The following is a 115,343-nucleotide window of genomic DNA, read 5'->3' as shown; positions in this document are numbered from 1 at the left end:
GCTCAACGTCATTGCCGTCGATCCTGTCTCGGGGTGTCTCGTCATGGGATACCGCTCCCCGGGCGACCCGCGCAAGGGCCGCCCGGGGAGCGGTGTCAGTACGATCCGGTCGTCAGGAGCCGGCCGGCTTGAGGTGCAGGATGACGTCCAGGGCGTTGGCCTGGGTCGGCTGCGCGGCACCGTACGGGTTGGCGTCGTCCGGCCAGCCCGTCCAGTTCTTGGCGCTGTACGCCGCGCCGATGTTGTCGGCACCGACCGGGATCATCGGGGCCTGCTCGACGAAGATCTTCTGCAGCGTGGCGAGCGCGGTCTTGCGGGCCGCGTCGTCGGTGGCGGCGGCGTAGGCACGCAGCGCGGCCGTCGCCTCCGGGCTGTTGAAGCGGCCGAAGTTCGCGGCCGGGGACGCGGTGCCGATCGGCTTGAGCTGGTCGCCGTCCATCACCGTGCGGTAGATGTCGTACGGGGTCGAGCCGCCGTCGGTCCAGCGGAACGCGGCGTCGAACTGGCCGGCCTCGATGTTCTTGAACCAGGCGTCCTGGTTGGCCTTGTCGATCGTGGCCGCGATGCCGATCTGGGCCAGGTTGGCCTTCACGATCTCCAGCGACGTCTGGTAGTCCGACCAACCGGCCGGGTCGGTGAGCGTCAGGGTGACCGGCTTGCCGGTCTTGTCCTTCAGCGTGGTGCCCTCGAGCTTGTAGCCGGCGCTCGCGAGCAGCGCCTTGGCGCCCTCGACGTCGACCTTGTAGTCCTTGCCCTTGTACTCGTCGGAGATGTAGGCGTCACCGGCGGGCGACGGCAGACCCGTCACGCTCTTGACCAGCGGGTGGAAGTAGCCGGCCTCGGCGGTGTTGAAGATGTCGTCGCGGTTGATGACCATGCCCATCGCGACGCGCAGCTTCGGGTCGTCGAACGGCGCCTTGGTGGTGTTGATGTAGAGGCCGTGGATGCCCAGGACCGGCGGGGCCCAGATCTTGTGGCTGGCGGCGTCCTTGTCGATGAAGACCGTCTTCACGTTGGGGATGAAGACGAAGCTCCACTCGCACTCGCCGTTGGCCAGGGCCGTGGTCTGCGCGTTGTTGTCGTTGTAGGACGTGTACCGCAGCTCCTTGACCTGCGGCAGCGTCTGCCAGTAGCCCTTGTCGCGGGCCACGAGGGTCGTGGTCTGCGGGGTGAAGGACTTCAGCGTGTACGGCCCGGAGCCGATCGGGTTCTTGTTGGCCTCGGTCTTCGGGTCGGCCACCTTCTCCCAGATGTGCTTGGGCACGATCGGGATCTGGGCGATCGCCTTCTGCTGGCTGACGTACTGCGACGACTTGAACGTGATGGTCACGTCGGAGCCGCTGGCGGTCGCGTCGGCGATCGGCACACCGCCGGAGTTGAGCGCCTCGTTGTCGCGCACCAGCTTGTAGGTGAACACGACGTCGTCGGCCGTGAGCTTCTCGCCGTCGGACCAGGTGGCGTTGTCCCGGATGTTCAGGACGACCGAGGTGTAGTCCTTGTTCCAGTCCGCCTTGGTGGCCAGCCACGCCTTCATCGGGTCGGCCGGCTTGACCGGGTTCCACATCATCAGCGGCTCGTAGATCACCCAGCGGTAGCCGTCCTTGGCCCCGGCCGAGGTGGTCAGGAACGGGTTCTCGTTCTCGGTCAGCGGGCCGTTGGGCATGCCGACGGTCAGGACCGTCGTCTTGGCACCGTCGCCTTTGTTCTCGTTCGGCGAATCGCCGCACGCGGCCAAGGTGGTCGACGTGGCCAGCAGACCGGCCATGCCGAGCAGTACGGAGCGTCTGGTCAACACGGGGGTGTCTCCTTTGGTACCTGGATCGACAGGTGGGGCGGACAGGAACATTTCGCGGTATGGCGACGGCGCCGTGCGGTTCGGTAGGCGCCGCCCGTGGAGCGTTGAGGCGTCAGGTGGTGCGCTCGGGCTGCGCCGCGACGGTCGAGCCGCGCACGACGAGCGTGGTGGACAGGATGTTCGGCTCGGCCGTGAGCGGCGTGCCGTCGAAATGCGCGATGAGCCGGCGGGCCGCCATCTCGCCCATCTGGCGCATGGGCTGGCGGACGGTGGTCAGCGGCGGCTCGGTGTGGGAGGCGTGCAGGATGTCGTCGAACCCGACGAGGGAGACGTCCTGCGGCACCGCCTTGCCCGCCAGCCGCAGCGCCTGGAGGGCGCCGGAGGCCGACAGGTCGTTGTGCGCGAACACCGCGTCGAACTCGATGCCCTCGGCGAGGGCCCGCTGGACCGACACGATGCCGCACTCGTAGGTGAAGTCCCCCTCGACGACGAGACGGGGGTCGATGGGCGCGCCGGCCGCGGCGAAGACGTCCGCGAAGCCGCCGAGCCGGTCCTGCGTGCAGCCGAACTTCTCGGAGCCGGTGATGACGAGGGGGCGTCGCCGGCCGATCTCGACGAGGTGCCGGGCGGCGAGCGAGCCGCCGGCCCGGTTGGTGGTGGCCACCGACGGCATGAGCGGCTTGTCGCCGCGGTCGTCGATGAGGACCACCGGCAGGCCGCCCGCATACAGGTCGGCGAGGTAGTCCAGGGTGCCCTCGGGCTCGATGGCCAGCAGGCCGTCGAACGACTTGCCGGAGACCTGCGCGGAGAACTGCCGCATGGACTCGGCGCCGCGGTTGCACGTGAACAGCAGCAACCCGTATCCCTCCGACTCCACGACGTCGACCGCGCCCTGCACGACCTCACCCATCCACGGCCACGTCAGCGAGGGGACGAGCATCCCGATCACCCGGGTGTGCCCCCGGGCCAGGTTGACCGCCCGCGCGCTGGGCACGTAGCCCAGCTCGTCGATGACCGTGCGTACCCGTGCCGCGGTCGCCTCGTCGACCTCTCCTTTGCCGTTGAGCACACGCGAGACGGTGGTCTTGCTGACCCCCGCCCGCGCCGCCACATCGGCGATGGTGATCGGCACGCCGCGATCCTTCCGGTGAGAGCGCTTTCTGGCAAGAGAGCGTGTTCTGGAACCGGTTCCGCAACCGGTTCCGGCACACTAAATCGGATCGCGGACAGTGGTGTCAATAACACGGTGGTAACGAAACTTAACGTTGCGGCAACCCTTGCCAAGCGGCTGTCCATGGTGTTTGCTCGGGACCACCGTCGATGCGACTGCGGACTCGCCGGCAATCCCGGCACGATCCGCGCGGGACCGCTCCCATGGAGCGCTCTCACGGTCCGTCCCACGATTCGGGGGCCGTTTCCGAGGGCAGTATTTCCGAGCTACCGCGACGTCCGCCGGGGTCCGGACCGTTACTCCCGTGGCCTCACCGTCCGCCGTTGGTCACGGCGCACGACGCTGCGCGGCCGCGCACGCTGCGTCGCGGCCGGGCCGGGCCGGGATGGGTGGGTGGATGGGCTCAGCGCAGCTTGATCGCGCTGCTGTCGCCGCCCACGAGCCCGGAGCGCACCCGCAGCTCGGTGAACGTCAGCCCGTCCGGCACGTCGAAGACGAGCGTCCCGGTGACCGAGTCCCCGGGACCGATCTCGCCGAACAGCGGCCGGGACTTGTCGTAGTACACCCACGAGAACTCGTCGGGGCCGTACTCCTTGCCGTCGGTGTCGCGCAGCTTCTGGTTGCCGACCCAGATGCGGCCCTTGCTGTCGCCGGTGTTCTCGACCTTGAGGTCGGCCAGGCAGTACTGCCCGCCGGGCTTGCGGGTCAGCGGCCAGTCCCCGAGCTCCTTCTTGCCGCACGCGAACCCGGCCAGGGTGAAGCGCATCTTGCCGTCGGAGGCGACCGGGCTGCGCTTCGGCGAAGGCGTCGGCGAGGGCGTCGGGGACTTGGTGGGCTCGCCCGCCTGGGCGCCCGCCCCGCCCTTGCCGGCCGACTCGGCGAGCTTGAGGCCGCCGAGCAGGCACGCGAGCAGCGCCACGAGCCCGATCCCGGTGGCGACGGCGCGCCCGGCCCGCCGCGGCCGCCGGCGCGGCGGCGGTGGAGGCGGGGGGCAGCGGCGGCGCGAGCCGGCGGGTCCCCGTCCGCAGCTGCTGCGTGGGCCGCGCCACCGCGGCGGCGCCCTTCGCGAACGCGGCCGTCGGCGAGGGCCGCGCCGAGCCGGACGCACGCACGGTCGCGGCCACCTGCGCCGCGGCCGGATCGTCCTGCCCGACCAGCGCGAGCAGCACCTGCCGGGCGGTGGGCCGCGCGGCGGGGTCGGCCCGCAGCGCCCGGCGCACCATCGTCGCGAGGGACGCGTCCAGCCCGGCGAGCGCCGGCTCGGAGCCGGCCTCCGGCAGGGTGCCCGTGCCGGCCCAGGCGACGAGGAGGCCCCACGCGTACACGTCGCTGGCCTGGCTCGGCGGCCACCCGCGCTCCTGCTCCGGCGCCAGCCAGCCCGGCGTGCCGAAGTTCGGCTGGTGCGCCGCGCCGTGCCCGAGCAGCCGCGCCACCCCGAAGTCGATGACCTTCGGCCCGAACGGCGAGAGCAGCACGTTGCGCGGGCTCAGATCGGCGTGCACGAGCCCGACGGCGTGGATGGCGGTCAGCGCGGCCGCCACCCCGACGGCGACGGCCTCCACCTGCCCCGCGAGCGGCCCGTGCACGGTGGCGTAGTCGTGCAGCGACGGCCCCTGCACGTATTCGGTCACGATGTGCGGCACCGGCCCGTCGAGCGCGACGTCGAGCACCCTGGCCGTGCAGAACCCGGCGACCCGCGAGGCGGCCGAGGCCTCGGCGGCGAAGCGGTGCCGGAACATCGGATCGTGGTAGAACGCCGCGTTGATGACCTTGAGCGCGACCTTCCGCCCGTCGGCCCCCTCGGCCAGGTAGACGGTGCCCATCCCGCCGACGCCCAGCAGCCCGCGCAGCCGGTAGGACCCGACCGAGGCCGGGTCGTCGGCACGCAGCGGCGCGGGCGAGTCACCCATGCCAGCAATGGTGCCTCACCGGCGCACACGGGCCGGCACCAACCCGCCATCCGGTGACAATTCGGTCAGCCGGCACCGAGCGAACAGCCCGCCGGAGGCGAACCTCCGGGAGGCCGTCCGACGAGTCGAAGCTCAGGCGACGCCGGCGTTACGGGCCGCCAGCAGCGCCGCGCCCGCGATGCCCGCGTTGTTCTGCAGCGCCGCCGGCACCACCCGCGTCGGCACGTCGACCAGGTGCAGCCACTTCTCGGCCTTCTTGCTCACCCCGCCGCCCACGATGATCAGATCCGGCCACAGCAGCGCGTGCAGGTGCCGCAGGTACGTCTGCACCCGCTCGGCGAACTCCGGCCAGCCGAGATCCTCCTGCTCGCGGATGCGGTCCGACGCGTAGTCCTCCGCATCCCCGCCGTGCAGGTGCAGCCCGCTCATCTGCAGGTGCCCGAACTCCGTGTTCGGCACCAGCGTGCCGTCGACGAACAGCGCCGTGCCGATCCCGGTGCCGAACGTGACCATCACGACCAGGCCGGGCACGCCGCGGCCCGCGCCGAACTCCAGCTCGGCCACCCCGGCCGCGTCGGCGTCGTTGAGCACCGTCACGGGCCGGCCCAGCGCCTCCGAGAACAGCTGCTCGGCGGGCGCGTCGACCCACGACTGGTCCACGTTCGCCGCCGTCTTGGTCACCCCGTGCTGCACGACCGCCGGGAACGTGATCCCGATGCTCTGCGCGGCCTCGAACGAGCCCGCCACCGCCGCGACGGTCTTCACCACACTGGGCACGTCGGCCGGCTGCGGCGTCTCGATCCGGACCCGGTCGCTCGTGAACGCCCCGGTGGCCAGGTCGACCGGAGCCCCCTTGATGCCCGATCCGCCGATGTCGATTCCCAGGACGACCACAGCTGCTCCTTCACGCGCACGAGGGCTCCGCACATTGCCTGCGGGTTACCCAATCATGTCGCGCGTGGGCAGAGATCACCGGGGGAACGGGCTCACCCCGGGTAGGCCCCCACCGCGTCGCGCACCTCGAAACCGGCCGCGTCGGCGGAACGCGCACAGTGCGCGCAGCAGTAGAACTTCCCGGACACCTCCGCGCCGTGCCCGACGATCCGCGTCCCGCAGTGCTCACACACCGGCGCCAGCTTCTGGATCGCGCACTCGAACGAGTCGAACGTGTACGTCCCGCCGCCGGTCGTCCGCACCTCGAACGTCATGTAGTAGTCGTTGCCGCACGTCACACAGACCGCCATGTCAATCCCCCCGTCGCAAGCCGTCACGGCCAGCGTCACCGCCGCGGCCGCCCGCCGCAACCAGATCAGGCGGAAATCCCCCGGCGGATCACCAGCATCGCCTGGTCGTCGTCGGACTCGTCGCCGAGGCCCAGCAGCAGCGCGTCGCAGACCGCCTCGAGGTCGCCGTCGCCGCCGTCGGCGCCCAGACCCGCCGCCAGCGCCAGCTGCAGCCGCTCCAGCCCCTCGTTGAACGTCGAACCCCGCCGCTCGATCAGCCCGTCCGTCACCATCACCAGCGACTCGCCCGGATCGAGCGTGAACACCGTCTCCGCGTCGTGGACCGTCGGCACGCCCAGCAGCGCCACCCGCCCCTCCACCGGCGTCGCCCGCCCCGCGGCGACCCGCAGCGGCGGCGGATGCCCGGCGTTGGCCAGCCGGATCTCCCCGGACGCCAGCTCGATGCGCAGCAGGCACATCGTCACGATCTCCTCCGGCAGGAACCGCAGCATCATCCGGTTCAGCCGCTCCAGCGTCAGCCCCGGCGCGTGATCCTCGGCCAGGTACGCCCGCAGCGCGTGCCGCACCTCCGCCATGATCGTCGCCGCCCGCAGCGAATGCCCCGCCACATCGCCGATCGCCGCGACGACGTGCCCCTCCACCGCCACGATCTCGTAGAAGTCGCCGCCCACGTACGCGTGGTCGCTCGCCGGCCGGTACCGCACCGCGATGTCATAGCCCGGCACCGGCGGCAGCGACGCCGGCAGCATGCTCTGCTGCAGCGTCAGCGCCGTGCGCCGCTCCTCGTCGTAGGAGCGCAACGCCTCCACCGCCAGCGCGATCGCCTGCCCGAGCTGGCGCAGCACGTCGTGGTCGTCGTCGGTGAACCCACCGGCCGGCACCGCGATGTGCAGCGGCTCCCGCCCCGCCTTGGCCCGGGCCACGACCCGGAACACCGGCCCGTCCCACCACGGGCCGCCGTCCTGCCCGAACAGCGCCGCGCCCGCCGCACCCTCCAGCGGGTCGGCCTCGAAATGCTCCCGGTACGCGCCCCGCACCACCGGCACCGCCCCGGCCGCGTCCACCTGCACCGCGAGGGCCCCGGTCTCGGGCGACGCCGCGGCGACCGCCGCCGCCCCGCCGAAGACCCGCGACGCCCCGACCGCCGCCAGCCGCAGCAGCTCCGGCAGGCTCGTGGCCGCGTTGATCGCCGCCGTCGTCTCCACCAGGCGGGTCAGCCGCCCGGCCAGACGCTCGGCGCGGTGGCGGGCGCGGGAGTACCGCAGCAACGCCCCCACCGTCGCCAGCAGCTCGTCCGGGTCGATCGGCTCGGCCAGATACGCGTCCGCGCCCCGCATCAGCCCCTGCGTCCGGTCCACCGCGTGCACCGCGGTCGCCGAGATGTGGATCACCGGCACCGCCGCCGTGCGCGAATCGTCCTTGATCCGCTCCGCCACCTCGAACCCGTCGATGTCCGGCAGCCGCACGTCGAGCACCACCAGCTCCACCGCCGCTCCCCCGCCGTGCAGCAGCGCCAGCGCCTCCTCGCCGGTCGCGGCCTCGGTCACCCGATGCCCCTCCCGCCGCAGCCAGCTGGTGATCACGTACCGCTTCGACGGGCTGTCGTCGACGACGAGAATGTCGGCGGCCTGCTCCGGGTTCACGGGCGCAGCCCCGCGACGAGGTCGACGACCGCGCGACGGGTCAGCTGCTCCTTCGTCAGCACCGAGCGCGCATGGGCCAGCTCCTGCGGCGCGAAGTCGGACACGTCGGCCGCCGTCACCACGAACACCGGAATGCCGGCGACGTCCGGCAGCGCCGCCAGATCGGCCAGCAGCACCGTGCCGTCACCACCCGGCATCCGCAGATCCAGGAAGATCACCGACGGGCGCTCCCGCACCGCGATCGCCAGCCCCGCCCGCACGTCGGCGGCCTCCTGTACCTCGTCGGCGATCCCCGCCAGCAGCTGACGCAGCAGGTGCCGGGCCGCCGGGTCGTCGTCGACCACCAGCGCCCGCTCCACCTGCGGCAGCGGCCCCTCGTCCCGCGCGTCCTCGGGCAGCGCCGGGCGCAGCGGCAGCGACAGCGTGAACGTGCTGCCCTCCCCCGGCTCGCTCACCATCGTCAAAGCCCCGCCCAGCAGCGCCGCCAGGCGCCGCGCGTACGGCAGCCCGAGCCCCGTCCCGCCCGCCTGCCGCGCCCCGCGCACCTGATGGAACTCCTCGAACACCCGCGCCTGCTCCGCGAACGGAATCCCGATGCCGGTGTCGGTGACCGCGATGTACAACCGGTCCGCGTCGACCCACGCCCCCATCCCGACCGTCCCCCGGTCGGTGAACTTCAGCGCGTTGGTGAGCAGGTTGCGCAGGATCTGCGTCAGCAGCAGCTCGTCGGAGATCAGCCCGGCCGCCGGCGGCTCGTCGACGTCCAGCTGCACCTCCGGCCGCGCCAGGGGCCGCAGCGTCCCGCGCAGCTGCCCGAACACCGCCACCAGGTCGATCGGCCCCCAGTTCGGCTCGATCCGCCCCGACTCCGCCTTGGCCAGGTCCAGCAGGTCGTTGACCCGCGCCAGCAGATCCGCCGCCGAACCCTGCACCAGCCCCAGCTGATGCGTCTGCTCCGACGTCAGCGGCTCCGAGCGCGGGTCCAGCAGCAGCCGCGTCAGCCCGATGATCGCCGTCACCGGCGCCCGCAGCTCGTGCGACACGTTGGCCAGGAACCGGCTCTTGGCCTCGTTGGCCTCCCGCAGCTGCGCCGAGCGCTCGTCCAGCTCCGCGTACAGCGCGACCACGCCCTGGTTGGTCTGCTCGAGCTCCTCCGACAGCTGGGTGTACAAGGCCATGACGCCCTTGTTCGTCTCCTCCAGCTCCGCGTTGAGATGCAGCAGCTCGTCGCGGTGGGCCTGCACCTCCTCCAGCGCCGTGACCAGCTGGCGGTTCTGCACGCTGAGCTCGTCCAGCGCCGTCGTCGGAGTGCTGACCTCCAGCTCGTTGCGCGCCTGCTCGATCCGCTCCGGGTCGACCTGCGCGGGCAGCCGCCGCGTCAGCACGATCCGCTCGTCCTCCACCCGCACCTCATCCATCAGCCGCCCGGCCGCCCGGACTCCCTCGAGAGCCTGGTTACCCACGACCGCTGATGACACAACAATGACCAGGTGGGGGCGGGGTTCGGCGGCCGCCGTGAACGTCACCTCGGCGCCGAGCGCCTCCCGGCCGACCTCGCTCAGCGCGGTCGCCACCCGGACCTGGTCCTGATACTCCAGCCCCAGCGCGGCGGCCACCTCCCGGCCCCGCTGGCGCAGCACGAACACGTCGTGCTCGGTCGCGAGCACCATCCGCAGGATCGGCGCGCCGTCGCCGGTCACGCCGGCTCACCGGCCGCCCCGCCGGCCACGGCCACGGCCACGCACGCGTCGTCCCGGCGCACCCCGGCGTCGCGCAGCAGCGTCGCCGCCACCAGCAGCGGCTCCTGCCGCGACAGGCCCGGGTAGTCACGCAGGGTCCATCGGTCCGAGACGCCGTCGGAGTGCAGCACCACGACCCCCTCCGGCGGCAGCTCGTAGGTGAACTCGCGGACACCCCGCGACTGGTGCCCGACGATGCCGGGCATGCTCACCATGCCCCGCCGGTCCCCATTGGGAAACGCGATCGTCCCCGCGACGTTGCCCAGCCCCGCGAACACCACCGACCCGCCCGCGATCCGCGCCACCGACACCGCCGCCCCGCGGGTGTGCGACACCGTGCGGTGCAGGTGCTCCACGATCGCCGCCGGCGCCTCCAGCGACGAGCCCAGGAACCCGTCGGCGATCGCCGCCGAGGCCGCCGCCGCCAGCGAGCCGTGCCCGAGCCCGTCGGCGACCAGCACCAGCAGGCCCCCGTCGCCGGTCGCCCGGGCCGCGTACCGGTCCCCGCACACCTTCTCGCCGGTGATCGGCCGCGACAGCCCCGCGACCGGCGAGCGCACCGCCCGCCGCTTCTCCCCCGGCCACAGCTGCGCCGCCAGGACCGTGCCCTTGCCCGGCAGCGAGTAGCCGCTCGCCGAGTCCGAGAGCCGCTGGACGGCGCCGAGGCCGATGCCGAGCGTCCCGGCCGTCGAATGCCCGTCCACCGAGCTGAACGGCAGGTCCCGCATCCCCGGCCCCGAGTCGACCGCGACGAGCTCGATGCCGCCGATCTCCCCGCGGCGCAGGCAGCGCACCGACAGCGTGCCGCCGTCGGCGTGCCGGTGCAGGTTCGAGGCCAGCTCGGCGGCGACGATCGCCACCTCACCGGCCCGCTGCTCGCTGAAGCCGAGCCGCCGCGCGCAGTCGGTCGCGACCCGGCGGGCGACCCCGGCCGCCCCGGGTTCGTCGACCGCGACCCAGCCCAGCTCCTCGACCGTCGGCGGTGCCGCGACGGTCGTCACCGGGCCCACTTCGTCACCGCGATGCGCGTGCCGCTGCCCGGCGTCGAGTCGATCTCGAACTCGTCCACCAGGCGCCGTGACCCCGAAAGGCCCAGCCCCATGCCGTTGCCCGTGGTGTACCCGTCCGTGAACGCCAGCCCGAGATCCGCGATGCCGGGCCCGGAGTCCACGAACTCGGCCCGCACCCCGGCCCGCCGGCCGTTGTGCACCCCGGCGATCGTCGCGTATCCCCCGCCCCCGTGGATGAGCGTGTTGCGGGCCAGCTCGCTGGCCGCGGTCACCAGCTTCGTCTGGTCCACCAGCGGCAGCTTCGCCTCCACCGCGGCCACGCGCACCGCCTGCCGGACCCGCACGACGTCCTTGTCGTCGCCGATGTCCAGCCGCTGCGGCTCCTGACCGGGGGCGAAGTCAGGCACCGTCGTCCTCGACCACCGTGAGCACGCCGACGCCTTGGATGTGCTTCGACGTCGCCAGGATCTCCAGCGCCTTGTCGACGTTGAGCGCGGTCCGCACGCCGTTGAGCGACAGGCCCAGCTCCACCAGCGTGATCGCCACCGCGGGGCGCATCCCGACGACGACGGTCTCGGCGTCGAGGACCCGGGACACCGCCGCGATCGTGGACAGCATCCGGCCGATGAACGAGTCGACGATCTCCAGCGCCGAGATGTCGATGACCACCCCGTGCGCCCCGGTCTCCACGATCCGGTCGGACAGATCCTCCTGCAGCTGCAGGGCGGTCTGGTCGTCGAGGTCGATCTGGATCGACACGAGCAGGATGTCGCCGATCTTCAGAACGGGTACCCGGTCCATCAGCTCGCCTTGCGCTTGGCGAACTCGACGCCGCTGGCCCGCAGCGCGTGCACGAGCGCGTCGGCGAGCGTCGCCTTGGTGGCGATGTCGCCGAACTCGATGCCCAGCGCGACGACCGTCTGGGCGATCTGGGGCCGGATGCCCGAGATGATGCACTCCGCGCCCATGAGCCGCGCGGCCACCACGGTCTTGAGGATGTGCTGGGCCACCTGGGTGTCCACGGCCGGCACGCCGGTGATGTCGACGATCGCGTAGGCGGAGCCGGTGTCGACGAGCGTCTGCAGCAGCTTCTCCATCACCACCTGGGCGCGGGCCGAGTCCAGCGTGCCGACCAGCGGCACCGCCACCACGCCCTCCCACAGCTTCACCACCGGCGTGGACAGCTCCAGCAGCTGCTCGGTCTGGTCGGCGATGATCTCCTCGCGGGCCTTCGCGTAGGTCTCGAACGTGAACAGGCCCATCTCGTCGACGAGCAGCGACAGCACGAGGAAGTCGGCCGGCACCTGGTCCGCGTCGGCGGACTCGGACAGCCCGAGCACGACCTCCTTGACGGTGAACACCAGGTTCGCCGTCTCGGTCGGCGTGAAGCCCTGCCGCGCCCACGACCGCGACAGGTCCGTGAGCGCCCCGCGGGACTCCCCGCTCCCGGCCGCGGTCAGCTCGCCGTCGCCGGTTCCCTCGAGCATGCCCAGCAGCGCCGCGTACACCTCGCGGACCTGCCGCTGCAACTCGGCGTCGGTGAGCCGGCCCCGCAGCGTACGGGCGGCGATCTCCGCCCAGCGCCGCAGGATCTCGTCCTCGTGCGACCGCAGGAGCGCACTGAGCCGCTGCCTGGCCTCGGCGTTCACCTTCACCCGTCCACTCCCTCTACACGTTTCGTGATTCGGAAAGGACGGTACCGCCCGCCGCTCACCCGAGCGAACGCGGACACCTGTTTGCCACGCGACAACCTTTCGGACCCGGGTGGGCCGGCCACGACCGCGACCACCCGCGGAGGGTGAGGCCACGGGAGTAACGGTCCGCACCACGGCGGACATCGCGGTAGCTCTGCATGGGCTCCTGCTCCCCGGCGGCACGGTCCTGCCGACGGTCCGCACCACCGGGTCACACCCCGCAGAGCATCCTAGGAACCTAGGTGAATCCTGCATCTGTACGGCCAGGCCGAGCCGGCGGCGGGCGGCTGTCGTCGCGGGAGCCGGAGGTGGCACGGCTCATCGCCCGCGGGCCGACCAACCGCGGCTTTATAGCGTTGCGAGGCGCGTCTCGCGCTGGGCAGACTCGATCGCCTCGCCGCGGGTGTCGCCCAGCCACACCACCGGGGTGACGGGGTGCCCGACCCGGTGCAGCTGGCCGGTCTCGTCCGTCCAGGCCACCAGCGGCACCGGCTGCACGTGCTCGGTCTGCCAGCCGATCACCCGGCCGGCCTGGATCTCGTTCTCCGCCGTGGTCGCCAGCCACAGCGGGGCGTTCTGCGCAATGATCGTCATGCCTGGGTGATGCCCCGGCAACGGAGGGTGCAACCATGACCAGCCCCGACAACATGACCAGCCCGGACAGCATGACCAGCCTTGACAGCCTGCTCGACGAGGCCGAGGCGGCGCCGGTCGACGGGTGGGACTTCGCCTGGTTCGACGGGCGCGCCACCGAGGAGCGGCCGCCGTGGGGCTACGCGCGGCGCCTCGGCGAGCGCCTGCGCACCGCGACCGCGGCCCTGGACGTGCAGACCGGCGGCGGCGAGGTCTTCGCCGGAGCGCTCGGGGCCGCGTTCGCCGCCGGGGCCGGCCCCGCCACGGTGGCCGCCACCGAGTCGTGGGCGCCCAACGCCGTGCTGGCCCGCGCCGCGCTGGCCCCGTTCGGCGCGGCCGTCGAGCAGGTCGCCGACGACGCGCCCCTGCCCTTCCCGGCCGGCGCGTTCGACCTGGTGAGCAGCCGGCACCCGACCGTCGTGGGCTGGGCCGAGCTCGGGCGGGTGCTCGCGCCCGGCGGCACGTACTTCGCCCAGCACGTCGGGGTCGGCACCGCGGCCGCGCTCACCGACTTCATGATGGGCCCGCAGCCGGTCGGCGACGGGCGCAGCGTCGAGCGGGCCCGGGCCGGCGCCGAGGCGGCGGGGCTCGAGGTCGTGGACGTGCGCACGGCGACGCTGCGCCTGGAGTTCCTCGATGTCGCGGCGGTCGCGGTGTACCTGCGCAAGGTGATCTGGATCGTGCCCGGCTTCACGATCGCGCGGTACCGCCGCCGCCTGGAGGCCATGCACGAGCTGATCGGACGCGAGGGCTCCTTCGCGGCGACGACGACGCGGTACCTGATCGAGTGCCGTAAGCCACACGGAGTGGACGGAAGGTGAACGCTCGATTCGGCGGCGGGGATAGTTTGGGCACAGAAGCACACCCGCCGTTGCTGCCAGGAGACTTCTCATGAGCGATTCGCCCGTCAACGTCACCGTGACCGGTGCGGCCGGCCAGATCGGCTACGCGCTGTTGTTCCGCATCGCCTCCGGGCAGCTGCTCGGCGCGAACACCCGCGTCAAGCTGCGCCTGCTGGAGATCCCGCAGGCCGTGCGCGCCGCCGAGGGCACGGCCCTGGAGCTGGAGGACGGCGCGTTCCCGCTGCTCGCCGGTGTCGACGTGTTCGATGACCCGAAGGGCGCCTTCTCCGGCGCCAGCGTAGCCCTGCTCGTCGGCGCCCGCCCGCGCACGAAGGGCATGGAGCGCGGCGACCTGCTCGAGGCCAACGGCGGCATCTTCAAGCCGCAGGGCGAGGCGATCAACGCCGGTGCCGCCGACGACATCAAGGTCCTCGTCGTGGGCAACCCGGCCAACACCAACGCCCTCATCGCCCAGCGCCACGCCCCGGACGTGCCGGCCGAGCGCTTCACCGCGATGACCCGCCTCGACCACAACCGGGCGATCTCCCAGCTGGCCCGCAAGCTGTCGGTGCCGGTCACCGAGATCCGCAAGGTCACCATCTGGGGCAACCACTCCGCGACGCAGTACCCGGACCTGGTGCACGCCGAGGTCTCCGGCCGCAACGCCGCCGAGACCGTCGGCGACCAGCAGTGGCTCGAGAACGAGTTCATCCCGCGGGTGGCCAAGCGCGGCGCCGAGATCATCGAGGTCCGCGGCGCGTCCTCGGCCGCCTCCGCCGCCTCGGCCGCGATCGACCACGTCTACGACTGGGTGAACGGCACCCCCGAGGGCGACTGGACCTCGGCCGCGATCGTCTCCGACGGCTCCTACGGCGTGCCCGCCGGCCTCATCTCCTCCTTCCCGGTCACCTCGGCCGGCGGCAAGTGGGAGATCGTGCAGGGCCTGGAGATCGACGCCTTCTCCCGCGCCCGCATCGACGCGTCGGTGGCGGAGCTGGACGAGGAGCGCCAGGCCGTCGAGCGCCTCGGCCTCATCTGAGCACTACTTCGAGTGGGGACGGTCCTTCGGGGCCGTCCCCACTGTCGTACGCGCAGTACGCTTCCACGGTGACTTCCCCGGCGCCGACGGCCCTGCCGATCGCGGAGACCCGGCGCGCGCGGCGCATCCTCAAGCTGCTGCTCGCCCGCTACCCGGACCACCGGCTCGAGCTGGACTTCGCCTCGCCGCTGCAGCTGCTGGTCGCGGCCACCCTGGCCGCGCAGACCCTCGACGAGCGCGTCAACGCCGTCACCCCCACCCTCTTCGAGCGGTACCCGGCCGCGGCCGACCTGGCCGACGCCGAGCAGGAGGAGATGGAGCAGATCCTCGTCCCGGTCGGGTACTACCGGCAGAAGACCCGCAACGTCATCAAGCTCGCCGCGACCCTGGTCGAGCGGCACGACGGCGTGGTCCCGGAGACGCTCGAGGAGCTCGTCGCGCTGCCGTGGGTCGGGCGCAAGACCGCCAACATGGTGCTGGGCAACGCCTTCGGGGTGCCGGCGATCTCGGTCGACACGCACGTGAGCCGCGTGGCGCACCGGCTCGGGTGGTGCCCCGAGAAGGACGTGGACGCGGCGGAGACGGCGATCCAGGCCCGGTTCGACAAGAAGGACTGGGTGACGGTCAACCAGGTGCTGATCCTGCACGGGCGGCGCACCTGCCACTCGCGCAAGCCCGCGTGCGGGGCGTGCCCGCTCGCCCGCGAGTGCCCGTCGTCGGCGCTGGGCGAGCAGGACCCCGAGAAGGCCCGGGCCCTGCTCAAATGACATTCAGGCGGCGCTGCTCGGCCTCGATGCCGGCCTGCGGGACGCGCTCGTCGAACAGGGTGACCTCGGCGCCGTCCCAGACGCCCGCGACCCGGCCGCGGTAGGCGACGACCGGGGAGATCCAGCCCGCGGCCCGGCTCACCTGCGCGCGGTGCTCCGGCGGGACCACCCGGGCGTCGGCGGTGCCGGGGCCGAGGACGAACTGGTCGAAGGCGGGCAGGAGGCGTACGTCGTCGAAGTCCCGGGCGCCGGCCAGCGCCTCGAGGTCCTCGGCCCGGGCGAAGAGCCGCTCCCCCTCGACGTCGACCTCGGCGAGCACGCCGTCGGCCAGCAGGCCCGCGAACCACTGGCGCAGCGCCGCCTTGCGCGACGCGCCGCGGCACAGCCACTGGTCGAAGGCCGCCGCCGACGCGGGGCCGTAGGCGCCCAGGTACGCCGGGATCACGACCCGGGCGGCCTCGGCCGGATCGGGCAGCCCGGTCCAGCCCGGCACGAACGTGTCCGGCCGGGTGAAGGTGACCCGCCGGTCGCCGGCGCTGGGGCCGTGGACGAGCACGCCCTGCCAGGCGAGGGGCTTGAGGACCGTGCCCCAGCCGGACGCGAGGTGCTCGGCGAGGTCCGGGTCGCCGGCGTGCTCGACGACCGCGGTGGTGAGCTGCTCCCGGGTGAGCACCCGGCCGTCCAGTGCCTCGTGCGCGGCGGCGGCCAGCTTCTCCATCTGGGCGACGGTCACGAAGGTCTTCTGCCACGAGCCCTTCTCCCAGGTCCGGGCGGCCCCGATGAGCGCCAGGTGGGCGGGGGCCTGGCGCGCCTCGAGCAGGTGCAGGGTGCCCCGGGCCGCCCACGTCTTCACGAGCCGCCGCCCGCGCAGCGCGGCCCGCACGTCCTCGCCGCCGGTCTCGCTCCCGGACCCGGACCCGGGCGCGGGCTGACGGGCGGCGACGGCCTGCTCGGCCGCGGACGTGACCTGTGCCTGGACGCCGGCGAGCCGCTCGACGACGGCCACGGGGTCCGCGGCCTCGGCGGGGCGGTGCAGCCACTGCTGCCGGCTGCGCCACATGAGCACGGCGTCCCAGGTCAGCGAGATCGTCACGCCCGTCACCGTACGCGACGCGGCGCCGCGCCCCTTTCGGGCACGGCGCCGCATCGGGCCGCTCAGATGGCCGCGGGCACGAAGTCCGGGACCGCCGGGCCGTCGCTGTCCTCGGGGGCCGGCCGCAGGGCCAGCGCCAGCACGTCGGCGACGTCGGCCAGGGCGTGCACGGTCAGCTGGCCGCGCACCTCCTCGGGCAGGTCGTCCAGGTCGGGCTCGTTGCGCTTCGGGATGATGACCTCGGTCAGCCCGGCCCGGTGCGCGGCGAGCAGCTTCTGCTTCACCCCGCCGATGGGCAGGACCCGGCCCGCGAGCGTCACCTCGCCGGTCATCCCGAACTCCGGGCGCACCGGCCGCCCCGTGGCCAGCGACGCCAGCGCCGTGACCATGGTGATGCCCGCGCTCGGCCCGTCCTTCGGCACCGCGCCGGCGGGGACGTGCAGGTGGATGCGCTTGCCGGCGAGCTGGTTCGGGTCGATGCCGAGCCGGCGGCCGTTGGAGCGCAGGTAGGACAGCGCGATGTGCGCCGACTCCTTCATCACGTCGCCGAGCTGGCCGGTCAGGGTCAGGCCGGGCTCGCCCTCCATCGAGGTCGCCTCGATGAACAGCACGTCGCCGCCCGCCCCGGTCACCGCGAGGCCCGTCGCCACGCCGGGGACGGCGGTGCGCTCGGCGGACTCGGGCGTGAACCGGGCCCGGCCCAGGTAGGTCGCGACCTCGTCGACCCCCACCCGCACCGGCGCCGGGTCGGTCGCGAGCGCGACGGCGACCTTGCGCAGGATCTTCGCGAGGGCCCGCTCGAGCTGGCGGACGCCGGCCTCGCGGGTGTGCTCGCCGGCGATGCGCCCGAGCGCCTCGTCGGTGATCGTGAAGTCCGCGGCCTCGAGCCCGGCCCGCTCCAGCTGCCGGGGCAGCAGGTGGTCGCGGGCGATGGCGACCTTCTCCTGCTCGGTGTACCCGTCCAGGGAGACCAGCTCCATGCGGTCCAGCAGCGGGCCGGGGATGGTCTCGACCACGTTCGCGGTGGCCAGGAAGAGCACGTCGGACAGGTCGAGGTCGACCTCGAGGTAGTGGTCGCGGAAGGTGTGGTTCTGCGCCGGGTCGAGCACCTCGAGCAGGGCCGCGGCCGGATCGCCGGCGTAGCCGACGGCCAGCTTGTCGACCTCGTCGAGCAGCACGACCGGGTTCATCGAGCCGGCCTCGCGCAGGGCGCGCACGATGCGGCCCGGCAGCGCGCCGACGTAGGTGCGCCGGTGCCCGCGGATCTCGGCCTCGTCCCGCACGCCGCCGAGCGACACCCGCACGAACTTGCGGCCCAGCGCCCGGGCGACGGACTCGCCGAGGCTGGTCTTGCCGACCCCGGGAGGGCCCGCGAGGGCCAGCACCGCGCCGGAGCCGCGGCCGCCGACGACCTGCAGGTTCTTCTCGGCGCGGCGGTTGCGCACCGCGAGGTATTCGAGGATCCGGTCCTTCACGTCCGCCAGCCCGGCGTGGTCGGCGTCGAGGACCGCCCGCGCGGCGGCGAGGTCGGTGTTGTCCTCGGTCCGCTCGTTCCACGGCATCTCCAGCACCGTGTCGAGCCAGGTGCGGATCCAGCCCGCCTCGGGCGACTGGTCGCTGGCCCGCTCCAGCCGGCCGACCTCGCGCAGCGCGGCCTCCTTGACCTTCTCGGGCAGCTCGGCGGCCTCGACCCGGGCCCGGTAGTCGGCGGAGCCGTCGGGCTCGTCCTCGCCGAGCTCCTTGCGGATCGCGGCGAGCTGCTGGCGCAGCAGGAACTCGCGCTGCGTCTTCTCCAGCCCCTCGCGCACGTCGTGGTTGATCTTCTCGTTGACCTGCTGCTCGGCCGCGTGCGCCCGCGCCCACTCCACCAGCAGCTCCAGCCGCGCGGTGACGTCGGGCGCCTCCAGCAGCTGCACCTTCTGCGCGAGCGTCAGCCACGGCGCGTAGCCGGCCGAGTCCGCGAGCTCGGACAGGTCCGTGATCTTCTCGACGGTGTCGATGACCTGCCAGGCGCCGCGCTCCTGCAGCACGCCGATGACCAGCGCCTTGTATTCGCGGGCCAGCTCCCGTGCCTTCCCGGCCGGCGCCGGCTCGCTGACGAGCGTCGCCTCGACCCAGAGCGCGGCCCCCGGCCCGGGCACGCCCGCGCCGATCCGCGCGCGGTCCACGCCCCGGATCACGGCCGCGGGCTCGCCGCTGGGCAGCCGCCCGACCTTCTCGAGCACGGCGATGACGCCGTGCGAACCGTATGCGCCGTCGACCCGCGGCACCGCGAGCACCCGCTGGTCGCCGCCGGCCCGCGCCGCGTCGACGGCCGCCTGCGTGGAGGCGTCGAGCGTCACGGGGATGACCATGCCAGGGAGCAGGACGTCGTCGTTGAGCGGAAGAACAGGAAGCGTTGCCATCAGAGACACACCTGCCATCAGTAGGTTGAGCGTGTCAGGCTTAAGTTACAAACGATGCCCCTTGTTCCCACGAGCACCTTTCGTGTGACCCAGGCCACTCGGACCGGCTCCGCCCGGCGGCCCCGGCCCCGGTCAGACGAGCACCGGCGGGTCGTATTCGGGCAGGTCGATCGCCGTGGCCGTCTTCGTCGCGAAGTGCCGGATCAGCCGGGGCGCCACCGGGACATACCGCAGCGTCCTGAAGAACCGGTTCCGCTGCGCGATCTTCTTCCAGCTCGTCGGCACCAGGAAGTCGGGGCTCCCGCCGCCCTGCCGCTGGCACGTCGCCACATAGGGCCGCATCACCTCCTCATATCGGCGCAGCGCCACCCGGTGCTCGCCCCGCGCCCGGTCCAGCTCGCCCGCGAGCACGTGCGCCCCGACGAGCGCCAGGCCGGTGCCGTTGCCCCCGGGCCCGCCCGCATACCCGGCGTCGCCGAGCAGCACGACCCGCCCCCGCGACCAGCGGTCGAGGTGGATCTGGGTGGTGGAGTCGAACCAGAAGTCCTCGGCGCGCTCCATCGCCTCGAGCAGCTCCGCCGTGCGCCACCCGGCGCCGGCGAACCGCTCGGCCACGATCCGCCGCTGCTGGTCCACGTCCCGGTGGTCGAACTCGAGCCCGGGCTCGTAGAAGCTCATCGACACGATCTGGTCGCCGCCGTGCGGGGACGTCACCGTGATCGCGCGGCCGGGCTCGTTGTACATCACCCCGCTGCGCCGCAGGCCCATCGTGCCCGGCATGGTGAAGACGCCGCCGTAGACCCCGAGCGGCCGGCGGTGCGCCGGATCGTCGCCGAACACGAGCCGCCGCACCCCGGAGTGCACCCCGTCGCACCCCACCACCAGGTCGAAGCGCCCCGCCGCACCGCCGCCGAAGGCCACCTCGACCCCGCGCTCGTCCTGCTCGATCCCGGTGATCTGGTCACCGAATCGGTATCGCACCCGGTCGCGCGTCGCGCCGTAGAGTACCTCGGCGAGATCGCCGCGCAGCACCTCCAGGTCGCCGCTGAACACCGCGGCGGGCAGCGCCGCGACCCGCGCCCCGGTGCCGTCGACGATCGCGATGTCGCCCATGTGCGTGGCGCGCGCCTCGAGGGCGTCGCGCAGGCCCATGCGGGCCAGGGTTCGCAGGTGCACGGGTCCGCGGAAGTCGACGGCGTAGCCGCCGCCCCGCAGTGCCGGTGCCTTCTCCACGACGGTCACGTCATGCCCGTAACGCTGCAGGCACAACGCCAGGGCGGGCCCCGCGACGCTGGCCCCCGAGATGAGGATGTCCATGCGGGTAACCATACACTCGTTCTACACGCTTGTATAGAACGGCCGTGTAGCACGGTTGTATAGCACGGATGTTTTGTATGATCGCGAGCCATGGGACATCGCGAAGACCTGCTCGAGGGCGCGGTTCGCTGCATCTACGAGAAGGGCTACGCCCGGACCACCGCGCGCGACGTCGTCGAGGCGTCCGGGACCAACCTCGGCTCGATCGGCTACCACTACGGCGGCATGGCGAAGCTGATGACCGCCGCCCTCGAGCGGGCGGTCGAGAACTGGGGCCTGTCACTGGCCCAGGCGGTGATGTCGGCCGACGCTGACGGGCTCACCGGGGCGGAGCGCTTCGAGCAGTACTGGGAGTACATGATCGAGAGCGTCAAGCAGCACCGCCCGCTGATGATGGCGACGTTCGACGCGTTCCTGGAGATGGACCGGTCGCAGGAGGTCCGGCAGCTGCTCGTCGAGGGCATGCGCGACGCCCGCGGCCTCTGGGCGCAGGTGTTCCACGGCATCGACCCCGAGGCCGAGCCGGCCCGGGCCGCCCAGGTCGGCTCGTTCTACCAGGCCCTGATCAGCGGAGTCCTGACCCAGGTCCTCATCGACGAGGACGGCGCCCCCACCGCCCAGGACCTGACGGCGGCGGTGCGCATCGTCGCCGGGAGCCTGTGACGCCTACAGGCCACCCCCGGCCACGGCCCGCACGAACCGGCTCCACGACTCTCCCGAGAAGCGCAGCACCGCCCCGTCGGGCGCCTTCGAGTCCCGCACCAGCACCTCCCGGCCGTCCCGCGCGAACTCGACGCAGTTGCCGTTGATACTGGCGGAACTGCGCCTCCAGCCCCGGCTCCGCACCCGCTCGTCCATCACGTTCCCCCCGCCTGTCCGACGAATCCAACGATCGATCTCGATGGCTTGTCCTCATCGTAGAAGCGCGCGGACCCGGAATGGGTGGCCCGAAAGGCTGATCAGCGCCGCGCGGCCTCCGCGTCCGCGACGAGCGCGGCCTTGATCTCCGACATCACGTCGCGGAGCTTGCCCGGCGGCGTGGCCCGGTCCTGCAGCTCGCGGAACACGTCGAGGTACCGCGCCGTGAGCTCGGTCGCGTCGCGGATGGTCACGTCGCCGTTGGCGTTCTCGAGGTAGAGGATCCGCTCGTCGGAGGAGTCCGCGAACTCGAGCACCGCGAACGGCCCGGCCATGCCCGGGTGCGCGCCGGCGTCGAAGCGCACGACCTGCACGTGACAGCGCGGGCGCTCGGCGAGCGCGACGATGTGGTCGAGCTGCTCGAGCATGAGCGCGGGCGACCCCGCCTCGGCGCCGACCAGCCGCCGCAGCGCGCCCTCGTCGAGGATGAACCACAGCTCGGGGCGCTCGTCGCGGTCGAGCAGCTCCCGGCGCTTGGCCTTGAGCTCCTCGCGCTTGCGGCGGCGCGGCTCCGGCTCGTCCGGGTTGTACATCTGGATGACGGCGCGCGTGTACGCCGCCGTCTGCAGCAGGCCCGGGATGACGCTGAGCTCGAAGTGGTACACCGTCTGCGCCGCGGCCTCGTAGCCCAGGTAGCGCTTGAAGTCGCCGGACAGCACGTCGGCGAACGGCGCGAACGGCTGCTTGCGCGCGGCCCGGGCCAGCGCCAGCAGCTCGTCGATGGTGTCGTGGTCGGTGACGCCGTAGAACGACAGCAGCGCGCGCAGATCCGTCGCCGAGATGCCGACCTCGCCGTTCTCGACCCGCACGACCTTCGACTGCGACCACTCCATGTCGGCCGCGACCTCGGTCTGGGTGGCGCCCGCGCCGCTGCGGAAGCCGCGCAGCGTCAGCATCAGCCGCCGCCGCGCCAGTGCCGGGTCCGGTCCGTCGGACATCGCGATTCCTCCGAGTGGCTGTATCCGATCCGCCATATGCAGATCAACATCGCAGGCCACTCTAGCCGCATGCCGCACCGCGAGGAAGCGATAGGCCGGGAACGGCTCAGGCGACCTTCACCACGACCGCCGTGGCGTTGTCGCGGCCGCCCGCCTCCAGGGACGCGGCCACCAGGGCCGAGGCCATCACGTCCGGGGACTGCCCGGAGCCGAGGGTGCGTTCCATCAACTGGTACGGCACCTGCTCCGCGATCCCGTCGGTGCACAGGCAGTACACGTCGCCGGGGAACATGGTCACGCTCAGCACGTCGGGCTCGGGCAGCCCGGGGTGGCCGATGAACCGGTGCAGCTGATAGCGCGCGGCGGCCGCCTGCGGGGAGTCGGCCGGATACCAGCCGTGCACCGCCCCGAGCCACGCCGCGGTGTGATCGACCGTGAGCAGTTCGAGCAGGCCGCCGCGCAGCCGGTACACCCGGCTGTCCCCGATCTGCGTGACCCACGCGCCCGTCGCGTCGGCGACCAGGGCGGTGAGCGTGCACCCGGTGAGCTCGCGCAGCTCCTGCCCCGCGGCGCGGACGCGGCGCTGCGCGTCGGCGATGGCGGCGAACAGGGGCGTCGGCTCGAACGGGCCGCGGTGCTGCTGCACGGCCGCGGTGAAGATGTCGACGGCCATCCGCCCGGCGGTGCGGCTACCCTCGCCGGCGCCCATCCCGTCGGCGACGACCGCGCACAACCCCGGACGGCGCTGCAGCTCGGCGGCGTGCAGCACGTCGAAGTTGGCCGGATACCGCCGGCCGACGTCGGTGGCGGCCCCGACGCTGAGCAGCCGCCCCGCGCCCTGGACCTCGATCGTCATCGCCATCGACCGCCAGCGTAATCGGTGCCCAGCCGTCCGGGTGGCCCCGTGTTCATCCTCCGTTCAGCGCGGATCAGTGACGTTCGTCGCTGCCGGGCAGCGCGTCCGGAGGAGCGTCCAGCGGGGACAATGCGCGGATCTCCCACGTACCGTCCTCCCGCGGTGACCATCCGTCGATCTCCCCGCCGAGCTCGGCGAACATCACGACGCGGTCGTACAGCCAGTCGGCGAAGTCGTCCTGCTCCGACTCGCTGAGCCCGGTGCGCACGACGGCACCGAACGTGATGAGCCCGGTGCCCTCCAGCGGCGAGGCGCCGAGCACCCCGACGACCCGCTCGTCCTCGGGGGCGACGTCGGCCCGCTCCTCGACCTCGAGGTACCCGCCGTCGGGCATCTCCACCAGAAACGCCACGGCGCCCTCAGGAAACGATCGCGATCTTCATACCCGCAACGCTACAGTCTCCGCGTGGATCCGGCGGCCAGCCTTCCGGCCCCGCTCACCTCGCTGGTGGGGCGGGATGCCGAGGTGCGCCTCGCCGCCCGTCTCCTCGGCGAGGACGGCCGCCTGCTGACCCTCGTCGGCCCGGCCGGCAGCGGCAAGACCCGCATCGCGATCGCCGCCGCGGCCGCCGCGCCCGGCCCGGTGCGGTTCGTGGATCTGTCCACGATGGACACCCGCGACCCGGCCGGCTTCGTGCTCGACGCGCTCGGCGTGGCCCGCCGCCCGGACCTGAGCGGCTTCGACACGCTGCTGGAAGCCCTCGACGCCGCTTCCGTTGCGGGTGTACCGCTCGTGCTCCTGCTGGACAACTGTGAGCACGCGGCCGCCGAGGTCGCCGCGTTCGCGGGGCACCTGCTCGAGGTACGACCGCTGCTGCGCGTGCTGGCGACCAGCCGGCAGCCGCTCGGTCTGCCGGCCGAGACGGTCCTCGGCGTGCACCCCCTCGACCCGGACACGGCACTGCGCCTGTTCGCCACGCGCATGTTCGAGCGCACCGGGCGCCCACTGCCGCCCGAGCACCACCAGGCGGCGGCCGCGATCTGTGCCGCCCTGGACGGGCTCCCCCTCGCCGTCGAGCTGGCCGCGGCGCGGGCGGCGCTGCTGTCGGTGCCGGAGGTACGCCGCCTGCTGGCCGACCGTTTCCGCGTCCTGGCCGACGCGAAGGCCCCCGGCCCCGAGCACCACCGCACCCTGCGGGCCGCGCTGGACTGGTCCTACCAGCTGCTCTCGCCGGACAAGCAGGCCCTGCTGCGCCAGCTCGCCGTCTTCCAGGGCGGCTGGACGCAGGCCGCGGTGGCGACCCTGCCCGCGTACCGCCCCGGCCTGCTGCAAGCGCTGGCCGAACGCTCCCTGCTGACCGGCTCCGCACCGGCCCGCCCGCGCGGCCACATGCTGCAGACGGTCGCCGCGTACGCCGCCGCCCGCCTGGCCGAGCACCCCGGCGAGTCCGCAGCGGCCCGCGCCGCCCACGCCGCGTTCTACCTGGACCTGGCCGAACGAGCCGCGGCCGGCGTCCGCGGCCCCGAGCAGCGCGACTGGCTGCGCACGCTCACCGTCGAACAGGACAACCTGCGGGCCGCCCTGACGAGCCTGACCGAGCGCCCCGGCCCCGGCGCCGACGCCGACCTGCGCATGGCCACCGCAATGGCCCCCTTCCAGCATTTCACCGGTGGGTACTCACTGGGCCGCCACTGGCTCGCCGAAGCCCTGACCCGCCGCCCGGAGGCCCCGCCGCCCGCCCGCCTGGCCGCGTCCTCGGCCGCGGCCACCCTGGCGATGCTCGCCTGCGACTACCCGACGGCCGCGGCCCTGGCCGAGCAGGCCCTCCCGCTCACGCCGGACGACGACCCGAAGTCACGCGGCCCGCTGCTGACCCTGCTGGGCTGCGTCGAACGCGAGCGCGCCCGCTACGACTCGTCCCGCGCCCACCTGGAGGAGGCCCGCCGCCTGTACCGCGAGTCCGGCGACGCCTGGGGCGAGGGCCGGGCAACCCAGCTGGCCGGCGCGACGGCCTGGCTGGCGGGCGACCTGGACGCCGCCGCCGACCTGCTGGCCGCGAGCCTGACCGCGTTCCGGGACCTGGCCGACGCCGAGTCGGCCGCCAGCTCCCTCACCCACCTGGGCGCCGTGGCCCACTACCGGGGCGACCAGCACACGGCCCGCCGGCACCTGGCCGACGCCCTGGACCGCTTCACCGAACTCGCCTTCCCGGAGGGCATGGCCTGGTCCCAGGACATGCTGGCGCGGGTCGACCTGGCCGAGGGCCGCCTGGCGCCGGCCGCCGAGCGCCTGCACGCGAGCCTGGCCATCCACCGCCGGGTGGGCGATCGCTGGCGGACGGCGAGCGTCCTGGAGGCCTTGGCCGAATGCCGCCGCCGGGCCGCGGACCCGGCCCACGCGGCGGCTTTGCTGGGCGCGGCGGACGTGGTCCGGCGGGAGATCGCGGCACCGACTCCGCGCTGCGAACTACCGGCGCGGGCGGCGACGGACGAGGCGTTGCGGGCGGCGCTGCCGGCCGCGGACTATGCGCGCGCGTACCGCTTCGGCACCAGGACGAGCGTGGACGAGCTGCTGTCCCTGACCGCCACGCGCAACGTGGAACGCCCTGTCGCGCCGGCTCGGGCGGCGGACTTGGGCGGCGGCGTGCCGTCGGCACCGGCTTCCGCGCCGTAACACCGACTCGATCCGCCGGGATCTTCAACGCGGCTCCCTTTGTGCGTCCCGACGCCGGCTCGCGCCACGGACATGGCCAGTCTCTGCCTCCCCGAGGCCTACGACCAGGGTGCCCCGTCGACGGGCGCGCGCGTCCTCGACGAAGACGCACCTGGCGCCGACTCGCACCATGGGATCTTTGAGGCGGCCGATCTCCTAGTCCCGGCGCCGGCTCGCACCACTTGGGACGGCAGGGCCTTGTGGCGGCAGCCTGCCACCTGGCAACGTCGTGCGCCACGACGACCGGCGCCTGGGTCGCGCCCTTTCCCTCGTCTGCTCTCGCCGCTTCCCTCGCCGCTGAAGATCGCGGCGCCGCAGACTCAGAGGGTGACCAAGATCGGCCCAACGGCAGGCCCGCCCGACTCTGTAGGCCCCGCCCATTCGATCACCGGAGGCCCTTCGGGCGCGTCAGGCCCCTCCACCGCCACAGGCCCCTCTGCTCCTGCCGCCCCCGCCCCTACGGGGGTTTCAGCAGACGGCTTCCGCACTGGGATCCCAACCACCGCAGCAATGCTGCAACACGTCCTGGCCGATCTCCTGGTTCGCTCGAACCAGGAGATGGATGCGGCATTGACCCAAATCCTGGCGAGACTGACGACACCTCAACGCAACCCGCGCCAACCTCCAACTCCACCGCCTCCCCCACTCACCGCACAGTCACCCACCGCTCCTTCACCGTCACTGTTCCCATCCGCCACTTCGTCACCATCCCCGCTCGCACCCACCGCTTCTTCGCCGTCACCACTGGCACCCGCCGCCGCTTCTCCACGGCCGCCGCTGCCAGCCACCGGTTCTCAGCCGTCAGCACTCTCACCCACCGCTTCCCCACCGTCACCACTCCCACAGCCTCCGCCGCCAGACCTGCCTTCATCCCCGCAGCAGCCGGCTCCACCACCATCGCCGCGAACACCTTCATCACCGGGCCAGCCGCCCCCATCGCCACCACGGCCGCCATCCACCCCCGGACCGTCGGCACCTCCACCGACACCTGCCGCAGCGCCACCCACACCACCCACCACCGATCCACCCCGGACCCCCAACACCCCGATGTCACCCTCCGCACCCGCATCAGCACCTGGAGTCCCCGAGACGGTCGATCCACGCCTGTCACGGTTGTCGGCACCCTGGGTAGGCATCGGCACTACAGACCGAACAGCCGCCCCACCCAACCTCACCGCCGATCGGCCGCCAGCCTCGACCGGCGTCGACTCCCCACCCGCCCCGGCCCGCGGCGGCCAGCCGACACGCACCTGGGAATCCATCGGCGGCCTGACGGCACCGAGCGAACGGCACGCCCTCGACGACCTCCACGCCCTGCTGCCGACCGACCCCGCGGCTCGCCGCGAAACGATCCGCGAGGCGGTGACCTGGCTGGTCGACAACCTCGGCAACCCCGGCGCGGTCGCCGCCCGCTGCGCCGACCTGGGCCCGGCGATCACCGCCCTCGGCGTACCACCCCAGCGCCTCGATGCCCTGGCGATCCTGCTCATCGACGCCCTGCGCGCCAATCCGCCCGCACCCCCGCTCCGCGCCGACGAGGAGGCGGCCCTGCGCGACGCCGGACGACTCGCGGCCCGCTGGACGGCGAGCGGCGCGGCGGGTGCGGCCCACGAGCCGGTCCGCTGGAGCGCGGTCGTGACCAGCCACGACCGCCTCCGAGCCGACCTCGCGGTGCTCCGACTCCGCACCTACCTGCCGTACCCGTGTCCACCCGGCACACGCGCCGTGGCCGAGGTCCGCCGCCTCCCCGGCCGCCGGCGCGAGTGCTGGGTGGGCAACCTGCCCGACACGGACCGTACGGTCGAACTGCACATCCCCCTCCACCGCGACGATCCCGTAGGCGCCGAACTGGTGGAACGCACCGCACCCGGCGACCGCGTCACCCTGCACCTCCCGGCCGGCGACCCGGCACCGCTGGACGATCACCGTCCGCTGCTCCTGATCGCCGACCGTGACGCCGTTGCCCCGATCCGGGCCAGCCTGATCGCGCTACGCACCGCGATACCCGCCGGCACCGAGCGCAACGTCATCGTGCACTGGCCGTCGCCGATCGAACGCGACGTGTACCGCCTGGCCGACCTCGCCCCGCCCGGCACCGTCGTCATCCGCGACCACTTCACCGGCGACGGCCGCGACTGGTCCGAGCACACCGCGTTCATTGCCGGCACTGCGGCCTCGACCGCCATGGACGCAGCCCGGCTGCGCGATGCCGGCGTACCCCTGGAGCGCATCGTGACCGCCGCGGTCGGCTGATCGCGTTACCGGGGGCGGCGGGCGTGTCGCTGCGGTTGGCTGATCGCGTTACCGGGGGCGGCGGCTCGGCTACCGCCGGCGCATCCGCGGCCACGCGATGCCGACATAACCCCGCAGCGCATCGCGACCGCGGTCGGCTGATCGCGTTACCGGACTGGTGCGGCGGCTCGGCCACCGCAGACGCATCCGCGACCACGCGATGCCGATGACCCCGCAGCGCATCGTGACCGCCACCGGCGGCTGATCGCCGCCTCGGCTTCGATTGCCGACTGTGGGCGCTACGCATCTGAATACTCAGCTGGCCCCGGGCTCAGGAGCGGCCGATCGCCTGACGTTGGGCATCTTCGGCTTCTCCTGCCGTACGCCTGTGTTCGGACAGCCTCTCGCCTCTGGGCCGCGATGCCGCGTCACCCGGCCGCCGCGTCGCTGCTACTGCGCCGCGCCCGGCTGGCGGCCTGTTGCGCGTTCCGCCGTGGGGTGCGCAGCCGACCACGCGGATGCCTGAATGCCGTAACGCAGCCGCCACGCACCGTCCTCGCGGCGGGCCCAGCAGTCGGCCGAAGTTGGGGCTACCTGTCGCGCTCGGCTCGTCACCCTGGCGAGTGAATTCCGCCGGCGCCGCGAGGGGTTCACAAGCGTTCCGTAGCGCATCAAAGGTGCGGAAGCGGCATTTCGGCAAGATTCGGTACGGAAAGCCGAGTCGTGCTTACTTTCAGGCCATCTGCCCTACTCGTGGAGGTGAGATGGGATTCCGGAAGGGTGTCGCCGTGACGCTCGTCGCGGGTGCGGTCGCGACGGGTGCGGCGGTTCAAGCCGGGCCGGCGTTCGCTGGCGACTACGGCATGGTTCGTGGAGTCATCGCCCTGACCAACAGCGTGCGTGCGCGGGCCGGGTGCGGGCCGGTGACCTCGAGCCCACGCCTGAGTTCAGCTGCGTGGCTGCACTCGCGGGACATGGCCGGACGTGGCTACTTCTCGCACGGGTCGCCTGGTGGCGGCTCACCCGGCAGCCGAGTCAGGGCCGCCGGGTATCGCTGGTCCTCATACGGCGAAAACATCGCCTGGGGCCAGCGGGACGCACGGACCGTCATGAACGCGTGGATGAACAGCCCCGGCCATCGGGCCAACATCCTCAACTGCCGGTTCCGTAACGTCGGCGTCGCCGTGGTGTACAACTCCAGCGGCGTGCCCTTCTGGACCCAGGACTTCGCCAGTCCCTGGTAGTGCCCACGGGCCCGGCCCCGCAGGACACCACCCTCGGGGCCGGCCGACGGGCGAAATTTTCTGCGACGGGAATGTGTCGACGGAGTGTAGTGAGGGAAGTACCGGCTGGAAACACGTCGGCGAATTGCCGGTCGCTCTATTTCTCAACACGATCAGTAGTTTGTTGACTACTACATGAAGTGATGGTCGTTACCCGCGCGGTCGACCAGATCTCGGACGGTGACACCTTCGGCACCGAGGGACGATCGCGCCGGGGCGGCGGTCGCACGAGCACGGCCGGCGACCCGCGGCGACTGGAGCGGCCCACACGCATGGCGCCAGCAACTGGCCGCGGACCAGCCGGGATGCGCACAAGCCGAGCCGAGCCGACCAGCGGGATCCGAGCCGGCCTCGCCTCGACGACTGGCGGGCGAAGGCGAGTCGGGGCACAGATCGGTCGGGTCCAGATCCGCCGAAGCGCACCCATCACTCGCAGCGACCAGCGAGGGCGAACAGCTCGCATCGCACGGCGCCGCGACCGTGAGTTGCCAGCAGAAGACCGCCCGCGATCCAGGCACGCGACACCAGAGCCGCACTGGCCAAGGGGCCAGGCGGCTCCCGTCGCAATGCCGGCCACCAAGGGGCGTCGCGCCGCCCACGGAAGGAATCGGCCGCACCAGCGACACGCCGCCGAGGACGCGGCGCGCGACCGGAGGATCACGTACAGCAAGGCCACGCACGACGGGCGCGGCAGGGGGCGCACGAACGCCTGAAGTACCGGAATCGACACGCTCCGCAATGCTCCCCGAAAATGTCGTTCTGGAATGCATCCAAACGCGCCTGCCGAGAAATTACGCGCCGTGAATTCCGGTCCGGTCCGATGATCGGGATGCGCAGCGGCGGTACCAGAGGAAACGCTTTCGCGGACTGCCCGGAAATCGATTCTTTTGACCGATGAACATCGATCAAACACGGGCGGGTGTCACGAAATTGCGGTCGGCGCAAGATCCCGCGCGGCCGCGGGCGCGGACCACAGATCTTGCCGACTTCCAGCGGCTTCCCATCCAGAGTTCATCGCACGTTGTCCTCGAACGCTGGACAGAACGCCCGAATGACCCCCTAATTGAATGCACCTCGCCCGGCACCCCGCCGCCGGTCGGGCTCGTCGCCGCACCCTGCACCGCCCGCCGCTTTACCGCTCCAACCCGCCTGCTTCGCGCGCAACACACCGCCGCTTACCAAGTGCACCACCGCACCGCCTTACCAAGTGCGACGCCCCGCCGCCAGGCTGGTCGCACCTGAACGATCACTTACCTCATCCGTAACACCACCCTGGGTAGCACGCACCCTTCTTCCGGGAGGCCGCCGTGAACGACACGACATCCGCCATCCTCCTCACCGAGACCACCGCCTCCGCGTACGTCGCCGCCGCCGGGTTCCGGGTCGGGCCGGTCGGGCGCGTCGGGGTGGAACTCGAGTACTGCGTGCGTGATCCGCGTCGGCCGCTGCATCGCCCGGCGCCGGCCCGGCTGCTCGGGCTGGTGGCGCATCTGGGCAACCCGCTGCCGGGCGGCAGCGCGGTGACGATCGAGCCGGGCGGCCAGCTGGAGCTGTCCAGCGCGGTGGGCGCGTCGCTGACGGAGTGCCTGAGCGCGCTCGCGGGCGACTTGGCGCTGGTGCGGGCGGCGCTGGCCGAGCAGGGGCTGCACCTCGATGGGACCGGCCTCGACATGCTGCGCCGGCCGCGTTTGGTGACGAATCATCCACGCTATGTGGCGCTGGCCGAGTACCACGACCGGTCGGGCACGCGCGGACGCACCGTGATGACCAATTCCGCCTCGATCCAGGTGTGCCTTGACTCCGGTACCGATGGATCGGGCGCCGACGCCGACGACTGGTCGCACTTCGCGCGGCGCTGGTGGCTCGCGGACGCCATCGGGCCGGTCATGATGGCCGCCTTCGCGAACTCCCCGCACGTCACCCGGGCCGGCCGCCGCTGGGCGTCCTACCGCCAGGCCCTGCGATTCGGCACCGACGCCAGCCGCACCCGCGCGCCGCGGCGCACCGACGACCCGCGCAAGGCCTGGGCCCGCTACGCGCTCGCCGCGAAGGTCGCGATGGTCGCGCCGGCCGAGGACGACCCGACCGCCGGCCCGGGCGAGCGCTGGCACGTGCCCAACGGCCTGACCATGCGTGACTGGCTGCGCGGACACGGCCCACGCCCGGTGACGCTCACCGACCTGGAGCGCCACCTCGGCACCCTGGTACCGCCGGTGCGACCGCGCGGCTACCTGGAGTTGCGGATGATCGACCAGCAGGCCGGCGACGACTGGGTGGTACCCGCGGCGGTGGTCACCGCGCTGCTCGACGACCCCGAGGGTTCCCAGGCCGCAGCCGACGCGACCGAGCACCTGCGTTCGCCGCTGCGCCGGCACCGCGACTGGCTCGCCGCCGCCCGTGACGGGCTCGCCGACCCGGCGACGGCGGCCGCCGCGCTCGCATGTTTCACCGCGGCCCAGTCGGTGCTCGCCCGCAGTGGCGCGCCGCTTCCGGTGCGTGACGCCGTGGCCCAGTTCGTCGACCGTTACGTACTGCGAGGACGCTGCCCCGCCGACGATGCGCCGCAGGAGCGAGCGCGCCGAATGGGTGTGGTATCAACGGGATGACCAGGCCCCGGCTTCGAGGAGTCCCGCTCGTGCGCGACATCGCCGTGTTCAGTGGCAGCGCGCACCCCGAGCTCGCGGAGGAGATCTGCGCGCAGCTCGAGGTGCCGCTGCTACCCGTCCGGGTAGATCGTTTCGCCAACGACTGTCTTGAGGTACAACTGCAGGCCAACTGCCGCGAGCGGGATGTGTTCCTGATCCAGCCGCTGGTGCCGCCGGTGCAGGAGCACCTCGTCGAACTGCTGCTCATGCTGGACGCCGCACGCGGCGCGTCGGCGGCACGGACCACGGTGGTCATGTCGCACTACGCGTACGCCCGATCCGACAAAAAGGATGAACCGCGCATCTCGATCGGCGGGCGCCTCGTCGCCGACCTGCTCACGGCCGCCGGCGCGAGCCGCGTGCTCACGCTGACCCTGCACTCGCCGCAGGTCCACGGCTTCTTCTCGGTCCCGGTCGACCACCTGCACGCGCTGCGCGAGCTGGCCGGCCACTTCCGCGGCCACGACCTGTCCAACGCCGTCGTCGTGTCACCGGACCTCGGGAACGCGAAACCTGCTTCTGCATTTGCGCGAATGTTGTCGGTACCGGTTGCAGCCGGCGCCAAGCAGCGCTTCTCCGACGATCGCGTGGTCATCAGCACCGTGATCGGCGACATCGAGGGCCGCGACGTGATCGTCCTGGACGACGAGATCGCCCGCGGCAGCACGGTGTTCGAGCTCATCGACCGGCTCCGCGAGCGGGGCGTGGCGAGCATCCGGGTGGCGTGCACGCACGGTCTCTTCACCGCTGACGCTCTGCAACGCCTGCAGGCCGAGGAGGACGTCCTGGAGATCGTGTGCACGAACAGCGTCCCGTTGCCGAAGGACAAGTGGGTCCCGAAGCTCCGCGTGCTGTCGATCGCGCCGGCGATGGCCGAGGCGATGCGCCGCATCCACAACGGCGAGTCGGTCAGTTCGCTGTTCCACTGAGCCGTGCAGTTCCGCCCAGCCGCGCTGTTCCACCCAGCCGCGCCGTTCCACTGATCCGCGCTGATCCGCCGAGCCGCGCCGTTCCTGAGCCGGCGTCCAGCCGGACCGGATGGTCGCCACGGCCGGTCATGGCGCCACTGCTGGGCGGACGTATTTGATTCCGCACGAACCGTTCACCCGGCCCGCACCGACGGTGCACATCCGCCTCACCAGCCTCGCCATCACCACCGCTGCCCACCAGAGCCTCTGGCCGGTCGATGACGAAGCACTTGCTGGCCGGGGCTCCATCACCCGGACACGGACGGGTGAACGCTTGCCGCACCAATGGGTGATCAGTCCGTGGATGGCGATGCACGGCCCGACGCGTTACCCGGACTCGGCTTCAGCAGCGAGTCCGGGTTTCGCGTCTCGGCAAGCACGCTCCGTCTTCATCCGCATCTCAGCGCACGCACACCGTGCTCCCGGAATCCCGGCCCGCGCCGCTCACTCCGCGTCACAGGTCACGCGCTGCGGGTGGTCACACGCGGCAACTCGTGCTCCGCTGGACGATCCGAATCCGCGCTCGCCGGGCCAAAGCGGGTGTCCGATCTCCGCAGATCGGTTGTCCACGGGGTGTGACCATGATCGGATGCCGTGAGATACCTGTTTCCGGCGCCGACGGTAAGTGAGCCCCGATGTTCGTGACGTTCCGTGACTGATGCGGCGCGCGGCGGTGACCGCCATGACGGATCGGCCGCGACTTCCGGCCGGGCGACGGGGAGTAACCGGACGCCGACCGTGCGCGCCGACGTGCTGGGGCCGCTGCGGATCGAGGTCGGCGGCAACCCCGCCGACGCGGGCGGGCCGCGGCAGCGGGCGGTGCTGGCCCGGCTGGTCGCCGCGGGCGGGCACGTCGTGCCGACGGATCGCTTCATCGACGACCTGTGGCAGGGCGAGCCGCCGCCGAAGGCCCTCGCGGCACTGCAGGTGTACGTCTCGAACCTCCGCCGGGCGCTCGAACCCGGACGGGCCCCGCGCACGCCGGCGACGGTCGTGGTGTCGATGGCGCCCGGGTACGCGCTGCGGTTGCCGGACGAGCAGGTCGACGCGTGGCGGTTCGAGTCGCTGCTGCGACGCGGGAGCGAGCTGAGCGAGTCCGACCCGCGAGAGGCGGACCGGCTGCTGCGGGCGGCGCTCGACGCGTGGGCCGGTCCCGCGTACGCCGAGTTTGCCGACGAGAGCTGGGCGACCCCCGAGGCCGCGCGCCTCGAGGAGCTGCGCCTCGCCTGCGTGGAGGCGGCCGGGCGGGTCGCCCTGCGGCTCGGGCGCGCGGCCCTCGTCGTGCCGGAGCTCGACCGGCACGTGCAGGAGCACCCGCTGCGCGAGGAGGCCGTGCACGTGCTGGCCACCGCGCTGTACCGGGCGGGACGCCAGGCCGAGGCCCTCGCCGCGCTGCGGCAGGCCCGCCACCGGCTCGCCGACGAACTGGGCGTCGACCCGGGCCCGGCGCTCCGCGCCCTCGAGGCGGACGTCCTCGCACACGCCGAGCACCTGTCCGCCGACACTCCGCCACCGCCGTCCGCTCCCGCGGCGGATCTGCGGCCGGGCGACGCGATCGGCACCGAGCGCGAACTGTTGGGCACGCAGAGCGATTCCGGCGGGAGCGACGCCGCGATCACCGTCCACGGCCAGACGCCGGACTCGCCGCAGGGCGCCGAGGCCGTCGGACGCGACTCGGAGCTCGCGGCGCTCGGCGCGGCCGCGGAGGCGGTGCAGCGGGACGGCCTGCGGATCGTGTGGCTGGGCGGTGAGGCGGGCGCCGGGAAGTCCACGCTGGTCCGGACCTTCTCGGCGACGATGGCGGAGCGTGGCTGGCAGGTCGCATGGGGTCGCTGTCCCGAGGTCGACGGGGCGCCGCCGGCCTGGGCCTGGACCGAGGTGCTGGCCGGCTGGGAGTCGGATGCCCCGGCCGGCGTCGGCGACGAACGACTTTCCCCGCTGCTGGAGGGGCGCGCTGGCGCGGCCCAGCCCGGTCTCTCTTCGAAGCCGGCCAGAGGCGCCGCGGCGGACCCGCTCCGACCCGCATCGCCGCCGGGCGGACACGCGGTCGCTGGCCGGCTGTCGGCACTTTCGGCGCACGGTGACAGCACCCAGGCTCGTCACTCGCCATCGCACCCCGCGGACGCGTTGCAACTGACATCTCCGTCCGACATGCACACCGGGGCAGGCCGGTTCGCGGCCGCGACAACGCCGGGCCTACGCGCCGCAGCGGATCAGTTCCAGCTCGCACAGGCCGTCGGCGAGCGGCTCGGGACCGGCGGGGCGTTGCTCGTCGTGCTCGACGATGTACATCGCGCCGATGGTGAGACGCTGCAGGTGCTGCGGCATGTCGCCGTCGCCCTGGCGGGACGTTCCGTGCTCATCGTCGCCACGTTCCGCACCGGGGAGGACCATCCGCAGCTCGGGGCCGCCCGCGCCGCGCTGGCTGGGCCGCGGTCGATGGAGCTGCTGCTCGGCGGGCTCGGGGCAGACGCGGCGGCACGGGTGCTGGCCGGGCATCTCGGTGCGCCGGTCGATGCCGAGGTCGCGGCGGTCGTGCACGAGCGCACCGGCGGGAACCCGCTGTTCCTGGCGGAGACGGCACGGTTGATCTCCGCGGAGGGAGCGGGCAGCGCCGTACGCGCGATTCCGGCCGGGATCGGGCACGTACTGCGGCGACGGCTGGCTCGGCTGCCGGCGGCGGCGCAGACGGTACTGCGGCATGCCTCGATCCTCGGGCGCGACGTCGACATCGACGTGCTGGCGGAGGCGTTCACCGAGGACGAGGACGCCGTGCTCGACGGCCTCGAGGCCGGGGTGCTGGCCGGGCTGCTGGAGGAGCCCGCACCCGGCCGGGTACGGTTCGGTCACGCACTGCTACGGGATGTGCTGTACGACGACATGCCGCAGCTTCGTCGCCGACGGTTGCATGAGCGCGTACTGAACGTGCTGGAGCGGACCAATCCCGGCGACGTCGCGGCGCTCGGCCACCACGCGCTCGCCGCGGCGACCCCGGCTTCGGCGGTGCGCGCCGCCCGGCACGGGTCGGCGGCGGCGCGGCAGGCGGCGGCGTACTTCGCGCATCGCGAGGCGGCGCAGTTGTACGCGGCGGCGCTGGACGCGCTCGGGCTGCAACGGCCAGGATCGGGCGACCAGGGCGCCGACACGGCCTCACTGCGCCTGGATCTGCTGTGCGGGCTGACGTCCGCGCGTGCGAACTCCGGTGATGCGATCGGGGCCCGCACGGTGCGATGGGACGCGGTGCTGGCGGCGGCCGCGGTGGCGGGCATCGAACCCCGCGGCGTCGTCGGTCTGACCGCCGGGAGCGGCGCCGCGAATCCGGGCGGCGGGCTCGGTGGAGCTGGAGATCTGAGTGCCAGTCGCGGTGGGGCCGGGGATCTGGGCGCCCGACTCGGTGGGGCTGGGCTCAGCGGGGCTGGGCTCGGTGGAGCCGGGCTCGGTGGAGCCGGGCTCGGTGGAGCCGGGCTCGGTGGAGCCGGGCTCGGTGGAGCCGGGCTCGGTGGAGCCGGGCTCGGTGGAGCCGGGCTCGGTGGAGCCGGGCTCGGTGGAGCCGGGCTCGGTGGAGCCGGGCTCGGTGGAGCCGGGCTCGGTGGAGCCGGGCTCGGTGGGGCCGGGCTCGGTGGGGCTGGGGATCTGGGCGCCGGGCGCGGCGGGGGTCATCGGCGTGCACGGGCCGGGAGCGAAGCCGATTTTCCGGCCGCTGGGCCGGCTGCCGCGGAGGCGGCCGCGCAGCGGTGGAACAGCGGCGGTGACCTGGATGTGCACGCACGGTCATCGGCCAACCTCGCCGGGTCGCAGTCGTTCGTCCAGGCGTTGGCCGCGGTTGCGGACGTCGAACCGCTCGCTCGTGCGCTCGCGGCGTTCGACGCGCCCGTCGCGTGGTCGATTCGCATCGCCCGGGCCATCGACCGGCCGCTCGTCGAGCTGCTCGAGCGGACCCTTGCCCGCGACGACCTTCCCGCCGGGCTGCGGGCGCGAATGCTCGTGACGCTGGTGTACGAGCTCGAGGGCGACGAGGTCGAGCGGTGTGCCGAGGCCAGCGCGGAGGCGTTGCGCATCGCCAGGAGCGAGGGTGACGCTCTGGTGCTGTGTCAGGCACTGAACGCACGGTACTTCGCGGTGCTCAATCCGCAGCGGCGGCACGAACTCCCCGCGGTCGGGGCGGAACTGCTCGCGGTCGCCGAGCAGGCGGGGCTGCTCGGGTTCCAGGCGCAGGCGCATCACGTGCTGTACCAGGCGGCGCTGGAGCGCAACGATCTGCGACTCGCGCAGGAGCACCTCGATCGCGCGCTCGAGAAGTCGACCGCCGGCCAGCTGGGCGTGACACTCTCCGTGATGGCGATCCTCGGTGCGATCCGGGCCGTGCTCGCCGGTGACCACGCGACCGCGGAGCGGATCTACACCGAGCTCGGGGAGCGGATCGAGGCGGCCGGGCAGCCGAACGCGTACCTGGTCAGCATCATCGGCGTCTTCTTCGTCCGGCTGACGCAAGGGCTCGGGCACACGTACCTGCCTGTGCTCGAGCCGCTACGGACGCTGTCGACCGCGGAGTCCGAGGCTGGGGAGTTCCTCGCCCGCGCGTATGTCGACGCCGGGCGGCTCGACGAGGCACGGGCGGTGTGGAGGCCGGACACGCCGGTGCGGGAGGACTACTACTGGCTGGCCATGATGGGGCTGCGCGGGGAGAACGCGGCCGCGCTCGGTGACCTCGCTGTGGCCGCTGATTGCTACGCACAGTTGCTGCCGTGGGCCGGGCAGTTCGTGGGTCTGGCCAGCGGGACGGTGCCGGGGCCGCCGGTCGACCTCGTGCTCGGCAAACTCGCGGTCGCGCTCGGCCGGCCCGCCGATGCGCACTTCGAGGCCGCGAAGGAGCTGGCGGCTCGCACCGGCGCGACGCCCTGGATGTGACGGCCCCGGTTGTGACGCCCCGGTTGTGACGCGCCGGTTGTGACGTTCTGCATGTGACGGATTGGACGTGACGCGGACGAACATGTTCGGAGCGCCGGTTCGTGGCCGCCCCGAGCGCGTTTGCCACGCTCCCCGCATACGAGGCGTGGCCATGCCCTGACGCGGCGCCCCGCGTGCCCGGCTCTCGTGCGACTCGCCGGTCGATGCTCGGAAGGTGATGACCGGCTGGCGCGGCCTTCACGTGGCCAAGCCATCGTCAACCGCAGATGCTTCAGCGGCCTTGTTGCGGCCACGCCGACGTCAGCCGCAGATCGTCCAGCGGCCCTCATGCGGCCACGCCGACCGTCAACCACAGCTCGTCCAGCGGCCCTCATGCGGCCACGCCGACCGTCAAACGCAGATCGTCCGGCGCGGCCCTCGTGCGGGCACGAGGTCGTCAACCGCAGCTCGGCTTCTCGCGACTGAGTGCCGCCCGATCGCGCTGACAAGCGATCCGAAGGCCGACGACCGGCTTTGGGCCGGTCGTCCCGACGGCTGCCGATGCCGGCCGCTGTGGAGAATGCCCCGGAGCTCGTTGGCTTTCCCCCGGTCGGCGGCCGGACGGTGACAGTCGTGTGGCGCGGATGGTGCGGCTGCGAAGGCGTCAGCCGAAGATCGCCTTCTCGCGGCGGAGGAAGCCGGGGCGGACGGTCGCCAGGATCAGGCGCAGGACCGGGCCGGCCTCGCGGAGGAGCTCAGCGAGTTCCTCGGCGGTGGCGTAGCGCTCGATGCGCGGCAGCTCGAAGCCGATCTTGCCGCCCTTGCGGACGCCCGCCTCGACTCGCTGCCACTGCTCGCCGGAGACGTAGCGGCGGATGACGGGGAAGATCGTGCGCTCCTCGTCCTCGATGTGCTCGTCCAGGAGGTCACGCAGCGTGGCCAGCGAGTCCGCGAGCCTGGCGGCGGTGTCGCGGTCACCAGGTGTGGCGGCGAGGGCAGCGGACTGTGTGCGGATGCGGTCGAGCAGCGGGTCGAGCTGGGCGTGGTCGTCGGTGAGCTCGGCGAGGTCGATCTCGGCGCCGGCGGTGGCCTGCAGCACCGGCCACAGGATGTCGTCCTCGGCCTGGTGATGGTGGTGGATGCCGGTGCAGAGCGTGGTCAGGTACTGGTGGATGGCCTTGGCGCGAGCGGGAGTCGCGGGAACCCGGCCCTCCGCGATACCGCGCGTGACGTCGGCGAAACGGCGGGCGTCGCCCCGCATCGAGCGGTGGTTGATGGTGATGCCGAGGAGATTGGGCGCGGATTGCTTCATGCCGTACAGCAGACGGCCCGACGGTTGGCGATCACTTAATGGCGGCTTGGTGGGTGTCCCGCGCGCTCGACAAGTGCGGGCTGGGGCGGTGGGCTTCAGGACTGCGAGCGGGCGGGTTCGGCTGGACTTCGCGCGTTTCGGCGCATCGAATGCGCGAGAGCAGCGGTCAGTTCAGCGCGACGTGCGCCGAACCAGCGGTCAGCTCGACTTGGCCTGCGCAAACCAGCGGCCGTTCGGCGCGACGTGCACAAAGAGACGTGCGCAAAGCAGGGGTCAGTTCAGCACGACGTGCGCAAAACCAACGGCCGGTTCGGGGGCACGTGTGCGAGTCCAGCGCCGAGTTCGGCACGACCTGCGCAAAAGTGGGGTCAGTTCGGCGCGAGTTACGCAAAGCGCGGCCAATCCGGCCCGTGGTGCGCGTGTGAGTCGTGGTCAGCGCGATTCGCCTCGCGCATAAGCGGTGATCAGCGTGGCGTGAGCTGCGGCCGAAGCGGCGGTCAGCGTGACTCGACGATTCGCTTCAGGGCTTCCAGGTCGGCCAATACCAGGGCGCTGTCACGGGCGAAGTCCGCGTCGGACATGTCGGGCTGGCGGCGCAGCGTGAAGGTGAGCTCGCTGCCGTCGTCGTGCGGGACCACCCGGAGCGGGTTGCGGAAGACCTCGCCGGACGGGAGGTGGACGTCGTGGTCGAGCACGCCGAACGGGTTGTCCGCCGCGAACGTCAGCTCGATGCGGCTGTCGCCCGACACCGCGAACCAGCGCTCGCCCTCGCGCTCGACGGCGCTGCACAGGCCCGGCGCCCACTCCGGCAGGTGAGCCGGATTCTTGGCGTATTCGTAGACCTCGCCGGGAGCGCGACCGATGTGGACGCTGATGTGTTTCGACTCGCTCGCCACCAGCCCATCCTGCCACGATCGAGTCGGTAACTCCCGACTGCGGCTCGGATTGGTTACCGTTGATGCGTGACGACGCCGGTGCAGTTCACGCAGGAATTCTGGAACAACCCCCATCCCGTGTACGCGCAGTTGCGGCAGGAAGCGCCCGTGCACCCGGTGACGTTGCCGAACGGGTTCGAGGTCTGGCTCGTTACGCGGTACACGGACTGCAAGGCGGCGCTGACCGACCCGCGGCTGTCGAAGCGCCAAGGGGCCGGGGACAACGCGCGGCAGCTCAGGGCGTCGACGAGTACGCCGCTGACCAAGCATCTGCTCGCGTACGATCCGCCCGATCACACCCGGTTGCGGCGGCTGGTGTCGAAGGCCTTCACGGCTCGGCGCATCGAGGAGTTGCGGCCTCGCGTCGGAGAGTTGAGCGCGGCGCTGATCGAGGCACTCCGGGGCCGGGACGGCGCGGAGCTGGTCGAGGATTACGCGGTACACCTGCCGATTCAGGTCATCTGCGAACTGCTCGGGGTGCCGATCGAGGATCAGGCCGACTTCCGGCGGTGGACCTCGGTGCTGGTCTCGGCGTCGGCCGGCGGGCCGGGTGTGCCCGAGGCTGCGGCCGCGTTCCTCGGATACATCCTGGGGCTCATCGAGCGTAAGCGGGCGGCTCCGGCGGGTGACCTGCTCAGTGCGCTGATCGCGACCCGGGACGAGGGTGACCGCCTCAACGAGGACGAGCTCACGTCGATGGCGTTCCTGCTGCTGCTCGCGGGGCACGAGACGACGATGAACCTGATCAGCAACGGGATGTACACGCTGCTGACGCATCCTGAGGCGCACCGGCGGCTACGGGAGGATCCCTCGCTCGTGCCGGCGGCGGTGGAGGAGTTCCTGCGGCTGGAGAGCCCCGTCGAGACGGCTACGACACGGACCGCTACGGAGCCGGTCACGTATGGTGGCGTCACGATTCCGGCCGGGGCGATGGTGGCGATCTCACTCCTTGCCGCGGATCGTGACCCAGAGCGATTCCGAGAGCCGGGCGCGTTCGTGCTCGACCGTGGGGACAACCAGCATCTGGCGTTCGGGCACGGGATTCACTACTGCCTCGGAGCGCCGCTCGCTCGGTTGGAGGCGCAGATCGCGTTCACGGATCTGCTCGCGGCGTTCCCGGGGATGCGGCTCGCGGTGGCGCCCCAGGAGGTGGTGTGGCGGACGGGCATTCTCATCCACGGTCCGGCCGCGCTGCCGGTGACGCTCTGAGTAATCGCGGCGGGGCTCTGCGGTGCGTGCGGGCAGCCGTCCCGGCGTTGCAGTGGGGCCTGCACGAGCAGTGAGGGCCGCAGTGCCGTCCAGCCTCGCAGTGCGGCTCGCGCATCGCCGGGCTGGCACGAGCCGGCCGTCTGGGCCGGGACCGCCGCCGATGGCGAACGGCCCGGCCGGCCGTGACGGCCAGGGCGGGGACGGATAGCGGGAGAGCCTGAGCCCGAGAACGGTGGCGACGGGCCAGGCCGATGGGCGGCTTGCGCTCAGTCAGTCGAGCGTCGGCGTCGGTGATTGCCGCTGCGGCGGGAACGGTGGCGATGGGCTAGGCCGATGGCGGCTTGCACTCAGCCGGTGGAGCGTCGGCGTCGGTGATTGCCGCTGCGGCGGGAACGGTAGCGATGGGCTAGGCCGATGGCGGCTTGCGCTCAGTCAGTCGAGCGTCGGCGTCGGTGATCGCCGCTGCGGCAGAAACGAGGCGACCGGCCAGGCCGATGGGGACGGGAGCCGACCGGGCCGATGGCGGCGGGAACTGGCGGGTCAGTCCTCCGGCATGTGGCCGCTGGCGCCCAGGAGCAACGCGGCCAGGCCCAGCACGGCCACGATCAGGGCGGCCAGCTTGGTGAAGCGGCCGGTCGGGTCGGCCACCGTGACGTTGAACCAGCCGCGGGGGTCTTTGCGAACGCGTACCGTATCGCCGACCTTCGGCTCGGTGTCGAGGAACCGCAGGCGGCCAAGGTTCTCGCCCGTTGTACGGTCCGCGACCTGGTAGGCCGGGAAGCGCTTCTCGGACACGCTGCTCACGGCTCGCACGACCTGCTTGACCTGCGCGTCGGTGGGGACGCCCTCGCGGGACATGTAGACGGGCAGGACGAGTACGGTGCCCAGGACCGAGGCGGCGATCAAGGCCAGGAGCATCACGACGCGGTTGCCGGCCGAGTGGTCGGGGGCGCCGACGCGGTAGAGCAGGTATCCGGGCACGGCTGCGAACAGCGACAGGAACAGGCCGGCCGCGAGCAGCTTGAAGCTCGGGCCGCCGGCCAGGATCCCGGCGATGATGACGAACGCCGTCGTCACGACCAGAGCGACGAGCGTGCGCCAGATGCCCTTGAGCAACGCGCGCCACGGATAGTGCCTCACGAGTGAGCACCGTAGGCGATCTCCGGGCGCGGCGCTGCCCCCGGGTTGGCCGCACGTGTTCGAGCTGGCCAAACTCCGGGGGCTACGCGTCAGATCGTGCCGGCTACTCGCTGTACCGCGGCCGAATAGTCGGGAACCGAGGACATCGCGGCGGCCAGGCGCAGGAACGGCAGGGCCTCGCGCGGACGGCTCTGCCGCTCCAGGGTGCGGCCCAGCAGGTGGCACGCGTAGTGGTCGCTCGGGTCGCGGTCGACCAGCGCGCGCAGGTGCGTCTCGGCGCGGTTGAGCTGCGCGGACGCGAAGTAGGCGCGGGCCAGCCACAGCCGCACCTCGGCGTTGCCCGGCTCCTCGTCCAGCACGGTGGAGAGGATCTTGGCGGCCTCGATGGGGTCACCGGCGTCGAAGTAGAGGACTCCCCTGCGGTACTCGGCGATCATGTCGTTCATGGCACCGTCAACGCACGGGAGGTACGAAACCTTCCTCAATGGGCTTTGAGCCACCCGATCAGGTCATCGAGCACGCGGTCCTGCTCGGGCTCGTTGTACACCTCGTGGTGCAGGCCCTCGTAAATGTGCAGCGTCAGGTCGTCCGCGCCCGCGCGCTCGGCGATCAGGCGGCTCGACTCGGCGTCGACCAGCCCGTCCTCGGAGCCGTGCAGCACGAGCGTGGGCAGCGTCAGTTCGGGCAGGCGGCGCTGGAAGACGGCCATCTGCGTGAGCATCGCGCCACCGAGGCCGGCCGGGACCTTGCCGTGGTGCACGAGCGGGTCCGCGTCGTACTTCGCGACCACCGCCGGGTCCTTCGAGATCAGCTTCGAGGGCAGCGTCTGCACCGGCGCGCCGGGCGCGACACGGCCGAGCACCTTCGCGACCGCGATGGCGGGCTTCGGAATGCCCTTGCCCGGCAGTACGGGCGTGCCGGACAGCACCAGCCCGCGCAGGTCAGCCTGGTGGTCCAGCGCGTACGCGAGCGCGATCATGGCGCCCATGCTGTGCCCGATCAGGAACGGCACCTGCCCGGGATGACGGCCCCGCACCTCGTTGAAGAGCACATGCAGATCCCGTGTGTACTCGCTGATGCTGCGCGCCAGCAGCCGCTTGCCCTCGGAGCGTCCGTGCCCACGGTGATCGGGCGCGTACACGGCGAGTCCGATGTCCCCGAGCCGCTCCACGACGTGGTCGTACCGGCGTGCGTGCTCCCCCATCCCGTGGGCGAGCACCACGACTCCGGTCGCGCCGGCGTCGGGCAGCCACGCGTCGTACACGATCCGGACGCCGCCACCGCCGGTGAGGGCGAGTTCATCGCGCTGCATGGCAGCATGGTCCGCCGCTCGTGCGCGCATCGCAAGCACGCGGCGCGATATGTCGTGGCCAACTGGTCACCGTGCGCTTGGTCCACGCCTGGCGTCTTGGCTCGTACCCGTCATCACCGTGAGTTGCCGGGTCGCCGCGCCGTGGGGCTCCTTCGCCCGGGCAGGCTGGACGCGGGCAGCCCACTCACGTCGCCGGCTGCAGATGTCGCCCGCCGCTTGCGCGTCGCTGCTTGCGCGTCGCTGCTTGCGCGCCGCTGCTTGCGCGCCGCTGCTTGGGCGCCGCCGCTTGGGCGCCGCCGCTTGGGCGCCGCCGCTTGGGCGCCGCCGCCTGCCGGCTCACGGGCGTCACGACTGGCAACCGACGCGGCCCTTGACCGACACGGCCCCGCGGGCGTCACAGCCCGCAGGCGTCACAGCCCGCAGCCGACGCGACTCTCAAGCCGACGCGGCTCGCGGGCGTCACGACTCGCGGCGTCGCGACTCGCGGGCCTCACGACTCGCGGGCTGGGGCCGAGCAAGGCGGCGTCGGTTGTGCACCGCCGATCGCGTCATGGCCGGTTGGCGGCAACGACCGGCGACGGCCCGCATGCTGCCGGCCACCCGCGCGCCGGTGACCATTTGCACAACACGGGCCGCGCCGCAGTCGCTGCGGCCGGGCTCCCTTGCCACAAAGACGGCCGGCCACTGGTCGCACCCGGCAACGGCCGCTCCAGGACGGGCCGCAAATCGGGTGACATGGCCATAACCTAACGTGACCGAAGCGCGGCTTCACTGCGCGGCGACGGGCGCGTGAGTCCGGAGTGACTCGAGCACTACTCTGCGCGCTCGGTGGCGGAGCGCTCAATGCAGAACTCGTTGCCCTCAGGATCAGCGACCGTGACCCAGCCGGTACCGTCTGGACGTCTGAAATCGTCGACTTGAGAGGCGCCCAGGGCAAGCACGCGCTCCACCTCCTCGTCGCGGCTCGCGTCCAGCGGCTGCACATCGAAGTGGATGCGGTTCTTCACGCTCTTGGGCTCGGGGACGCGAATGAACAGCAGGCCGGCAGAGCCGTCCGGGGCGAGGATGAGCGCCTGATCATGCGTGGGCAGATTGGGATCGTTCGGAGCTTCTTGATAGCCGGTGACCGCGCTCCAGAAGAGGGACAAGCGGTACGGATCGGCGCAGTCGATCGTGATGTGCCTAATGCGGACGGTCATTGCGTCAAGGTATATGTGACAACGGTGTTGCCGCCGAAGGGAGCCGAAGGTTGCTGACAGCTGGCCCGGCGTGGACGGCCTCGGCCGACAGCCCGCAGACGCCCGCACCGCTGCTGAGCGGCGCCGAAGAGGTACTCGTCCTGACCGGCTCGGCGGATCTCGACTTCGCCGAAGCCTGCCTGCGGCACGCGCGAGCGGCCGGCGCCCGGACCACCGTGCTGTTCGACGCGCGCGCAGGGGCCACGGTGGGTGACGGAGTGGCGGCGGTACGCGAGGTGCTGCCCGTCCCCGTGGTGTGCCGCTCCGGGGGCACCTTCCGTGCGCGGATCATCATCGCGGTGTCACCGAGCGCGGCCACCGTGTCGATCGGCTCCGGCGACGCCACGGCCGGTGGCTGGGGGCGCGATGCGGAGGTGTGGACGCATCTGGTGGCGGACGGCGCGACGGTACCGACGCTGATCACGGATCTCGCGGACTGGCTGCGGCGCCTGCCCGGCCTGCTGTGGATCGAGCCCGTCGGGGTGGAGCGCCTCGAGGCGGTCGCGGCGCTGCTCACGGCCCGGCCGCACGCCGCCGAGGCCGACGAGCCGCTGCTGCTCACCAACGACCAGGTGCCGATCGTGGAGCAGCTGCCGTTCGCGGCGGGCGCGGACCGGCTCGGCATCGCGGCGAACGCGTTCGACCCGGCCGGGCGCGCGTTCGGCGAGATCGCCCGCGCGGTGCGCGCGTTGCAGGTGCGCCTGCTGGTGCCGTCCGGGGTGCGCTGCGACACGGCGGGGCTGACCGGCGCGCTGGACGAGGTCGGCGGTTTCGACGAGACCGGCGAGGTGCTGGTGCAGACGTCGGCGGATCGGCGGTACCGCGGCGCCGGGGTTGTCGAGTGGTGGACCGGCGACAGCGGCGTGCTCGTCACCGGTGGCCTGGAGTGCACGCCGGAGTCCCTGCTGGTGACGGCGGCCGAACCGGGTGGCAACTGCGAGCTCGCGCTGCTGCTGGAGGTGACCGAGTCCCTGCTGGACGGGCAGGAGACGCGCGATGTCACCCTCAGTGACGCTTCGCTTGCCGTTCGCCCACCCGAACCGGTCCCGCCTGCCGCGACCCGCGTGCTCGCGCTGCGTGTGCACGCCGATCGGGTCGAGGCGAGCCTGGTCGCGGCCGGCTCGACGGCGCCCGACGGGCTGGTGGTCACCGTGGGTGAGACGTCGGTGAAGCTGCCGTGGACGGGGGCGGAGGGGCGGCTGCACACGTACGTGGCGGAGGGCGCGCGGCTCGCCGGCCGGTCGGCGCAGGTCCGGGCCGCGGACGGCACGCAGCTCGGGACCGCCGTGGTCAGCGATGTCGCCGTGGCCGTGACCCGCTACACGCACCCGTCGCCGCTGGAGATGCGGGACCTGGCGAACGTGTTCGGCGACGCCGCGGACCTCGAGGCGCTCTTCGCGGCGGTCGCGCAGCTCGCCTCCGGCCGCACGCCGCGTCACGGCGTGCCCGCGGCCGAGCGCCGAGCCGCCGAGGAGGAGCGACTGCGCGCCATCGTCGGCCCCGCGCTGCTCGACTTCGCGTTCGGGCGGGCGGCCGTCGACGCCGCCGACGAACTCGCGATCGCGGTCATGGGCATGGACTCCGGGCAGATCGAGCGCCTGCGCCAGCAGGTGCTGCGGCTCGGCGGGGCCGCCGCCGGCTGGCCGTTGCCGCCGCGGCTGGCCGCGTTCCGGATCGTGCTCGTGCTCGCTGCGGCCGGGCTGTGGCCCGCGCCGCAGGACTGGACGCCGCTCGTGGCGGCCGGCCTGGACTCGCTCATCGCCGCCGACGACGAGGCGTTCGCGGGCGAGCAGGCGGCGCTCGCGACGGTGGGCATCGCAGCGGTACATCACGGTCACCTACTGTCACCGCTCGGCGGATTCGAGGAGCTGCGCGCGCAGGTGCGGCTCGACTCCGACCCGCCGGCCGAGCTCGTCGCGCGCTACGCCGTCGGCCTCGCGGGCGACGTGCTCGGCACCGAGTTCAGCGCGGAGGGGATCGCCGCCGACGCCGGGGAGCTGCTCGTGCGCTCCGCGTTCGATGACGCGGTCGATGCGATTCCGGAGTCGGTCGGTACCGTCCAGCGCTCCGACGCGGGCGGCGTGCTCGTGGACACGTCGAAGGACCCGCGGCGTACCGCGCTGCTCGTGCTCGACCTCCTGCGCGACTTCCCCGACACGCACGTGACGGTCCGTGGCGCTGCCGGCACCGAGACGCACGGCTGGTGGAACGGTCGCCGGCTCGTGCTGCTGCAGCCGTTCGGCGGGCGGTGGCGGGGGTCGCTGTGGCCGGGGCTGATGACGGGTATTGCCACGTACGCGAAGGGGGCGTCGCAGCTGCCGACCGCGGCTCGCACCTGGATCACCGAGGTCGCCGAGATGGGCGAGGAGTAGCCGCGGGCCGGCACTCTCGCTCTCGCACGCCGGCGGCTGGATTGGCGAATTACTGAATTACTGATTACTTGCAATCACCCGACGCCAATTCGGGCCTCGACTCCGCTCAGTGACGGCTGCGGCTCGCGGTCTACGGATCGGCGGGATCGGGCGGTGCCGCCGGAACGACGTTGCACAGCGCGGCGAGCGGCTCCGCAGCGTTCGCGGCGGTGCGCGAATACTCAGCATCCGTCGCGAGCAGCCCCGTCGGCGTTCTTGGCGAGCAGCTCCGCAGCGTTCGCGCCGGTGCGCGAACCCTCAGCATCCGTCGCGAGCAGCCCCGTCGGCGCCCATGGCGCCACGTCGGCCACCGGACCGCAATCTCGCCCAACCAGCGCGGACGGCAGCGTGATACTCACCGCGAACAGCCACAGCCCGCCCTCGGCGCCCGTGCGGCCGTGAGCACTGGCGGCAACGGGCATGGCCGGCTGCGGCAGATAGCGGCCACAAGCGGCGCGACGGCCATGGCAGACGGCGCCGTAACAAAACGGCAGTCGTAGCGGAACGACAGCCACGGCGAAGGGTAGCCACGGCGAAGGCGGTCGCTTCCCGGCAGCCGACATCGAGGGGTCCCGTGCACTGTCGGTAACCGTCGGAGACGCGGCCGCGGCCGGTTCGTGGGAATCGCAGCTGTTGCGGGGTCCGGCCTTCGGTGACATCAGCTCCACAGAGATGCCCGGCGCGCGCGGAGGGCACGGCTGCTCTCAGGGAATCCGGAGGTCTTGCGCCTGCCGTCCTGTATCGCACGATCGCCACAAGCGGGTACGCTTCGGCACCATGTCAGGGCAGAAGCCCGGTTTTCCGCAGCGCTCGGCGCTCATGCACGTTGTCGACCGGGAGTACGGCGGCAATCTCGTGCAGGGCCGCTACAAGCTGACCCGCTTCCACGCGTTCCCGATCAAGGTGCGCCGGCCGCCCCGTGGCAGCATCGTGGGAGAACAGAAGTGCGGGGCGTGCGGCGAGAAGTTGCCGCTCGCCGTCGCCAGCGTTGGGCGGCGCATGCTGGTCCGGGCGGCTGCGGCGGGCATCGCGGTCGCGGCGCTTGCCGCGTTCATCGCCACGGTGGTGTATTTCGTCAATGCGCCTGTCCGTGACGAGTCCGTCCCCTCGAGTTTGGAGGGGCCGCCGGGCTGGCTGCTGTTCCTGGGCACGATCGGTGCCCCGCTCGTGCTCATCGTCGCGTGGTCGTTCTTCGTGACGTATGACGGGGTGCGGATCAAGGGTAGGTCCCGCCGTCAGCATGTGGTTTCCGCGAAGGCACGGCACGTCAACGCGGCCCGGCAGGCGAAGCGCAGCACTGACGGTTAGGTGTCGAGCGCGGACAGTGCAGGCGAGGCCGGCAATGCAGTGAGTCGGCGACTGCATCAAGCGCTCGGGCATGGGATACGCGGCCGGACGGGAACCGGAGGCCGCAGAGGCCCGAGGAGACCGCCCGGCCGAAGGGTGCCCGGAGGCCCGAGGGAACCCGCCCGACGGGAGGGAGCCCGCCGGGCGCGGACGCCGAAGAACCACCCGCCGGACGGGACCCGGCGGCTGAGTGCGCCGCCGGGCCACCTAAGAACGTCCGGCCACCTGGGCCCTGCCGCCAAGTACGCTGCCGGGCCGCGTCAGAACGACCGCCCGTGACCCAGCGGCCAAGTACGCCGCTAGGTCACGGCCGGCGACGGACGCCGTACCAGGTGAGTACGCCTCGCTCAGAAGCCCCGAGCCAGCCGGTAGTACGCCGCGTTCCACCGGACCTCCTTGGCGAACTGCCGCGGCGTAGTGTCGCCGTCGATCACCAGCAGCTCGGTGCCGACCATCTCCGCGAGGTCGTGCAGCTCCTCCACCCCCACGGCCTGCGACAGCACCGTGTGGTGCGGGCCGCCCGCCGTCAGCCACGACTCCGCCGACGTCGCCAGGTCCGGGGCCGGCTTCCACACCGCACGGGCCACGGGCAGCTTCGGCAGCGGCGCCGAAGGCGGGACGACCTCGATCTCGTTGGCCACGAGGCGGAACCGTTCGCCCAGGTCGGCCAGGCCCAGCACGACCGCGGGGCCGGCGGCCGCGTCGAAGACGAGACGGACCGGGTCCTCACGGCCGCCGATGCCGAGCGGGTGGATCTCGCACGACGGGGTGTCGGCGGCGATCGACGGGCACACCTCGAGCATGTGCGCGCCGAGGATGACCTCGTTGCCGGGCGTGAGGTCGTACGTGTAGTCCTCCATGAACGAGGTCCCGCCGCCGGGGGCCATCGCCTTCAGCGTGCGCACGAGCACGGAGGTCTTCCAGTCGCCCTCGCCGCCGAAGCCGTAGCCGTCGGCCATCAGGCGCTGCACGGCCAGGCCCGGCAGCTGCCGCAGGCCGCCGAGGTCCTCGAAGTTCGTCGTAAAGGCCTTGTACCCGCCGGCCTCCAGGAACGCGCGCAGGCCGAGCTCGATGCGGGCGGCGTAGCGCAGCGCGTCCGCGCGGTCGCCGAGCAGGGCGGCGGCGACGCGGTAGGTGTCGGCGTACTCCTTCACGAGCCGGTCGACGTCGGCGTCCAGGGTGGCCTCGACCGCCGCGACGAGGTCGTTGACGCCGTAGGTGTTCACGGAGACACCGAAGCGCAGCTGGGCCTCGACCTTGTCGCCCTCGGTCACGGCCACGTCGCGCATGTTGTCGCCGAAGCGGACGAGCTTGAGCGAGCGCATCTCGGCGTAGCCGGCCGCGGCCCGGGCCCAGGCCCCGATGCGCTGGGCCACGCGCGGGTCGGACACGTGCCCGGCCACGGTCTTGCGGGCGACGCCGAGGCGGGACTGGATGTACCCGAACTCGCGGTCGCCGTGCGCGGCCTGGTTGAGGTTCATGAAGTCCATGTCGATGTCGGCCCAGGGCAGCGCGACGTTGGCCTGGGTGTGCAGGTGCAGCAGCGGGGTGCGCAGCGCGTCGAGGCCGGCGATCCACATCTTCGCCGGGGAGAACGTGTGCATCCACGCGACGACGCCGACCACGTTCGGGTCGGAGCCGGCCTCCAGGCACACCCGCAGGATGTCGCCGGCCGAGGTGAGCACCGGCTTCCACACCACCCGCGGGCCGATGGCCGGCGACTCGTCTAGGGCCGCGGCGATCTGGCGCGACTGCGACGCCACCTGCTCCAGGGTCTCCGGTCCGTAGAGGCCCTGGCTGCCGGTGAGGAACCAAATCTCGTGCGTCATCGTGCGCCTTTCTGGCCGTATACGTTCTGGTAGCGGTCGTACAGGGAGTCCACGGCCTGCGCGGGCAGCCGCTCGACCTCCCCGAGCTGCCGGGCGAAGTGCATGGTGCGGGCCACGTCCTCGCACATGACGGCCGCCTTGACGGCGGCCTTGGCGGTCTTGCCGATGGTGAACGGCCCGTGCTGGCGCATCAGGACCGCCGGCGAGCGGTGTCCCTGCAGGGTCTCGACGATGCCGCGGCCGATGGCGTCGGAGCCGATGAGCGCGAAGGGCCCGACGGGGATGTCGCCGCCGAACTCGTCGCCCATCGCGGTGATGGAGCACGGGATCGGCTCACCGCGGGCGGCCCAGGCGGTCGCGTAGGGGCTGTGGGTGTGGACCACTCCCCCGACCTCGGGCATGTTGCGGTAGACGTACGCGTGCGCCTCGGTGTCCGACGACGGCGCGTGCTCGCCCTCGACCAGCTTGCCCTTGAGGTCGCACACGACCATGGTGGCCGGGGTCAGCTCGTCGTAGGAGACGCCGGAGGGCTTGATGACGAGCAGGTCCTCCCCCGGCACGCGGGCCGAGACGTTGCCCGCGGTCCAGGTCACCAGGCCCCAGCGGGTGAGCTCGGCGTGCAGGGCGCACACCTGCGCCCGCAGCGCGTCGACCGTGCTCACCGGGCGACCTCTTCCCGCAGCGTCCGCAGCCGGTGCAGCACGTCGTTGGTTCCCCTTCCGAAGTAGTCGTGCAGAGCCAGGTACTCGGCGTAGAGCCGGTCGTAGACGTCGGCGGCGGCCTCGTCGGGCACGTACGCGTCCCGCTCGACCTTGCCCATCGCCTCGGCCGCGGCCCGGATGTCCGGGTACACGCCCGCGGCGACGGCGGCGTGCATGGCGGAGCCGAGCGCCGGGCCCTGCTCCGAGGCGATGACGGAGATCGGCCGGCGCAGCACGTCGGAGTACACCTGCATGAGAAAACGGTTCTTGAGCAGCCCGCCGGCGGCGATGAACTCGGTCACCGGGACCCCGCCCGCGTCCAGCGCCATGACGATCGTGCGCGTGCCGAAGGCGGTGGCCTCGACCAGCGCCCGGTAGACGTCCTCGGGGCGGGTGTGCAGCGTCTGGCCGACGATGACCCCGGACAGGCCGTGGTCGACGAGGACCGAGCGGTTGCCGTTGTGCCAGTCGAGGGCCACGAGCCCGTGCTCGCCGGGGCGCTGGGCGGCGGCGCGGTCGGTGAGTTGCTCGTGGGTGAGCGAGCCGCCGAGGAGCGTCTCGACGTACCAGCCGAAAATGTCGCCGACCCCGGACTGGCCGGCCTCGTAGCCCCACAGGCCGGGGATGATGCCGTCCTGCACGACGCCGCACATGCCTGGCACGTCGGCGAGCCCGGCGCCGCTCATCACGTGGCAGGTCGAGGTGCCCATGATGGCGACCAGCTGGCCGGGCTCGACGGCCTTGGCGGCCGGCGCGGTCACGTGCGCGTCGACGTTGCCCACGGCGACGGCGATCCCGGCCGGCAGCCCGGTCCAGGCCGCGGCCTGCTCGGTGAGCGAGCCGGCCCGGCCGCCGATCGGGGCGAGCGGACCGTCCACCTTGGACACCCAGTCGCCGAACCCGGGGTGCAGCGCCTCGAGGAACGCCTTCGACGGGTAGGCGCCGTCCTGGTGGACGCCCTTGTACCCGGCCAGGCCCGCGTTGCGCGTCTCGACCCCGGCGAGCTGCCAGACGATCCAGTCCGTGGCCTCGATGAACCGCTCGGCGCGCGCGTAGATCTCCGGCGCCTCCTCCAGCGTCTGCAGCGCCTTGGCCAGCTGCCACTCCGAGGAGAGCTTGCCGCCGTAGCGGCCGATCCAGGGCTCGCCGCGCTCGTGCGCGAGCGCGTTGATGCGATCGGCCTGGCCCTGCGCCGCGTGGTGCTTCCACAGCTTCGGATAGGCGTGCCGCTCGTCGGGCAGCACCTCGCACAGCGGCGTGCCGTCGGCGAGCACGGGCAGGAAGGTGCACGCGGTGAAGTCGGTCGCGATGCCGACGACGTCGCCGGGGTCGATGCCGGCCGCGGCGACCGCCTGCGGCACGGCGGTGCGCAGCACGTCGACCCAGTCCGACGGCATCTGCAGTGCCCAATGTGGAGGGAGGTGGTCCCCGGTCGCCGGCAGCGTGCGCTCCATGGCGCCGTGGCGGTACTCGTGGACGGCCGTGGCGATCTCGGCTCCGTCGTCCGCCCGGACCACGAGGGCGCGTCCGGACAGGGTGCCGAAGTCGACGCCGACTACGTATTGGGTCATCTGGTTCTCCGCGCGCTCTGTTTCCTGGTCACCGTCCGCTGCAGCACGATGAAGACGAAGAGCAGCGCGCCGATGACGATCTTGGTCCACCAGGAGCTGAGGGTGCCCTGGAACGTGATGATGGTCTGGATGAGGCCGAGGACGCCGACGCCGAGCACCGTGCCGAGCACGAAGCCGGAGCCGCCGGTGAGCACCGTGCCGCCGATGACGACGGCCGCGATCGCGTCGAGCTCCATGCCCAGCGCGTTGAGGCCGTAGCCGGACGGGGTGTAGAAGGTGAGCAGCACGCCGCCGAGGGCGGAGCACAGCCCGCTGATGGTGTAGACGCCGATCCGGGTGCGCCCGACGGGCAGGCCCATGAGCAGCGCCGACTGCTGGTTGCCGCCGAGGGCGTAGACGTTGCGCCCGAAGCGGGTGTAGGCCAGCACGTAGGCGGCGACCGCGACCACCAGCGCGGAGACGACGACGCTCCAGCCGATGTGGAAGCCGCCGAAGCGCAGCTTGTCCGAGGCGATGGTGTTCCACCACTCGTTCGTGATGGGGATCGAGTCGGTGCTGATGACGTAGCAGGTGCCGCGGGCCAGGAACATGCCGGCCAGGGTCGCGATGAACGGCTGGATGTCGAAGAAGTGGATGATCGCGCCCATGCCGAGGCCGATGGTGGCGCCGACGGCGAGCACGACCAGGATCACGAGGCCGGGGTTGACGCCCTTCTCCAGCAGCGACGCGGCGATCATCGTGGTGAGGGCGACCACCGCGCCGACGGACAGGTCGATGCCGCCGGTGAGGATCACGAAGGTCATGCCGACCGCGACCACGAGCAGGAACGCGTTGTCGATGAAGACGTTCAGCACGATCTGGGTGTCGTCGAAGCCGTCGTAGCGCACTACGCCCGCGCCGTACATGACGCACAGCAGGATCGCCGTCGCCATCACCGGCTTGCGCAGCCAGTTGCCCGCGATCCGGGTGATCGAGCGTCCGGGGGTGTCCACAGTGGTCATGCGCGGACCTGCACCTTCTCGTCGGCCCGCGCCGCGACCGGGACCGAACGGCGGCGCCGGTACCCGGCCTTGAACACTGTGCGGAACTTCGCCGACTGCGCCAGGCACAGCACGATGACGACGATCGCCTTGAAAAGCAGCGTCACCTCGGGCGGCACGCCGATGGTGTAGATGGTGATGTCGAGGGTCTTGATGATGACGGCGCCGAGGACCGTGCCGGCGATGGAGAACCGGCCGCCGGACAGCGACGTGCCGCCGATGACCACGGCGAGGATGGCGTCGAGCTCGATGAGCAGGCCGGCGTTGTTGCCGTCGGCGCTGGACACGTTGGAGCTGATCATCAGCCCGGCGACGGCGGCGCAGACCGCGGCGAAGACGTACACGCCGAGGATCAGCCAGCGCGACTTGATGCCCGCCAGCCGGGACGCCTCGGCGTTGCCGCCGACCGCCTCCAGCAGCATGCCCAGCGCGGATCGGCGCACGAGCACGGCGGCCAGGGCGATGACCGCGGCGGCGATGAGCACGCACAGCGGCAGGGCGAGCCAGTAGCCGGCGCCGATCATCTTGTACGGCCCGCTGTTGACGGTGATGATCTGCCCGTCGGTGATGAGCTGGGCGAGGCCGCGCCCGGCGACCATGAGGATCAGGGTGGCGATGATCGGCTGGATGCCGATGGTCGCGACCAGGAACCCGTTCCACACCCCGAGCACCAGGGCGAGCGCGATGGCGACGCCGACCGCGCCGAGCACCCCCGCGACGCTGCCCTGGTCGCCGAGGTCGCTGATGCGCAGGCACGCGATGGCGCCGGCGATGGCCACGACGGCGCCGACGGACAGGTCGATGCCGCCGGTGGCGATGACGAGGGTCATGCCGAGCGCGACCAGGGCCAGCGGGCCGGAGGAGCGCAGGATGTCGATGAGGCTGCCGTACAGGTGCCCGCCCCGCAGCTCGACGTTGAAGAACGTGTGCGTGTGGATGACGTTCGTGACGAGCAGCACGACGAGCACGGCGAGCGGCCAGACGAAGCGCTTCATGCGGTACCACCTCCTCCTTCGGCGATGGCGGCCATCAGGCGGTCGGTGTCGACGTCGTCGGTGTTGGGCAGCTCCGCCACCACCTTCCGGTCGCGCAGGACCGCGATCTTGTGGCTCAGGCGGAGCACCTCCTCGAGCTCGGCCGAGATGAACAGCACCGCCATGCCCCCGTCGGAGAGCTCGGTGACCAGGCGCTGGATCTCGGTCTTGGCGCCGACGTCGATACCGCGGGTGGGCTCGTCGAGGATGAGCAGCCGCGGCTCGGTGATGAGCCAGCGGGCCAGCAGCACCTTCTGCTGGTTGCCGCCGCTGAGGTTCCGCACGGGCAGGTCGGGGTTGGCCGGGCGGATGTCGAGGGCCTTGACGTACTTGTCCACGAGCTCGTCCTTGCGCTGCCTGGACAGCGGGCGGGACCAGCCGCGCGCGGCCTGCAGGGCCAGGACGATGTTCTCGCGGACGGACAGCTCCTCGACCAGGCCCTCGGTGCGCCGGTTCTCCGAGCAGAACGCGATGTCGTGCTGCATGGCGGTGCGCGGCCCGTGCATGGCGACCGGCTTGCCGTCGATGGTGAGCGTGCCGCTGTCGGCCTTGTCGGCGCCGAAGAACAGCCGGGCGGCCTCGGTGCGCCCGGAGCCGAGCAGCCCGGCGAGCCCGACGACCTCTCCCTTGTGGACGGTCAGGCTGAAGGGCGCGATGGCCCCGGCCCGGCCCAGGTTCTCGGCCTCGACGACCGGCTCCGCGTTGTCCAGCCGGCGCTTGGGCTGGTCCTCGAGGCGCTCGAGGATGGCCAGATCCTTGCCGATCATGAGGCTGACGAGCTCGAGCTGGGGCAGGTCGGCCACGACGTGCTCGCCGACCAGCCGCCCGTTGCGCAGGATCGTCATCCGGTCGCAGATCTCGTAGACCTGGTCGAGGAAGTGCGACACGAACACGATCGCCATGCCCTGGCCCTTGAGCTGGCGCATGACGCGGAACAGCTGGTTGACCTCGCCGGCGTCGAGGCTGGAGGTGGGCTCGTCCAGCACGAGGACCTTGGCCTCGACGTCGATGGCGCGGGCGATGGCGACCATCTGCTGCACCGCGATCGAGTACTCGGACAGCGGCGCCGAGACGTCGATGTCGAGCTCGAGGCGGTGCAGCAGGTCGGTCGCCCGCCTGCGCATGGTGCCCCAGCGGATGTGGCCGAAGGTGCGGGGTTCCCGGCCGATGAAGATGTTCTCGGCGACCGAGAGGTTGGGGCAGAGGTTGACCTCCTGGTAGACCGTGCTGATGCCGGCCTGGGTGGCCTGCAGCGGCCCGGTGAAGCTCACCGGGGTGCCGTCGAGGACGATCTCGCCCGCGTCGTTGCTGTAGACGCCCGTGAGCACCTTGATCAGGGTGGACTTCCCGGCGCCGTTCTCGCCCATGAGGGCGTGGACCTCGCCTGGCAACAGGCGGAAGTCCACGTCCTGCAGGGCCATGACACCCGGGAACTGCTTGGTGATGCCGGTCATGGTCAGCATGGTTCAGTCAGCGCTCTTTTGCTCAGTACTTGCGGTCGGGGAGGGCGGCCTTGGCCTGCTCGGGCGTGAACTCGGTCTCCACCGTGAGGATGCGCGGCTCGACGGTCTCGCCGTTGACGACCTTCTTGGCGAGGTCCATGAGCTGAGGGCCGAGCAGCGGGGAGCACTCGACGATGTGGTTGATCTTCCCGGCGGCCAGGGCGGTCATGCCGTCCTTCACCGCGTCGACCGAGATGATCTTGATGTCGGTGCCGGGCTTCTTGCCGGCCGCCTCGATCGCCTCGATGGCACCCAGGGCCATGTCGTCGTTGTGGGCGTACAGCACGTCGATCTTCGGGTTGGCCTTCAGGAAGGCCTCCATGACCTCCTTGCCCTTGGCCCGCGTGAAGTCACCGGTCTGCGACGCGATGATCTTCAAATTCGGGGCCGCCTTGATCGCGTCGGCGAAGCCCGCCTTGCGGTCGTTGGCCGGGGCCGAACCCGTCGTGCCCTGCAGCTCGACGATGTTCACCGGATCGGTCTTGCCCTGATACTCCTTGACCAGCCAGTCGCCGGCCTTCTTGCCCTCGACGACGAAGTCCGAGCCCAGGAACGTCTTGTACAGCGAGGTGTCCTTCGAGTCCACCGCGCGGTCGGTCAGGATGACCGGAATCTTCGCGTCCTTGGCCTCCTTGAGCACCGTGTCCCAGCCGGACTCCACGACCGGCGAGAACGCGATGACGTCGACCTTCTGCGCGATGTAGCTGCGGATGGCCTTGATCTGGTTCTCCTGCTTCTGCTGCGCGTCGGAGAACTTCAGATCGATGCCCGCGGCCGCGGCGGCTTCCTGGATCGACTTGGTGTTCGCCGTGCGCCACCCACTCTCGGCGCCGACCTGCGCGAAGCCCATCACGATCTTCTTGTCGCCCTTGGGCGCGGTGCCGCTGCCGGCATCGTCGCTCTTCTCCCCGCCGCACGCACCGAGCGCGCCGAGCAGGAGCACGCCGCCGACCACGGCAGCGGACCATCTCTTCAGCACTGCGTCTGTCCCTTCGGAGATAGCGTTAACGTTCACATCTACAGGCAGATGGCCACACGCCTGGGGTGTTCGGCGGTGACCTGAGCCCGCGTGCGGCCCGATTGCATTGGCCGTCGCGGTTGTATTTCGAGAGTGTTAGCGTTCTCATCCCGGGCGTCAAGTAGCGGCGGCCGAGATGTTGCCGGAAGGAGACACTCCGTGGCTGCAGCTGTCATCGGGCCGGACCGTGGTCGGCCCGGCCCCGTCGCGCACTCTCACCTGGGGCCGGAGGTGGATGCGGTGGAGGCGCCGTTGCGCAAGGTCGGCATGCGTGACGTGGCCCGGCTGGCGGGCGTGTCGCATCAGACCGTGTCGCGGGTCCTGAACGACCTGCCGAATGTGAGCGCGTCGACGCGGGAGCGGGTGCTGGACGCCGTGCGGGTGCTCAACTACCGCCGCAACCTGGCCGCGCGCACGCTGGTCACGTCCCGCTCACGCACCATCGGCCTGATCGGCTTCGAGACGACCCTGGCTGGCCCGGCATCGATGATCTACGGCATCGAGAAGGCCGCGCGCGAGGCCGGGTACTACGTGAGCATCGCGACGGTCCGCTCGCTGGAGCGCCATGCGGTGCTCGACGCGGTCGAGCAGCTGTGCGCGCAGGCGGTCGAGGGGATCATCGCGATCGCGCCGAAGAACTCCGTCGCCGACGCGTTGACGCAGGTGCCGGTGGGGACGCCGGCGGTGGGGGTGGGCGGCGCGGACGACGGGTTCGTGCCGATGCTGCGCGTGGACAACGTGCGCGGGGCGTGCATGGCCACGAGCCATCTGCTCGATCTCGGGCACGCGACCGTGCATCACGTGCCGGGGCCGGCGGACTGGCCCGAGGCGCGGGATCGCATCGACGGGTGGCGCCAGACCCTGCACGCGGCGGGGGCGCCGGTGCCGCCGATCGAGGCGGGCGACTGGAGCGCGCGGTCCGGCTACCTCCGGGGGCAGCACCTGGCCGCGGACGCCCGGGTGACCGCGGTGTTCTGCGGGAACGATCACATCGCGCTGGGGGTGCTGCGCGCGTTCCACGAGGCCGGGCGGCCCGTGCCGGCCCGGGTCAGCGTCGTCGGGTTCGACGACACGCCCGAGTCCGGGTTCTTCCTGCCGCCGTTGACCACGATCCACCAGGACTTCGCGGAGCTGGGGCGGCGCAGCGTCGAGCTGCTCGTGGCCCAGCTGGCCGGGGCGGCGGTCGCGGACCCCGGGGCCGTGCACCTTTCACCACATCTCGTCGTGCGGGCCTCGGCCAACGCGGCGCCGTGAGTGAGACGATGGCGCAATCCCGGCTCCGGTGGCGTTCCGCTTGATTCACCGTACACCATGCGACCTAACCGATCTCGGCCGGCAACACGGTGCGCGAGCGCCCGGTTACCGTCCGGGCCGCGGGGGCGCCGTGCTGGCTCGGACGATCAGGGTCGGGGCCACGCGCGGGTCCGGGGACGGGCGGTCCGGGCCCTCCGGCAGGTCGGCCTCGATCACGCGCAGCAGCTCGGCGATGCAGCGCCGGCCCACCTCGTCGAAGTCCTGGCGGATCGTGGTCAGCGGCGGGGAGAGGAACTCGGCCTCCGGAATGTCGTCGAAGCCCACGATGCTCACGTCGTCGGGGACGCGGATCCCGCGCTCGTGGAACGCCCGCATCAGGCCCAGCGCCATCTGGTCGTTGCCGGCGAAGACCGCGGTCACGTCGTCGCGGGAGGCGAGCTCCAGGCCCGCGGCATACCCGGACCGCGCGCTCCAGTCGCCCGTCATCAGCGGCGGCGCGGGCAGGCCCGCCTCCTCGAGGGTCGTGCGCCAGCCCTCGATGCGGCCGTGGGTCTCGAGCCAGTCCCGCGGGCCGGACAGGTGCCAGACCTTCTCGTGGCCGAGTTCGAGCAGGTGCCGCACGGCCATCCGGGCCCCGGTCACCTGGTCCACGGAGATCGCCGGCACCTCGCCGCCGACCGCGGACTCCACGGCGACGGCGGCCATGCCCAGCGGCATGTTGTGCAGGGCGGCGGCCGCGGCGGTCTGCGGCGCGATGACCACGACCCCGGCCACCGACTGGTCGGCGAGCGCGTTGAGCGCGGACACCATGCCGGTGTGGTCGACGCGCTCGAGGGTCACGATGCTGACGCCGTAGCCGGCGGCCCGCGCGGCGTGCTCGATGCCGAGCAGGGTCGAGGCGGGCCCGTAGAGGATGGTGTCGAACGAGACGACACCGACGACCCGGGAGCGGCGCCCGGCCAGGCCGCGGGCCATCGCGTTCGGGCGGTAGTTGAGCTGCCGCACGGCCTCGAGCACCCGTTCCCGGGTGGCCGGACTGACGCTCGGATGGTCGTTGAGGACGCGCGACACCGTCTGATGTGAGACGCCCGCGAGCCGCGCTACGTCGTTCATCACGGCGGCCCGGTTGTGGCTGGTTGCGCGCATGTCCCTCCCCCGATGTTGATGTTAGCGCTGCCACGATATGCCCGTGCGACACGGTCGGCGTGGTGCCGGTCACGGGTCTGCCCGTTCGGTTGATGCGACCCCGCCGCGGCACACACCACCCGCCGGAACGCCACGAAAACCAACACGCGACCGGTAACGCTCCCAGCTCCGAAAACTTTTCGCGCGTGTAAGGTTCATCGATGCCTCAGGCATCGACGCTGAGCTGCGTACATCGATCCTTGACAATCGCGTAACGCGCTGCCAGGGTCCCGAAAAGGTTTTCGACAGGAAGGGGCTACCCATGCGACTGCGCAGACTCGCGGTCGTCGCCGGGGCGATGGCACTGCTCGTCGGCACGCCCGTCGTCGCGCACGCGGCGCCGGGGCAGAGCGACAACCTCGCCCGGTCGGCGACGGCGACGGCGTCGTACACCTCCCCCTGGGAGAGCGTCGCCGCGGTCAACGACGGCATCGACCCGAGCACGTCCAACGACACCGTGAACCGCCGCTGGGGCACCTGGCCCAACACGGGCGAGCAGTGGGTGCTGCTGACCTGGTCCGGCACGCAGACCCTGCGCTCGGCCGACGTCTACTTCTTCGACGACAACGGCGGCGTCCGCGTCCCGGCCTCGTGGCGCCTGCAGTACTGGACCGGCTCCGCCTACGCCGACGTGCCCGGCGCCAGCGGCTACCCGGCCGCGGCGAACCAGTACAACGCCGTGAACTTCGCCCAGATCAGCACCAGCCGCCTGCGCGTGGTGCTGCAGAGCGGGGCCGCGTCCGTGGGCCTGCTCGAGGTGCGCGCCTACGCCTCGGCGATCGGCACGGGCAACCCCGGCAACCCGTCGGGCTGGAACCCGCCGGCGAACCTCGTGCAGCCCCTGAGCGAGGTGTGGACGCATCAGGAGCAGACCTACAACAACCTGTACGGCTTCCGGAACTACGCGTGGGACCAGATCTTCGCCACCGGCGGCACGGGCATCAACTACTGCGTGCGCTGGGACTCGAGCGCAACCGTGAGCGCCGCGCTGCGCGACCGCATCCAGGCGACCCTGCAGCGGCAGTTCAAGAAGTGGATCGACGTGATGGCGGGCCACAACGGCTGGCCGTACCAGCAGGTGCCCGTCAAGGTCGTCGGCTGGGCCGTGCGCGACCGGGCCCAGCTGCAGTGGACGGACAGCTCGGTCGACATCTACGTCAACAACATCCGGGAGAACGCGCCCCAGTGCGGCGAGCCGTGCGGCCGCTTCTTCAACCAGAGCGGCAACTACCCGAACTGCCCGGGCGGCGCGTCGCACCACTACGACATGTCGCTGTGGCTCACGTCGGGCTTCGGCGGCGGCGCGGGCGGCGACTGGGGCCAGCGCATCGGCAGCGAGTACTACGTCGGCGCCCTCGACGCCGACAACGTCCACATCCTGCAGCACGAGATGGGCCACAGCTTCGGCCTGGACGACTTCTACGACTGGACGCCGACGGGCCAGTGCTGCTTCCTCATGAAGGCGGGGTCGGCCACGCAGATCACCGACTTCGACGCGTGGATGCTGCGCGACTGGTGGCGCCACTTGAAGAACCGCTGGGGGTACTGATCCGCCCGGGGGCACGTTCCCTAGTGGACCGTGCCCCCGTCCGCGGCGAGGTGCGACGCCAGCTCCCGCAGGACCGCGTGCCACTGGTCGAGCGGCTGGCGGGGCAGGATGTCGTCCCACATCACCAGGCAGGAGCCGCGCAGCTGGGTCAGGCCCTCGGGCCGGGCGACGAACCACCAGTGCAGGTGCCGCGCCCCGTCGCCGACCTTCATGATGTGCACCCGGGCGACGCCGCCGAGGGCGTGGATGGCCCGCTCGATGCGCTGCTGCAGCGGGACCAGCTCGGCGGCGAGAGCGGCGGGCAGTTCGGTGAAGTCGTAGTGCTCGCGCGGGCAGAGCAGGACCACGACCGGGACGGCGCTGGGCTCGGCGGTGCGGCGCAGCAGCCAGCGCTCGTCCGACCAGATCGTCTGGGCGTCGGGCTCCCGGCAGATGAAGCAGTCCCCGGGGCCGTCCTCGCCGTTGCGCGGCGGCTCGGGCACGACCGGCGGGTCGAGGGTCTTGACCCGCAAATCCCCCTCGAACGGGAAGATCTCCCAGCCGGGCATGCCGCCGTCGAACGGCACGGGCGGCTCACCGACGGGCAGGTGCGCGAGAAATCGATCGGCCATGCCCGAGATCATGCCACCGTGCGGAACCCCGCGTTGCCCATGGACGAGTCGGGCGTGTTCGAGGAGCGGGCGGCGTTGCGGTACCGGTTGCAGTAGGAGTCGTGGCACAGGTAGGAGCCGCCGCGCAGCACCCGGGCCGTGCCCTGCTCGGGTCCCCGCGGGTCGTGGCGCGGGCAGCGGGCGTAGTAGCCGGGGTCGAACCAGTCGGCGCACCACTCCCACACGTTGCCGACCGGCTGCCACAGCCCGTAGGCGTTCGGGGCGTAGGTGCGCACCGGGGCCGTGGCCGCGAAGCCGTCCTCGGCGGTGTTCACCGACGGAAACGTGCCCTGCCAGATGTTGCACCGGCCCGCGTCGGCGGTGTCGCCCCACGGATAGCGCAGCCCGGCCAGGCCGCCGCGGGCCGCGCACTCCCACTCGGCCTCGCTCGGCAGCCGGCGCCCGGTCCACGCGCAGTAGGCCCGGGCGTCGTTCCAGGACACGTGCACGACTGGGTGGTCCTCGGCCCCCTCCACCGTGGACAACGGGCCGAACGGGTGCGCCCAGTCGGCCCCGCGCACGCCCAGCCACCACGGCGTCTGCGGCGGCCGGCCCAGCACGTCGTCCTCGCCGGCCGCGAGGAACAGGTGGAACACGGCCGAATAGCCGAACGTCTCGGCCTCCGTGCGGTAGCCGGTCGCGGCCGCGAACCGCGCGAAGTCGGCCACGGTCACCGCGGTCGCGTCGATGCTGAACGCGTCCAGCTCCACCGGGTGCACCGGGGTCTCGCCGTCGGGCCGCACGCCGTCGCCGTGCGCGTCGCCCATCGCGAACGTCTGCGCCGGGACGAGCACCTGCTCGATCCCGTGCGCCCCGCCGCCGGGCACCGCGGCCGGCACCGACTCGCGGCCGGGCTCGGTCGGCGGGCAGCACGACGACGACATCGTCACACCCCCGCGGGCCGCGGCTGGCTCGGGTGCGGGGCGTCGCCGAGGCGGGCCTGCTCGCGCCACATCGCCGCGGTCAGCTCCTCGCGCACCGCCCGGTAGGCGGGGTCGTGGTAGACGTTGTTCGTCTCCGAAGGGTCGGCGACGAGGTCGTACAGCTCCCACTCCGGCGGATAGGTGAACGCCCCGGTGCCGGGCAGCCCGAGCCCGTCGTTGTAGAAGTAGATGAGCTTGTGCGTGGCGGTGCGGTAGCCGTAGTGCGCGGGGGCCTTGTGGAACACGTCGTCGTGCTCCCAGTAGCGGTAGTACATCCCGCTCGCCGGGGGCGCCGCCGGGGTGCCGAGCAGGTCCGGCCAGAAGCTGCGGCCCTGCATCCGCGGGTGGTGCCCGACGCCGGCCGCGTCAAGGATCGTCTGCGCCCAGTCCACGTTGGTCACGATGTCGCCGAAGACCCCGCCGGCGGCCAGGCGGCGCGGGTAGGACAGCACCAGCGGCATCCGCAGGGACTCCTCGTACATGAACCGCTTGTCGAACCAGCCGTGCTCGCCCAGGAAGAAGCCCTGGTCGGAGGCGTACATGAGCAGCGTGTCGGCGAACCGCCCGCGCTCGCGCAGCCAGTCGACGACCCGGCCGACGTTGGCGTCCACCGACGCGACGCAGGCGAGATAGTCCGCCATGAAGCGTTGGTACTTCCACAGCGCCTCGTCCTCGTAGGACAGCCCGGGCGGCGGGTCGGTCTTGAGGTCCTCGCGGCTGAGGTGCTCGGCGATGCGCATCGCGGCCCGCCGCGCCGACGACGAGCGCGTGGCGTAGTCGTCGAAGAAGGTCGCCGGCACCGCCACCGGGTCCGCGGCGACCTCGCCCGGCGGCTCCCAGGGGCGGTGCGGGGCCTTGTGGTAGATGAGCACGCACACGGGTCCGTCCACCGTGGACATCCAGTCCAGCGCCAGGTCGGTGACGATGTCGGTGGCGTAGCCCTCGACGGTGCGCAGCCCGTCGCGGGACAGCAGCCGCGGGTTGTGGTACTCCCCCTGCTCGATGAACACGTCCCAGTAGTCGAAGTGCTCGGGGTCGTGGCCCGGCCCGTCGCCCATGTGCCACTTGCCGACCATCGCGGTGCGGTAGCCCGCCTCCTTGAGCAGCCGCACGAACGTCGGCTGGCTCGCGTCGATCGGGGTCACGAGCGTGGTGACCCCGTTGACGTGGCTGTAGGTGCCGGTGAGGATCGACGCCCGGCTCGGCGAGCACAGCGCGTTGGTGGCGAAGCAGTGCTCGAAGCGCCAGCCGAGCCGGGCGATCTCGTCGATGCGCGGGGTGGTGTTGACGACCGAGCCGTACGCGCCGATCGCGTGCGCGGCGTGGTCGTCGGTGAGGATCATGACGATGTCGGGCCGCACGTCAGTTCCCGGCGTAGGTGGACTCGTCCAGCCCGCTCAGCGTCGGGTCGTAGTTCAGGTCGCCGACGTCGTACATCGAGGCCATCCAGTGGTGGAAGTTGTCGCCGCGGTCGCGCAGCAGCGAGTACAGCCGCCGCAGCAGGGCCGAGCGCAGCGCCGCGTGCTCGGACAGCTCGTAGACGTTGAGCAGCTCGTCCGGGTCCAGCTGCAGGTCGTAGAGCTCGTTGGTCGAGTCCGGGTTCACCACCAGCTTGTAGCGGTCGGTGCGCAGCATCCGCTGCGGATACGGGAAGTGGTGCCCGTGGAACTCGGCGACCACGTCGGGCTGCCACTGCGGCTCCTCGCCGCGCACCAGCGGCAGCAGGGAGCGGGAGTCGACCGGCTCGTCGGCGGGGATCCCGGCCAGCTGCATGATGGTCGCGGTGCAGTCGGTGAGGCTGACGAACTCGCGGCGCACCTGGCCGGCCGGGGCGCCCGGGACCCGGATGATGCCCGGGGTGCGGTAGATGTCCTCGTACATCGCCGGGCCCTTGTCGTGCAGGCGATGGGCGCCGGTGAACTCGCCGTGGTCGCAGGTGAAGAACACCGAGGTGTCGTCGGTGAGCCCGAGCTCGGCCAGGGCCGCGAGGACCCGGCCGAGCTGCTCGTCGATGAGCGTGACGTAGCCCCAGTAGACGGCGATGAGCTTGCGGGTCACCTCGATCGGCATGGTGTCGAACGTCCAGTGGGCGCTGTAGTTGCGCTGCACCGGCGGCTTGCCGTGGAACGTCTCGGCGACCGAGCGCGGCAGCTCCACTGTGGACGGGTCGACCATGTCGAAGTAGGCGTCGGGAACGATGTAGGGCAGGTGCGGGCCGAAGAAGTGCAGCGCGAGGAAGAACGGGGCGCCCTGCTCGGCGTACGACCGCAGCATGTCGATCGTTCTCGTGGCCAGGTAGTGCTCGAAGGTGGCCTCGACCGGCTGGTGCAGCCGCGCGGCGAGCAGGTTCCCCGGCTGGCCGTTGGGCAGGGTGCCGCGGATGCGGTTGCTGATCTCGTAGGGCGGCAGTCCCCGCTCGGCGAGGTAGGCGAGGTAGTCCGGGTGATCGACGGGGTTGTGCCAGCCCGGCAGGTGTACGCCGTCCAGGCCGTAGTCCGCGGGCGTCTTCTCGGTGCCGGCGTGCCATTTGCCGACGAGCCCGCAGTTGTACCCGCGCGAGCGCAGCGCCTGCGGGAACGTCCACGTGCCGTCGGGCAGGTCCTCGGAGTAGCCGACGTTGCGCTCCTGGTTGGCCAGCAGCTTGTGACGGAACGGGGCCTGCCCGGTGAGCAGGCTCGCCCGCGCCGGGGTGCAGATGGCGGTCGGGGTGTACCACCGGTCGAACCGGGTCCCGGTCCGGGCGAGCTCGTCCAGCACCGGGGTCCGCGCGAGCGGGTTGCCGTAGGCGCCGAGCGTGTCCACCCGGTGCTGGTCGGTCATGAGGAACAGGATGTTGCGGGGGGAACTCACTTCGCGGCCGTCCACTGCTCGCCCAGGTAGTACGTCTTCGGGTCGGCCTTCTCCTTGAGCTTGCCGGCGCCGACGAAGAAGTCGCCCATCCCGGTGAGCCACTTCGCGACGGTGCCGTCCGCGGTCTGCTGGTCCAGCTCCTGCGTGCTCATCGCCTTGCTCAGGGCCGCGTCGGCCTTCACCGCGTCGGCGGGCTGCTTGGTGAGCTCGGCGACGGCCGCCACGGCCTCGTCCGGGTGCTGCACCCGGTAGTCGGTGGCCTCGCGCAGCACCTGGATCACCTTCTTGAGCACGTCGGGCTTGTCGGTGACGGCCTTGTTCCCGGCGATGTACGCGTTGGGGAACTGCACCTTGTCCTTGAACGTGTCGTCGTCGGCCAGCTCGACCAGGTTCGGCACGGTCTTCTTGATGGCGGAGATCGCCGGGTACCAGAAGCCGGCCCCGTCGATCTGCTTGGAGGCGAACGCGGAGGTGAGGGTGGCCGCGTCCATCGGGGTGCGCTGGATGTCCTTGTTCGTCATGCCCGCGGCCTGCAGGGCGAGGGTGAGGATCATGTCGCCGGAGGTGCCCTCGGGCACGCCGACCTTCTTGCCGCGCAGCTGCTCCATGGACGTGATGCCGGGCTGGGCGATGACCCGGTCGGCGCCGCCGAGGGTGTTGATCGCGATGATCTTCGCCTGGCCGGACGCCGGGAGCCAGAAGGCTCCGGGGCCGATGTACCCGAAGTCGAGGTCGCCGGTCTGCATCGCCTGGATCTGCACCGGGCCGGTGGTGAAGACCTTCAGCGTGGCGTCGAGGCCGTGCTTCTCCCAGAGCTTGAGCTTGTTGGCGATGGCGGGCAGGCTGCTGCCGTTGTAGTCGCCGATGTACCCGAAGGTGATCTTGGCGCTGCCGGCCGTGCTCTGATCGTCTTTTCCACACCCGGCCAAGGTGGCGACGGCGCTGCCGGCGAGCAGGCCCAGGAGTGCGCGGCGGGACGTCATGCTGGGGTTCCTTCCTGATGGTGTACCGCGCTCCACACGCGGTTGCGCAATGCGGTGAACTCCGCCCCGAGGCGGACGTCCTCGGTGCGCGGATAGGGCAGGTCCACGTCGATGATCTCGACGATCCGGCCCGGGTTGGCGGCCATGACCACGACGCGGTTGGCGAGGAACACGGCCTCGTCGACGTCGTGGGTGATGAACATGACGGTGCGCTGGTCCTGGCTCCACGTCTGCAGCAGCTGCTCCTGCAGCCGGACCCGGGTGAGGGAGTCCAGCGCGCCGAACGGCTCGTCCATGAGCAGGATCTGCGGGTCGACGGCGTAGGCGCGGGCGATGGCGCAGCGCTGCTTCATGCCGCCCGAGAGCGTCTTGGGCAGCGCGTCGGCGAACCGGCTGAGCCCGACGAGCTCGATGAAGTGCTCGGCCCGGGCCCGCCGCTGCGCCTTCGGCACGCCCGCGGTGCGCAGCCCGAACTCGACGTTCTTGCGCACGGTGAGCCAGGGGAAGAGCGCGAACTGCTGGAAGATGACGCCGCGGTCGGGACCGGGTCCGGTGACCACGTCCCCGCCGACCCGCGCCTCGCCGCTGGTCGGGTGCTCCAGCCCGGCGACGATGTTGAGCAGCGTGCTCTTGCCGCAGCCGGACGGCCCGACGATCGCGACGAACTCGCTGGCGCTGATGTCCAGCGAGACGTCGTCGAGCGCGGTGAACCGGCCGTCCTTGAGCGGGAAGATCTTGGCGACCCCGCGGATCGCGATGTCCTTGCTCATCGGCGCTCCTGCCAGGACGTGGCCCGCCGCTCCACCAGCAGCAGCACCCGGTCCATGAGCAGGCCGAGGATGCCGATGCAGATGAGCGCGGCGAAGATGGTGGGCCGGTCGACGTAGATCTGGGCGTTCTGCATCCGGTACCCGAGGCCCTCCTGCGCGGCGACCAGCTCCGCGGCGACGAGGGTGCCCCACGCCGAGCCGAGCCCGACGCGCATGCCGACGAGGATGTACGGCATGGAGGCCGGCACGACCACCCGGGCGAAGATGGTCCGGGTCGGCGCACCCAGCACCCGGGCCGCGTTGAGCAGGGTCCGGTCCACGTCGACGACGCCCTGGAAGGTCGCGATGACACAGGACAGGAACGCGGCCACGTAGATGACGAAGATCTTCGGCTCCTCGCCGATGCCCAGCAGCACCACGACGAGCGGGATCAGCGCCAGCGGCGGTACCGTGCGGAAGAACTGCACCCAGGGCTCGAACACGGCTCGGGCCACGGCGTACCAGCCCATGAGGAAGCCGACCGGGATCGCCACGGCACAGCCGAGCGCGAAGCCGATCAGCACCCGCTGCAGGCTGGCGAGGATGTCGGCCTCGAGGGTGCCGTCGGCGAAGAGCTCGCCCATGCGCCGGGCGACCTCCACCGGGGTCGGCACGTTCTCCGCCGTCACCGACCAGATCCACCAGACGCCGAGGCCGGCGAGGGCAGAGGCTATGTTCAGCGCGAGCAGCGCGGGTTTTCGCTTTTTGGGCGCGATCATCTGACTCCTTGCCGGCGGGGGGCGTTTGCCGCCTCAGCGGACGGGCTCGGGGTAGCCGTCCAATAACGGCGACTGGCGGAACAGGGCGGCGATGGCGCCGAGCGCGCCGTCGTCGTCGCCGAGGCGGGCGGCCCGGACCGCGGGCCGGGCGCCGCCGACGGGACACAGCTCGCCGGCGAGGATCTCCTCGACGCGGCGGACGAACGCGGGCGCGCTCTGCGGCAGGCGGCCGCCGATGACGACCTGGGCGGGGTCGAGCACGAGCGCGGCGGTGGCCACGACCCGCCCGACCGCGGCGGCGGCCTCGTCGAGCACGGCGGCGGCGACGGTATCGCCGCGGCCCAGGGCGGCCTCGAACTCCTCGATGGTGGCCACCGGGACGCCGCGGCGGGTGCAGCTGCGCAGGACCGCCGGGATGGACGCGACCGTCTCCAGGCAGCCCCGCTTGCCGCACCGGCACGGGTCGCCGCCGGGTTGCGCGGTGACGTGCCCGAACTCGCCGGCCACCCCGTCCGCGCCGGCGACGAGCCGCCCGCCGACGACGAGGCCGCCGCCGATGCCGTCGGAGAGGCGCACGTACAGCACGTCGTGCACGTCGGGCCCGTCGGTCATGGCCTCGGCCAGCCCGGCGAAGCGCGTGTTGTTGTCGACGACGACGGGCGCGGCGAACCGCTCCCCGAACGGCTGCGCGAGCCCGGGTGCCGCGGCCCGGGGGCCGGCCACGCCGACGCCGACGCCCTGCAGCGCCCGGAAGCTCACCCCGGTGCGGGCCGCGACCCGGTCGATGAGCGCGAACGCCGCGGCGAGGCGCTCCTCCCAGCTCGACTCGGCCGGGTAGGCGGCGTGCCCGGCCGCGATGATGTCGTGGGCGGCGTCGGCGACGGCGATGCGGACCCGGGTGTGGCCGAGGTCGACGCCGAGGAACTGCCCCGAGCTCGGGTCGAGCGTCAGCAGCTCCGCCGGGCGGCCGGAGCCGGCCCGCTTGGCCGCGTCGGTGTCGACGACGACCACGGCGCCCCGGGAGAGCAGGTCGCCGGTGATCTCCGACAGCGTGGTGCGGGACAGGCCGACCTTGGTGGCGATCTGGCCGCGGCTCAGGGCACCGTGCTCACGCAGCACGCGCAGGACGCGGGCCTCGTGCGTGCGCCTGACCAGCGCATGGACTCCCAGAACGGACACGCAGACACGGTAGGCACCGGCCAATTTTTCCGTCAACAGTCCGACAGAATCGTTCTCTGCTAATGAGATAGGTATTACAGGATTTGAGCCCGCTCCGCAAACACGGCGGCGGCCCCGCTCCCCCTGGTCGGGAGCGGGGCCGCCGTGGTGTCGCTACTTGTTCGAGGGCGCCGTCGCCGGGGTGGCCGCGTCGTTGGCGACCATCTCCGGATGGGCCGCGACGAACGGGCCGACGCTGTCGCTGCCGTAGGCCTTGAGCAGGTCCACCGCCGTCTGGTCGAGGACCTCGAAGGACTGCCCGTTGATGATCTCGGTCTTGAACTGCCCGTTGTTCGTGCGCAGGGTCATCATGCCGTCGGGGTTGATGCCCTTGAGCGTGAACATCCAGTCGGCGAGCGAGACGTCGTTGTTGTAGAACGACACCGCCTTGCCGACCGAGTTCAGCACCTCGTTGACCTTGATGGGGTTGGCCAGCACGCCGGCGCTCATCGCCTTCTTGGCCATGGCCTTGATGAACTGCTGCTGGTGGCGCTGGCGGCCGTAGTCGCCGTCGCCGTTGGCGAGCTTGTCGCGCTGGCGCACGTAGTCCAGCGCCTCCCACGCGGCGAAGTCCCGGCAGCCGACCTCGTAGATCATCGGGCGCATGTTGGGCTTCAGGCTCGTCGGGATGCCGTCGGCGTTGAAGTTGTACGGCACGCCCTCCGCCCCGGTCTTGGTGTTCCACCCGGTGTGGATCGACGTGACCTTCTCGTCCACGCACATGTAGACGCCGTCGAGGGCCTTCACCAGCCCCGAAAACCCGTCGAAGTTCACGATCGCGGCGCCGTTGAACTTCAGTCCCCCGCCGGCCATCGCGCTCACCGTCTCGGCCAGCAGCGCCAGCCCGCCGTCGCGCCCGCCGCCGTTCTGGTAGCCGAACTGGAACGCGGCATTGATCTTGTCGGTGCCGCCGTTGTACTTGGTCTTCTTGTTCGCCGGGATCGCCGCCTTGGTGTCCCGGGGAATCGACATCAGGTAGACCGCGTCGTGCGACGCCGGCACGTGGGCGACGATGATCGAGTCGGCCCGCGCCCCCATGTCCTCCTGGTTCACCCGCTCGTCGATGCCGACGAGGAGCAGGTTGATCGGCCCGTCGATGGTCGCGCCCGACGCTGCCTCACCGAGGCCGCCCTCATGGGTGATCTGGTCGCTGTAGTGATTCAGCAACAGATTGCCACCGACGAGGGAGCCTCCGCTGAGCAGCAGCAGGAATGCCCCTCCGACCAGGGACAACCGCGCCCACAACGGGTCTTTCTTCCCACGCTTCTTCGCCATACCACTCCCCGGCACCAGGTGTCCCTCGGCGGGCCACAATATCCCCCCGAAGTGTGCGACCGTGTTTCGTCCCTGAAGACGGATTCAGGACAGCGGTTGGTTGCAGTTTCAGCCGTTTCTCAGAATTCTGGCCGTTTCGCTCGTCGCCACCCTCGGTCGTGCGCCTTGTCTTCGCTGCTCAGCGCCGATCTCCTCCGCCGCCCACTCTTCCGCCCCTGGTAGCGCCGGGCCGAGGTCGGTTCACAGGTAGTACGCGGGCCGCCCCGGTCGGTTGCCCCCCTCGGCTTCGCCGCCGTTGCCGTAATGACCTGATGCAGTACGACGTCCGTCGTATTGACGTTCGGTGCCGACGTGAACAGCGCAATCTTGTGCTGCGGCGCGTTTTCCGGGAGTCGCCGGTGTCGTTGCCGCTCTGCGACGGCATCGGTCCACCGAATGATCTCCGTCACGGACGCGAGGCTCGTCGTGCTCGCGACTGCGTCGGTACCACCGGCGTGATACACAGTTTCTGCCGGTCACGTTGAAGGGGGACGAGTTGGGCGCGCTGCAGCGGTTCGAGAAGCGGCTGGAAGGCATGGTGGAGGGCACCTTCGCCAAGGTCTTCAAGGGCGTCGTCCACCCGGTCGAGATCCTCAACGCGATGCAGGGCGAGGCCAACGCCAACCAGACCCAGATGACGGGCGGGCGGATCCTCGTGCCCAACCGGTACCTGATCGCCCTCGCGCCCGCCGACCACACGCGGCTCGCACCGTTCGCGGCCGCCCTGGCGCAGGAGCTCGCGCAGTCGCAGGCCGAGTACGTCGGGGAGCAGGGCTGGGCCGTCTACGGCGACATCGTGGTCGAGATCACCCGCGGTGACGACCTCGACACCGGCCTGTTCCGGGTGAGCGCGCAGGTCTACACCGGCGGGGAGGTCGCTGCGGGTGAGGGCCACGGCGTACGCCTCGTGACCGAGGACGGCCAGAACTACCCGCTCGCGCAGGGCGCGACGATCATCGGCCGCGGCGAGCAGGCGTCGTTGCGCCTCGCCGACGTGGGCGCTTCGCGGCAGCACGCGCGCGTCGAGTACGACGGCAACCGCGCGGTGTTCACCGACCTCGGCTCGGCCAACGGCTCGATCGTCAACGGCCGCCGCGTGGACACGACCGTCATCCTGCACCCGGGCGACGAGATCGTCATCGGGACCACCCGGCTGTCGTTCCGGGTCTGACGCTGCCCACCAGCCGCGTCCGTTCGTGGATTCGAAGCTGCTCCGGCCCCGGCCGCAGTCGACAACGCCGACTCGAAGTCACCTTGACGCACACCTGCGGGCAGCAACCCGCCGAGCCCGGTCAGCAGGTGCGCAGGAGGCGCTCGAGGACGCGTTCGCCGAACTCGAGGCCGTCCACCGGCACGCGTTCGTCGATGCCGTGGAACAGCGCGGTGAAGTCCAGGCCGGGCGGCAGGCGCAGCGGGGCGAAGCCGAAGTGGCGGATGCCCAGGCGCTGGAAGGACTTGGCGTCGGTGCCGGCCGAGAGCATGTACGGCAGCAGACGCGCGCCCGGGTCCTCGGCCTCGATCGCGGCCGCCATGGCGTCGACGAGCCGGCCGTCGAACGTCGTCTCGACCGGGGGGCAGCAGGTCCCAGTCCATCTCGACGTCGGGGCCGAGGACCTCGGCCAGCTCCCGCTCGAACGCGCGCTCGCGGCCGGGCAGCATCCGGCCGTCCACCGTGGCCTCGGCGATCGACGGCACCACATTGGCCTTGTACCCGGCCTTCAGCATCGTCGTGTTCGCGGTGTCACGCAGCGTGGCCCCGATCATGCGGGACAGCGAGCCGAGGCGGCCGATCGCGGACTGTGGGTCGTCGGCGTCGAAGGGTACGCCGGTCAGGTCGCTCACCCCGGAGAGGAACTCCCGCACGGCCGGGTGCAGGACCGTCGGGAACTCGTGCGCCTCGAGGCGGGCCAGGGCGGTGGTCAGCTTCGCCACGGGGTTGTCCGCGTGCAGCATCGAGCCGTGCCCGGGCGTGCCGCGGACCTTGAGCCGCAGCCACATGACGCCCTTCTCCGCGGTCTCGACGAGGTAGGCGCGCACGTCGTCGCGGACGGTGTACGAGAAGCCGCCGACCTCGCTGATCGCCTCGGTGACACCGTCGAAGAGCTCGCGGTGCTGATCGACGAGAAAGCCCGCGCCCTGCCGCCCGCCCGCCTCCTCGTCGGCGACGAACGCGAACACGATGTCGCGGGGCGGTACCACATTGTCACGCTTGAACTTCCGCGCGACCGACAGCGCCATGGCCACCATGTGCTTCATGTCGATCGCGCCGCGTCCCCACAGGTAGCCGTCGCGGATCTCGCCGGCGAAGGGCGGCACGGACCACTCGGACGCGTCGGCCGGCACCACATCGAGGTGACCGTGCACGAGGAGCGCGCCACGCTCCGGGTCGGCGCCGGGCAGGCGCACGACGACGTTGCCGCGCTGGGGCGCCGGCTCCAGGTACACCGGCTGGAAACCGGCGTCGGCGAGGCGCTCGGCCACGAACTCCGCCGCGGCGCGCTCGTTCCCGCTGGCGCCGTCGTCGCTGGTGTTCGTGGTGTCGTACCGCACCAATGCCCGCGCCAGCTCCACGACCTCACTCATGATCACCACGGTAGTGGCGAAATATGAATTCACAGTGACCTGCCAGGTGTGTGGGATTGCGGTGCCAGCTCCGCCGTGCACGGTCGTCAGGACAGGTCCGACTTCTCCGCAGGAGTTACGCGCGATGAGCTCAGCCCACGACGACCAGGCTTCTTCGCCCGCCGCCGACCCGGCACCCGCTTCCGCTGCCGCTCCGGCACCGGATGCGACCCCGGCCGGACCGCAGTCGCCGCTCCCGCCCGCCGCCGGCCCGGCGTCCGCTTCCGGTGCCGCTCCGGCCGGACCGCAGGTGCCACTCCCACCCGCCACCGACCCCGCGATCGCTTCCGGTGCCGCTCCGGCACCGGGCGAGACCCCGACCGGACCGCAGGTGCCACTCCCACCCGCGACGACCCCGGCCTGGGCCGGGATGGACCCCGCACAGCCGTCCGCCTCACCGGCCCGCCCGGCGGCTCCCGCGCAGGCTGAGCCGACCGCCCTCAGTGGGGTCGCGCAACCGGGCGCCGCCACAACGACTCCCACCTGGGCCGAAGGGGCGGCGCAGGCCGAGCCGACCACCCCCAGCACGGCCGCGCAACCGGGCGCCCCCGCAACGACTGCCACCTGGGCCGAAGGGGCGGCGCAGGCCGAGCCGACCACCCCCAGCACGGCCGCGCAACCGGGCGCCCCCGCAACGACTGCCACCTGGGCCGAAGGGACGCCCGCGCAGCCCGTTTCCGGCCCGCCCGGCTACGGGGCGGCGCCGATCTGGGCCTCGGGTGCGCCGTCCGGCCCGGCGGCCGCCGCCGCGGGTTCCCCGGCCGCCCCGCAGCGTTCGTCGCGGCTCAAGCTGGGCATCGTGGCCGCCGTCTCCGCCGTCATCGTCATCGGCGGCGGGGTGGCCGTGGCGCAGGCCGCGAGTGACAGCAACGCCACGCAGAGCCAGGGCCCGGGCGGCGGTCGCGGACCCGGCGGCCAGGGCTTCCCCGGCGGCGGCCAGGGCTTCCCGGGTGGCCAGGGCAATCAGAACGGCCAGAACGGCCAGAACGCCCGGGGCAACCAGGGCGGCGGCTTCGGCGCACAGGGCGGCGGGTTCGGCCGTGGCGGGATGACCACGCTCGGTGGGGCGCTGCATGGGGACTTCGTGGTGAGGGGGAGCAACGGACAGTACGTCACGGAGCGCCTCCAGACGGGCACCGTCACGGCGGTGAGCGCCACCTCGATCACGGCCAAGAGCGAGGACGGCTACTCCTCAACGTTCGTGGTCGGCGACGCCACGAAGGTCAACAACGGCGCGTCCACGATCGCGGACGTGAAGGCCGGTTCCACCGTCACCGTGATCGGCACCGTCTCCGGGAATACCGCCACGGCCACAGAGGTCACGGACGTGAGCCTGCTGCGCCAGGGCAATGGCGGTAACGGTCAGCGTCCGGCGAGCCCTCGCCCCACCAAGACCACCTGACGCGCACCGCTCGGGCGGCCCGGCCCGATGGTGCCGTCGGCCCTGCGCGCGGTCGGGCCGGTGATGTCGTCGGGCCGCCTGTGGTCGGGTCCGATGGCCCCGCTGGCCCTGCCCGCGCTCAAGCCCGGCGATCTCGTCGGGCGGCCTGCGCGTCGGATCCGACGGTCCCACCGGCCCTGCCCGCGGTCGGGCCCGGTGATCTCGTCGGGCCGCCTGCGGGTCGGATCCGATGGTCCGTCGGGCCGCCCGCGGTCGGGCTATGGCCGGTGGCAGCATGGATGGTCCTGGCAGTCGCGGACCCTGCTGGGACCATCGTAGTGGGGACCACGACGGAGAAGCGGCCCGCGTCGGATTGCGGGATTACGGATTATTGGATTACCGGTAATCGTAAATGCGATAATTCGGCGGCGGTCACTGGGAGTGATACTGGCCCGCCCTCACCGCCCCGGGGCGTTGGGCCGCGGGACCCGGGCTCAGGGAGTCGCGAGGCTGGACGGGGACGGAAGGTCCGTGCGGTGCAATGGCAGATGCACCTCGAACCGGGCGCCCTCCCCCAGCGCGGTCTCCAGCGTGACACGGCCGCCGTGCGCCTGGACGATCGACGCCACGATCGCCAGGCCCAGACCCGAACCGCCGGCAGCCCGTGTGCGCGACGGGTCCGTGCGGTAGAACCGCTCGAAGACGCGTTCGGCGTCCTCCTGCGTCATGCCGGGGCCGTCGTCGCTGACCGCCAGCACCGCCTCCTCGTTACGCACGGCGACTGACACCGTGACTCCAGTTCCGGGCGGGGTGTGCGTGTACGCGTTGGCAAGGAGGTTGGTCAGGACCTGGCGGAGCTTGCCGTCTCGCCGAGTACGATCGGCGCCTCGACGTCCGACGTCTCCGAGACATCCGAGACGCGCAGGCGCACCGTGTGGGACGGGGCCGTGACCCGGGCGTCGAGGACCGCGTCGGTGGCCAGGCCCAGCAGGTCCACGGACTGCAGTTCGAGGGGGCGTTCCTGGTCCAGGCGGGCCAGCAACAGCAATTCCTCGACGAGCAGACCCATCCGTGCGGCGTGCTGCTCGATGCGTCCCAGGACCGCGGTCGCCGCCTCGTCCGAGCCGCCTCGCTGGCGGTACAGCTCGGCGAAGCCCCGGATTGCCGTCAGCGGTGTGCGCAGTTCGTGGGAGGCGTCGCCGACGAAGCGGCGCATGCGCAGCTCGGAGTCGCGCGCCTCGGCCTCGGAGGCGCGCTGGGCGGCGAACGCGTCCTCGAGGCGGCCGAGCATCGTGTTCAGGGCCGTGGACAGGCGGCCGACCTCGGTGTCCGGGTGCGCGACCGGGATGCGTGTGGACAGGGTGCCGGCCGCGATGCCGGAGGCGGTCTGCTCCACCTGGACGAGGCCGCGCAGGCTCGAGCGGATCAGGACCAGCGCGACGACAACGAGCACTACGAGGAGTGCGGCCGCGATCACGGACTCCAGCTTGACCAGGCGGTCGACGGTGGCGTCGACCTCGTTGAGGCTGACCGCGACCGTGATCTCACCGTCGGTACTGCGGACCGTCATGGCTCGCCATCCACTCCCGCCGCCGTCGGGGTCGGCGTCGAAGAGGCGGCCTACCGGGGTTGTTCCGGCGCTCGCGAGCCGGGGCCGGGCCTGGCCGGCGGGCGCGCCGTTGCGTTCGAAGAGGATCTGCGGCTTGCTGTTGTTCGGCGTGTACCGCACGTAGAACGCGTTCGCCAGCTCCGGCCCCCGGTTCGGGCCGCGCGGGGCCGCGTCCAGGAAACCGTTGCCCGCGATACGCATGGCGGTGAGCCTGGCCGTGTCGGTGACCTGGCCGTCGATGCGCTTCATGAGGTACTGGCGCAGGGCGAGGGTCGTGGCGACGCAGATGCCGGCCAGGGCGAGGGCGACCATGGCCAGCACCGCGGCAAGCAGCTTTGTCCGCAGGCTCCAACCGCCTGGTCCGCGCCTCATCACCCCATCGTGGAGGAAACGAGCCTCGGTACGCCGCGACTTGGCCAACCTCGCGGCGACCACCCAGCGATGGCGCACGTCGACGAGCAATCACCTCGCCGAGTTGCAAGGCGGCCGGGTTACGCTGCTGAACAGCACCGATGGGCCACGCGAGTGAGCATCGGGCCTCACAGCCGATAGTGAACGAGCCCGCAAGAGCGTGAGGCCACCCGCGAGGGTCAACGACCACAGGCCACGTGCGAGGCCGGTCACAAGCGCAGCCGGTGGCCACGTGCCAGGCCGGTCGCGGGCGCGGCCACGGGCCAGGTGCGAGGCCGGTCACATGCGCGGCTGGCGGCCACGTGTCAGGCCGGTCACGAGCGCGGTCGGCCACGTGCGAGGCCGGTCGCGGGCGCGGCTGCAGGCCACGTGCCGGGCCGGTCGCGGGCGCGACCGCGGGCACCGGGGGATCTGGTGGCCGCGGCCGCGCGGACGGGTCAAAGCAGGCGCGTCAGGACCGGCGCGTCAGGAGAGGAACGGGCGGGTCAAGTGAGGAAGCTGCCGTACGGGCCGGCCAGGATCGCGTTCTTCTGCGCCTGACTGAAGTGGGTGTTCGGGTAGTTGTAGAACGACGCCGACATCGGGGTGCCGTCCGTCGACGATGCGTCGGGCAGGCCGAAGCCGTGGCCGAGCTCGTGGACCATGCCGCCGTACCAGCGGTTCATCGGGCCGTTGATGCCCGCCGCGCCGTCGGCGTCGTGGCCGCTCAGGATGACCCAGCCTGGGCCGCCTCCGCCGCCGGACTTGCCCGCCTCCTCGGCGCTGATCTCGCCTACGCACAGCCAGCGACTGTCCTGGTTCGAGATGCCGAAGCGGCGCGTCAATTCGGCCTGCATGTTCTCGACCACGCACCAGTAGTGGTCGCTGGTGTTGCAGTTCGTGGTGATGTACCACTGCGCGTTGTGCTCGCCGTTGACCACCTCGACGACGGTGGTGTTGAGCGTGAAGGTCTTGCCCAGCTCCTGCTTGTAGTACCGCTGGGCCTCCCGCATCACGCTTGCGATGCCGTCGGGGTAGCGCTGGTCGAAGGCCACGTCGGTCGGCTTCAGCCAGAAGACCCGCACGGTCTTCAGCGCCGGGCCGGTGGAGCCGGTGCCGGTCGGCGTCGGCGAGGCGGATCGGGTGCTGCTCGGCGTCGGCGAGGCGGATCGGGTGCTGCTCGGCGACGGTGAAGCGGATCGGCTCGGGGACGCGCTCGTGGTGGGCTCGACGGTGCCGGTGCACGCGACGTTGTTGAGCCGGAAGGCGGTCGGCACCGCATTGGTGCCGTTCCAAGCGCCGTTGAAGCCGAACGATGTGCTCGCGCCCGTGGCCAGGGCGCCGTTGTACGACACGTTCGTGGCCGACACGGACGCGCCACTCTGGGTCACCGTGGCGTTCCAGGCCTGGGTGACCGTCTGGCCGTTGGCGAAGCTCCAGGTCAGCGTCCAGCCGTTGATCTGGTCGCCGAGGTTGGTGATCGCCACGCTGGCGCCGAAGCCGCCCTGCCACTGCGAGCTGATCGTGTACGACACGCGGCAGCCGGCGGTGGCGGCACTGGCCATCGTCGTGGCGACGGCCGTCCCGGCTGCGGCGAGTCCGACGGTGGCGGCGATCGCCACGAGGCTACGGATCTGATGACGGCGCAACGCTCATCTCCCTTCATTCGTGTATGCGGATAAGTCACTGTGTTGGCCGAAAACCTTTTCGGCGAGGTGGGGACGGCAATCCGAAAACACCGGGAGCGGGATCTGCGAAAGTTTCAAGCGCTCACTGAAGGTGTCCACCCGATCACCGCTCGCTGACGCCGGAACCTCGCGCGCGGCACGGCGCGGCACAGCAACGCAGCGCAACACGACGTAACGCAGCGGATGAGGGCGGCCGCGACGACGAGCGCACCCAGGACCATCGGACAACCGCCCGCACTCGGGTCGGGGGCGCCAGCAGGCGAGGTCCCGTGGACCAGCGCATACAGGACCGCTGGGTGTCACTGTCCATTCGCGGCCCGACGGTCGCTCAGGGTCGCGGCGGTCCAGTCAGCGTCGCGGCCGTCCGCTCAGGGTCGCGGCCGTCCACTCAAGGCCGCGGCCGTCCGCCAAGGGTCGTGGCGGTCCACTCAAGGTCGCGGCCGTCCACTCAAGGTCGCAGCGGTTCGCTCAGTTCCAGTTCGACGTCCGGGGACTACCAGAAATTGGGCGCAAGGTGCCCGGGCAAGACCGCGAAGCCATTACCCGACAGGTCGAGCTAGCCGCGCTCCGAGTTCCGCGCCAGCTCGATCGCCTCGTCCACCGCCAGGCTCACTCGGGCTTGCGGCCGACCGCGCCCAGGACCGAACGCTGCTCGTGCTCCGTGGGCTCCTCCGGGTCCGGGTGCCAGCTGGTGATCGGCACGACGCCGGGCTCGACCAGCTCCAGGCCGGCCAGAATGCCGGCCACCTGCTTCGGGTTGCGGGTCCGCACCGAGGTGGGCGTGCGGTCGTACAACTTCGTCACCTGCTCGTGCTCGTGCCCGAGATCGTCGACGGCGGTGAAGTGGGAGACGGCGACGTAGCTGCCGGGGACGAGCGCCTCGGTGAGCTCGCGCACCAGCTTCGGCGGGTCGTCCTCGTCGCTGAGGAAGTGCAGGACCGCGACCAGGAGCACCGCGACCGGGCGGTCGAAGTCGATCAGGGCACGGACCCGCTCGTGGCCGAGGATGCCCGCCGGGTGGCGCAGGTCGCCGCCGATGGCCGCGGCCTGCCGGTTGCCCGCGAGGATCGCCTGGCCGTGGGAGACGGCGACGTCGTCGACGTCGACGTACACCACTGTGGCGTCGGGGTCGATCGCCTGCACGACCTCGTGGACGTTGCCCCGCGTGGGGATGCCGGAGCCGATGTCGAGGAACTGCCGCACGCCCTGCGCCGCGAGCCAGCGCACCACGCGGCCCAGGTAGGCCCGGTTCGTGTGCGCGACCTGCAGGATGCCGGGCCAGGCCGAGATGAGCTGCTCGGCGAACTCCCGGTCGACGGCGAAGTTGTGGTAGCCGCCCAGTCCGTAGTCGTAAACCCGGGCGGCGTTGGGGACCGTGACATCGACGCCGTCGGGCGCCCATTCCGGCAGACTCACGCGATCAGCGTACCCGTCGTTGTAAATGTCACGGTCTTGTGGCGATCGGGATCCGGACTCCATGACGTGGCACGTTGTAATTACCGTTGGGCGGGTGACCGAGCCGTCCTTCACCGCGCCCGCCGCATCCCCGACTCCCCCGGCGCCGCCCGGCACACCCGTGTCCGGCTCGCCGATGTGGCCCGACTCGGCAGCGCCGCCGGTGTCAGCGCCCACGGCCGATGGGCCGATGCCGCCGAGCCCGATGGCGCCGCCAGTGTCCGCGGTGCCGGTTGCGCCCGCCCCGCAGGCCGCCGCCCGAGCCGACGCCGAGGCCGAGGGCAAGGCCCAGAGCAGGGCCGAGGCCAAGGCCGAGAACGTGGCCGAGGGCAAGGCCGAGAGCGTGGCCGAGGGCAAGGCCGAGAGCGTGGCCGAGAACACAACCGAGAACGTGGCCGAGAGCGTGGCCGTGGGCGAAGGGCTCAGCGACGCCGGCGCGCCGAAGGTCGAGGGGCCGCCGCCAGGGCTGTGGGCGAAGATGAAGGCGGACCCGGAGTACGCCCCCGAGCACCTCGCCCTCGAAGCCGTCACGCGGCTCGGCCCCAGAATGACCGTCGAACTGGTGAAGCTCAAAGGCCAGAATCCGGGCGCCCACGCGGACGCGCTCGCGGACATGATCATCTACCGGTACGTGAACCAGTCGCGGCTCTCCGGAGCGGTCGGCGGGGCCGTGCCGGTCGCGGGCACCCTGCTCGACGTCGGGGTGCTGGCCTGGACGCAGGCGCGGATGGTGCTGATGCTCGCGGCCAACTACGGCGTCGATCCCGCGCACCCCGACCGGGCCGTGGATCTCCTGGTGCTGCAGGGGATTCACAAGTACACACAGACGGCCCGCACCGCGCTCGCCGTCGCGCGGGGGCGGGAGAGCGTCGACGCCCTGCTGCCCGCCGACCGCCCCGAGATGCGCAAGGTGCTCATGCGGCTCGGGCTCAAGCTCGCGCAGATGGCGGGCGTGCGGGCGGTGAAGAAGATGGCGGCCAAGGTCATTCCGGGGCTCGGGATCATCCTCGGCGGCGTCACCAACGGCAACGCGACGCGTGCGCTCGGTGGCCGGGCGATCACCATGTACCGCCGGCCGCCCATGCTCACCCATCCGCACCCCATGCTCACGCATCCGCACATGGCCCATCACCCGCCGCGCCAGCTCCCGCCGCGCCAGCTCCCGCCCGCCCGCTGATCCGCCCCGAACCTCGCCTCCACCCCGAACCTCGCCTCCACCCCGATCCCGGCCTCCACCCCGATCCTCGCCGCCGACGCAAAGGGCAACGCGGACCGCATTGGCGTGCATCGCTCAAAGCAGCCAAGTCGCAAGCGGGTCGACATTGACCGTCATCTCCGGCACAATTTTGGGCCAGGCATTCCGGGGGACGAATGCCGGACGGGGGACGGTTCGGTGTCATGGACCCGAGCGACGCGTTAGGACCGGGCGGGCGCCTGCGCCGGCACCGGCTGCGAGCCGGCGTCGACCAGCGGGAACTCGCCCGCCGAGCCGGGATCAGTGTCCGCGGCCTGCGCGACATCGAGCAGGGGCGGGTCAGGCGGCCGCGCGCCGAATCGGTCGAGCGGCTCGCCGACGCCCTGGAACTTTCCGCCACCGAACGGCAGGCATTGGGGTTCACGGCCCGTGAACAACTGGCCCGTGAACGACCGGCCGGCGAACAACCGGCCCGGGAACAACCGGCCCGGGAACAATTCGCTCAAGGCGCCAGTGCGGGCACCGGCCGGGAAGCCGATCACGCGAAGACGGCGGTACACATCGGGGTGCTCGGCACGCTCTCCATGCGCCTCGGCGACACGGCCGTCGAGGTCCGCTCGCCCATGCTCCGGGGACTCCTGGGACTGCTGGCCCTGCACCCGCGGCAGGCGGTCTCCCGCGACGAGATCGTCGACTTGCTGTGGGACAGGCCGCCGCGGACATGCCTCAACCTGGTGCACGTGTACGTCGGGCAGCTGCGTCGCCTGCTCGAGCCCGACCGGCGGCAGCGCCGGCCCTCGGGGACGATTCGGCTGGCGGCGGGCGGCTACCGGCTCGACCTCGACGCGAGCGGGCTCGACGTCGTGCGCTTCGACGAGCTGCTGGCGCGGGCGCGCCGGGACACGGGCGACGCGGTGGCGGCCCGGGAGCACCTCGGGCAGGCGCTGGACTGCTGGCGCGGGCCGGTGCTGGCCGGGGCCGACCCGCGGCTGCGCGAGCACCGCAGCGCCGCCGCCCTGAGCCGGCAGCGGGTGGACGCGGCGATGGCGTACGCCGATCTCGCCCTCGCCGCTGACGAGCCGGCGACGGCGAGCATGGTCGCGGTGCGCCGGCTGCTGGCGGTCGTGCCCGACGAGCCGCTGCACGAGGGCCTGCACGCGCGGCTCGCGCGGCTGCTGGCCCGCACCGAGCGCGCCGGGGCATTGCGCCTGCTGGCCGACGTCCGCGCGCGCCTGACCGAGGAGCTCGGCGTCCAGCCCGGCGAGGAGCTGCAGGCCGCCCACCTCCACGTACTGCGCCAGGCGGGCGGGGAGCCTGCACCGCGCGGTACGACGGCCGCGAATGTCGTCGTGCCGGGGCAGCTGCTCGCCGACGTGGCCACCTTCACCGGGCGCGCCGACGCGCTGCGGCGCCTGGACGCGCTCGTCGACGGGCGCGAGGCGCGCCGGCCGCCGGGCGCGACCGTGGTGGCGATCGCCGGTACCGCGGGCGTCGGCAAGACCGCCCTGGCGATGCACTGGGCGCACCGGGTCAAGGACCGGTTCCCCGACGGCCAGCTTTACGTCAACCTGCGCGGCTACGCCCAGGGGTCGCCGCTGCGGCCGATCGAGGCGCTCGCCCGGTTCGTGCACGCGCTCGGCACGCCGCCGGACGAGGTGCCGCTCGACGTCGACGAGGCCGCGGCCGTCTACCGGACGCTGCTCGCGCAGCGGCGCATCCTGGTCGTGCTCGACAACGCGCGCGACGCCGAGCAGGTGCGGCCGTTGCTGCCCGGCGGCGTGGGCTGCCTCGCCATCGTGACCAGCCGGGATCGGCTCGCCGGGCTGGTCGCGCGGGAGGGGGCGCAGCCGCTCGCGCTCGACGTGCTCGGCACGCAGGAGGCCCGCGCGCTGCTCGGGCGGCTCCTCGGGGCCGAGCGGATGGGCGAGCCGGCGGCCGCCGACGAGCTGGTCGGGCTCTGTGGTGCGCTGCCGCTGGCCCTGCGCATCGCCGCCGCCAACCTGCTGTGCGAGCCGCACCAGACGATCGGCGGCTACGTGCGCAGGCTGCGCGACGGCGACCGGCTCACCGCGCTGCGCATCGACGGCGACCGTCAGACGGCCGTCGGCGCCGCGCTCGACCTGTCGTACGCCGCGCTGCCGGACGACGCCCGGCGGGTGTTCCGGCGGCTCGGCCTGGTGCCCGGCCCCGACTTCACGGCCGCCGCCGTGACCGCGCTGGACAGCCACGAAACAACCGGCCGCGAAACAACAAGCGCCGTGACCGCGCTGGACAGCCACGAAACAACCGGCCGCGAAACAACAAGCGCCGTGAACGCCCTGAACGGCCGCGAAACAACCGGCCGCGAAACAACTGGCCGCGAAACGGCGGCGTCGAAGCTGGAGCGGCTGGCCCGCGCGCACCTGATCGAGGAGTCGGCGCCCGGCCGGTACGCGTTCCACGACCTGCTGCGCCTCTACGCCCAGGCCCGCGGCGAGGCCGAGGACGACGAGGCCGACCGCCGTGCCGCAAGGCAGCGGCTCCTCGACCACTACCTGTCGGGACTCGATGCGGCGGCCCGCCTGCTGTATCCGGAGAAGCTGCGGATGCCGTTGCCCCCGCAGGCGTCCCGGATCGGGTTCGCCGACCACGCGCAGGCCCTGGCCTGGATCGACGCCGAGCACCCGAACCTGGTCGCGGCCGTGCAGCAGCCGGAGCCCGGTGCGTCGACGTGGCTGCTCGCCGACGCCCTGCGCGGGTACTACCACCTGCGCGTCCACACCATCGACTGGCTCACCGCCGCCCACGCCAGCCTCGCCGCCGCGCTCGAGGCCGGGGACCCCGCGGCCGAGGCGGTCAGCCACCTGAGCATCGCCGACGCCCACTGGCGCCGCAGCCGGCACGATCTCGCGGTCGAGCACTTCCGGCGGGGACTCGCGGCGGCGCGGCGCACCGGCTGGGCGCAGTGCCAGGCGACCATTCTCGGCAACCTCGGCGCGGTGCACTGGCAGTCGGGGCACCTCAAGGCGGCCGGCGAGCAGATCGCCGAGGCCCTGGAGCTCAACCGGCGGGTCGGCTGGCTCGCCGGGCAGGCGGTCGGCCTCGGCAACCTCGGGCTGGTGCGCATGCAGGCCGGGCAGCTCGCGGCGGCCGCCGGGCACTTCCGGGAGGCGCTCGACCTCAGCCGGCAGCTCGGCTCGCGCAGCAGCGAGGCCAACGTCCTGGGCAACCTCGGCGAGGCCTGTCAGCTGCTGGGGAGGCTCGACGAGGCGATCGAGCACCTGAGCCTGGCCCTGGTCCTGCACCGCGAGCTCGGCGGGCAGGGCAACGAGGCCGCGAACCTGCGCACCCTGGCGGCCACGCACCGCGACGCGGGGCGGCTCGACCAGGCCCTCGAGCTCGCCCAGGCGGCGCTGGAGCGGGCGCGCGGCACCGACATGCTCCGGCTCGAGATCGACGCGCACAACGCGATCGGGTCGGTGTTCGACGCGATGGGCCGCCACGAAGCGGCCGTCGACAGCCATGAGCGGGCGCTGGTGATGGCGCGCGAGACCGGGGAGCGGCTGCCCGAGGCGGAGGCGCTCATCGGGGTCGCGGCGGCCCGCCGCAACCTGGGCGAGCTCGACCGGGCCCTGGCCGACGTCATGCGGGCGCTGGCGCTCACCCAGCGGGCCGGGTTCCACCAGCTCGAGGGGGCGGCGCTGACCGGGCTGGCCGCCGTCCACCTGGCCCGCGGCGAGCCGCAGTGGGCCGTGCACGTCGGCGAGCGGGCGAGCGCCGTGCACGAGAAGACCGGGTTCCGGGCGGGGCTGACCCAGACCGCCGAGCTGCTGCGCGAGGCCCGTGCGGCCGGCGAACCGGCCACACGGGCGTCGGGGCGCTGATCGCGTCAGCAGCCGTCCCACGGGTCGTTGCACGCCGTCGTGCCCAGGGTGCAGTCCGGCTTGACCCACACCTTCTTGTAGATGTTCCCGGAGCAGGACTCGCACCAGCTCTCGTACGGGCAGCTGGCGGTCGCGGTGGCCTTCGGCAGCAGGCGGGCGAGCATGCGCTCACCGGCCCGCTCGACGAGCTTGAGCATTCCGTGACATCCCTTCACATCAGACGGCCGGCCCCGTGCCGGCGCGATCGTTCCCCCGGCCGAAGCCGAAGTCCTGGTACGGCCCGGGCGACAACCGCCGCACGACCACCCCGAGCAGCCGCTCGCCGGGCAGGTAGCCCAGGCGGCGCGAGTCGAGGCTGAAGTCGGGGTTGTCGCCGAGGACCACCAACTTGCCGGGCGGCACCGTGGGACCGTCGGCGACGGCCACCCCCGTGATGCCGGCGTCCGGGACCGGGTCGCCGGGCAGCGCGGCGACCCGCTTGATCAGGTACTCGACGCCGTCGGGGCCGCCGAGCACGACGACCTGGCCCCGCCGGACGGTGCCGAGCCCGGCCCGGCGGACCAGCACCCGGTCGCCCGGGTCGAGGGTCGGGCGCATGCTCAGCCCCGACACCGTGATCGCCACGAACCGGCGGCGCAGCAGCACCAGCCCGGCGGCCGAGGCCGCCGCGACCAGAGCCAGCGCCAGCGCCAGCGCCAGCGCCGGCAGGAGCGCGGTCACGACGCCACCCCGGCGTCGGTGTACCCGCGGGCCTGCACGTCGAAGAGCTCGGCGTAGCGCTGCCCGAGCGCCATGAGCTCGGCGTGGCTGCCGTCCTCGACGGTGACGCCGTCGCCGAGCACCACGATCCGGTCGGCCTCGCGCACGGCGCTGAGCCGGTGCGAGATGAGCAGCGTCGTCAGGCCCTCGCGGTGCCGGCGCAGGGCCGCGTGGACCTCGTGCTCGGCCTGGGCGTCCAGCCCCGCGCTCGGCTCGTCGAGGATCACCAGGTCGCGCCGGGCGCGCAGGAGCGCCCGGGCCAGGGCGACCCGCTGCCACTGCCCGCCGGAGAGCACCACGCCGATCTGCGGGTCCTCCTCCGGCGAGCCCTGGTGGAAGATGCGCGACAGCAGGGTGTCGTAGCCGCGGGGCAGCCCGCGCAGGATGCCGTCCACGCCGGCTCGCCGCGCCGCCTGCTCGACCCGGGGCCGGTCGTCCAGCGCGCTCAGGTCGCCGACCGCGACGTTCTCGGCCGCCGACAGGTCGTAGGCGGTGAAGTCCTGGAAGATGGCGCCGATCCGCTCGCGCAGCAGCGCCGGGTCCAGCTCGCGCAGGTCGGCGCCGTCCCAGTGGATCGAGCCGCGGGTCGGGTCGTAGAACCGGCACAGGAGCTTCACCAGGGTGCTCTTGCCGGCCCCGTTCAGCCCGACGAGCGCGACGGTCTGGCCGTGCGGGATGAACAGGCTGACGCCGCGCAGAATCCAGGGGTGCTCGGGGCTGTAGCGGAACCACACGTCGCGCAGCTCGATGCCGCGGCGCAGCTGCGGGGCCGGGGCCGGGTGCGCCGGGACCGGCAGGTCGGGGCCGCCGGAGACGACCTCCTGGAAGTGCTCGAACAGCAGCAGGGCCTGGTGGGCCGTCGCCGCGTGCTGGACCCCGCCGGCGAGCCCGGCCTGCACGCCGGCCATGGCCGCGATGAACATCGAGACGTCGCCGACGGTGGCCCGGCCCGCGGCCGTCTCGGCGATCATCCACATGAGCCCGCCGCCGGCCACCGCCGCCGAGACCACCGCGAGCAGCGCGTGGCTGCGCAGCTGCCGCCGGCCGATCACGCGGTACTCGTCGTTGACGGCGGTCAGCTCGGTCCGCATCCGCTCGCGGAAGAAGTCGCCGAGCCCGAACAGCCGCACCTCCTGGCCGACTCCGGGCGTGGTGAGCAGCCGGGCGAAGAACATGTGGCGGCGCTGCGCGTGCCCGGTGCGCCAGAGCATCGCCGCCTGTGCCCGGTTGAGCGACAGGTGCACCCGCAGCATCGGCAGCGCGGCGGCGAGCACCGTGGCGGCGACGACCGGGCTGACCGCGACCAGGGCGGCGGTGAAGCCGGCGACGCCGATGAGCGCCTGGACCAGCCCGAGCGCGCTGGAGACGAGCTGGCCCGGGCCGCTGCGGCTGGCCTGCTCGGCCATCTGCAACCGGTCCTGGAACGCCGGGTCCTCGAGCCGGGTCAGGCCCGGCTGGCCGTTCACCGCGCGGTAGAGGCGTTCCTGGGCCCGGACGCCGACCCGCCGCTCGGTCTCCGTCGTGATGTACCGCATCGCCTGGGGTGTGACCGCGGCGGCGAGCCCGGTCGCACCGATCGCCGCCGCGAGCCCGAGCAGCGCGGGAAGGGCCGCCCCGCCGCCGGCCAGCCGGTCGAAGAGCTGCTTGCCGAGCACCGCCGTGACGACCGGGAGCACGCCGCCGGCGACGGTGAGCGCCACCTGCGCGACGAGCAGGCCGGGCGCGGCCTCGGCGGCGAGCCCGAGGGCGGCCCGGGCGTGCCGCAGCACCATCCGCGGCCGGGCGGGCGGCGGGCCGGACGTCATCGGCGCGGGCCCGCGCTCGCCCGTGCCCCGCCCGAGCGGACGGCGGCGGCGAGCCGCCCGGCGTCCGGGAACGAGCCCAGGTCGGTGCCGGAGGCCAGGATCACGCCGTCCGGGTCGAGCAGGTACATGGCGGGCAGCCCGCGCACCCCGAACGCCTCGTACACCGAGCCGCCGCCGTCCGGCTCGTCGACGACGGAGGCGGCCGGGGCCAGCCCGGCCGTGAGCGCCGCCGTGTCCTCGGGCGCGCCGACGACCACGGCGAAGACCTGGCTCCGGTCGAGTCCGGCGCGGCGGGCGTACTGCAGGAATCCGGGCATGCGGTCGTGGCACAGGTTGCAGTGCGGGGAGAAGAACCCGACCAGGCGGGCCGCCGGCGCGCCGGGCTCGAACGGCTCGCCGTCGCGGGCGGCGGCGGCGAACGGCGCGGGGCGCTCCCCCGGCGGCAGCACCGGGCGGCGCTCGGCGTCGACGAGAGGGCCGTCGCCGCCGGGCGTCACCGGGCGGCGCATGCGCTGCACGACGCCGAGCAGCAGCACGAGGTTCAGGACCGTGACGGCCCCGAGGAGGACCACCGCGGCGGTGAGGTACGCCATCGCTCAACGCTCCTGTCGAAGGGTCGGGTACGGGCGGAACAGCTCGGCGATGTCGTCGAGGCGCAGCACCACGGCCGCGGCGACGGCGGCGGCGGCCACCGCGAGCGCGGCCCCGGCAGGGTGCACCTCGCCGGGCGAGGGCGCGGTCACGGCGGCGAGTCCGAGCGCGCCGACGCCGGCCAGGACGAGGTTGCGGGCCACGTGCACGCGGTCCAGCGGCCGGGCCGAGCGGGCGCCGAAGCACAGGCAGGACGCGCGGACCCCGCGGCGCACGGTGATCTCGATGGCGACCGCGAAGACCGTCAGCAGCGCGGCGGCCGCCGGGAACGCGAGGCGCGCGGCGCCGGGCACGGCGAAGAGCGCGACGAGGCCGGCCTCGACCGCGATCACGGCGGCCGCGACCGGGCGGCGCCGGCGGCGGGGCACGAGCCGCAGCTCGGTGAGCGAGCCGGCGAACTCGTCGAACGCGGCGCGGCTACGGGCCTTGCCGGCGGCCGACACCGCGAAGATCACGACGAGGAGCACGCCGCAACCGATGGCCACGTACCGCACGATCACCCCGCTTCCGGCGAGCCGGACGCCCGCTGGGCATCAAGCTAGGCGGGGGCATCGGAAGGTTCGCTGAAGCGCGACTGAAGCCGCCGACCAGCACGATCGCGCCGGCACCGGCAGAAGCGGCAGCACCCGGGCGGCAGGTGCGAAAACGCGTTGACAGCCATGTGAATCTTGGCGGGTGGCTACGGACTTGATCGCGGTGACCGGCGCGACGGGCGCACTGGGCCGGCTGGTGCTGGCGGAACTGCTGGAGCGCGTCCCGCCCTCGCGGGTCGTCGCCGTGGTGCGCGACCCCGGCCGGGTCGACGGGGTCGAGGCCCGCCACGGCGACTACGACGAGCCGGAGTCGCTGCGGCGCGCCTTCGAGGGCGTGGACCGGCTGCTGCTCATCTCCTCCCCCGAGCTCGACTCGGCACGCCGGGTGGCCCAGCACCGCAACGCGATCGAGGCCGCCTCCGGCGTCGGGCTGCTCGCGTACACGAGCTTCGTCGGCGCCGACGAGCCCGGCCCGGGCGTGACCGAGGCGCACCACGCGACGGAGGCGGCGATCCGCGAGAGCGGGCTGCCGTACACGATGCTGCGCAACCCCTTCTACACCGAGGCCTTCGTCCACCCGGGCCTGCTGTCCCTGGACGAGCTGACCAGCGGCACCGGCGGCCGCGGCCTGAACACCGCGACCCGCGCCGACCTGGCCGCGGCCGCCGCGGCCGTGCTGAGCACCGGCGGCCACGAGCGCCGGGCCTACGACCTCACCGGTCCACTGTGGACCTACCCCGGGCTCGCGGGCCTGCTCGGCGTGGCGTACCGCGAGGATCCCCCGCCCGGCCCGATGGCGTACCTGCACGGCCTGGCGAAGGCGGGCCGGCTGGAGCGGCAGACCGGCGACCTCGAGTCGCTGCTCGGCCGCGCGCCGGCCGGCATCGCCGAGGTGCTCAGGGCCGCCAGACGATGAGGTCCGGCGGGCCCATGCGCTCGGCGAACCGGCCCTCCGGGGAGGTCTCGGCCAGCAGCCGGCGCAGGTCCGCCTCGAAGGCGCCGAGCCGGTCGCCGAACAGCGGCGGGGCCGAGCTCGACAGCGAGAACACCGCCGAGACCAGCTCGTCCGCGCAGCGCTCCACGACCTCGCCCGGCCACGGGGCGAGGCGGACCGGGCCGCGATAGCCCGCGGCGCGCATCACGTCCTCCTCGCCCGAGCGGGTCGGGCGGCGCGGGCCGGCGTAGGAGCGCACGAGCGCGTCGATCGCGTCCCAGGGCGGCCGGGGCAGGTGCAGCTCCTCGGGGCCGTCCACGCCGCGGTGGGTCTGGCCGCCGACGTGCACCCAGGCGCCGTGCGGGTCCAGCATCGCGCGGACGCGGGCGGCCACCAGCGGCTGGTCCATCCAGTGGAAGGACTGCGCGAAGGTCACCAGCCGGAAGGTGCCCAGGCCGGCGGGCAGGTCCTCGCCGCGCAGGACGTGCCACTCGATGTGCGGGGCGCGGCGGGCCGCCACGGCGATCATGTCCGGGTCGGCGTCGACCCCGACGGCGGCGGCGAACAGCGGGGCCAGCAGGGTCGTCAGCGAGCCCGGGCCGCAGCCGACGTCGAGCAGGCGGCCGGTGCCGTCGAGGCCGAGCTCGTCGCGCAGGGCCGTCGCGAACTCGGCCGGATACGGCCGGCGTCCAACCGGGTAGTGCTCGGCCGCGCCGGCGAACAGGCTCACGCCACCTTCTTGACGAGCGTCTCGAAGGCGAGGTCGGGGCGCCGGGGCACGCCGAAGCGCTCGTCGCCGTACGGGAACGGGCTGATCTCCCCCGTCCGGCTGTACCCGCGCCGCTCGTACCAGGCGATCAGCTCGTCACGCTGCACGATCACCGTCATGCGCACCTCCGCCGCGTCCCAGGCGTCGCGGGCGTGGCGCTCGGCCTCGGCCAGCAGGGCCGCGCCGAAGCCGCCGCGCTGGCGGGCCGGGTCCACGGCGAACATGCCGAAGTAGGCGTACCCGTCCCGCCGCTCCAGCTGCCCGCAGGCCACGACGGCATCGCCGTCCAGGTTGAGCAGCACGATGCTGTCGGGCCCGGCGATCGCGGCCGCGACCATGGCCGGGTCCGTGCGCTGCCCGTCGAGCAGGTCGGCCTCGGTGGTCCAGCCGGCGCGGCTGGCGTCGCCGCGATAGGCGGACTGCACGAGCTCGACGATTGCGGACACGTCGGCGGAGTCGGCTACGCGAAAGGTCACACCCCATCATGGTCCGCCGCCCGGTACCGTGACCCGGTGGGGTACGAGCTGCACATCGCCCGAGTCATCCCCTGGATCTACTGCCATCGGTTCCCGATCGGCCGCCACGAGGTGCGGGCGCTGCTCGACGCCGAGGACTGGCTGCGGTACGACGACGGCCGCCTCTGCGCCAAGGACCCCGGGGAAGCCCGGGTGCGCCGGATGCTCGCCATCGCCGCCGAGCTCGACGCCTGGCTGCTGGGCGACGGCGACACGATCTTCGGGGTCGCCGGCGACCGGGTCGTCGAGCGCGAGGCCACCCACGCGGACCTGCCCTTCCCGCGCACGTTCGTCGCCGCCGAGGCCCCGATCACGGCCGCGCGCTGGGCCGAGGTCGTCGCGGCCGAGCCCGACCTCGAGTGGCGCACGCGCATCCGGGCCCAGGTCCCGTCGGGCGCGACCTGGATCGACTGCCCCGCGGTGGCCTGCTGGACCGGGCACCCCTCCGGCGAGCCGGTGCCGTTCTTCCACTCCGAGTACGAGTCCGCGGTCGAGGTCTGGCGGCCCGACTCCGCCACGCTCACGCGGGTGGAGGCGCTGGAGGTACGGCTAGCCCTACCTTCGTGAAACATGGTGGCGGGATCGATTCGGGTGCCGCCGCGGTTCAGGCTGGTGGCATGCGGGAGACGATCGCCGTCGCCGAACGGCACGAGCTGCACACGATGCTGCGGGACGCGCTCGAGGACCTGTGCCGGCTCGGCGCCACGGGGGCGCAGGGGCAGGTGCACGACCGCGGGCGGGACGTGTCCGCACAGTCCGGGGCGGGCATGCCGGCCGCGGGACGGTTCCGGATCGGCTGCACGACGGCGGCGTTCACGGCCGTGGTCGTCCTGCAGCTGGCCGCCGAGGGCCGCCTGTCGCTCGACGACACCGTCGCCTCGCACCTGCCGGGCCTTAGCCTGGACGCGACCATCACCGTGCGGGACCTGCTGCGGCACACCAGCGGCCGGCCCGACTACCTCGGCGCGATCGCGGCCGGCCCCCGGCTCGCGCACCGCGAGCCCGAGGAGCTCGTCGCGCTGAGCCGGGGGCCGCGGACCGAGGGGTGGTCGTACTCCAACACGAACTACGTCCTCGCCGGCCTCGTGGTGCGGGCGGTCACCGGGCGCTCCTGGGCCGAGCAGGTGCGCAACCGCGTCGCCCGGCCGCTCGGGCTGCGCGACACCTACTACCCGTACGACCACCCGTCGCTGCCGCGCTCCTCCGCCCGCGCCTACCAGCAGCAGTGGCCGGGCGGCCCGCTGGTCGACGTCACCGAGCTGAACCCGACCGCCCTGGACGCGGCCGGGGGCCTGGTGAGCACCACCGCCGACCTGACCCGGTTCTGGTGCGCGCTGCGCCGCGGGGAGCTGCTCGGCCCGGACGGGCTCGCCGAGCTGGACCGGGTCGTGCCGGCGGAGACGTACCAGCAGGTGCGCCCCGGCCTCGGGTTCGGGCTGGGTGTGTTCCGGGTGCCGTCGCGCTCGGGCGGGTTCTGGGCGCACCCGGGTGCCGCGCCGGGAACCGCCTCCTGCAACGGCGTGAACGACGACGGGTCGCGCTGCGTCGTGCTGTACCGCACCACGACCCCGGCCGACCCCGGGCTCCGGGCGGCCATGGACGCGCGGGCGCTGCGGCTCGTCGAGGACGTCCTGGACGCGCCCGCGGCGCTCGGCTGACCCGCGATCCTGTCATCCGATCGGGCAGTTCCGCCGCCGAGTCCTCAGCCCCGGGGCCGGGCGGGCGATGGCACTGGCAACGGCGGCCAAGGACGGCCACCGGCCTGACCCGATCCAAGGAGGACATCATGGGTCTTCGCATCAACAACAACATCGCCGCGCAGAACGCGTACCGGAACCTGTCGGTCACCGACAGCCAGATGAGCAAGTCGCTGGAGAAGCTGTCGTCCGGCTACCGGATCAACCGGGCCGCGGACGACGCGGCCGGCCTCTCCATCAGCGAGGGCCTGCGCTCCCAGATCGGCGGCCTCAAGGTCGCCGTGCGCAACGCCCAGGACGGCATCTCCGTCGTGCAGACCGCTGAAGGCGCGCTCACCGAGACGCACTCGATCCTGCAGCGCATGCGTGACCTGTCGGTGCAGGCCTCCTCCACCGGTTCGCAGGACTCCGACGCCCGGGCCGCCGCGCAGACCGAGTTCTCGCAGCTGGGCCAGGAGCTGGACCGCATCGCCTCGACCACGGCGTTCGGCGGCCAGAAGCTGCTGGACAGCAGCAGCGCCTACAACGGCACCTTCCAGGTCGGCGCGAACGGCTCATCGTCCGACCAGATCGCCGTCAACCTCGGCACCGCCGCGTTCGGCAGCGTCACCGGCGTGACCGGGTTCGACTCGGCCGGCCTCGGCCTGGCCTCGCTCGACCTCACCACGTCCGGCACCGCCGCGATCGACGCCATCGACACCGCGATCAAGGGCGTCTCCACCGCCCGCGCCACCCTCGGTGCCTACCAGAACCGCTTCGAGCACACCATCAACAACCTCAACGTCGCCGTCGAGAACCTGTCCGCCTCGGAGTCGCGCATCCGCGACACCGACATGGCCCAGGAGATGGTGTCGTACACCCGCTCGCAGATCCTGACCCAGGCCGGCACCAGCATGCTGGCCCAGGCCAACCAGGCACCCCAGAACGTGCTGTCCCTGCTGCGCTGATCCTGCGCGGGTGGGCGGCGGGGAGCGGACAGCGGCGTCCGCTCCCCGCCGCGGTCGTTCAAGTACGAAGCCCTTGGCTGCTGCTGAGCATCGTCCAACTTTCATGCGCCGCGCGACTGTGCGCGGCGCTCGTTCGCGTGCACGAGCACCGAGCACCACATGCGGTAGGGCCGCCACGGTTCGGCGATCCGGAGCATCTCGGCGTCGGTGGGGTCGTGGCTCAGGCCGTACAACCGCCGGATCCCGGACCTGGTGAACCCCTCGGCGGGGACGGCGTCGGCGCGGCCGGCCCCGCGCAGCACGATCCCGGTGGCGAAGAAGTCGCCGATCCCCCGCAGCCGCTTCACGTCCGCGTAGGCCTCGGCGAGCGGCAGCGCCCGCAGCCGGGCGCGGTCGAGGCGCCCGTCGAGCGCGGCGTCGGCGATCCCGTGCAGCCGCGCGACCTTCTCCGCGTCCACGCCCGGCAGCTCGGCCAGGCCGCGCAGCACCTGCGGCGCCGGGAACGCGTGCACGACCCGGCCGCCGGCCTCGATCGCCGTCCCGTGCTCGCGGGCGATGCGGGCGCGGATGGCCCGCTGCTGGGTGACGCGCATCCGGTGGCCGATGACGAACGCGCAGGCCGCCTCGTACGGCGAGTGGAACAGCACCGGCCGCAGGTACGCGTGCTCGCGCTGCAGCGCGCCGATGACCGGGTCGCGCTCGCCGACCGCGGCCCAGCCCCCGCCGTCCTCGTCGAGCGAGAGCGTGGCGAGCGCCTGCTCCCAGGCCCCGGCCGGGCCGGCCACCTCGCCGGTGACCGCGTCGCCGTCCTGGCGCAGCAGCACCGCGGCCGAGTCCGCCCAGCCCTCGACCGGGAACGCCATGAGGATCGAGCGCGGGTCGTCCGCGGGCCGCACCCAGCCGCCGAAGAACTCCTGTTGCCGGGCCATGTCGTAGGGCCCCGTGATGCGTGTGTGCATGCCGCCGATCCTGCGGCCCGAAACACGACACGTGTTGTCATGTTTTCGGCGGTACCGTGTGATCATGCGCGGCGACCGTCTCCTCTCGCTCGTCCTGCTCCTGCAGGCGCGGCCCGGCGCGGCCGCCCCGGACCTGGCCGAGCGCCTGGGCGTCTCGGTCCGCACGGTGCTGCGCGACGTCGAGGCGCTCAGCGGCGCGGGCATCCCGGTCTACACCGAGCGCGGGCGCAACGGCGGGATCCGGCTCCTGGACACCTACCGGGCGGGCCTCGCGCACCTGAGCCGGGCCGAGGGCGCGGGCCTGGCCGTCGGGCAGGCGCGCCTCGCCGGTGACCTGGGCCTGGGCGACGCCCTCGACACCGCGCTGGAGAAGCTGACCGGGGCCGGCGGCGGGGCGCTGCGCGGCGGCCTGGCCGACGGCCGCAGCCACGTGCTCGTCGACGTCGACCCGTGGATGCGCTCCAGCGAGCCGGTCCCGCACCTGCCGGCCATCCACGAGGCACTGCTTCGGGGACGCCGGATCGAGGTGGTGTACCGCGACAGCGAGGGCGACCGCACCCGCCGCACGGTCGACCCGGCGGGCCTGGTGGCCAAGGCCGGCGTGTGGTACCTGGTGACCGCCGAGCCCGCCCTGCTGCGCGTCGCCCGCGTCGAGTCCTGCACCGTCCGGCCCGAGCCGGCCGCCCGCCCCGACGGCTTCGACCTGCCCGCGACGTGGGCCGCGCTGCGCTCCGGCGTCGAGTCCCGTCCGCGGGAGCTGCACGTCGTCGCCGAGGCGCACCCGGCCGCGGCCGCCCTCGCGCGCCGGGTGCTGGCCCGGCACCTGACCGGCGGCTCCGGCACGCGCCTGGAGCTGTCGTTCCACGGGGTCGAGCACGCGGTCGGCAGCCTGCTCGGGCTGGGCACCCGGGTGGAGGTGCGCTCGCCCGCACCGGTCCGCGCGGCGCTGCGCGAGGCGGCCCTGGCCGTCGCGGCCCTGTATTCCGCACAGGATTCCTTACAGGACGAGAACGCCCATTGTGCCCGCGGCGGCGGTGGAGCAGGCTGAGCGCATGCGCTGGGTCTTCGTCGTCGTGGGCGTGCTCGCTCTGCTGGCCGGGATCGTGTGGACGCTGCAGGGGCTCGACGTGCTGGGCGGCAGCTCCATGAGCGGCTCGGCGCGGTGGGCGGTGATCGGCCCGATCGTCGCGGTGGTGGGCCTGGTGCTGCTCCTGCGCGGCGCCCGCCGCCGGTAGTCAGCCGGTGCCGCGCGGGCTCAGCCCCGCGGCGCGGTACACCGCGTCGATCACCGTCATCGTGCGCACCGAGTCCTCCTGATGTGTCTAGGTCGCGTCGCCGGGGACCCGTTCGTCGCCGCGCCGAGGATCCCGATGCGCAGCAGGCGGCTCACGGCCGCTGCTCGACCAGGCCCACGAGGTTGCCCTCGCTGTCCTCCACGAACGCCTGCCACTCCGCGGTGCCGGCCGGGCCGAGGGTGTCGTCGGCGTGGGTGAAGATGACGTGCGGCTCGGAGCGCACGACGGCGCCGGCGGCGCGCAGCCGCGCCACGGTGCCCTCGATGTCGTCGACGGCGAGGTAGAGCAGGGCCGCGGGGGCGTCGCGATCGAGCAGCAGCCGCGTGCCGCCCAGGTCGAAGAAGACCAGCCCGGGCGGGTCGAACGCGGCGACCGGCCCGGCGCCGAGCAGTTCGGCGTACCACCGGGTGGCCCGCCCGAGGTCCTCGGCCCGCTGTGCGATCTGCACCAGCCTCATGCGCGCAGTATCACACGGCCGCATGCCGGACGGCCCCCGGCGAAACCCAGCGAAACCCGGCGCGATGGCGGCGTCAGGCTCCGGCGCGGGCCTCCAGGGCCGCGAGCACGTCGGCGCTCACGGCCTCGACCGAGCGGGTCGCGTCGACGTCGAGCAGGATGCCGCGCCGCGCGTAGAAGGTCAGGACCGGCGCCGTGACCTCGCGGTAGAGCTTGAGGCGCTGGCGGATCACGGGCTCGGTGTCGTCGGCGCGATGCTCGACGACGGCCCGCTTCAGCAGGCGGCGCATCAGCTCGTCGTCGTCCGCGCGCAGGTGCAGGGCGACGTCCGCGGTCATGCCGAGGGAGCGGGCCACGCGGTACGCCGCCAGCGCCTGCGCCATCGTGCGCGGGATGCCGTCGAGGACGTAGCCGCCGCCCGCCGCCCGGGCCTCCTCGAGGCCCTGGCGCAGCAGGTCGAGGACGACCTCGTCGGGGACCAGCTCGCCCCGGCCGAGCAGCGGCTCGACCCGCCGGCCGAGGTCGGTGCCCTCGGCCACGTTGCGGCGCAGCAGGTCGCCGATGGCGACACGTTGGATGTGGAAGTGCTCCGCGATCACGGCGCCCTGCGTGCCCTTGCCCGCGCCCGGCGGCGCCACCATCAACACCCGCACGCGCCGACCCTAACGCACGTCAGCGCCCGGGGCGATGCGGCGACGCCGCGGTGCGCGCCGCCCGCCGGTGCGCGACGGGCCGGCGCCGGTACGACGCGGGGATCCCCAACATGGGTAGCTTCACCCATGCGGGGCCCCGCGGCGCGCCCTAGCGTTCCCGGCATGTCCTACCTCGCCGAACCGCCCGAGTCCGACCCGGACGTCGAGCTGCTCTTCGCCGCCGACCGGCACCGCCTCGGCTACGTGGCCAACTACACCCGCGCCCTCGCGTGGCGCCCGGCCGCCGTCGCCGCGTGGGCCGCGCTCAACGGGGCGATCAAGTCCACGATGGACCTGCGCCGCTACGAGCTGGCCACCCTCGCCGCGGCCCGGCGGCTCGGCTCGCGGTACTGCAGCCTCGCCCACGGCGCCTTCCTGCGCGAGCACTTCTACGACACCGAGACGGTGACCCGGATCGCCGGCGACCGCGCCGCCGCGGGCCTGTCGGCGGCCGACGCCGCGGTGATGGACTTCGCCGAGCGGGTCGCGGCCGACCCGAACGGCATCACCGCCGAGGAGGTCGAGGTGCTGCGCGGACACGGCCTCAGCGACCCGGAGATCCTCGACGTGGCCCTGACCGCGGCCGCGCGCTGCTTCTTCAGCACCGTGATCGCGGCGGTCGGGGCGCGCCCGGACCCGGCCTACGAGACCGCCCTGGAGCCCGAGCTGCGGCGGGCCCTGACGGGGTCTTTAGATTGATGGGGTGCATCTCATCGGTCGCGATCGCGAACTGGCCCTCCTGAACCAGGCCTGGCAGGCCGCCGGGGCCCGGCCCGGGGTGGTCCTCGTCGAGGGCGCCGCGGGCATCGGCAAGTCCGCGCTCGTGACCGCGTTCACCGCGACCGCCGGCGCGACCGTCCTGGTCGGCGAGGCCCCCACGCTCGGCGGCGATGCCCAGCCCTACGCGCCGTTGCTGGCCGCGCTCGGCGACTTCGAGCCGTCGAGGGCGGCCGCCCTGGCGCGGATCGAGGCGGCCGCGCCGGTGGTGCTCGTGCTCGAGGACCTCGACCGCGCCGACCAGGCCAGCCGGGAGCTGCTGGCCTACCTCGCGGCGGCGCTGAGCCGGCCCGGGGTGCTGGTGATCGCCACGTACGGCGGCCCCGCCGACGACGTGCCCGGCGCCGAGCGCATCCCGCTCGGCCCGCTCGGCGACGAGGACGCTCAGGAGCTGCTGGGCCACCCCGACGCGGACCGCGTCGGGCGGGCCGCCGGCAACCCGCTGCGGCTGCTGGCCGAGCCGCTGCTGGACCCGTTCCGCGCGCTGCCGCCGGAGAGCCGCGCCGCCGTCCGGGTCGCCGCCGTCCTCGGCCGCGCCGCCGACCCGGCCCTGTTGCAGCGGATCGTCGGCGCGCCCGGCGAGCGCCTGCGCCCCGCCGTCGAGGCCGGGCTGCTCGAGGGCGAGTACCGGTTCCGGCACGAGCTCATCCGCGAGGCCGTGTACGAGGACCTGCGCCCGGCCGAGCGCGCCCGGCTGCACCGCCTCGCCGCCGACGCGATCACCGCCTCGCTCGGCTTCCGCCCGGCCGACGCCGCGCTCGTCGAGCTCGCCGAGCACTGGCACGCGGCCGGCGACGTGGACCGGGCCTTCGACGCCGCCTGGCGCGCCGCGGCCGTCGCCCGCACCGCGCACGCGGGCCGGCTGCGCATGCTCGAACGGGTCGCGGCCACCTGGGGCCAGGTCTTCGACCCCGAGTTCCGCACCCGCACCGACCGGGTGGCCGTGCTCATGGCCGCCGCCGTCGCCGCCCTGCACGCCGCCGCCCTGCACGCCGGCGCCCTCGACCGAGGGCTCGCGCTGATCGCCGAGGCGCTCGCCGACACCCGCGACCCGGCCCGCATCGCGCCGCTGCTCGAGACGCGCAGCCACCTGCTGGAGCGCGGCGGTGCCGACGGCATCGAGGACCTTCGCGCCGCCCTGGCCCAGCAGCCCCGCAACCACCGCATCCGGGCCACACTCGCGAGCCGGCTGGAGGCGCTGGGCCGCTCCCCCGAGGCCCACGCCCTCGCCGAGGACGCCGCGCGCGACCGGGACCCGGCCGTGCGCGCCCTCGCCCTCGTCACCCTCGCGGCCGAGGCGAGCGACCCCGGCCCGGGCGCCGACCCGGGGACCAGCGGCTCCCGCATCGCGGTGAGCCGGGCCCGGGAGGCGATCGGGCTCGCCCGCGAGGCCGGCGACGACGACACCGAGCTGCTCGGCCGGGTCGTGGAGGCGAGCGCGCTCGAGGCCGCCGGCGAGTCCCGGGCCGCCGCCGAGGCGGCCGAGGCCGGGCTGGCGACCGCCCGGCGCACCGGGTCCCGGCCGCTGCGCGAGGCCATGCTCGCCGCCGCGCTCACGGCGTCGCTCACCTCGCTCGGCGAGTGGCCGCGGGCCCGCGCGGTCGCCGAGGCGGCCCTCGCCTCGTCGCCGCCGCCGTTGTACCGCGCGGTGCTCACCGTCGCCGCCGGCCGCCTCGACGCGCTCGAGGGCGACCGCGAGCGCGCCGAGGACGCCGCGCGCACCGCCGAGGAGCTGCTGGGCGAGCGCTACACGGGCCGGCAGTTCCTGATCCCGCTGTGGGAGCTGCGCACCCTGCTCGGCCAGGACGCACCGCTGGACGACCGGCAGATCCCCGCCCACCCCGCGCTGGCCTGGTCCCTGCTGCTCGCCCAGCCCGAGCCGGACCGCCGCTACGCCCAGCGGCTGCCGGTCAACGGGCCGGCCCAGCGGGCCGCGAGCCTGACCGTCGCCCGCCGGTGGGACGAGGCGATCGCCGCCTGGCGGGCCGCCGGCCAGCCGTATCGGGTCGCGCAGACCCTGGTGCGGGCCGGGCGCGCCGCGCGCGACAAGTCCACCGCGGTCGCCTGGGCCCGCGAGGCCGGCGCGATCGCGCACCGGCTCGGCGCCCGGCCCCTCGCCGAGCAGGCCGCGGCGCTGCAGAAGAGCGGCCGGCTGGAGCCCGGCGCCGCCCGGCTCACCGACCGCGAGCTGGAGGTGCTGCGGCTCATGGCCGGGGGCCGCACCAACCGGCAGATCGCCGAGGCGCTGTCCATCGCCGTCAAGACGGCGGGCGTGCACGTCACGAACATCCTGTCGAAGCTCGGCGTGAACTCGCGCACCGACGCCGCGACCGTCGCCCGCCGCCGCGGGCTGCTCGACGCCCAGCCGTAGCGAACCTCGTGCCGAAAACGTTTTCGGCGCTCACAGTGCACTCCATCGCATCGACAGACGGCGATCCCGCTGCGTGCGTCCGGGCCCCGCCATGGACGACGCAGGGCATCCACGCGACGCAGAGCGTGCTGGACTCCGCGCCGACGACCACCTCGGGCGGCGACTACGTCTACGCCCCGACCGCACTGCCCGGCGGCAGCGCCTGCATCGAGCTGACCACCGCGTACACGCCCAGCGGCCCCGACCTGTGGGCGTGGGACTGGTGCGGCGGCCGCGACGGGGTCGGCAAGCTCACCCCGATGGACGCGACCTTCCTGAACACGTACACGACCACGGTCAACGGCCGGCGCGCCTACGGCATGGACGAGCACAAGACGTCGACGACGAGCAATACCTGGACGGTGTACCTCTACAACTACGTCACCCACGCCTGGGACACGTACTTCACCAGCTCCGGGGCCTTCGATCTGCCGCAGTTCAACCGGCGCCGGCTACTACTGCCCGACGTTCGCCGGCCGCGGCTCCGAGAGCAGCGGCGTGCAGGTCTCGGTGAACGGCGCCTGGGTCGCGGCCACCGCGTCGAACACCTCGACCACCCACCGCACCATCCCGCCCGGCAGCGCGTACGACTGCCCGGCCCTGTCGTTCTCGATGGTCAGCGCCAACGACCACTGGCTCGCGCAGATCGGCGGCACCCAGCCCTCCGGCGGCTCGTACGAGGCCGAGTCGCCCGCGAACACCCTCACCGGCCAGGCCTCGGTGCGCTCCTCGGCCGGGGCCTCGGGCGGCGCGCTCGTCGGCTACGTCGGCAACGGCTCGGCGAACGCGCTGCGGTTCAACAACGTCACCGCGGCCGCCGCCGGCAGCCGGACGGTGCGCGTCTACTACGCCGCCGGCTCGGCGCGCTCGGTGACGCTGACCGTCAACGGCACGACGGGCCCGACGGTGAGCACGCCGTCCACCGGCGGCTGGGACACGGTCGGCTCCGTCACCGCCACGGTGACCCTGAACGCCGGGGCCAACACGATCCAGCTCGGCAACACCACCGGCTGGGCGCCCGACATCGACCGGATCGTCGTGTCCTGATCGAGCACCGCTCAGCAGACCCTGGTCAAGGCCGCCGGCACGTTGTCGGCGGCCTCGGCCCAGGTTGTTCCGCGCTTGACCCCCGCGCCGTTGCGGCGCGGCGCTAGTCTGCGGCCATGTTCGTCCGCGAACGTCAGACCACGCCGGCCGGCTCGGCCGCGCTGATCCTGCTGGTGCTGCTCACCCCGGTCGTGGCGCTGGGCCTGGTGCTCACCGGCGTGCGCTACGTGATGCACCTGAGCGCCGTCCACGAGGCGAGCGACGGCATCTGCGGCGCCGAGCCGGGCAGGACCCTGGTCGGCCCGCTCTCCCCCTACGGCCGGATCAGCCGGTGCGAGGTGCTCGACCACGGCGCCGACGCGTGGGGCGACCGGGACGGCAGCGTGAGCGTCCTACTCACCACGGACCAGGGCCTGGTGGCGCTGCGCATCGACTACGCGGACCTGGGCGGCGCCCGCTGGTATCGCGCCGAGGGCCACGAGCTCGAGGCGGCCGACGCCCCGGGCGTGCACGGCGCGACGCAACACCGCCTGGCCGAGGACATCCGGTCCCGGGGCGGCGTGCGGGCCAGGCCCTGGACCCTGAGCGCCGGCGACGGCTGAGCCGCCCGGGCGCACCGGGCCGGGGACCGGCGCCGCAGCGCCGGCCCCCGGTGCGATCTCAGCCGGTGAAGGTGGCCGTGATCTGGGTGAACTGCCAGTTGTTCTGCGAGATGCCGCTGCAGTTGGACACCACGCCGCCACCCGGGCAGGGCCGGTCACGGTTGACCGACCAGAACGCCAGGCGGGCGAGGTGGTTGTTCTGGGCGTAGTCGCGGATCTGCTGCCACTGCGCCGGCGAGGTGTTCTCCTGCTGGTCGGACAGGCCGTTCATGCCGGAGATGCCCATGTGCTTGTAGGCCGTGGCGTCGTCCCACCCGAAGGCGGACTTGAGCATGGTCTTGAGGCCCTCGGAAGCACTCACCGTGCTCTGGTACATGTTCGCGCCGCCGCCGAAGTCGAACGGCATGATGGTGAACACGTCGATGTTGGCGCCCGTCGACGCGGCGCGGCTGATGAGCTGCTGCGCGTAGTAGCCGGGGCCGGTGGTCGCCGTGCCGAAGGTGACGATCGTCTTGATCGACGGGTTGTTCTGCTTGACGATCTTGAGCGCGTCGACGATCCGGTTGCGGACCGTGTCGTTCTCGAACTCGTCGGTGTTCTCGATGTCGATGTCGATCGCCTTGAGGCCGTAGGCGTTGATCACCGTCTGGTAGGCGCCGGCCAGGGCCTGCGGGGTGGAGCAGTTCGGGCCGAGCTTGTTGCCGGACCAGCCGCCGAACGAGGGGACGACGTCGCCGCCGCCGGCGCGGATCTGGTTGATCGCGGTCTGGTCCACGCCGCCGGTGAGCGGCCGGCTGCCGTCCCACGCCGGGTTGCAGCCGCCGCTGGACAGGACGAACGCCATCGTGAACCACTTGATGCCGGTCGCCGACTGCACGGTCTGCGGGTTCGGCGGGTCGCCCCAGCCCATGTACAGGTACGGCGCCGCGGTGCCGCCGCCGGTCGTGGTGCCGCCGGTCGTGGTGCCGGTGACGCTGTTCGACGCCCCGGACTCACCCTGGGCGTTGTACGCCTTGACCGTGTACGTGTGCGTGGAGCCCGCGGTCAGGCCCGAGACCGTGGTGCTGGTCCCGGTGACCGTGGCCTTCACCGTGGTGCCCTCGTAGACGCGGTACCCGGTCACGGTGCCGGTGGAGGCGTTCCACGCGAGCGCGAGGCTGGTGTTGGTCGTGGCGGTGATCCGCAGGTTACCCGGGGCGGACGGCACGCCCGACGGCGTGGTGGGCGGGGGTGTGGTCGGGCCGCCGCCGCAGGTGCCGAGGTCCTTCCACAGCGACGGCGTGGCCGCCGGGTTCCAGCCGGTGCCCGGGTAGGCGGTGTGCGTCTGCAGGGCCTGGTACGTGTGACCCTGGTACGTGACCTGGGTGCCGACGGTGTACGTGTTGCCCTCGGCCCAGTTCGGGGCGGTACACGCGGCGAGGGCCACGGTGCTGGCGGCCTCCGCCTGGAGCATGGGCACGAGGAAGAGGGTCGCCGCGATGGTCAGTGCCGCGCCCCCTGCCAGGGCCAATCTACGACGTCGAGTTCTCAATGGAGCTCCTCACCATCGATGGATCGATGGTGAGGAACGCTAGCAGTTAACATTATTAAATGTAAGAGTCGGGAGCCGCGGATGCCGCGTCCCGGCGGCGCCGCGCCCTCCTCGCACGCGCGAACGCCTCGATGCGGTCGAGGTCCCGGGGCCGCAGACCGCGGCGAGGGTGCGGCCGGATCAGCAGGCCGCCGCCCCCGGTCAGCTCGTCGAACACCGCCCCCGCGCGAGGCACCGCGGTGTCGTCCGTCCAGACGAGCCGGCGGCCGCCGGCGACGACCCGCCGGGCGGCGGCCAGCTTCACGGCATCGGTGTCGTCCACGCCGTCCAGCGCGCCGGCGCCGAGCGCCCGCCCGAACGCCGGCAGCCCGAACAACCGCTCCAGCGCGTCGGCGTCCGCGCACCACGTCGTGCACCACCGCACCTCGACCAGGCCCTCGCCGTGCAGCCGGCGAACCCGGTCGATCAGCCCGGGCGCCCAGCGCATCGGCCAGTCGGCGCCCTCGGAACGCGCGGTCCCGCGGGACAGCCGCGCACCCCAGGCCGGACGGCGCGTGTTGATCACCCCGTCGACGTCGAGCAGCCACACCGGCACCCGGCGCACCGGACCGCCCGTCACCCGCCGTGCCACTGCCGCCAGAGCCGGGCGTACGGCCCGTCGTGCGCGATCAGCTCGTCGTGGGTGCCCACCTCGATGATCCGCCCGGCGTCCATGACCGCGATCCGATCGGCGTCGTGGGCCGTCTGCAGGCGGTGGGCGATGGCGATCACCGTGCGATTGTGCAGCACCGCGGCCAGCGCCCGCTCCGCCGCCCGGGCCGCCCGCGGGTCGAGCAGCGCGGTCGCCTCGTCCAGGATCACCGTGTGCGGGTCGGCGAGCAGCACCCGCGCGAGCGCCAGCTGCTGCGCCTGGGCACCGGTCGGCGGGTGCTCGCCGAGGTCGGCGTCCAGGTCGTCGGCCCAGTCCGCGCCGACCGTGCGCAGCGCCGCGGCGAGGCGCTCGTCCGGCGCCGGCACGATCAGGTTGTCCCGGACCGTCTCGCGGAAGACGTGGTGCTCCTGCGTCACCAGGACCACCTGCCGGCGCAGCAGATCCGGCGGCAGGTCGGCCACCGCGACCCCGCCGACGGTGAGGGTGCCGGTGCGGGGACGGTCCACGCCGGCCAGCAGCCGGCCCAGGGTGGACTTGCCGGCCCCGGAGAGGCCGACGATCGCCAGCCGCTCGCCGGGCTGGACCGTGAGATCCACGTCGTGCAGCACGTCCGGGCCGCCGGGGTACGCGTAGCTGACGCCGCGCACCTCGATCCGGTCGCCGTCCGGGACCGCCGCGGCCGTCGCCGGCTCGGCGGGCACGGCGGCCAGCCCCTCGACCCGGGCGAACGACGCGCCGCTGCTCTGCAGCTGCTCCAGCCAGATCAGGATGGTGTCCATCGGCCCGATCAGCTGGCGCAGGTACAGGGTGGCCGCGACGACCGTGCCGAGCGTGACGCGGCCATCGCGCTGCAGCAGGCCGCCGATCAGCAGCACCAGGACGACCGGGATGTTGTAGGAGCCCTCGGCGGCCGGGAAGTACACCGAGCGCAGTCGCAGGGTGGACAACCGGCTACGCCTGGTCCGGGCGATCGCGGCCCGGCCCACCGCCAGCCGGGACCGGTGCAGGCGGAAGGCCTCGATGGTGCGGGCCCCGGCGGTGGTCGCGGCCAGCTCCTCCGCCAGCTCCGAGTTCGCGGCCCCCTCCTCCAGGTACGCCCCGCGGGCCCGGCGCAGGTACCACCGGCCGGTGACCACGATGCCGGACAGCCCGAGCAGGCCGGCCACGCCGAGCAGCGGGTCGAGCACGAGCACCGCCGCGACCAGGAACAGCGCCTGCACGCCGGCCACGAACACGCCCGGCAGCACGTCGCGCAGCGTGCCGGCGACCGCGTCCACGTCGGTCGTGCCGCGGGCGGCCAGGTCGCCGGGCGGCACCCGCTCGATCACCGAGGCGGGCAGGTGCAGCGCGCGGCTCAGGAAGCCGACCCGGATGCGGGCCGCGGTGCGCTCGCCGAAGCGGTACCCGAGCAGCAGCGCCGTCCGCGCGAGCACCGTCTGGGCCAGCGCGCACAGCACGACGGCGCCGGCCAGCAGGTCGATCCGGGCCGCGGCGCCCGGCCCGGTGACCGCGTCGACGATCCGGCCCAGCAGGTACGGCGCGCCGAGGGCGGCCACCGCCGCCAGCACGTTCAGCAGGAGGATGCCGGCGGCGGCCCACCGGTCGGCGGCGATCAGCCGCGCGGCGGCCCGGGCGACCTGGCGGCCGTCCGCGATCGGCAGCGCCGGGGTGCTCACGAGGCCTCCGGTGCCGCGGCGAAGGTCCGGTTCACCAGGTCGCGGTAGCCGGGTTCGCGCTCCAGCAGCTCGCGGTGCGTTCCGGAGGCGGCGACGCGGCCGTCGACGAGGTAGAGCACGACGTCGGCCCGGTCCAGCAGCACCGGCGACGTGGTGGACAGCAGGGTGCCCCGCCCGGCGCGGGCCGCGGCGAGCCGCTCGGCGACCGCCGCCTCGGTGTGCGCGTCCACCGCCGAGGTGGGGTCGGTCGCGAGCAGCATCTCCGGGTCGGCGGCGAGCGCGCGGGCCAGCCGGACCCGCTGCCGCTGGCCACCGGAGAGGTTGCGGCCGTCGCGCTCGACGCGGTGGTCCAGCCCGGCGATGTCGGTCGCCACCGCCGCGCCGATCGCCCGGCGGATCGCGTCGTCGCCGGCCCCGGTGCAGCCCGCGACCACGTCGCGCAGCGTCCCGGCGAAGAGGTCGGCGTCGTGGTCGGCGACCAGGATCCGCTCGCGAACCGCGGGCTTCGCGACCTCGGCGATGCGGTAGGAGCCCCAGGAGGCGGCGGTCGGCGCGTACCGGCCGAGCCGGTCGATGATCGCGGCCGCGTCGTGCGGACGGGCCGAGGCCAGCATGGTCAGCCGGCCCGGCTCGGCGACCACGCCGGACTCGGGGTCGTGCAGGAGCGCCGGTCCGCTCGGGGCGGTGCCGCCGCCCGGCTCCTCGACGGGCAGCCGGAGGAACGCGATGATCCGCCGGGCGGCGATCACCCCGCGGCTGACGTCGCCCGCGCTGAAGATCAGCATCCAGGTGGGCACGACGAGGATCGCCACGTACCCGTAGACCGCGACCAGCTCGCCGACGGTGAGCTCGCCGCGGACCGTCAGCCGGGCCGCCAGCCAGGTCACCGCGGCCAGAAAGATCGTCGGAAGGCCGTCGCCCAGCGCGGAGATCCAGCTCAGCGCGCCGCCCATCCGGTACCCCTCGGCCCGCACGGCCTCCGACTGCGCGGCGTACCGGCGCAGGTGGGCGTCCTTGCCGCCGAGCCCGTTGAGGATGCGCAGGCCGCCGAGCACGTCGACCAGCCGCGTGGCCAGCCGGCCCTGCCGCTCGCGGTACTCGCCGCCGGCGGTGTTGAGCCGCCGCAGCAGCGGCCCGAGCACCAGCGCGAGCACCGCCACCCCGGCCGCCACCACCAGGGCGATCATCCCGGACACCCGCACGAGCAGCGTCATCACGACCGCGTAGGCGACGACCGCGCCCACGCCCGGCCCGGTCACGGTCAGCGCCCGCGCGACCAGCCACACGTCCCCGATGCCGATGGTGACCACCTCGCCCGCGGTGATCCGGCGGGGCAGCGCGGCCCCGAGCTCCACCCCGTGCGCCATGACCGCGTCCGCCGTGCGCAGCGCACCGTCCAGCCGGATGTTGGTCATGGTCCGGTGGCGCAGGATGCCGAGCACCGCGTTCGCCACCCCCACCGCGAAGATGGCGCCGGCCCAGACGAGCAGCGGGCCGGCCTGCCGCGGGCGCAGGCCGCGGTCAACCGCCTGGGAGATCAGGTACGGCGTGATCGCCAGGCTGAGCATCCACAGCGAGCTCCACAGCGCGCCCAGCGCGATCCGCGGTTTCTGCCGCCATGCCAGCCATCCCAGATACCGTCCCGGCCCCCGTGTCCACATCCGTTCATCATCGCCGATGCGCCACCCGGCGCGGGGGGCTCGAGGCGGCCTTGGGCTCGTCGGAGCCGGGGTTCTGACTGGCTGTCAGAGCCCCGGCGTGACATCCCGTTCCATGGTGTTATGCCGACGGGGCCAGGTGGGCGTACGCGTCCGTGGTGAAGAACGACGGCAGGTGCTCCTCGAGCGCCGTGCGCTCCACGATCCCGGCCGCGGCCAGGGCGCGTTCGAGCTGCGCCCCGGAGCGTCCCTCGCTGAGCGCGGCCAGCTCCTCGGCGAGCAGCGCCCGCACCGTCTCCTCGGTCACCGTGCCGCCGCCGGCCAGCGGGGTGTGGTGATGCAGCCACTGCCACACCTGGCAGCGGGCGATCTCCGCGGTGGCCGCGTCCTCCATGAGGTTCGACAGCGCCACCGCGCCCGTGCCGCCGAGCCAGGCGTCGATGTACCGCAGCGCCACCGAGATGTTCGCGCGCAGCCCGGCCGCGGTGACCTGGCCCGGCGTCTTGTCGACGGCGAGCAGGTCGGTGGCGGTGACGTCGACGTCCTCGCGGAGCACCGAGAGCTGGTTGGGCTGGTCGAAGGCCGCGCGGCAGACGTCCACGAGGCCCGGGTGCGCCACCCAGGAGCCGTCGAACCCGTCGCCCGCCTCGCGCTGCTTGTCGGCCCGCACCTTCGCGGTCGCGGTCTCGTTGACCGCGGCGTCGCGGCTCGGGATGAACGCGGCCATGCCGCCGATGGCGTGGGCGCCGCGCCGGTGGCAGGTGCGCACGAGCAGCTCGGTGTACGCCCGCATGAACGGCACCGTCATCGTGACCTCGGCGCGGTCGGGCAGGACGAAGTCCGACCACTGGCCGAAGTTCTTGATGATGCTGAAGATGTAGTCCCACCGGCCCGCGTTCAGGCCGGCCGAGTGCTCACGCAGCTCGTACAGGATCTCGTCCATCTCGAACGCGGCGGTGATGGTCTCGATGAGCGTCGTCGCGCGGATGGTGCCGCGGGGCAGGCCGAGGTACTCCTGCGCGAACACGAACACGTCGTTCCAGAGCCGCGCCTCGCGATGGTCCTCGAGCTTGGGCAGGTAGAAGTACGGCCCCGAACCGGCGTCCAGCTGGCGCCAGGCGCAGTGGTACAGGTACAACCCGAAATCCACGAGGCTGGCGGAGATCGGGCGGCCGTCGACGACGATCCACTTCTCGACCAGGTGCCAGCCGCGGGGCCGCACCACGATGGTGGCGATCTCGTCGCCGAGCGCGTAACGCTTGCCGCGCTCGTCGGTGAAGTCGAGGTTGCGGTCCAGCGCGTCCATGAGGTTGAGCTGCCCGCCGATGACGTTGTCCCAGGTCGGCGCGGTCGCGTCCTCGAAGTCGGCCAGCCACACCTTGGCGCCGGAGTTGAGCGCGTTGACCGTCATCTTGCGCTCGGGCGGCCCGGTGATCTCGACCCGGCGGTCCTCGAGCCCGGGGGCCGGCGGCGCGACCCGCCACGTGTCGTCCTGCCGGATGCGCGCGGTGTCGGGCCGGAAGTCCGGCAGCTGACCGGCGGCCCAGCGGGCGCGACGGGCGCGGCGGGTGTCCAGCAGCGCGACCCGGCGGGCGGCGAAGCGGTCGTCGAGGGCGACGAGGAACTCCAGCGCACCCGGCGTGAGGACCTCGTCATAGCGATCGGCGAGGACGCCATTGATCTTGTACCTCATGCGAACTGCTCCTGTTCCGTCGACCCGTGCAGCGCGGTGGTCTCGCCGTTGGGGTTGAGCACGGTGCTGATCAGGTCGAAGTAGCCCGTGCCCACCTCGCGCTGGTGCTTGACCGCCGTGTAGCCGTGCGCCTCGGCGGCGAACTCGCGCTCCTGCAGCGCCACGTAGGCCGTCATGCCCTCGTTGGCGTACCCCCGCGCCAGGTCGAACATCGAGTAGTTCAGGGCGTGGAAGCCCGCGAGGGTGATGAACTGGAACTTGTACCCCATGTGGCCGAGCTCGCGCTGGAACTTCGCGATCGTGGCGTCGTCGAGGTGCTTGCGCCAGTTGAACGACGGCGAGCAGTTGTAGGCCAGCATCTGCTCCGGGTGCTCGCGCTTGACGGCCTCGGCGAAGCGCCGCGCGACCTCGAGGTCCGGGGTGCTGGTCTCCATCCAGAGCAGGTCGCTGTACGGCGCGTAGGCGATCCCTCGCGCGATGCACGCGTCCACGCCGTTGCGGCACCGGTAGAAGCCCTCGGCGGTCCGCTCGCCGGTGACGAACGGCTGGTCGCGCTCGTCGATGTCGGTGGTGAGCAGCGTCGCGGCCTGCGCGTCGGTGCGCGCCACGATCAGCGTCGGCACCCCGGCGACGTCGGCGGCCAGCCGCGCGGCCTGCAGGGTGCGGATGTGCTGCCCGGTCGGGATGAGCACCTTGCCGCCGAGGTGGCCGCACTTCTTCTCGGACGCGAGCTGGTCCTCCCAGTGCACGCCGGCCGCGCCCGCGACGATCATGCCGGTCATCAGCTCGTACGCGTTGAGCACCCCGCCGAACCCGGCCTCCGCGTCCGCGACGATCGGGGCGAGCCACTCGGTGTCCGCATCACCCTCGGCGGTGGTGATCTGGGCGGCGCGCAGCAGCGCGTTGTTGATCCGCCGCACGACCGCCGGGACCGAGTTGGCCGGGTAGAGGCTCTGGTCCGGGTAGGTGTGCCCGGAGAGGTTGGCATCGGCCGCGACCTGCCAGCCCGACAGGTAGATGGCCTTGAGACCGGCCCGGACCATCTGCACGGCCTGGTTGCCGGTGAGCGCGCCGAGGGCGTGGATGTAGTCCTCGTCGTGCAGCAGCCGCCAGAGCCGCTCGGAGCCGCGTCTGGCGAGGGTGTGCTCCTCCTGGATCGCGCCCCGCAGCCGCACCACGTCCGCCGCGTCGTAGTCGCGCCGCACGCCCTGCCAGCGGGGGTCGGTGTCCCATTCCTGTCGCAACCGATCAACGGCGTCACTCATGATTCGCTCCCTTGGATGACCGCTGTGTCGTGCCTCTCCGCCCACGGTCACACGGGGTGAACGGGCCGGTCGAGGGGCGGAAAAAGCCAAGTCTTGCCAAGTTTCCGGGCGACTTTGCCAAGTTGCGAAAACACAATTTGACATTGGTGCTATTTGTTGAGGATGGCAAAGGTGTTCGCGGGCGCGCGACTGCGGCGGCTGCGCGAGGAGCACGGGCTGAGCCAGACCGACCTCGCCCGGCACCTGGCCATCTCGCCGAGCTACCTCAACCAGATCGAGCACGACGTGCGGCCGCTGACCGCCCCGGTGCTCATCCGCGCCACCGAGCTCTTCGGCGTCGACCCGGCCGTGTTCGCGCCGCACGACACCCCGCAGCTCGTGGCGGGCCTGCGCGAGGCGCTCGCCGGCACCGGGAGCATCGCCGACCTCAGCGAGCTGGCCACTCGCCTGCCGGAGCTGGCCGAGTCGATCATCGACCTGCATCGGCGGTACCGCCAGGTCTCCGACCAGCTCACGGAGCTCGTCGGCGACCGGGGACCGCTCGGGCGCAGCCCGCACGACCAGGTGACCGAGTTCTTCTACCGCCGCCAGAACTACGTGCCGCAGCTGGACGAGGCCGCCGAGGCGCTCGCCGCGCGGATGGGGCTGCGCCGCGGCGAGGTGCGCCCGGCGCTGCGGGACCGGCTGGCCGAGCGGCACGGGGTGCGCATCGTGCGCGACGACGCCCTCGAGGGGGACCTGCACCGGTACCGGCCGCAGACCCAGACCCTGCATCTCACCAGCGCGCTGCGGGCCGGGCAGGAGGCGATGCGGATGGCGGCCCAGCTGGCGCTCATGGAGTACGCGGACGTCATCGACGAGATCGTCGAGGAGGAGCACTTCGAGGACGTGCAGACGCAGATCCTCACGCGCGTCGGGCTCGCCAACTACTTCGCGGCGGCGCTGATCCTGCCGTACGAGCAGTTCCTGACCGCCGCCGAGTCCCGCCGCTACGACATCGACCTGCTGACCGAGCACTTCGCGATGGGCTGGGAGACCGTCTGCCACCGGCTGAGCACCCTGCAGCGCCCCCGCGCCCGCGGCGTGCCGTTCTCGTTCGTGCGCGTCGACCGCGCCGGCAACATGTCCAAGCGCCAGTCCGCGACGGGCTTCCCGTTCTCGCGCACGGGCGGGACGTGTCCACTGTGGAACGTGTACGAGGCGTTCAGCTCCCCCAGCCGTGCGGTGGTGCAGATCGCGGCGATGCCGGACGGCCAGCGGTACCTGTGGATCGCCCGCACCATCACGCGCCACCACGGCGGCTACGGCCAGCCCGGCAAGGTCTACGCGATCGGCCTGGGCTGCGAGATCCGGCACGCCTCGCGCCTGGTCTACTCCACCGGCATGGACCTGACCGACGGCGCGGCCGCGATGCCGATCGGCCCCGGCTGCCGGACCTGCGAGCGCGCGACGTGCCCGCAGCGGGCCGCGCCGCCGATCAGCCGGCACCTGGACCTCGACGAGAACCGGAGCACGTTCGTGCCGTACCCGCTCAAGGGCCGCTGACCCGGCGCGACCCGGCGACGGCGGCGGCAAGCCCCCGTCGCCAGGTCCTGACCCGAGCGGTCAGAGGATGCCGCGGGCGTGGAAGGCGGCCCGCACCTTGTCCGCGGCCGCCTGACCGTAGAGCGCCTTCGCGGTCTTGACCGTCTGCCGCGCCGCGGCCGGCATCGTGGTGTTCGGGTCGAAGCCGAACTGGGCCTCGATGATCACCCGGTTCGCGCGGGTGCGGCCGAGCGCGTTGTTGACGTCGAACAGCGCCCGCGACCAGATCTCGCCGTCGGCGTGGACCTCGCCCTCGAGGTCGGCCGGGTACATCTTGGTGCCGTCGACCCGGCGCAGGCAGTGCGGGACGTCGTCGGTGTACGCGGTCGAGTCCCAGTCCGCGATGCAGGCCAGCGGCGTGCGGCGGGTGTCGGGGCTGGTCGCCTGCGACATCGTGAACGCCCAGTAGTCGCCGAAGCCCTCGCCGATGGAGCCGGCCTCGATCGCCTCGCCGAAGCCGGGGACCTGGTCGTCCTGGATGGCGTGGCCGTACTCGTGCCAGATCACCTCCTCGTCCTCGGCGTCGTCGACGCCGCCGGTGCCGAAGGTGATGCCGTCGGTGTCCGGGTCGTAGAAGGAGTTGTCGTCGGTCAGCCCGGTCGTCGAGTAGTCCTGCGGCTCGTTGTTCACGTCACCGAAGCCGAGCGTGTGGATGTACTCCTGCGCGGAGGTGATGCTGTAGTACCCCATCACCTGCTCGAAGCCGGGCTGCGAGCGGTTGTACGCGAACTTGCGCTGGGCCGAGCGGACCGCGCCGTCGCTGATGTTGTTCGCGTACGAGCCCTGCAGCGTGGTACCCCGGCCGTCGAGATGGTTCAGGGTCACGGTCCTGTACGCCGCCCGCAGGGCCGGGTAGTCGGCGTCGTCCCGGTCGGTCAGGTTCTCGTTCTGCAGCGCCGCGACCGGATTCGGGGCGAACACCGTGCCGGTGCCGCTGGCCTCCTTGACCAGGTTCTTCTCCTCCAGCTGGGCCCCGTTGCCGGCGTCGAGCACCGTGCGCACGGTGCCGTGCCCCGTGCGGGTCACCACGACCCACGCGAGCTTCGCGGTGGCGCCCGGCACCACGACCAGCTCGGACCGCGCCGCCTGCCCGCCGGTGCGCCCGGCCACCGAGGCGCGGGCGTGGTCGGCGGCGACGCCGGGCGTCTCGGTCGCCAGGCCCCGGACCTCGAGCCGGCCGTCCTGCACCGTGACCTCGCCGGTCGCCGAGTCGGTGTGCGTGGCGTAGAAGCCGCCGAGGACGGGCAGGCCGTGGTACAGCTGCTGGTACCACGTGTGCGTGCCGAGCAGCGACTGGCGCACCTGCACCTGCCGCAGCCCGTCCGGCACCGGCGGCGGCGCCGCGTGCGCGGCGGTACCCGCGGCGGTGACCAGGAGCGCGCCGGAGGCCGTTGCCGCCAGCCATCGATTCATGCGTCGTCGCATCATGACGCGACCCTAGAACACATCTGCATGTACTGATGTCTTGCGAGGGGGTCGACGAGGGATGGAGTTGCCGCAGCCGATCAGCAGCGCGGGCAGGGGGCTTCTTTTCTGACGCTCCAGCTGAAGGTGGTGCTTCCCTGTCCGCCTCCAACGGCCGTGACCGTGACGGTGTAGCTTCCGATGGTGCTGACCGTGCCGCTGATCAGGCCGGTCGAGGGGTCGATGGCCAGCCCGGGAGGCAGGCCGGTCGCCGACCAGGCGTACGACCCGCTCCCGCCGGTGGCCTGCATCTGCAGCGCCACGGTGTCCAGCTTGAGCATGCTCTGGGTGCCCGGGTTGGTGACCGTCACCGTCCCGCTCGGCGGGGGCGTGGGAATGTCCGGCGGCGGGCAGGTCAGCGACACCGGCTGAGACACTGTGGTTGGGTCGTGGTCGCGCCTGCGGCGGCGCATCATCGTCGGACGGACTCCCGCCGGCGCCGACTTGTGCGCAACGTGCTGCGGCACCGACCAGCCCGCACATAAGTGCGCAAGCTGTGGCAAGCCCGGTGATCGGCATCCACCCGAACACGGCCGCCCGATGGACCCGAATCGCCAGCAACAGCTGGTCTGACTACCTCGCAGCAAATCCCTGAGCCCCAACCGCACTGCAGCCAGCTCTATCACCACGCGGCCTGACGCCGAACAAGCGACCGACGATCACGCGCTCAACAGCTAGGTTCTCGGCCGGGCAAGGCCCAGCACCACCAGTGCTCAGCAGTTGGCCTTGTTCGCGCGTTCCGGGTCCCGTCGTGGAAGCTATAATTGATCATCCACGATGGATCGTGGCGGGCAGCACGACGGTCCAGTAGCTACTGCTGGACGTCCATTCCCTCGACAACGGTTGACTCGGATCGGGAAATACGGCAGACGAGAATCCGTCCGTCGCTGGTTCCGACGAGCAGCCGATCCGCGCCGGCCACGGTCAGCGCCGTCGGAAAGATCCCCCGAAGGCGCCATCGCCAGCGCAGATGGCCATCATCCAGGTCGAGCGCCACGATCTCGCCGTCCCGGTAGGCGACGTAGGCAGTGTCGGTGCTGGCGTCGAGATCGGTGGCGAGAGAGTCGGTGCGGAAGGTCCAATGCGGACTTCCGGTGGTCAAGTCCCGCCGAACCACGAAGGAGCCGCCAGGCTGCAACCCACGGCCGTCGTAAACAGTCCCGGCACAGACCAGGCTCCCCTCCGAAATCTCAACCCCCGGCCCGGCGAAGTGCGACTCGTTCGGCACCCATGAATACGGGAACAGGCGACGCAGTCCGCCGGTCTCGCGTGGACGGCCGTCGATTGCGGGAGGCTCCGGATCCGCGGCCGACAGCCAGGCGACGCGCGGGGCGAGCACCGACGCGGACGTACGCTCGACCTCCCGGACGTAGATCCGCCGGCCTCGGCGGACCCGCAGTCGGTGGAGCTGCGGCACGTCACCGGCGGACGCGACGGCTGGCAGCCCGTCGGAGCACTGGACGAGGGCGTACGGGTGGCGCGGACTGAACTCGTCGAGCCGGCTTCCGTCCGCCAGCGAGCACCGGACCAGCAACTGCGGAGGCTCCTGCCAATGGGGCCGCACCAGGCCTACCCAGACTGATTGTTCGTCCGGTGCCACCACGAGGTCCAGACCACCGCTATCCGGGCCGTTGTCATCCGGGACGCGCCACTGCGCCTCGCCCGAGGGCAGCCAGCACTCCACCGCGACGTCGGAGAGCGCCGCCAGGACCCGCCCGTCGGGCAACTCCTCGACCGCGCGCACGTTTCGCCGCGGCTCGCCGTCATCGCTGAAGCGCCTCACAGCCGCGCGCGCTTCCGCACGACCGTCGGGGCGGGGCGCGGGAACTCTGGGTCCGGCCAGCTCACCTGATCCGATCGACGCGGGGCCAAGAGTGCGCCAGTTGTCTCGGCGCACCACCGCCACGTGTCCCTCGATCCACGCGGCTCTGTCCTGCCAGTCGTCCGGCGGCGCCATAAGCAGGCGCAACGCCT

98 protein-coding genes and 4 pseudogenes (2 of these 102 running past the window's edge) are annotated in these 115,343 nt (G+C 72.6%); 31 read left to right on the top strand and 71 right to left on the bottom strand.

Going from position 1 to position 115,343, the window contains the following annotated elements; genetic code table 11:
- The 14 genes and pseudogenes from AC6JBM_RS15570 to AC6JBM_RS15505 form a co-directional block, all read right to left on the bottom strand.
- Positions 1-12 carry the start of an ABC transporter ATP-binding protein gene (locus AC6JBM_RS15570; protein ID WP_497984319.1) on the bottom strand. The gene continues 1,113 nt to the left of window position 1, outside the view, so the window shows 12 of its 1,125 coding nt (coding positions 1-12); its start codon is at positions 10-12; the stop codon falls past the left edge of the window.
- A gap of 100 nt (positions 13-112) precedes the next feature.
- Complete coding sequence (locus tag AC6JBM_RS15565) at positions 113-1,765, bottom strand: ABC transporter substrate-binding protein (protein WP_497986463.1); 1,653 nt, start codon at positions 1,763-1,765, stop codon at positions 113-115.
- A gap of 142 nt (positions 1,766-1,907) precedes the next feature.
- Positions 1,908-2,927, bottom strand: coding sequence for a LacI family DNA-binding transcriptional regulator (locus AC6JBM_RS15560; protein WP_350619225.1), 1,020 nt, complete (start codon positions 2,925-2,927; stop codon positions 1,908-1,910).
- A gap of 442 nt (positions 2,928-3,369) precedes the next feature.
- Positions 3,370-3,885 carry a DUF4352 domain-containing protein gene (locus tag AC6JBM_RS15555; RefSeq protein ID WP_497984318.1) on the bottom strand — a complete coding sequence of 172 codons (516 nt, stop codon included), beginning with the start codon at positions 3,883-3,885 and terminating at the stop codon, positions 3,370-3,372.
- A 409-nt stretch (positions 3,886-4,294) separates the two neighbouring features.
- Positions 4,295-4,789 (bottom strand): annotated as a pseudogene (locus tag AC6JBM_RS15550) (protein kinase domain-containing protein); the annotation flags it as partial.
- Positions 4,790-5,008: 219 nt separating this feature from the next.
- Positions 5,009-5,770 (bottom strand): polyphosphate--glucose phosphotransferase, encoded by a 762-nt coding sequence (ppgK, locus tag AC6JBM_RS15545; protein ID WP_497984317.1) that lies wholly within the window; start codon positions 5,768-5,770, stop codon positions 5,009-5,011.
- 92 nt (positions 5,771-5,862) lie between these two features.
- Positions 5,863-6,120 carry a metallothionein gene (locus AC6JBM_RS15540; protein WP_350619231.1) on the bottom strand — a complete coding sequence of 86 codons (258 nt, stop codon included), beginning with the start codon at positions 6,118-6,120 and terminating at the stop codon, positions 5,863-5,865.
- 65 nt (positions 6,121-6,185) lie between these two features.
- A complete protein-coding gene (locus AC6JBM_RS15535) occupies positions 6,186-7,763 on the bottom strand; it encodes a SpoIIE family protein phosphatase (RefSeq protein ID WP_497984316.1) in 1,578 nt (525 codons plus the stop codon).
- Complete coding sequence (locus AC6JBM_RS15530) at positions 7,760-9,463, bottom strand: ATP-binding protein (RefSeq protein WP_497984315.1); 1,704 nt, start codon at positions 9,461-9,463, stop codon at positions 7,760-7,762. Before AC6JBM_RS15530 ends, AC6JBM_RS15535 begins: the two co-directional genes overlap by 4 nt.
- On the bottom strand, positions 9,460-10,503 hold the full coding sequence (locus tag AC6JBM_RS15525; RefSeq protein WP_497984314.1) for an ATP-binding protein: 1,044 nt from the start codon (positions 10,501-10,503) through the stop codon (positions 9,460-9,462). Before AC6JBM_RS15525 ends, AC6JBM_RS15530 begins: the two co-directional genes overlap by 4 nt.
- A complete protein-coding gene (locus AC6JBM_RS15520; RefSeq protein WP_497984313.1) occupies positions 10,500-10,919 on the bottom strand; it encodes an anti-sigma regulatory factor in 420 nt (139 codons plus the stop codon). Before AC6JBM_RS15520 ends, AC6JBM_RS15525 begins: the two co-directional genes overlap by 4 nt.
- Positions 10,912-11,313 (bottom strand): STAS domain-containing protein, encoded by a 402-nt coding sequence (locus AC6JBM_RS15515; RefSeq protein WP_497984312.1) that lies wholly within the window; start codon positions 11,311-11,313, stop codon positions 10,912-10,914. The genes AC6JBM_RS15520 and AC6JBM_RS15515 overlap by 8 nt, the downstream gene beginning before the upstream one ends.
- The gene (locus tag AC6JBM_RS15510; protein WP_497984311.1) at positions 11,313-12,167 is read right to left on the bottom strand and encodes an STAS domain-containing protein; all 855 of its coding nucleotides are present in this window, start codon (positions 12,165-12,167) and stop codon (positions 11,313-11,315) included. Before AC6JBM_RS15510 ends, AC6JBM_RS15515 begins: the two co-directional genes overlap by 1 nt.
- A 387-nt stretch (positions 12,168-12,554) precedes the next feature.
- Positions 12,555-12,800: a hypothetical protein gene (locus tag AC6JBM_RS15505; protein ID WP_497984310.1), complete on the bottom strand. Its 246-nt coding sequence runs from the start codon at positions 12,798-12,800 to the stop codon at positions 12,555-12,557.
- A 35-nt stretch (positions 12,801-12,835) separates the two neighbouring features.
- Between AC6JBM_RS15505 and AC6JBM_RS15500 the strand changes: the two genes are divergently transcribed.
- The 3 genes from AC6JBM_RS15500 to nth all read left to right on the top strand — a co-directional run bounded on the left by AC6JBM_RS15500 (position 12,836) and on the right by nth (position 15,487).
- Positions 12,836-13,660 (top strand): class I SAM-dependent methyltransferase, encoded by an 825-nt coding sequence (locus AC6JBM_RS15500; protein ID WP_497984309.1) that lies wholly within the window; start codon positions 12,836-12,838, stop codon positions 13,658-13,660.
- A 70-nt stretch (positions 13,661-13,730) separates the two neighbouring features.
- Entirely contained in the window at positions 13,731-14,720 is a 990-nt protein-coding gene (locus AC6JBM_RS15495; RefSeq protein ID WP_350619253.1) for a malate dehydrogenase, read from the top strand.
- A gap of 68 nt (positions 14,721-14,788) precedes the next feature.
- Positions 14,789-15,487: an endonuclease III gene (gene nth / locus AC6JBM_RS15490; RefSeq protein ID WP_497984308.1), complete on the top strand. Its 699-nt coding sequence runs from the start codon at positions 14,789-14,791 to the stop codon at positions 15,485-15,487.
- Here nth and AC6JBM_RS15485 read toward each other — a convergent pair.
- From AC6JBM_RS15485 to AC6JBM_RS15475, 3 genes are all read right to left on the bottom strand, one after another.
- Positions 15,480-16,580: a DNA glycosylase AlkZ-like family protein gene (locus tag AC6JBM_RS15485; RefSeq protein ID WP_497984307.1), complete on the bottom strand. Its 1,101-nt coding sequence runs from the start codon at positions 16,578-16,580 to the stop codon at positions 15,480-15,482. The genes nth and AC6JBM_RS15485 overlap by 8 nt on opposite strands.
- Before the next feature lie 62 nt (positions 16,581-16,642).
- Positions 16,643-18,985, bottom strand: a complete 2,343-nt coding sequence (gene lon, locus AC6JBM_RS15480; RefSeq protein ID WP_497984306.1) for an endopeptidase La — start codon at positions 18,983-18,985, stop codon at positions 16,643-16,645.
- Positions 18,986-19,117: 132 nt separating this feature from the next.
- Positions 19,118-20,302 carry an FAD-dependent monooxygenase gene (locus tag AC6JBM_RS15475; RefSeq protein WP_497984305.1) on the bottom strand — a complete coding sequence of 395 codons (1,185 nt, stop codon included), beginning with the start codon at positions 20,300-20,302 and terminating at the stop codon, positions 19,118-19,120.
- 90 nt (positions 20,303-20,392) lie between these two features.
- Between AC6JBM_RS15475 and AC6JBM_RS15470 the strand changes: the two genes are divergently transcribed.
- Positions 20,393-20,965, top strand: a complete 573-nt coding sequence (locus tag AC6JBM_RS15470; RefSeq protein WP_497984304.1) for a TetR/AcrR family transcriptional regulator — start codon at positions 20,393-20,395, stop codon at positions 20,963-20,965.
- A gap of 3 nt (positions 20,966-20,968) precedes the next feature.
- Here the strand turns inward: AC6JBM_RS15470 and AC6JBM_RS15465 are convergent, their stop codons facing one another.
- The 4 genes from AC6JBM_RS15465 to AC6JBM_RS15450 all read right to left on the bottom strand — a co-directional run bounded on the left by AC6JBM_RS15465 (position 20,969) and on the right by AC6JBM_RS15450 (position 23,426).
- Positions 20,969-21,160, bottom strand: a complete 192-nt coding sequence (locus AC6JBM_RS15465; RefSeq protein ID WP_497984303.1) for a DUF397 domain-containing protein — start codon at positions 21,158-21,160, stop codon at positions 20,969-20,971.
- 101 nt (positions 21,161-21,261) lie between these two features.
- Complete coding sequence (locus AC6JBM_RS15460) at positions 21,262-22,158, bottom strand: helix-turn-helix domain-containing protein (RefSeq protein ID WP_497984302.1); 897 nt, start codon at positions 22,156-22,158, stop codon at positions 21,262-21,264.
- 106 nt (positions 22,159-22,264) lie between these two features.
- Positions 22,265-23,020: a PP2C family protein-serine/threonine phosphatase gene (locus tag AC6JBM_RS15455; protein ID WP_350619270.1), complete on the bottom strand. Its 756-nt coding sequence runs from the start codon at positions 23,018-23,020 to the stop codon at positions 22,265-22,267.
- Between the two features lie 67 nt (positions 23,021-23,087).
- The gene (locus AC6JBM_RS15450; protein WP_350619272.1) at positions 23,088-23,426 is read right to left on the bottom strand and encodes a hypothetical protein; all 339 of its coding nucleotides are present in this window, start codon (positions 23,424-23,426) and stop codon (positions 23,088-23,090) included.
- Between the two features lie 54 nt (positions 23,427-23,480).
- On the opposite strand from AC6JBM_RS15450, the gene AC6JBM_RS15445 reads away from it, so the two are divergent.
- Positions 23,481-25,688, top strand: coding sequence for an ATP-binding protein (locus AC6JBM_RS15445; protein WP_497984301.1), 2,208 nt, complete (start codon positions 23,481-23,483; stop codon positions 25,686-25,688).
- Between the two features lie 685 nt (positions 25,689-26,373).
- On the opposite strand, the gene AC6JBM_RS15440 is transcribed toward AC6JBM_RS15445, so the two are convergent.
- Positions 26,374-26,730, bottom strand: a complete 357-nt coding sequence (locus AC6JBM_RS15440; protein ID WP_497984300.1) for a hypothetical protein — start codon at positions 26,728-26,730, stop codon at positions 26,374-26,376.
- A 359-nt stretch (positions 26,731-27,089) separates the two neighbouring features.
- Here AC6JBM_RS15440 and AC6JBM_RS15435 point away from each other — a divergent pair, with 359 nt between their 5' ends.
- From AC6JBM_RS15435 to AC6JBM_RS15415, 5 genes and pseudogenes are all read left to right on the top strand, one after another.
- Entirely contained in the window at positions 27,090-27,980 is an 891-nt protein-coding gene (locus tag AC6JBM_RS15435) for a ferredoxin reductase domain-containing protein (RefSeq protein WP_497984299.1), read from the top strand.
- 767 nt (positions 27,981-28,747) lie between these two features.
- Complete coding sequence (locus AC6JBM_RS15430; RefSeq protein ID WP_497984298.1) at positions 28,748-29,203, top strand: CAP domain-containing protein; 456 nt, start codon at positions 28,748-28,750, stop codon at positions 29,201-29,203.
- A gap of 1,346 nt (positions 29,204-30,549) precedes the next feature.
- Complete coding sequence (locus AC6JBM_RS15425) at positions 30,550-31,848, top strand: glutamate-cysteine ligase family protein (protein WP_497984297.1); 1,299 nt, start codon at positions 30,550-30,552, stop codon at positions 31,846-31,848.
- Between the two features lie 29 nt (positions 31,849-31,877).
- Positions 31,878-32,816 carry a ribose-phosphate diphosphokinase gene (locus AC6JBM_RS15420; RefSeq protein ID WP_350619284.1) on the top strand — a complete coding sequence of 313 codons (939 nt, stop codon included), beginning with the start codon at positions 31,878-31,880 and terminating at the stop codon, positions 32,814-32,816.
- Positions 32,817-33,506: 690 nt separating this feature from the next.
- Positions 33,507-35,210 (top strand): annotated as a pseudogene (locus tag AC6JBM_RS15415) (AfsR/SARP family transcriptional regulator); the annotation flags it as partial.
- Between the two features lie 1,051 nt (positions 35,211-36,261).
- Here the strand turns inward: AC6JBM_RS15415 and AC6JBM_RS15410 are convergent.
- The 3 genes from AC6JBM_RS15410 to AC6JBM_RS15400 all read right to left on the bottom strand — a co-directional run bounded on the left by AC6JBM_RS15410 (position 36,262) and on the right by AC6JBM_RS15400 (position 39,950).
- Positions 36,262-36,630, bottom strand: coding sequence for a pentapeptide repeat-containing protein (locus AC6JBM_RS15410; RefSeq protein ID WP_497986462.1), 369 nt, complete (start codon positions 36,628-36,630; stop codon positions 36,262-36,264).
- Between the two features lie 1,776 nt (positions 36,631-38,406).
- Positions 38,407-39,054, bottom strand: coding sequence for a hemerythrin domain-containing protein (locus tag AC6JBM_RS15405; RefSeq protein ID WP_350619288.1), 648 nt, complete (start codon positions 39,052-39,054; stop codon positions 38,407-38,409).
- 497 nt (positions 39,055-39,551) lie between these two features.
- On the bottom strand, positions 39,552-39,950 hold the full coding sequence (locus AC6JBM_RS15400; protein WP_497984296.1) for an SRPBCC family protein: 399 nt from the start codon (positions 39,948-39,950) through the stop codon (positions 39,552-39,554).
- 66 nt (positions 39,951-40,016) lie between these two features.
- On the opposite strand from AC6JBM_RS15400, the gene AC6JBM_RS15395 reads away from it, so the two are divergent.
- Complete coding sequence (locus AC6JBM_RS15395; protein WP_497984295.1) at positions 40,017-41,198, top strand: cytochrome P450 family protein; 1,182 nt, start codon at positions 40,017-40,019, stop codon at positions 41,196-41,198.
- Positions 41,199-41,738: 540 nt separating this feature from the next.
- On the opposite strand, the gene AC6JBM_RS15390 is transcribed toward AC6JBM_RS15395, so the two are convergent.
- The 4 genes from AC6JBM_RS15390 to AC6JBM_RS15375 all read right to left on the bottom strand — a co-directional run bounded on the left by AC6JBM_RS15390 (position 41,739) and on the right by AC6JBM_RS15375 (position 44,849).
- Positions 41,739-42,338, bottom strand: a complete 600-nt coding sequence (locus AC6JBM_RS15390; RefSeq protein ID WP_497984294.1) for a hypothetical protein — start codon at positions 42,336-42,338, stop codon at positions 41,739-41,741.
- 89 nt (positions 42,339-42,427) lie between these two features.
- Positions 42,428-42,784: a tetratricopeptide repeat protein gene (locus tag AC6JBM_RS15385; protein WP_497984293.1), complete on the bottom strand. Its 357-nt coding sequence runs from the start codon at positions 42,782-42,784 to the stop codon at positions 42,428-42,430.
- A gap of 35 nt (positions 42,785-42,819) precedes the next feature.
- Positions 42,820-43,650 (bottom strand): alpha/beta hydrolase, encoded by an 831-nt coding sequence (locus tag AC6JBM_RS15380; protein WP_497984292.1) that lies wholly within the window; start codon positions 43,648-43,650, stop codon positions 42,820-42,822.
- An 812-nt stretch (positions 43,651-44,462) separates the two neighbouring features.
- Positions 44,463-44,849, bottom strand: coding sequence for a VOC family protein (locus AC6JBM_RS15375; RefSeq protein ID WP_350619300.1), 387 nt, complete (start codon positions 44,847-44,849; stop codon positions 44,463-44,465).
- Positions 44,850-44,899: 50 nt separating this feature from the next.
- Between AC6JBM_RS15375 and AC6JBM_RS15370 the strand changes: the two genes are divergently transcribed.
- The gene (locus AC6JBM_RS15370; protein ID WP_497984291.1) at positions 44,900-47,260 is read left to right on the top strand and encodes a hypothetical protein; all 2,361 of its coding nucleotides are present in this window, start codon (positions 44,900-44,902) and stop codon (positions 47,258-47,260) included.
- A 221-nt stretch (positions 47,261-47,481) separates the two neighbouring features.
- Here the strand turns inward: AC6JBM_RS15370 and AC6JBM_RS15365 are convergent, their stop codons facing one another.
- Positions 47,482-47,814, bottom strand: coding sequence for a hypothetical protein (locus tag AC6JBM_RS15365; protein ID WP_497984290.1), 333 nt, complete (start codon positions 47,812-47,814; stop codon positions 47,482-47,484).
- Between the two features lie 262 nt (positions 47,815-48,076).
- On the opposite strand from AC6JBM_RS15365, the gene AC6JBM_RS15360 reads away from it, so the two are divergent.
- Positions 48,077-48,607, top strand: a complete 531-nt coding sequence (locus tag AC6JBM_RS15360; protein WP_497984289.1) for a hypothetical protein — start codon at positions 48,077-48,079, stop codon at positions 48,605-48,607.
- Between the two features lie 386 nt (positions 48,608-48,993).
- Here AC6JBM_RS15360 and araA read toward each other — a convergent pair whose 3' ends face one another.
- Genes araA through AC6JBM_RS15325 form a run of 7 tightly spaced genes read right to left on the bottom strand, consistent with a single transcriptional unit; the run spans position 48,994 to position 57,302 of the window.
- Positions 48,994-50,475: an L-arabinose isomerase gene (gene araA, locus AC6JBM_RS15355; RefSeq protein ID WP_497984288.1), complete on the bottom strand. Its 1,482-nt coding sequence runs from the start codon at positions 50,473-50,475 to the stop codon at positions 48,994-48,996.
- Positions 50,472-51,137, bottom strand: coding sequence for an L-ribulose-5-phosphate 4-epimerase (locus tag AC6JBM_RS15350; RefSeq protein ID WP_350619308.1), 666 nt, complete (start codon positions 51,135-51,137; stop codon positions 50,472-50,474). The genes araA and AC6JBM_RS15350 overlap by 4 nt, the downstream gene beginning before the upstream one ends.
- Positions 51,134-52,747, bottom strand: coding sequence for a ribulokinase (locus AC6JBM_RS15345; protein WP_497984287.1), 1,614 nt, complete (start codon positions 52,745-52,747; stop codon positions 51,134-51,136). Before AC6JBM_RS15345 ends, AC6JBM_RS15350 begins: the two co-directional genes overlap by 4 nt.
- A complete protein-coding gene (gene yjfF / locus AC6JBM_RS15340; RefSeq protein WP_497984286.1) occupies positions 52,744-53,748 on the bottom strand; it encodes a galactofuranose ABC transporter, permease protein YjfF in 1,005 nt (334 codons plus the stop codon). Before yjfF ends, AC6JBM_RS15345 begins: the two co-directional genes overlap by 4 nt.
- Positions 53,745-54,782: an ABC transporter permease gene (locus tag AC6JBM_RS15335; RefSeq protein WP_497984285.1), complete on the bottom strand. Its 1,038-nt coding sequence runs from the start codon at positions 54,780-54,782 to the stop codon at positions 53,745-53,747. The genes yjfF and AC6JBM_RS15335 overlap by 4 nt, the downstream gene beginning before the upstream one ends.
- Positions 54,779-56,284 carry a sugar ABC transporter ATP-binding protein gene (locus tag AC6JBM_RS15330; protein WP_497984284.1) on the bottom strand — a complete coding sequence of 502 codons (1,506 nt, stop codon included), beginning with the start codon at positions 56,282-56,284 and terminating at the stop codon, positions 54,779-54,781. The genes AC6JBM_RS15335 and AC6JBM_RS15330 overlap by 4 nt, the downstream gene beginning before the upstream one ends.
- A 22-nt stretch (positions 56,285-56,306) precedes the next feature.
- Entirely contained in the window at positions 56,307-57,302 is a 996-nt protein-coding gene (locus tag AC6JBM_RS15325; protein WP_497984283.1) for an ABC transporter substrate-binding protein, read from the bottom strand.
- A gap of 306 nt (positions 57,303-57,608) precedes the next feature.
- Between AC6JBM_RS15325 and AC6JBM_RS15320 the strand changes: the two genes are divergently transcribed.
- Entirely contained in the window at positions 57,609-58,595 is a 987-nt protein-coding gene (locus tag AC6JBM_RS15320) for a LacI family DNA-binding transcriptional regulator (protein ID WP_497986461.1), read from the top strand.
- A 105-nt stretch (positions 58,596-58,700) separates the two neighbouring features.
- Here AC6JBM_RS15320 and AC6JBM_RS15315 read toward each other — a convergent pair whose 3' ends face one another.
- A complete protein-coding gene (locus AC6JBM_RS15315; protein ID WP_497984282.1) occupies positions 58,701-59,741 on the bottom strand; it encodes a LacI family DNA-binding transcriptional regulator in 1,041 nt (346 codons plus the stop codon).
- A 301-nt stretch (positions 59,742-60,042) separates the two neighbouring features.
- Between AC6JBM_RS15315 and AC6JBM_RS15310 the strand changes: the two genes are divergently transcribed.
- Complete coding sequence (locus tag AC6JBM_RS15310; RefSeq protein ID WP_497984281.1) at positions 60,043-61,329, top strand: cellulose-binding protein; 1,287 nt, start codon at positions 60,043-60,045, stop codon at positions 61,327-61,329.
- Positions 61,330-61,349: 20 nt separating this feature from the next.
- On the opposite strand, the gene AC6JBM_RS15305 is transcribed toward AC6JBM_RS15310, so the two are convergent.
- The 9 genes from AC6JBM_RS15305 to AC6JBM_RS15265 form a co-directional block, all read right to left on the bottom strand.
- A complete protein-coding gene (locus AC6JBM_RS15305) occupies positions 61,350-61,940 on the bottom strand; it encodes an HIT family protein (RefSeq protein WP_497984280.1) in 591 nt (196 codons plus the stop codon).
- A gap of 8 nt (positions 61,941-61,948) precedes the next feature.
- Positions 61,949-62,863 (bottom strand): formylglycine-generating enzyme family protein, encoded by a 915-nt coding sequence (locus AC6JBM_RS15300; RefSeq protein ID WP_497984279.1) that lies wholly within the window; start codon positions 62,861-62,863, stop codon positions 61,949-61,951.
- Between the two features lie 2 nt (positions 62,864-62,865).
- Positions 62,866-64,263: a sulfatase family protein gene (locus AC6JBM_RS15295; protein ID WP_497984278.1), complete on the bottom strand. Its 1,398-nt coding sequence runs from the start codon at positions 64,261-64,263 to the stop codon at positions 62,866-62,868.
- A 1-nt stretch (position 64,264) separates the two neighbouring features.
- On the bottom strand, positions 64,265-65,752 hold the full coding sequence (locus AC6JBM_RS15290; protein ID WP_497984277.1) for a sulfatase family protein: 1,488 nt from the start codon (positions 65,750-65,752) through the stop codon (positions 64,265-64,267).
- The gene (locus AC6JBM_RS15285) at positions 65,749-66,735 is read right to left on the bottom strand and encodes an aliphatic sulfonate ABC transporter substrate-binding protein (RefSeq protein WP_497984276.1); all 987 of its coding nucleotides are present in this window, start codon (positions 66,733-66,735) and stop codon (positions 65,749-65,751) included. The genes AC6JBM_RS15290 and AC6JBM_RS15285 overlap by 4 nt, the downstream gene beginning before the upstream one ends.
- Positions 66,732-67,505, bottom strand: a complete 774-nt coding sequence (locus tag AC6JBM_RS15280) for an ABC transporter ATP-binding protein (RefSeq protein WP_350619334.1) — start codon at positions 67,503-67,505, stop codon at positions 66,732-66,734. Before AC6JBM_RS15280 ends, AC6JBM_RS15285 begins: the two co-directional genes overlap by 4 nt.
- Entirely contained in the window at positions 67,502-68,263 is a 762-nt protein-coding gene (locus tag AC6JBM_RS15275; protein WP_497984275.1) for an ABC transporter permease, read from the bottom strand. The genes AC6JBM_RS15280 and AC6JBM_RS15275 overlap by 4 nt, the downstream gene beginning before the upstream one ends.
- 33 nt (positions 68,264-68,296) lie before the next feature.
- Positions 68,297-69,442, bottom strand: coding sequence for an ROK family transcriptional regulator (locus AC6JBM_RS15270; protein WP_497984274.1), 1,146 nt, complete (start codon positions 69,440-69,442; stop codon positions 68,297-68,299).
- A gap of 153 nt (positions 69,443-69,595) precedes the next feature.
- Entirely contained in the window at positions 69,596-70,756 is a 1,161-nt protein-coding gene (locus AC6JBM_RS15265) for an LCP family protein (protein ID WP_497984273.1), read from the bottom strand.
- A gap of 535 nt (positions 70,757-71,291) precedes the next feature.
- Between AC6JBM_RS15265 and AC6JBM_RS15260 the strand changes: the two genes are divergently transcribed.
- Positions 71,292-71,966, top strand: a complete 675-nt coding sequence (locus AC6JBM_RS15260) for an FHA domain-containing protein (protein ID WP_497984272.1) — start codon at positions 71,292-71,294, stop codon at positions 71,964-71,966.
- 121 nt (positions 71,967-72,087) lie between these two features.
- Here the strand turns inward: AC6JBM_RS15260 and AC6JBM_RS15255 are convergent.
- Positions 72,088-73,378: pseudogene (locus AC6JBM_RS15255) on the bottom strand (M20/M25/M40 family metallo-hydrolase).
- Positions 73,379-73,748: 370 nt separating this feature from the next.
- Here AC6JBM_RS15255 and AC6JBM_RS15250 point away from each other — a divergent pair.
- Entirely contained in the window at positions 73,749-74,819 is a 1,071-nt protein-coding gene (locus AC6JBM_RS15250; RefSeq protein WP_497984271.1) for a hypothetical protein, read from the top strand.
- Between the two features lie 473 nt (positions 74,820-75,292).
- Here AC6JBM_RS15250 and AC6JBM_RS15245 read toward each other — a convergent pair whose 3' ends face one another.
- The 4 genes from AC6JBM_RS15245 to AC6JBM_RS15230 all read right to left on the bottom strand — a co-directional run bounded on the left by AC6JBM_RS15245 (position 75,293) and on the right by AC6JBM_RS15230 (position 79,901).
- Positions 75,293-75,643, bottom strand: coding sequence for a sensor histidine kinase (locus AC6JBM_RS15245; protein WP_497986460.1), 351 nt, complete (start codon positions 75,641-75,643; stop codon positions 75,293-75,295).
- A complete protein-coding gene (locus AC6JBM_RS15240) occupies positions 75,640-76,779 on the bottom strand; it encodes a histidine kinase dimerization/phospho-acceptor domain-containing protein (RefSeq protein ID WP_497984270.1) in 1,140 nt (379 codons plus the stop codon). The genes AC6JBM_RS15245 and AC6JBM_RS15240 overlap by 4 nt, the downstream gene beginning before the upstream one ends.
- Before the next feature lie 524 nt (positions 76,780-77,303).
- A complete protein-coding gene (locus AC6JBM_RS15235; RefSeq protein WP_497984269.1) occupies positions 77,304-78,446 on the bottom strand; it encodes a cellulose binding domain-containing protein in 1,143 nt (380 codons plus the stop codon).
- A 648-nt stretch (positions 78,447-79,094) separates the two neighbouring features.
- Positions 79,095-79,901, bottom strand: a complete 807-nt coding sequence (locus tag AC6JBM_RS15230) for an SAM-dependent methyltransferase (protein WP_497984268.1) — start codon at positions 79,899-79,901, stop codon at positions 79,095-79,097.
- Between the two features lie 265 nt (positions 79,902-80,166).
- Between AC6JBM_RS15230 and AC6JBM_RS15225 the strand changes: the two genes are divergently transcribed.
- The 3 genes and pseudogenes from AC6JBM_RS15225 to AC6JBM_RS15215 all read left to right on the top strand — a co-directional run bounded on the left by AC6JBM_RS15225 (position 80,167) and on the right by AC6JBM_RS15215 (position 84,998).
- Positions 80,167-81,117: an EcsC family protein gene (locus tag AC6JBM_RS15225; RefSeq protein ID WP_497984267.1), complete on the top strand. Its 951-nt coding sequence runs from the start codon at positions 80,167-80,169 to the stop codon at positions 81,115-81,117.
- 194 nt (positions 81,118-81,311) lie between these two features.
- Positions 81,312-81,491, top strand: a pseudogene (locus tag AC6JBM_RS15220) (helix-turn-helix domain-containing protein); the annotation flags it as partial.
- A gap of 210 nt (positions 81,492-81,701) precedes the next feature.
- The gene (locus AC6JBM_RS15215) at positions 81,702-84,998 is read left to right on the top strand and encodes an AfsR/SARP family transcriptional regulator (protein WP_497986459.1); all 3,297 of its coding nucleotides are present in this window, start codon (positions 81,702-81,704) and stop codon (positions 84,996-84,998) included.
- A 5-nt stretch (positions 84,999-85,003) separates the two neighbouring features.
- On the opposite strand, the gene AC6JBM_RS15210 is transcribed toward AC6JBM_RS15215, so the two are convergent.
- Genes AC6JBM_RS15210 through AC6JBM_RS15190 form a run of 5 tightly spaced genes read right to left on the bottom strand, consistent with a single transcriptional unit; the run spans position 85,004 to position 88,698 of the window.
- On the bottom strand, positions 85,004-85,195 hold the full coding sequence (locus AC6JBM_RS15210) for a hypothetical protein (RefSeq protein WP_497984266.1): 192 nt from the start codon (positions 85,193-85,195) through the stop codon (positions 85,004-85,006).
- Positions 85,196-85,214: 19 nt separating this feature from the next.
- Positions 85,215-85,718, bottom strand: a complete 504-nt coding sequence (gene lepB / locus AC6JBM_RS15205; RefSeq protein ID WP_497984265.1) for a signal peptidase I — start codon at positions 85,716-85,718, stop codon at positions 85,215-85,217.
- The gene (locus tag AC6JBM_RS15200; protein WP_497984264.1) at positions 85,715-87,562 is read right to left on the bottom strand and encodes an ABC transporter ATP-binding protein; all 1,848 of its coding nucleotides are present in this window, start codon (positions 87,560-87,562) and stop codon (positions 85,715-85,717) included. The genes lepB and AC6JBM_RS15200 overlap by 4 nt, the downstream gene beginning before the upstream one ends.
- A complete protein-coding gene (locus AC6JBM_RS15195; RefSeq protein WP_497984263.1) occupies positions 87,559-88,155 on the bottom strand; it encodes a thioredoxin domain-containing protein in 597 nt (198 codons plus the stop codon). The genes AC6JBM_RS15200 and AC6JBM_RS15195 overlap by 4 nt, the downstream gene beginning before the upstream one ends.
- Before the next feature lie 3 nt (positions 88,156-88,158).
- The gene (locus AC6JBM_RS15190) at positions 88,159-88,698 is read right to left on the bottom strand and encodes a MauE/DoxX family redox-associated membrane protein (RefSeq protein ID WP_497984262.1); all 540 of its coding nucleotides are present in this window, start codon (positions 88,696-88,698) and stop codon (positions 88,159-88,161) included.
- A 190-nt stretch (positions 88,699-88,888) separates the two neighbouring features.
- Here AC6JBM_RS15190 and AC6JBM_RS15185 point away from each other — a divergent pair, with 190 nt between their 5' ends.
- Positions 88,889-89,662: an NAD(P)H-binding protein gene (locus AC6JBM_RS15185; RefSeq protein ID WP_497984261.1), complete on the top strand. Its 774-nt coding sequence runs from the start codon at positions 88,889-88,891 to the stop codon at positions 89,660-89,662.
- On the opposite strand, the gene AC6JBM_RS15180 is transcribed toward AC6JBM_RS15185, so the two are convergent.
- Both AC6JBM_RS15180 and AC6JBM_RS15175 read right to left on the bottom strand, forming a co-directional pair.
- Positions 89,643-90,410 (bottom strand): class I SAM-dependent methyltransferase, encoded by a 768-nt coding sequence (locus AC6JBM_RS15180; RefSeq protein WP_497984260.1) that lies wholly within the window; start codon positions 90,408-90,410, stop codon positions 89,643-89,645. The two genes, AC6JBM_RS15185 and AC6JBM_RS15180, sit on opposite strands and share 20 nt — an antisense overlap.
- Entirely contained in the window at positions 90,407-90,925 is a 519-nt protein-coding gene (locus AC6JBM_RS15175) for a GNAT family N-acetyltransferase (protein WP_497984259.1), read from the bottom strand. The genes AC6JBM_RS15180 and AC6JBM_RS15175 overlap by 4 nt, the downstream gene beginning before the upstream one ends.
- Before the next feature lie 36 nt (positions 90,926-90,961).
- On the opposite strand from AC6JBM_RS15175, the gene AC6JBM_RS15170 reads away from it, so the two are divergent.
- The 3 genes from AC6JBM_RS15170 to AC6JBM_RS15160 all read left to right on the top strand — a co-directional run bounded on the left by AC6JBM_RS15170 (position 90,962) and on the right by AC6JBM_RS15160 (position 93,608).
- Entirely contained in the window at positions 90,962-91,531 is a 570-nt protein-coding gene (locus AC6JBM_RS15170; RefSeq protein ID WP_497984258.1) for a hypothetical protein, read from the top strand.
- A gap of 50 nt (positions 91,532-91,581) precedes the next feature.
- Entirely contained in the window at positions 91,582-92,622 is a 1,041-nt protein-coding gene (locus AC6JBM_RS15165) for a serine hydrolase domain-containing protein (RefSeq protein ID WP_497984257.1), read from the top strand.
- Positions 92,623-92,750: 128 nt separating this feature from the next.
- The gene (locus AC6JBM_RS15160) at positions 92,751-93,608 is read left to right on the top strand and encodes a flagellin N-terminal helical domain-containing protein (protein ID WP_497984256.1); all 858 of its coding nucleotides are present in this window, start codon (positions 92,751-92,753) and stop codon (positions 93,606-93,608) included.
- Between the two features lie 101 nt (positions 93,609-93,709).
- Here AC6JBM_RS15160 and AC6JBM_RS15155 read toward each other — a convergent pair whose 3' ends face one another.
- Positions 93,710-94,567: a DNA-3-methyladenine glycosylase family protein gene (locus AC6JBM_RS15155; RefSeq protein WP_497984255.1), complete on the bottom strand. Its 858-nt coding sequence runs from the start codon at positions 94,565-94,567 to the stop codon at positions 93,710-93,712.
- A 64-nt stretch (positions 94,568-94,631) separates the two neighbouring features.
- On the opposite strand from AC6JBM_RS15155, the gene AC6JBM_RS15150 reads away from it, so the two are divergent.
- Together AC6JBM_RS15150 and AC6JBM_RS15145 are read left to right on the top strand one after the other, a co-directional pair.
- Positions 94,632-95,615, top strand: a complete 984-nt coding sequence (locus AC6JBM_RS15150) for a helix-turn-helix transcriptional regulator (RefSeq protein ID WP_497984254.1) — start codon at positions 94,632-94,634, stop codon at positions 95,613-95,615.
- A gap of 4 nt (positions 95,616-95,619) precedes the next feature.
- A complete protein-coding gene (locus AC6JBM_RS15145; protein WP_497984253.1) occupies positions 95,620-95,802 on the top strand; it encodes a hypothetical protein in 183 nt (60 codons plus the stop codon).
- Between the two features lie 151 nt (positions 95,803-95,953).
- Here AC6JBM_RS15145 and AC6JBM_RS15140 read toward each other — a convergent pair whose 3' ends face one another.
- Together AC6JBM_RS15140 and AC6JBM_RS15135 are read right to left on the bottom strand one after the other, a co-directional pair.
- The gene (locus tag AC6JBM_RS15140) at positions 95,954-96,319 is read right to left on the bottom strand and encodes a VOC family protein (protein ID WP_497984252.1); all 366 of its coding nucleotides are present in this window, start codon (positions 96,317-96,319) and stop codon (positions 95,954-95,956) included.
- A gap of 73 nt (positions 96,320-96,392) precedes the next feature.
- The gene (locus AC6JBM_RS15135) at positions 96,393-96,971 is read right to left on the bottom strand and encodes an adenylate kinase (RefSeq protein WP_497984251.1); all 579 of its coding nucleotides are present in this window, start codon (positions 96,969-96,971) and stop codon (positions 96,393-96,395) included.
- A gap of 162 nt (positions 96,972-97,133) precedes the next feature.
- Between AC6JBM_RS15135 and AC6JBM_RS15130 the strand changes: the two genes are divergently transcribed.
- The 4 genes from AC6JBM_RS15130 (at position 97,134) to AC6JBM_RS15115 (ending at position 101,846) form a co-directional block, all read left to right on the top strand.
- Positions 97,134-97,709 carry a carboxymuconolactone decarboxylase family protein gene (locus AC6JBM_RS15130; protein WP_497984250.1) on the top strand — a complete coding sequence of 192 codons (576 nt, stop codon included), beginning with the start codon at positions 97,134-97,136 and terminating at the stop codon, positions 97,707-97,709.
- Between the two features lie 4 nt (positions 97,710-97,713).
- Positions 97,714-100,158, top strand: coding sequence for a helix-turn-helix transcriptional regulator (locus tag AC6JBM_RS15125; RefSeq protein ID WP_497984249.1), 2,445 nt, complete (start codon positions 97,714-97,716; stop codon positions 100,156-100,158).
- Positions 100,159-100,695: 537 nt separating this feature from the next.
- Entirely contained in the window at positions 100,696-101,244 is a 549-nt protein-coding gene (locus AC6JBM_RS15120; RefSeq protein WP_497984248.1) for a carbohydrate-binding protein, read from the top strand.
- 116 nt (positions 101,245-101,360) lie between these two features.
- Complete coding sequence (locus AC6JBM_RS15115; RefSeq protein WP_497984247.1) at positions 101,361-101,846, top strand: hypothetical protein; 486 nt, start codon at positions 101,361-101,363, stop codon at positions 101,844-101,846.
- Between the two features lie 58 nt (positions 101,847-101,904).
- Here AC6JBM_RS15115 and AC6JBM_RS15110 read toward each other — a convergent pair whose 3' ends face one another.
- The 6 genes from AC6JBM_RS15110 to aceA all read right to left on the bottom strand — a co-directional run bounded on the left by AC6JBM_RS15110 (position 101,905) and on the right by aceA (position 110,321).
- Positions 101,905-103,356 carry a carbohydrate-binding protein gene (locus tag AC6JBM_RS15110; protein ID WP_497984246.1) on the bottom strand — a complete coding sequence of 484 codons (1,452 nt, stop codon included), beginning with the start codon at positions 103,354-103,356 and terminating at the stop codon, positions 101,905-101,907.
- A 76-nt stretch (positions 103,357-103,432) separates the two neighbouring features.
- Positions 103,433-103,996 carry an HAD domain-containing protein gene (locus AC6JBM_RS15105; protein WP_497984245.1) on the bottom strand — a complete coding sequence of 188 codons (564 nt, stop codon included), beginning with the start codon at positions 103,994-103,996 and terminating at the stop codon, positions 103,433-103,435.
- Positions 103,993-105,705 carry an ABC transporter ATP-binding protein gene (locus tag AC6JBM_RS15100; protein WP_497984244.1) on the bottom strand — a complete coding sequence of 571 codons (1,713 nt, stop codon included), beginning with the start codon at positions 105,703-105,705 and terminating at the stop codon, positions 103,993-103,995. Before AC6JBM_RS15100 ends, AC6JBM_RS15105 begins: the two co-directional genes overlap by 4 nt.
- On the bottom strand, positions 105,702-107,366 hold the full coding sequence (locus tag AC6JBM_RS15095) for an ABC transporter transmembrane domain-containing protein (RefSeq protein WP_497984243.1): 1,665 nt from the start codon (positions 107,364-107,366) through the stop codon (positions 105,702-105,704). The genes AC6JBM_RS15100 and AC6JBM_RS15095 overlap by 4 nt, the downstream gene beginning before the upstream one ends.
- A gap of 118 nt (positions 107,367-107,484) precedes the next feature.
- Complete coding sequence (gene aceB / locus AC6JBM_RS15090) at positions 107,485-109,056, bottom strand: malate synthase A (RefSeq protein WP_497984242.1); 1,572 nt, start codon at positions 109,054-109,056, stop codon at positions 107,485-107,487.
- Entirely contained in the window at positions 109,053-110,321 is a 1,269-nt protein-coding gene (gene aceA, locus AC6JBM_RS15085) for an isocitrate lyase (RefSeq protein ID WP_497984241.1), read from the bottom strand. The genes aceB and aceA overlap by 4 nt, the downstream gene beginning before the upstream one ends.
- 162 nt (positions 110,322-110,483) lie before the next feature.
- Between aceA and AC6JBM_RS15080 the strand changes: the two genes are divergently transcribed.
- Positions 110,484-111,866 carry a short-chain fatty acyl-CoA regulator family protein gene (locus tag AC6JBM_RS15080; RefSeq protein ID WP_497984240.1) on the top strand — a complete coding sequence of 461 codons (1,383 nt, stop codon included), beginning with the start codon at positions 110,484-110,486 and terminating at the stop codon, positions 111,864-111,866.
- A gap of 60 nt (positions 111,867-111,926) precedes the next feature.
- On the opposite strand, the gene AC6JBM_RS15075 is transcribed toward AC6JBM_RS15080, so the two are convergent.
- The 3 genes from AC6JBM_RS15075 to AC6JBM_RS15065 all read right to left on the bottom strand — a co-directional run.
- Positions 111,927-113,318, bottom strand: coding sequence for a M36 family metallopeptidase (locus AC6JBM_RS15075; protein WP_497984239.1), 1,392 nt, complete (start codon positions 113,316-113,318; stop codon positions 111,927-111,929).
- 92 nt (positions 113,319-113,410) lie between these two features.
- A complete protein-coding gene (locus tag AC6JBM_RS15070) occupies positions 113,411-113,650 on the bottom strand; it encodes an Ig domain-containing protein (protein WP_497984238.1) in 240 nt (79 codons plus the stop codon).
- 530 nt (positions 113,651-114,180) lie between these two features.
- Positions 114,181-115,343 carry the 3' portion of an outer membrane protein assembly factor BamB family protein gene (locus tag AC6JBM_RS15065; RefSeq protein ID WP_497984237.1) on the bottom strand. The gene runs 241 nt beyond the window's last position, so 1,163 of the gene's 1,404 nt are visible here — the last part of the coding sequence; its start codon lies beyond the right edge, outside the window; it ends in the stop codon at positions 114,181-114,183.

This window comes from Dactylosporangium thailandense (assembly GCF_059739745.1).
The sequence above is the reverse complement of the archived record's forward strand: the minus strand, read 5'-3'. Positions and strand labels throughout refer to the sequence as shown.

Coding starts and splice junctions, on each gene's coding strand:
- AC6JBM_RS15565 (WP_497986463.1), bottom strand. CDS start 1,765: ATGGCCGGTCTGCTGGCCACGTCGACCACCTTGGCCGCGTGCGGCGAT.
- AC6JBM_RS15540 (WP_350619231.1), bottom strand. CDS start 6,120: ATGGCGGTCTGTGTGACGTGCGGCAACGACTACTACATGACGTTCGAG.
- AC6JBM_RS15515 (WP_497984312.1), bottom strand. CDS start 11,313: ATGGACCGGGTACCCGTTCTGAAGATCGGCGACATCCTGCTCGTGTCG.
- AC6JBM_RS15505 (WP_497984310.1), bottom strand. CDS start 12,800: ATGACGATCATTGCGCAGAACGCCCCGCTGTGGCTGGCGACCACGGCG.
- AC6JBM_RS15500 (WP_497984309.1), top strand. CDS start 12,836: ATGACCAGCCCCGACAACATGACCAGCCCGGACAGCATGACCAGCCTT.
- AC6JBM_RS15495 (WP_350619253.1), top strand. CDS start 13,731: ATGAGCGATTCGCCCGTCAACGTCACCGTGACCGGTGCGGCCGGCCAG.
- lon (WP_497984306.1), bottom strand. CDS start 18,985: ATGGCAACGCTTCCTGTTCTTCCGCTCAACGACGACGTCCTGCTCCCT.
- AC6JBM_RS15475 (WP_497984305.1), bottom strand. CDS start 20,302: ATGGACATCCTCATCTCGGGGGCCAGCGTCGCGGGGCCCGCCCTGGCG.
- AC6JBM_RS15470 (WP_497984304.1), top strand. CDS start 20,393: ATGGGACATCGCGAAGACCTGCTCGAGGGCGCGGTTCGCTGCATCTAC.
- AC6JBM_RS15465 (WP_497984303.1), bottom strand. CDS start 21,160: ATGGACGAGCGGGTGCGGAGCCGGGGCTGGAGGCGCAGTTCCGCCAGT.
- AC6JBM_RS15460 (WP_497984302.1), bottom strand. CDS start 22,158: ATGTCCGACGGACCGGACCCGGCACTGGCGCGGCGGCGGCTGATGCTG.
- AC6JBM_RS15455 (WP_350619270.1), bottom strand. CDS start 23,020: ATGGCGATGACGATCGAGGTCCAGGGCGCGGGGCGGCTGCTCAGCGTC.
- AC6JBM_RS15410 (WP_497986462.1), bottom strand. CDS start 36,630: ATGACCGTGCGTGCACATCCAGGTCACCGCCGCTGTTCCACCGCTGCG.
- AC6JBM_RS15405 (WP_350619288.1), bottom strand. CDS start 39,054: ATGAAGCAATCCGCGCCCAATCTCCTCGGCATCACCATCAACCACCGC.
- AC6JBM_RS15385 (WP_497984293.1), bottom strand. CDS start 42,784: ATGAACGACATGATCGCCGAGTACCGCAGGGGAGTCCTCTACTTCGAC.
- AC6JBM_RS15380 (WP_497984292.1), bottom strand. CDS start 43,650: ATGCAGCGCGATGAACTCGCCCTCACCGGCGGTGGCGGCGTCCGGATC.
- AC6JBM_RS15375 (WP_350619300.1), bottom strand. CDS start 44,849: ATGACCGTCCGCATTAGGCACATCACGATCGACTGCGCCGATCCGTAC.
- AC6JBM_RS15360 (WP_497984289.1), top strand. CDS start 48,077: ATGTCAGGGCAGAAGCCCGGTTTTCCGCAGCGCTCGGCGCTCATGCAC.
- araA (WP_497984288.1), bottom strand. CDS start 50,475: ATGACGCACGAGATTTGGTTCCTCACCGGCAGCCAGGGCCTCTACGGA.
- AC6JBM_RS15345 (WP_497984287.1), bottom strand. CDS start 52,747: ATGACCCAATACGTAGTCGGCGTCGACTTCGGCACCCTGTCCGGACGC.
- yjfF (WP_497984286.1), bottom strand. CDS start 53,748: ATGACCACTGTGGACACCCCCGGACGCTCGATCACCCGGATCGCGGGC.
- AC6JBM_RS15335 (WP_497984285.1), bottom strand. CDS start 54,782: ATGAAGCGCTTCGTCTGGCCGCTCGCCGTGCTCGTCGTGCTGCTCGTC.
- AC6JBM_RS15330 (WP_497984284.1), bottom strand. CDS start 56,284: ATGCTGACCATGACCGGCATCACCAAGCAGTTCCCGGGTGTCATGGCC.
- AC6JBM_RS15320 (WP_497986461.1), top strand. CDS start 57,609: ATGCGTGACGTGGCCCGGCTGGCGGGCGTGTCGCATCAGACCGTGTCG.
- AC6JBM_RS15315 (WP_497984282.1), bottom strand. CDS start 59,741: ATGCGCGCAACCAGCCACAACCGGGCCGCCGTGATGAACGACGTAGCG.
- AC6JBM_RS15310 (WP_497984281.1), top strand. CDS start 60,043: ATGCGACTGCGCAGACTCGCGGTCGTCGCCGGGGCGATGGCACTGCTC.
- AC6JBM_RS15305 (WP_497984280.1), bottom strand. CDS start 61,940: ATGGCCGATCGATTTCTCGCGCACCTGCCCGTCGGTGAGCCGCCCGTG.
- AC6JBM_RS15300 (WP_497984279.1), bottom strand. CDS start 62,863: ATGTCGTCGTCGTGCTGCCCGCCGACCGAGCCCGGCCGCGAGTCGGTG.
- AC6JBM_RS15285 (WP_497984276.1), bottom strand. CDS start 66,735: ATGACGTCCCGCCGCGCACTCCTGGGCCTGCTCGCCGGCAGCGCCGTC.
- AC6JBM_RS15280 (WP_350619334.1), bottom strand. CDS start 67,505: ATGAGCAAGGACATCGCGATCCGCGGGGTCGCCAAGATCTTCCCGCTC.
- AC6JBM_RS15275 (WP_497984275.1), bottom strand. CDS start 68,263: ATGATCGCGCCCAAAAAGCGAAAACCCGCGCTGCTCGCGCTGAACATA.
- AC6JBM_RS15265 (WP_497984273.1), bottom strand. CDS start 70,756: ATGGCGAAGAAGCGTGGGAAGAAAGACCCGTTGTGGGCGCGGTTGTCC.
- AC6JBM_RS15240 (WP_497984270.1), bottom strand. CDS start 76,779: ATGAGGCGCGGACCAGGCGGTTGGAGCCTGCGGACAAAGCTGCTTGCC.
- AC6JBM_RS15210 (WP_497984266.1), bottom strand. CDS start 85,195: ATGCTCAAGCTCGTCGAGCGGGCCGGTGAGCGCATGCTCGCCCGCCTG.
- AC6JBM_RS15200 (WP_497984264.1), bottom strand. CDS start 87,562: ATGACGTCCGGCCCGCCGCCCGCCCGGCCGCGGATGGTGCTGCGGCAC.
- AC6JBM_RS15195 (WP_497984263.1), bottom strand. CDS start 88,155: ATGGCGTACCTCACCGCCGCGGTGGTCCTCCTCGGGGCCGTCACGGTC.
- AC6JBM_RS15165 (WP_497984257.1), top strand. CDS start 91,582: ATGCGGGAGACGATCGCCGTCGCCGAACGGCACGAGCTGCACACGATG.
- AC6JBM_RS15160 (WP_497984256.1), top strand. CDS start 92,751: ATGGGTCTTCGCATCAACAACAACATCGCCGCGCAGAACGCGTACCGG.
- AC6JBM_RS15155 (WP_497984255.1), bottom strand. CDS start 94,567: ATGCACACACGCATCACGGGGCCCTACGACATGGCCCGGCAACAGGAG.
- AC6JBM_RS15150 (WP_497984254.1), top strand. CDS start 94,632: ATGCGCGGCGACCGTCTCCTCTCGCTCGTCCTGCTCCTGCAGGCGCGG.
- AC6JBM_RS15145 (WP_497984253.1), top strand. CDS start 95,620: ATGCGCTGGGTCTTCGTCGTCGTGGGCGTGCTCGCTCTGCTGGCCGGG.
- AC6JBM_RS15140 (WP_497984252.1), bottom strand. CDS start 96,319: ATGAGGCTGGTGCAGATCGCACAGCGGGCCGAGGACCTCGGGCGGGCC.
- AC6JBM_RS15130 (WP_497984250.1), top strand. CDS start 97,134: ATGTCCTACCTCGCCGAACCGCCCGAGTCCGACCCGGACGTCGAGCTG.
- AC6JBM_RS15115 (WP_497984247.1), top strand. CDS start 101,361: ATGTTCGTCCGCGAACGTCAGACCACGCCGGCCGGCTCGGCCGCGCTG.
- AC6JBM_RS15095 (WP_497984243.1), bottom strand. CDS start 107,366: ATGTGGACACGGGGGCCGGGACGGTATCTGGGATGGCTGGCATGGCGG.
- aceB (WP_497984242.1), bottom strand. CDS start 109,056: ATGAGGTACAAGATCAATGGCGTCCTCGCCGATCGCTATGACGAGGTC.
- aceA (WP_497984241.1), bottom strand. CDS start 110,321: ATGAGTGACGCCGTTGATCGGTTGCGACAGGAATGGGACACCGACCCC.
- AC6JBM_RS15080 (WP_497984240.1), top strand. CDS start 110,484: ATGGCAAAGGTGTTCGCGGGCGCGCGACTGCGGCGGCTGCGCGAGGAG.
- AC6JBM_RS15075 (WP_497984239.1), bottom strand. CDS start 113,318: ATGAATCGATGGCTGGCGGCAACGGCCTCCGGCGCGCTCCTGGTCACC.
- AC6JBM_RS15070 (WP_497984238.1), bottom strand. CDS start 113,650: ATGCTCAAGCTGGACACCGTGGCGCTGCAGATGCAGGCCACCGGCGGG.